103 protein-coding genes, 3 tRNA genes, 1 other RNA gene and 1 pseudogene (1 of these 108 only partly in view) are annotated in these 113,523 nt (G+C 72.0%); 33 read left to right on the forward strand and 75 right to left on the reverse strand.

Translation table 11 applies throughout. The features are described 5' to 3' along the window. The 5 genes from B5M43_RS00005 to B5M43_RS00025 all read left to right on the forward strand — a co-directional run. Positions 1–218 (forward strand): IS3 family transposase (locus B5M43_RS00005; RefSeq protein ID WP_230667458.1); only part of this gene is annotated, 218 nt, incomplete at its 5' end. 79 nt (positions 219–297) lie between these two features. Continuing rightward, positions 298–375: transfer RNA gene (locus tag B5M43_RS00010), tRNA-Ile, on the forward strand. A gap of 332 nt (positions 376–707) precedes the next feature. Beyond that, positions 708–1,808 (forward strand): glutamate--cysteine ligase, encoded by a 1,101-nt coding sequence (locus tag B5M43_RS00015; RefSeq protein ID WP_134745136.1) that lies wholly within the window; start codon positions 708–710, stop codon positions 1,806–1,808. A gap of 31 nt (positions 1,809–1,839) precedes the next feature. Then, a complete protein-coding gene (locus B5M43_RS00020; protein WP_134745134.1) occupies positions 1,840–3,336 on the forward strand; it encodes a hypothetical protein in 1,497 nt (498 codons plus the stop codon). 140 nt (positions 3,337–3,476) lie between these two features. Beyond that, positions 3,477–3,980: a DUF3145 domain-containing protein gene (locus B5M43_RS00025; RefSeq protein WP_055988723.1), complete on the forward strand. Its 504-nt coding sequence runs from the start codon at positions 3,477–3,479 to the stop codon at positions 3,978–3,980. A 143-nt stretch (positions 3,981–4,123) separates the two neighbouring features. On the opposite strand, the gene B5M43_RS00030 is transcribed toward B5M43_RS00025, so the two are convergent. From B5M43_RS00030 to aceE, 6 genes are all read right to left on the reverse strand, one after another. Next, positions 4,124–5,365 (reverse strand): beta-ketoacyl synthase, encoded by a 1,242-nt coding sequence (locus B5M43_RS00030; protein WP_055988722.1) that lies wholly within the window; start codon positions 5,363–5,365, stop codon positions 4,124–4,126. Positions 5,366–5,441: 76 nt separating this feature from the next. Further along, positions 5,442–5,687: an acyl carrier protein gene (locus B5M43_RS00035; protein WP_055988721.1), complete on the reverse strand. Its 246-nt coding sequence runs from the start codon at positions 5,685–5,687 to the stop codon at positions 5,442–5,444. A gap of 74 nt (positions 5,688–5,761) precedes the next feature. Next, positions 5,762–6,763, reverse strand: a complete 1,002-nt coding sequence (locus B5M43_RS00040; RefSeq protein WP_134745132.1) for a beta-ketoacyl-ACP synthase III — start codon at positions 6,761–6,763, stop codon at positions 5,762–5,764. A 20-nt stretch (positions 6,764–6,783) separates the two neighbouring features. Beyond that, positions 6,784–7,695 (reverse strand): ACP S-malonyltransferase, encoded by a 912-nt coding sequence (locus B5M43_RS00045; protein ID WP_055988719.1) that lies wholly within the window; start codon positions 7,693–7,695, stop codon positions 6,784–6,786. A gap of 85 nt (positions 7,696–7,780) precedes the next feature. Then, positions 7,781–9,004, reverse strand: coding sequence for a CdaR family transcriptional regulator (locus B5M43_RS00050; RefSeq protein ID WP_134745130.1), 1,224 nt, complete (start codon positions 9,002–9,004; stop codon positions 7,781–7,783). A gap of 8 nt (positions 9,005–9,012) precedes the next feature. Then, positions 9,013–11,739, reverse strand: a complete 2,727-nt coding sequence (gene aceE / locus B5M43_RS00055; protein WP_134745127.1) for a pyruvate dehydrogenase (acetyl-transferring), homodimeric type — start codon at positions 11,737–11,739, stop codon at positions 9,013–9,015. Positions 11,740–12,145: 406 nt separating this feature from the next. On the opposite strand from aceE, the gene B5M43_RS00065 reads away from it, so the two are divergent. From B5M43_RS00065 to B5M43_RS00085, 5 genes are all read left to right on the forward strand, one after another. Next, positions 12,146–12,406 carry an MOSC domain-containing protein gene (locus B5M43_RS00065; protein ID WP_230667460.1) on the forward strand — a complete coding sequence of 87 codons (261 nt, stop codon included), beginning with the start codon at positions 12,146–12,148 and terminating at the stop codon, positions 12,404–12,406. Between the two features lie 48 nt (positions 12,407–12,454). Further along, positions 12,455–12,527 (forward strand) — tRNA-Val (locus B5M43_RS00070). Between the two features lies 1 nt (position 12,528). Then, the gene (locus tag B5M43_RS00075) at positions 12,529–13,296 is read left to right on the forward strand and encodes a zinc ribbon domain-containing protein (RefSeq protein ID WP_134745125.1); all 768 of its coding nucleotides are present in this window, start codon (positions 12,529–12,531) and stop codon (positions 13,294–13,296) included. Continuing rightward, on the forward strand, positions 13,293–13,775 hold the full coding sequence (locus B5M43_RS00080; protein WP_082542937.1) for a reverse transcriptase-like protein: 483 nt from the start codon (positions 13,293–13,295) through the stop codon (positions 13,773–13,775). The genes B5M43_RS00075 and B5M43_RS00080 overlap by 4 nt, the downstream gene beginning before the upstream one ends. Before the next feature lie 19 nt (positions 13,776–13,794). Further along, positions 13,795–15,537: a bifunctional 3'-5' exonuclease/DNA polymerase gene (locus tag B5M43_RS00085; RefSeq protein WP_167626741.1), complete on the forward strand. Its 1,743-nt coding sequence runs from the start codon at positions 13,795–13,797 to the stop codon at positions 15,535–15,537. 46 nt (positions 15,538–15,583) lie between these two features. On the opposite strand, the gene aceB is transcribed toward B5M43_RS00085, so the two are convergent. Together aceB and aceA are read right to left on the reverse strand one after the other, a co-directional pair. Then, the gene (gene aceB / locus B5M43_RS00090; protein ID WP_055988714.1) at positions 15,584–17,245 is read right to left on the reverse strand and encodes a malate synthase A; all 1,662 of its coding nucleotides are present in this window, start codon (positions 17,243–17,245) and stop codon (positions 15,584–15,586) included. Between the two features lie 49 nt (positions 17,246–17,294). Then, positions 17,295–18,608, reverse strand: coding sequence for an isocitrate lyase (aceA, locus tag B5M43_RS00095; RefSeq protein WP_055988713.1), 1,314 nt, complete (start codon positions 18,606–18,608; stop codon positions 17,295–17,297). Positions 18,609–18,739: 131 nt separating this feature from the next. Between aceA and B5M43_RS00100 the strand changes: the two genes are divergently transcribed. Both B5M43_RS00100 and rnpB read left to right on the forward strand, forming a co-directional pair. Next, a complete protein-coding gene (locus B5M43_RS00100) occupies positions 18,740–20,194 on the forward strand; it encodes an XRE family transcriptional regulator (RefSeq protein WP_134745123.1) in 1,455 nt (484 codons plus the stop codon). A gap of 42 nt (positions 20,195–20,236) precedes the next feature. After that, positions 20,237–20,606: RNase P RNA component class A (rnpB, locus tag B5M43_RS00105), an RNA gene on the forward strand. Between the two features lie 53 nt (positions 20,607–20,659). On the opposite strand, the gene ppgK is transcribed toward rnpB, so the two are convergent. From ppgK to B5M43_RS00130, 5 genes are all read right to left on the reverse strand, one after another. Continuing rightward, positions 20,660–21,412 (reverse strand): polyphosphate--glucose phosphotransferase, encoded by a 753-nt coding sequence (ppgK, locus tag B5M43_RS00110; RefSeq protein WP_055988711.1) that lies wholly within the window; start codon positions 21,410–21,412, stop codon positions 20,660–20,662. A 110-nt stretch (positions 21,413–21,522) separates the two neighbouring features. Continuing rightward, positions 21,523–21,903, reverse strand: coding sequence for an RNA polymerase-binding protein RbpA (locus B5M43_RS00115; protein ID WP_055988710.1), 381 nt, complete (start codon positions 21,901–21,903; stop codon positions 21,523–21,525). 109 nt (positions 21,904–22,012) lie between these two features. After that, complete coding sequence (locus B5M43_RS00120; protein WP_055988709.1) at positions 22,013–22,786, reverse strand: glycerophosphodiester phosphodiesterase family protein; 774 nt, start codon at positions 22,784–22,786, stop codon at positions 22,013–22,015. Then, positions 22,783–23,679, reverse strand: a complete 897-nt coding sequence (locus tag B5M43_RS00125) for an SPFH domain-containing protein (protein ID WP_055988708.1) — start codon at positions 23,677–23,679, stop codon at positions 22,783–22,785. The genes B5M43_RS00120 and B5M43_RS00125 overlap by 4 nt, the downstream gene beginning before the upstream one ends. Before the next feature lie 3 nt (positions 23,680–23,682). After that, positions 23,683–24,150, reverse strand: a complete 468-nt coding sequence (locus tag B5M43_RS00130) for an NfeD family protein (protein WP_134745121.1) — start codon at positions 24,148–24,150, stop codon at positions 23,683–23,685. A gap of 176 nt (positions 24,151–24,326) precedes the next feature. Here B5M43_RS00130 and B5M43_RS00135 point away from each other — a divergent pair, with 176 nt between their 5' ends. The 3 genes from B5M43_RS00135 to B5M43_RS00145 are packed head-to-tail and all read left to right on the forward strand — an operon-like array spanning position 24,327 to position 26,934. Further along, the gene (locus tag B5M43_RS00135) at positions 24,327–25,103 is read left to right on the forward strand and encodes an SDR family oxidoreductase (RefSeq protein WP_055988706.1); all 777 of its coding nucleotides are present in this window, start codon (positions 24,327–24,329) and stop codon (positions 25,101–25,103) included. A gap of 50 nt (positions 25,104–25,153) precedes the next feature. Further along, positions 25,154–25,726 (forward strand): aminodeoxychorismate/anthranilate synthase component II, encoded by a 573-nt coding sequence (locus B5M43_RS00140; RefSeq protein WP_055988705.1) that lies wholly within the window; start codon positions 25,154–25,156, stop codon positions 25,724–25,726. Continuing rightward, complete coding sequence (locus B5M43_RS00145; protein WP_055988704.1) at positions 25,726–26,934, forward strand: anthranilate synthase component I family protein; 1,209 nt, start codon at positions 25,726–25,728, stop codon at positions 26,932–26,934. The genes B5M43_RS00140 and B5M43_RS00145 overlap by 1 nt, the downstream gene beginning before the upstream one ends. Before the next feature lie 10 nt (positions 26,935–26,944). Here B5M43_RS00145 and B5M43_RS00150 read toward each other — a convergent pair whose 3' ends face one another. Both B5M43_RS00150 and B5M43_RS00155 read right to left on the reverse strand, forming a co-directional pair. Next, entirely contained in the window at positions 26,945–27,877 is a 933-nt protein-coding gene (locus B5M43_RS00150; RefSeq protein WP_134745119.1) for an AEC family transporter, read from the reverse strand. Then, positions 27,874–31,083 (reverse strand): S41 family peptidase, encoded by a 3,210-nt coding sequence (locus B5M43_RS00155; protein ID WP_134745117.1) that lies wholly within the window; start codon positions 31,081–31,083, stop codon positions 27,874–27,876. Before B5M43_RS00155 ends, B5M43_RS00150 begins: the two co-directional genes overlap by 4 nt. A gap of 34 nt (positions 31,084–31,117) precedes the next feature. Between B5M43_RS00155 and B5M43_RS00160 the strand changes: the two genes are divergently transcribed. The 6 genes from B5M43_RS00160 to B5M43_RS00185 all read left to right on the forward strand — a co-directional run bounded on the left by B5M43_RS00160 (position 31,118) and on the right by B5M43_RS00185 (position 35,975). After that, the gene (locus B5M43_RS00160; RefSeq protein ID WP_055988701.1) at positions 31,118–31,738 is read left to right on the forward strand and encodes a TIGR00730 family Rossman fold protein; all 621 of its coding nucleotides are present in this window, start codon (positions 31,118–31,120) and stop codon (positions 31,736–31,738) included. A 113-nt stretch (positions 31,739–31,851) separates the two neighbouring features. Beyond that, entirely contained in the window at positions 31,852–32,232 is a 381-nt protein-coding gene (locus B5M43_RS00165; protein WP_134745155.1) for a helix-turn-helix transcriptional regulator, read from the forward strand. A gap of 5 nt (positions 32,233–32,237) precedes the next feature. Further along, complete coding sequence (locus B5M43_RS00170; protein WP_134745115.1) at positions 32,238–32,654, forward strand: VOC family protein; 417 nt, start codon at positions 32,238–32,240, stop codon at positions 32,652–32,654. A gap of 58 nt (positions 32,655–32,712) precedes the next feature. Continuing rightward, complete coding sequence (locus B5M43_RS00175) at positions 32,713–35,058, forward strand: excinuclease ABC subunit UvrA (RefSeq protein WP_134745113.1); 2,346 nt, start codon at positions 32,713–32,715, stop codon at positions 35,056–35,058. 76 nt (positions 35,059–35,134) lie between these two features. Continuing rightward, positions 35,135–35,545 carry a pyridoxamine 5'-phosphate oxidase family protein gene (locus B5M43_RS00180; protein ID WP_134745111.1) on the forward strand — a complete coding sequence of 137 codons (411 nt, stop codon included), beginning with the start codon at positions 35,135–35,137 and terminating at the stop codon, positions 35,543–35,545. 145 nt (positions 35,546–35,690) lie between these two features. After that, a complete protein-coding gene (locus B5M43_RS00185; protein WP_134745109.1) occupies positions 35,691–35,975 on the forward strand; it encodes a putative quinol monooxygenase in 285 nt (94 codons plus the stop codon). 51 nt (positions 35,976–36,026) lie between these two features. Here B5M43_RS00185 and B5M43_RS00190 read toward each other — a convergent pair whose 3' ends face one another. Beyond that, positions 36,027–36,719: a transglycosylase family protein gene (locus B5M43_RS00190; protein WP_230667462.1), complete on the reverse strand. Its 693-nt coding sequence runs from the start codon at positions 36,717–36,719 to the stop codon at positions 36,027–36,029. Positions 36,720–37,000: 281 nt separating this feature from the next. Between B5M43_RS00190 and B5M43_RS00195 the strand changes: the two are divergent. Further along, positions 37,001–37,865: pseudogene (locus B5M43_RS00195) on the forward strand (GyrI-like domain-containing protein). A gap of 4 nt (positions 37,866–37,869) precedes the next feature. Here the strand turns inward: B5M43_RS00195 and B5M43_RS00200 are convergent. Next, the gene (locus B5M43_RS00200; protein ID WP_167626740.1) at positions 37,870–38,019 is read right to left on the reverse strand and encodes a hypothetical protein; all 150 of its coding nucleotides are present in this window, start codon (positions 38,017–38,019) and stop codon (positions 37,870–37,872) included. Positions 38,020–38,242: 223 nt separating this feature from the next. After that, the gene (locus tag B5M43_RS00205) at positions 38,243–38,746 is read right to left on the reverse strand and encodes a GNAT family N-acetyltransferase (RefSeq protein ID WP_134745105.1); all 504 of its coding nucleotides are present in this window, start codon (positions 38,744–38,746) and stop codon (positions 38,243–38,245) included. 70 nt (positions 38,747–38,816) lie between these two features. Here B5M43_RS00205 and B5M43_RS00210 point away from each other — a divergent pair, with 70 nt between their 5' ends. Both B5M43_RS00210 and B5M43_RS00215 read left to right on the forward strand, forming a co-directional pair. Continuing rightward, entirely contained in the window at positions 38,817–39,566 is a 750-nt protein-coding gene (locus B5M43_RS00210) for an alpha/beta fold hydrolase (RefSeq protein ID WP_230667464.1), read from the forward strand. Next, entirely contained in the window at positions 39,566–40,255 is a 690-nt protein-coding gene (locus B5M43_RS00215; RefSeq protein ID WP_205829444.1) for a triacylglycerol lipase, read from the forward strand. The genes B5M43_RS00210 and B5M43_RS00215 overlap by 1 nt, the downstream gene beginning before the upstream one ends. Positions 40,256–40,267: 12 nt before the next feature. Here B5M43_RS00215 and B5M43_RS00220 read toward each other — a convergent pair whose 3' ends face one another. Continuing rightward, complete coding sequence (locus tag B5M43_RS00220) at positions 40,268–40,606, reverse strand: hypothetical protein (protein ID WP_134745101.1); 339 nt, start codon at positions 40,604–40,606, stop codon at positions 40,268–40,270. 116 nt (positions 40,607–40,722) lie between these two features. Between B5M43_RS00220 and B5M43_RS00225 the strand changes: the two genes are divergently transcribed. Beyond that, positions 40,723–42,105, forward strand: coding sequence for an HNH endonuclease signature motif containing protein (locus B5M43_RS00225; protein ID WP_134745099.1), 1,383 nt, complete (start codon positions 40,723–40,725; stop codon positions 42,103–42,105). 32 nt (positions 42,106–42,137) lie between these two features. Here B5M43_RS00225 and B5M43_RS00230 read toward each other — a convergent pair whose 3' ends face one another. Next, positions 42,138–42,887, reverse strand: a complete 750-nt coding sequence (locus B5M43_RS00230; RefSeq protein ID WP_134745151.1) for an SUMF1/EgtB/PvdO family nonheme iron enzyme — start codon at positions 42,885–42,887, stop codon at positions 42,138–42,140. 88 nt (positions 42,888–42,975) lie between these two features. Here B5M43_RS00230 and B5M43_RS00235 point away from each other — a divergent pair, with 88 nt between their 5' ends. Then, positions 42,976–44,139 (forward strand): VOC family protein, encoded by a 1,164-nt coding sequence (locus B5M43_RS00235; protein ID WP_230667465.1) that lies wholly within the window; start codon positions 42,976–42,978, stop codon positions 44,137–44,139. Between the two features lie 57 nt (positions 44,140–44,196). Here the strand turns inward: B5M43_RS00235 and B5M43_RS00240 are convergent, their stop codons facing one another. From B5M43_RS00240 to polA, 8 genes are all read right to left on the reverse strand, one after another. After that, entirely contained in the window at positions 44,197–45,504 is a 1,308-nt protein-coding gene (locus B5M43_RS00240; RefSeq protein WP_230667467.1) for an MFS transporter, read from the reverse strand. A gap of 113 nt (positions 45,505–45,617) precedes the next feature. Further along, positions 45,618–46,307 (reverse strand): FadR/GntR family transcriptional regulator, encoded by a 690-nt coding sequence (locus tag B5M43_RS00245; protein WP_055988253.1) that lies wholly within the window; start codon positions 46,305–46,307, stop codon positions 45,618–45,620. Positions 46,308–46,358: 51 nt separating this feature from the next. Continuing rightward, the gene (locus B5M43_RS00250; RefSeq protein ID WP_055988255.1) at positions 46,359–47,384 is read right to left on the reverse strand and encodes an LLM class flavin-dependent oxidoreductase; all 1,026 of its coding nucleotides are present in this window, start codon (positions 47,382–47,384) and stop codon (positions 46,359–46,361) included. Next, on the reverse strand, positions 47,381–48,181 hold the full coding sequence (locus B5M43_RS00255) for an SGNH/GDSL hydrolase family protein (protein WP_205829443.1): 801 nt from the start codon (positions 48,179–48,181) through the stop codon (positions 47,381–47,383). The genes B5M43_RS00250 and B5M43_RS00255 overlap by 4 nt, the downstream gene beginning before the upstream one ends. A gap of 42 nt (positions 48,182–48,223) precedes the next feature. Continuing rightward, entirely contained in the window at positions 48,224–49,570 is a 1,347-nt protein-coding gene (locus B5M43_RS00260; RefSeq protein ID WP_055988257.1) for an MFS transporter, read from the reverse strand. A gap of 29 nt (positions 49,571–49,599) precedes the next feature. Next, on the reverse strand, positions 49,600–50,646 hold the full coding sequence (locus B5M43_RS00265) for an LLM class flavin-dependent oxidoreductase (RefSeq protein ID WP_134745096.1): 1,047 nt from the start codon (positions 50,644–50,646) through the stop codon (positions 49,600–49,602). Positions 50,647–50,704: 58 nt separating this feature from the next. Next, positions 50,705–52,372, reverse strand: coding sequence for a DUF885 domain-containing protein (locus B5M43_RS00270; protein ID WP_134745094.1), 1,668 nt, complete (start codon positions 52,370–52,372; stop codon positions 50,705–50,707). Between the two features lie 22 nt (positions 52,373–52,394). Beyond that, complete coding sequence (polA, locus tag B5M43_RS00275; protein WP_134745092.1) at positions 52,395–55,022, reverse strand: DNA polymerase I; 2,628 nt, start codon at positions 55,020–55,022, stop codon at positions 52,395–52,397. Between the two features lie 75 nt (positions 55,023–55,097). On the opposite strand from polA, the gene B5M43_RS00280 reads away from it, so the two are divergent. Then, a complete protein-coding gene (locus B5M43_RS00280) occupies positions 55,098–55,520 on the forward strand; it encodes a PaaI family thioesterase (RefSeq protein ID WP_055988265.1) in 423 nt (140 codons plus the stop codon). A 17-nt stretch (positions 55,521–55,537) separates the two neighbouring features. On the opposite strand, the gene B5M43_RS00285 is transcribed toward B5M43_RS00280, so the two are convergent. From B5M43_RS00285 to B5M43_RS00450, 34 genes are all read right to left on the reverse strand, one after another. Next, a complete protein-coding gene (locus B5M43_RS00285; RefSeq protein ID WP_134745090.1) occupies positions 55,538–56,080 on the reverse strand; it encodes a GNAT family N-acetyltransferase in 543 nt (180 codons plus the stop codon). Beyond that, positions 56,077–56,691, reverse strand: a complete 615-nt coding sequence (locus tag B5M43_RS00290; protein WP_134745088.1) for an ANTAR domain-containing response regulator — start codon at positions 56,689–56,691, stop codon at positions 56,077–56,079. Before B5M43_RS00290 ends, B5M43_RS00285 begins: the two co-directional genes overlap by 4 nt. Before the next feature lie 75 nt (positions 56,692–56,766). After that, positions 56,767–56,852, reverse strand: a tRNA-Leu gene (locus tag B5M43_RS00295). Positions 56,853–56,914: 62 nt separating this feature from the next. Further along, entirely contained in the window at positions 56,915–58,360 is a 1,446-nt protein-coding gene (pyk, locus tag B5M43_RS00300) for a pyruvate kinase (RefSeq protein WP_134745086.1), read from the reverse strand. Positions 58,361–58,446: 86 nt separating this feature from the next. Continuing rightward, complete coding sequence (locus tag B5M43_RS00305; protein WP_134745084.1) at positions 58,447–59,913, reverse strand: glutamate synthase subunit beta; 1,467 nt, start codon at positions 59,911–59,913, stop codon at positions 58,447–58,449. Beyond that, positions 59,906–64,480, reverse strand: a complete 4,575-nt coding sequence (gltB, locus tag B5M43_RS00310) for a glutamate synthase large subunit (RefSeq protein ID WP_055988275.1) — start codon at positions 64,478–64,480, stop codon at positions 59,906–59,908. Before gltB ends, B5M43_RS00305 begins: the two co-directional genes overlap by 8 nt. A gap of 121 nt (positions 64,481–64,601) precedes the next feature. Beyond that, complete coding sequence (gene lgt / locus B5M43_RS00315) at positions 64,602–65,597, reverse strand: prolipoprotein diacylglyceryl transferase (RefSeq protein WP_082542907.1); 996 nt, start codon at positions 65,595–65,597, stop codon at positions 64,602–64,604. Between the two features lie 42 nt (positions 65,598–65,639). Then, entirely contained in the window at positions 65,640–66,434 is a 795-nt protein-coding gene (trpA, locus tag B5M43_RS00320) for a tryptophan synthase subunit alpha (RefSeq protein WP_134745082.1), read from the reverse strand. Positions 66,435–66,471: 37 nt separating this feature from the next. Continuing rightward, complete coding sequence (gene trpB, locus B5M43_RS00325) at positions 66,472–67,713, reverse strand: tryptophan synthase subunit beta (protein WP_268992968.1); 1,242 nt, start codon at positions 67,711–67,713, stop codon at positions 66,472–66,474. Then, entirely contained in the window at positions 67,710–68,486 is a 777-nt protein-coding gene (gene trpC, locus B5M43_RS00330; protein ID WP_134745145.1) for an indole-3-glycerol phosphate synthase TrpC, read from the reverse strand. The genes trpB and trpC overlap by 4 nt, the downstream gene beginning before the upstream one ends. A gap of 29 nt (positions 68,487–68,515) precedes the next feature. Then, positions 68,516–68,746: a DUF6704 family protein gene (locus B5M43_RS00335; RefSeq protein ID WP_055988280.1), complete on the reverse strand. Its 231-nt coding sequence runs from the start codon at positions 68,744–68,746 to the stop codon at positions 68,516–68,518. A gap of 102 nt (positions 68,747–68,848) precedes the next feature. After that, complete coding sequence (locus B5M43_RS00340; protein WP_134745079.1) at positions 68,849–69,439, reverse strand: Trp biosynthesis-associated membrane protein; 591 nt, start codon at positions 69,437–69,439, stop codon at positions 68,849–68,851. Beyond that, positions 69,436–69,843 (reverse strand): phosphoribosyl-AMP cyclohydrolase, encoded by a 408-nt coding sequence (hisI, locus tag B5M43_RS00345; RefSeq protein ID WP_055988284.1) that lies wholly within the window; start codon positions 69,841–69,843, stop codon positions 69,436–69,438. The genes B5M43_RS00340 and hisI overlap by 4 nt, the downstream gene beginning before the upstream one ends. Next, positions 69,840–70,601, reverse strand: coding sequence for an imidazole glycerol phosphate synthase subunit HisF (gene hisF, locus B5M43_RS00350; protein ID WP_055988287.1), 762 nt, complete (start codon positions 70,599–70,601; stop codon positions 69,840–69,842). The genes hisI and hisF overlap by 4 nt, the downstream gene beginning before the upstream one ends. 2 nt (positions 70,602–70,603) lie before the next feature. Then, on the reverse strand, positions 70,604–71,443 hold the full coding sequence (gene hisG, locus B5M43_RS00355) for an ATP phosphoribosyltransferase (protein ID WP_134745077.1): 840 nt from the start codon (positions 71,441–71,443) through the stop codon (positions 70,604–70,606). A 40-nt stretch (positions 71,444–71,483) separates the two neighbouring features. Then, the gene (locus B5M43_RS00360) at positions 71,484–71,747 is read right to left on the reverse strand and encodes a phosphoribosyl-ATP diphosphatase (protein ID WP_055988291.1); all 264 of its coding nucleotides are present in this window, start codon (positions 71,745–71,747) and stop codon (positions 71,484–71,486) included. A gap of 229 nt (positions 71,748–71,976) precedes the next feature. After that, on the reverse strand, positions 71,977–72,660 hold the full coding sequence (gene rpe / locus B5M43_RS00365) for a ribulose-phosphate 3-epimerase (RefSeq protein WP_200941037.1): 684 nt from the start codon (positions 72,658–72,660) through the stop codon (positions 71,977–71,979). Positions 72,661–72,668: 8 nt separating this feature from the next. Beyond that, positions 72,669–74,123 carry an RsmB/NOP family class I SAM-dependent RNA methyltransferase gene (locus B5M43_RS00370; RefSeq protein WP_230667469.1) on the reverse strand — a complete coding sequence of 485 codons (1,455 nt, stop codon included), beginning with the start codon at positions 74,121–74,123 and terminating at the stop codon, positions 72,669–72,671. Next, a complete protein-coding gene (gene fmt, locus B5M43_RS00375) occupies positions 74,120–75,058 on the reverse strand; it encodes a methionyl-tRNA formyltransferase (protein ID WP_055988439.1) in 939 nt (312 codons plus the stop codon). Before fmt ends, B5M43_RS00370 begins: the two co-directional genes overlap by 4 nt. 65 nt (positions 75,059–75,123) lie before the next feature. Continuing rightward, positions 75,124–77,118 (reverse strand): primosomal protein N', encoded by a 1,995-nt coding sequence (locus B5M43_RS00380; protein ID WP_134745075.1) that lies wholly within the window; start codon positions 77,116–77,118, stop codon positions 75,124–75,126. Between the two features lie 14 nt (positions 77,119–77,132). After that, positions 77,133–78,320: a methionine adenosyltransferase gene (metK, locus tag B5M43_RS00385; RefSeq protein WP_055988297.1), complete on the reverse strand. Its 1,188-nt coding sequence runs from the start codon at positions 78,318–78,320 to the stop codon at positions 77,133–77,135. Positions 78,321–78,410: 90 nt separating this feature from the next. Then, on the reverse strand, positions 78,411–78,665 hold the full coding sequence (rpoZ, locus tag B5M43_RS00390; RefSeq protein WP_055988299.1) for a DNA-directed RNA polymerase subunit omega: 255 nt from the start codon (positions 78,663–78,665) through the stop codon (positions 78,411–78,413). Positions 78,666–78,742: 77 nt separating this feature from the next. Then, on the reverse strand, positions 78,743–79,663 hold the full coding sequence (gene gmk / locus B5M43_RS00395; protein WP_055988301.1) for a guanylate kinase: 921 nt from the start codon (positions 79,661–79,663) through the stop codon (positions 78,743–78,745). Then, entirely contained in the window at positions 79,656–80,525 is an 870-nt protein-coding gene (gene pyrF / locus B5M43_RS00400; RefSeq protein ID WP_055988302.1) for an orotidine-5'-phosphate decarboxylase, read from the reverse strand. The genes gmk and pyrF overlap by 8 nt, the downstream gene beginning before the upstream one ends. Before the next feature lie 13 nt (positions 80,526–80,538). After that, positions 80,539–83,856: a carbamoyl-phosphate synthase large subunit gene (gene carB, locus B5M43_RS00405; protein WP_134745074.1), complete on the reverse strand. Its 3,318-nt coding sequence runs from the start codon at positions 83,854–83,856 to the stop codon at positions 80,539–80,541. Next, a complete protein-coding gene (carA, locus tag B5M43_RS00410; protein WP_134745072.1) occupies positions 83,849–85,027 on the reverse strand; it encodes a glutamine-hydrolyzing carbamoyl-phosphate synthase small subunit in 1,179 nt (392 codons plus the stop codon). The genes carB and carA overlap by 8 nt, the downstream gene beginning before the upstream one ends. Then, positions 85,027–85,536, reverse strand: a complete 510-nt coding sequence (locus tag B5M43_RS00415; RefSeq protein WP_134745070.1) for a hypothetical protein — start codon at positions 85,534–85,536, stop codon at positions 85,027–85,029. Before B5M43_RS00415 ends, carA begins: the two co-directional genes overlap by 1 nt. Further along, positions 85,533–86,840, reverse strand: a complete 1,308-nt coding sequence (locus B5M43_RS00420; RefSeq protein ID WP_055988313.1) for a dihydroorotase — start codon at positions 86,838–86,840, stop codon at positions 85,533–85,535. Before B5M43_RS00420 ends, B5M43_RS00415 begins: the two co-directional genes overlap by 4 nt. Beyond that, positions 86,837–87,811, reverse strand: coding sequence for an aspartate carbamoyltransferase catalytic subunit (locus B5M43_RS00425; protein WP_134745069.1), 975 nt, complete (start codon positions 87,809–87,811; stop codon positions 86,837–86,839). Before B5M43_RS00425 ends, B5M43_RS00420 begins: the two co-directional genes overlap by 4 nt. After that, positions 87,808–88,380 (reverse strand): bifunctional pyr operon transcriptional regulator/uracil phosphoribosyltransferase PyrR, encoded by a 573-nt coding sequence (gene pyrR / locus B5M43_RS00430; RefSeq protein ID WP_055988316.1) that lies wholly within the window; start codon positions 88,378–88,380, stop codon positions 87,808–87,810. The genes B5M43_RS00425 and pyrR overlap by 4 nt, the downstream gene beginning before the upstream one ends. Before the next feature lie 162 nt (positions 88,381–88,542). Next, positions 88,543–88,953 carry a transcription antitermination factor NusB gene (gene nusB / locus B5M43_RS00435; protein WP_134745067.1) on the reverse strand — a complete coding sequence of 137 codons (411 nt, stop codon included), beginning with the start codon at positions 88,951–88,953 and terminating at the stop codon, positions 88,543–88,545. Continuing rightward, the gene (gene efp, locus B5M43_RS00440; RefSeq protein ID WP_055988320.1) at positions 88,950–89,510 is read right to left on the reverse strand and encodes an elongation factor P; all 561 of its coding nucleotides are present in this window, start codon (positions 89,508–89,510) and stop codon (positions 88,950–88,952) included. Before efp ends, nusB begins: the two co-directional genes overlap by 4 nt. A gap of 85 nt (positions 89,511–89,595) precedes the next feature. Beyond that, the gene (locus tag B5M43_RS00445) at positions 89,596–90,051 is read right to left on the reverse strand and encodes an ATP-dependent endonuclease (protein ID WP_134745066.1); all 456 of its coding nucleotides are present in this window, start codon (positions 90,049–90,051) and stop codon (positions 89,596–89,598) included. A 114-nt stretch (positions 90,052–90,165) separates the two neighbouring features. Beyond that, entirely contained in the window at positions 90,166–92,001 is a 1,836-nt protein-coding gene (locus B5M43_RS00450) for a sugar phosphate isomerase/epimerase and 4-hydroxyphenylpyruvate domain-containing protein (RefSeq protein WP_134745064.1), read from the reverse strand. A gap of 77 nt (positions 92,002–92,078) precedes the next feature. Between B5M43_RS00450 and B5M43_RS00455 the strand changes: the two genes are divergently transcribed. The 3 genes from B5M43_RS00455 (at position 92,079) to B5M43_RS00465 (ending at position 95,047) form a co-directional block, all read left to right on the forward strand. Continuing rightward, on the forward strand, positions 92,079–92,705 hold the full coding sequence (locus B5M43_RS00455) for a TetR/AcrR family transcriptional regulator (RefSeq protein ID WP_205829442.1): 627 nt from the start codon (positions 92,079–92,081) through the stop codon (positions 92,703–92,705). 135 nt (positions 92,706–92,840) lie between these two features. After that, positions 92,841–93,713, forward strand: a complete 873-nt coding sequence (locus tag B5M43_RS00460) for a shikimate dehydrogenase (RefSeq protein ID WP_308067627.1) — start codon at positions 92,841–92,843, stop codon at positions 93,711–93,713. 14 nt (positions 93,714–93,727) lie between these two features. Beyond that, entirely contained in the window at positions 93,728–95,047 is a 1,320-nt protein-coding gene (locus tag B5M43_RS00465; RefSeq protein WP_134745059.1) for an MFS transporter, read from the forward strand. 64 nt (positions 95,048–95,111) lie between these two features. On the opposite strand, the gene aroB is transcribed toward B5M43_RS00465, so the two are convergent. The 10 genes from aroB to B5M43_RS00515 form a co-directional block, all read right to left on the reverse strand. Then, the gene (gene aroB / locus B5M43_RS00470) at positions 95,112–96,248 is read right to left on the reverse strand and encodes a 3-dehydroquinate synthase (RefSeq protein ID WP_134745057.1); all 1,137 of its coding nucleotides are present in this window, start codon (positions 96,246–96,248) and stop codon (positions 95,112–95,114) included. Beyond that, a complete protein-coding gene (locus B5M43_RS00475; protein ID WP_134745056.1) occupies positions 96,245–96,829 on the reverse strand; it encodes a shikimate kinase in 585 nt (194 codons plus the stop codon). The genes aroB and B5M43_RS00475 overlap by 4 nt, the downstream gene beginning before the upstream one ends. Further along, complete coding sequence (aroC, locus tag B5M43_RS00480) at positions 96,813–98,036, reverse strand: chorismate synthase (RefSeq protein WP_055988326.1); 1,224 nt, start codon at positions 98,034–98,036, stop codon at positions 96,813–96,815. Before aroC ends, B5M43_RS00475 begins: the two co-directional genes overlap by 17 nt. 4 nt (positions 98,037–98,040) lie before the next feature. Continuing rightward, on the reverse strand, positions 98,041–98,901 hold the full coding sequence (locus B5M43_RS00485) for a shikimate dehydrogenase (protein ID WP_055988328.1): 861 nt from the start codon (positions 98,899–98,901) through the stop codon (positions 98,041–98,043). Position 98,902: 1 nt separating this feature from the next. Next, complete coding sequence (gene mltG / locus B5M43_RS00490) at positions 98,903–100,282, reverse strand: endolytic transglycosylase MltG (protein ID WP_055988330.1); 1,380 nt, start codon at positions 100,280–100,282, stop codon at positions 98,903–98,905. 9 nt (positions 100,283–100,291) lie between these two features. Beyond that, a complete protein-coding gene (ruvX, locus tag B5M43_RS00495; RefSeq protein WP_134745054.1) occupies positions 100,292–100,759 on the reverse strand; it encodes a Holliday junction resolvase RuvX in 468 nt (155 codons plus the stop codon). 31 nt (positions 100,760–100,790) lie between these two features. Beyond that, positions 100,791–103,451, reverse strand: a complete 2,661-nt coding sequence (gene alaS, locus B5M43_RS00500; protein ID WP_134745052.1) for an alanine--tRNA ligase — start codon at positions 103,449–103,451, stop codon at positions 100,791–100,793. A 109-nt stretch (positions 103,452–103,560) separates the two neighbouring features. Next, positions 103,561–103,758, reverse strand: a complete 198-nt coding sequence (locus B5M43_RS00505) for a hypothetical protein (RefSeq protein ID WP_055988336.1) — start codon at positions 103,756–103,758, stop codon at positions 103,561–103,563. Between the two features lie 126 nt (positions 103,759–103,884). Then, positions 103,885–104,514, reverse strand: coding sequence for a 30S ribosomal protein S4 (rpsD, locus tag B5M43_RS00510; protein ID WP_055988338.1), 630 nt, complete (start codon positions 104,512–104,514; stop codon positions 103,885–103,887). 156 nt (positions 104,515–104,670) lie between these two features. Next, positions 104,671–106,023: a replication-associated recombination protein A gene (locus B5M43_RS00515; protein WP_134745050.1), complete on the reverse strand. Its 1,353-nt coding sequence runs from the start codon at positions 106,021–106,023 to the stop codon at positions 104,671–104,673. 158 nt (positions 106,024–106,181) lie between these two features. Between B5M43_RS00515 and B5M43_RS00520 the strand changes: the two genes are divergently transcribed. The 3 genes from B5M43_RS00520 to B5M43_RS00530 all read left to right on the forward strand — a co-directional run bounded on the left by B5M43_RS00520 (position 106,182) and on the right by B5M43_RS00530 (position 108,791). Further along, a complete protein-coding gene (locus tag B5M43_RS00520; RefSeq protein WP_055988341.1) occupies positions 106,182–106,508 on the forward strand; it encodes a hypothetical protein in 327 nt (108 codons plus the stop codon). An 80-nt stretch (positions 106,509–106,588) separates the two neighbouring features. After that, positions 106,589–108,160: a DUF349 domain-containing protein gene (locus B5M43_RS00525; RefSeq protein WP_134745049.1), complete on the forward strand. Its 1,572-nt coding sequence runs from the start codon at positions 106,589–106,591 to the stop codon at positions 108,158–108,160. Between the two features lie 85 nt (positions 108,161–108,245). Then, on the forward strand, positions 108,246–108,791 hold the full coding sequence (locus tag B5M43_RS00530) for a type IV toxin-antitoxin system AbiEi family antitoxin (RefSeq protein WP_055988343.1): 546 nt from the start codon (positions 108,246–108,248) through the stop codon (positions 108,789–108,791). Here B5M43_RS00530 and B5M43_RS00535 read toward each other — a convergent pair. The 3 genes from B5M43_RS00535 to secD all read right to left on the reverse strand — a co-directional run. After that, positions 108,778–111,021: a bifunctional (p)ppGpp synthetase/guanosine-3',5'-bis(diphosphate) 3'-pyrophosphohydrolase gene (locus B5M43_RS00535; RefSeq protein WP_134745047.1), complete on the reverse strand. Its 2,244-nt coding sequence runs from the start codon at positions 111,019–111,021 to the stop codon at positions 108,778–108,780. The genes B5M43_RS00530 and B5M43_RS00535 overlap by 14 nt on opposite strands. 61 nt (positions 111,022–111,082) lie before the next feature. Continuing rightward, the gene (gene secF / locus B5M43_RS00540) at positions 111,083–112,060 is read right to left on the reverse strand and encodes a protein translocase subunit SecF (protein WP_055988346.1); all 978 of its coding nucleotides are present in this window, start codon (positions 112,058–112,060) and stop codon (positions 111,083–111,085) included. Continuing rightward, positions 112,060–113,523: the 3' portion of a protein translocase subunit SecD gene (gene secD / locus B5M43_RS00545; protein ID WP_134745045.1), read on the reverse strand. The gene runs 273 nt beyond the window's last position; the window shows 1,464 of its 1,737 coding nt (coding positions 274–1,737); its start codon lies beyond the right edge, outside the window; the stop codon is at positions 112,060–112,062. The genes secF and secD overlap by 1 nt, the downstream gene beginning before the upstream one ends.

Consider the following 113,523-nt stretch of genomic DNA (forward strand, 5'->3'; position numbering starts at 1 on the left):
CGGTGAACGGCTATTACAAGACCGAACTCGTCCGCGGACCTGCCCGCCAAGGACCGTGGAAGACCGTCGAGGACCTCGAGCTCGCGACGCTCGGGTGGGTGCACTGGCACAATGCGCAACGTCTCCATGGCTACCTCGGCGACGTCCCGCCCGTCGAGTTCGAGAACGCGTTCTATGCTGTCCAAGCCGACCGCGAACTGCTGGTCGGAATCAAATAGCGCGAGTCTCCATCAGACCCAGGGCGCTTCACTGTGCGGGCGATCGATGAGTCACGCGGCACCGCTAGGCTCGAGGTAGGGGGCAGTGGCCAAGCTGGTTAAGGCAGTGAGCTCATAACTCAACGATTCGCGGGTTCGAGTCCCGCCTGCCCCACCACTTGAGGCCCGGCGCCCTCAGAGCTTGAGCTGGTGAGGGTTGTCCCGCCGCCATTTAGTGGACCACGGGTCCGCGTTGTATTCCGTATCTCGCGGTACTGTGGGCGTGCAAGCGCGGCCGAGCGGAGTGTTACCCGGGGCTCGGGACAGCGTGGAACAGGACCCGATGATGCGTGGGTTCGAGTCCCACCCGCCCCACCACACCGCTCAGCTGTTGACCGGCAGGTTCTCGGTCCGGTTCATCCCGATGAGCGGGCCGCTGCGTCTATAGCGGAGCGCGGCCCTGCGGGGAAGAGCCTTTTGTCGGCGCCCGCGGCGTGCGCATGGTGGAGTATGCGCACGTTCGGCGTCGAGGAGGAGCTGCTGCTCGTGGATGAGCGCAGCGGGGTGCCGCGTGCGATCGCCCCCGCGATCCTCCGGAAGGCCGGCGAAGCGCCGATCCGCGGCTTCGCGCTCGAGGCCGAGATGCAGCAGGAGATGATCGAGGTCATCTCGCGGCCCTGCACCGAGCGCGTCGACCTCCTGCACTGCATGTGCGACGGTCGTCGCACGGCCGATGAGTTCGCCCGCGAACAGGGAGGCCGGGCGATCGCCCTGGCTGCCTCGCCGCTGAGCGTGCGCCCGCACGTGACCGTGAAGGAGCGGTACAAGGCCATCGAAGATGGCTACGCGGGCATGGCCCGCGCGACGCTCGAATGCGGCTTCCATGTCCACACCGGCATAGACAGCCCAGATGAGGGCGTCGCGGTGCTCGACCGCATCCGCGTGTGGCTGCCCCTCTTTCTGGCGCTCTCCGCGAACTCCGCGTTCCGCGAGGGCGAGGACACGGGCTACGCGAGCTTCCGGTTCGTGGTGTGGCATCACTGGCCGACCGCGGGCCCCAACGACGTGTTCGGATCGGTCGAGGCGTACCGCGCGCTGGAGCGGGCGCTGGTCGACACGGGCGCGATCCTCGACACGGGCATGCTCTACTTCGACGCGCGCCTGTCGCACCGCCACGACACGGTCGAGACGCGCATCGCGGACGTGTGCCTCACGGCCGAGGACGGCGCCACGCTGGCCTGCCTCATCCGCGCGCTGGTCGACCACGCGGCGGACGAGTGGCGGCGCGGCGTGCCGCCGCCGGACGTGCCGACCCCGGTGATCCGGCTCGCGTCGTGGCAGGCCGCCCGGCACGGCGTGACCGACCGGCTCGTCGATCCCACGACCGGGCGTCCGTGCACGGCACGAGACGTGATCGCGCGGATGATCGACACCGTGCGCCCCGAGCTGCGGCGCAACGGCGACGAGGATTTCGTGGAGCGCGGCGTCGCGGACATCCTGCGACGAGGCACGGGCTCGGACCGGCTGCGGGCGGTGCACCAGGAGACGGGATCCATCGACGCGGTGATCGCGGCGGCGGCCGCGGCGACGATCGGCGAATCGCGCGGTTGAGACGATCGCGCCGCGCGCGACACTCTCGGTCATGAGGACATCGCGGTTCCTGGCGGCCGCCGCCTGCGTGCTGGCCGTCGCGCTCGTCTCCGGATGCGCGAGCGGCCCCGGATCCGGTGTCCAGCGCGCGGGCGCGTCGATCATGATGGCGGCTCCGTCGAAGCCGGCGATGGGGATGGATGCGATCATCACCGGCACCCTGACCCGTCTTGACGGGGGGTGCCTGGGCCTGACAGTCGGCGAGCGCGAGACGCCGCTGCAGTTCCCGTTCGGCTCGATCCTCGCCGACGATGGCGAGAGCGTGGACGTGCCGGGGCACGGCACCGTGCGCATCGGCGATCTGATCCTCGGCGGCGGGGGTTGGGTGCCGATCCCCGATGCCCCGGAGGAGTGCGGCGTGGGAGCCGAGGGCGCGATGTGGCAGTCCGTGCTGTCCGCTCTGGAACGCGAGGCGATCTTCCAGGTCCCGGCCGTCGCCGCCGGATGGACGCAGGCCGACGACTTCCCGCTGGAACCGCGCGAGCACGCGGTCACAGCCTGGACGGGGGAGGAGCTGCTCGTGCTCGGCGGCTACGTCGGCCCGCCGTGCCCGCCGACCGCGGACTGCGTGATGGAGGGCTGGGCGGCCGACGGGGCCGCGCTGAACCCCGACAGCGGGACGTGGCGAACGCTCGCGCCGGCACCGATGGAGCTCCGCGTGCCCGACGCGGCCTTCGCGGCGGGGCAGGTCTTCGTCAACGTCGGCACATCCGAGGGCTCCGCCGTGCTGGTCTACGACCTCGCCGAGGACGCTTGGACCGAGCTGCGCGACGTTCCCGACCTGCGCGGCATGATGCCGGTCGCCGACGGCGAACGGGTGCTGTTCGTCTCGCCCGACGATGAGCACGGTGAGCGCCCTGACCAGGCGTACGACCTCGATGCCCGAAGCTGGTCGGCCCTGGCGGACGACCCGTTCCCGTCGTCGTTCTCGCGGCACGCGGTCTCCACGCCCTTCGGCGTCGTGCTCTCGGGCGTCCCGATCTCGGACGTCGCCGAGAGCGCGCCAGGCTTCGAGCGTCTCGCGCTCCTCGAGCCCGGTGCCGAGGCCTGGCGCGAGCTGCCGACGACCGGGTCCATCCATCCCGAGGGCTGGGTCTGGACCGGCGAGCGGCTGGTGGATCCCGCGCTCGGCGGCTCCGACGGGGGAGAGGTGGACGGCTTCGGCGAGGTGCTGCCGTACGGCGGCGTCGTCGACCTCCCCGGAGGCGTCTGGTCCCTCCTTCCGGACCCGCCCGACGCCGAGGCGTTCTCGGGATGGCTGCACCGAGTCGAGGGCGGACGGTACTCGGTCGCCGACGGATACGTGTTCGACGACCGCCAGGGCACGTGGACGGCGCTGCCGCAGCCCGACGGCCGCCCGGCCACGCCCGGCGACGCAGTGTGGGCGGGCGACCGGCTTGTGCTGCTCGGCGGCACGGACTGGGGCGGCGAGCACGGCATGGACGGCACGCGCAGCGACGCCGTGTGGATCTACACCCCGGGCGGATGACACCGCCGGAGAAGAGGAGCGAATGACACGCTTGTGATTCGAGGGCGCGCCGGTCATAATGCTGGGAGAACTGAAGAGATGTCAGCCGGATCCGCCGGTCAGGTCGTAGGGGAAGACGCACCTGACGAAACGGAGAGATCATGGCGACACCAATGGCGCGCGGAGTGGTGTACATCCACTCAGCGCCACGTGCGTTGTGCCCCCACCTGGAGTGGGCGGTCGGTCGTTCGCTCGGCCGGGCCGTGAACTTCGAGTGGGCGGATCAGCCTGTGCTGTCCGGATCACGACGCGCGGAGTTCTACTGGGAGGGCCCCGCCGGCACCGGCGCGGCCCTGGCCACGGGCATCCGCGGCTGGGAGCACCTGCGCTTCGAGGTGACAGAGGACCCCACGCCCCGCAGCGACGGCGGCCGCTGGATGCACACTCCCGACCTCGGCATCCACTACGCGCAGATGGACACCTCCGGCAATGTCGTCGTGCCCGAGGACCGGATCCGCTACGCGATGGAGCTCGCCGCGGGCGACCCGATCGAGCTGCAGCGCGAGCTCGACATCGCGCTCGGCTCCGCGTGGGACGAGGAGCTCGAGCCCTTCCGCCACGCGAGCGACGACGCGCCCGTCGTGTGGCTGCACAAGGTGGGATGAACCGCCCCTGAGACCACGGAGCGGCGTCGGTACCGGCTGTCGGTGAGCATTCCCGGCGGGTGAGAAGGCGTCACTCCGGAGACGGGAAAGAGGCCCCTGGAGAACCAGGGGCCTCTTTCGTGTGCGCCACGGGGCGCGACGACTCAGTCGTCGTACGACGCGAACGCCGCGACGGCGTTGTGGCCGCCGAAGCCGAACGAGTTGCAGATCGCCAGCTGCGGGCCGTCGCCGAGCGGCTGCGGGCTGCTCGACGCCTTGAGCGGGATCTCCGGGTCCTGATCGACGAGGTTGATCGTCGGGGGAGCGACGCGATCGCGCAGCGCGAGGATCGTGAACACCGACTCGATCGCGCCCGTGCCGCCGAGCAGGTGGCCGGTCGACGCCTTGGTGGCAGACACGGGGATGTCGTGCACGCGGTCGCCGAAGACGGCCTGCAGGGCCTTGTACTCGGACGGGTCGCCGACCGGGGTCGACGTCGCGTGCGCGTTGATGTGGGTGACATCGTCGGCGGAGCGTCCCGCCTGCTCGAGCGCCTGGCGCACGGCACGGGCCGCGCCGGCGCCGCTCGGGTCGTTGGCGGTGATGTGGTGCGCGTCGGCTGTGACGGCCGATCCCACCAGGCGCGCATAGATCTCCGCGCCGCGGGCGACGGCGTGCTCCTCCGTCTCGAGGATGAGCACGGCCGCACCCTCGCCCATGACGAAGCCGTCGCGGTCCACGGAGAACGGCCGCGAGGCGGTCTCGGGGGAGTCGTTGCGGCGCGACAGCGCCTGCATCGACGCGAAGGACGCGATGGTGATGGGGTGGATCGCCGACTCGGCACCACCGGCGATCACCACGTCGGCGAGGCCGAGCTGCAGGTGCTCGTACGCGCTCGCGATCGACTCGACGCTCGAGGCGCAGGCCGACGCGACCGTGCGCGCGAAGGCACGTGCGTTGAAGTGAAGGGAGAGGTTTCCGGCCGCCGCGTTCGGCATGAGCATCGGCACGGTCATCGGCATGACGCGGCGCGGGCCCTTCTCGCGCAGCGTGTCCCACGCGTCCAGCAGCGTCCAGACGCCGCCGATGCCGGTCGCGAAGTCGACGCCGAGCCGCTCGGGCTCGACCTCGGGGGAGCCGGCGTCGGCCCACGCCTCCATGGCCGCGATCAGCGCGAACTGCGCGGACTTGTCCAGGCGCTTCGCGACGGGGCGCTCGAGCACCTCCTCCGGCCGGACGGACGCCTCGGCGGCGAACGTCACGGGCAGGTCGTAGGTCTTGACCCACTCGTGCTCGAGGGCGCGCGCGCCCGAGACGCCGTCGAGCAGGTTGCGCCAGTTCTCGGGGGCGGTGCCGCCCAGGGCGGAGGTCGCTCCGATGCCGGTGACCACGATGCTCTTGGTCATGCTGGTTCCTCGTACTCCGTTAGGTGATGCGGACGCGGGTGCCGCACCGCCGAGCGGCGATGCGGCACCCCACGACTCACTGGTTCGACGTGATGAAGTCGACGGCGTCCTTCACCGTCTTGAGGTTCTTGACCTCGTCGTCGGGGATCGTGACGCCGAACTTCTCCTCGGCGTTCACGACGATCGTCATCATCGAGATGGAGTCGATGTCGAGGTCGTCGGTGAACGACTTCTCGAGCGCGACCTCCTCGGCGGCGATGCCCGTCTCGTCGGTGATCAGCTCGGCCAGGCCGGCGAGGACCTCGTCGCTGGTGTATGCCATGGGGTTTCTCCTAGGGTTTCTCGGGTTATCGGACGACGGAACCGTGGTTCAGTCTAGGGTCGCGGCGCGCGCCGTCACGGGAGGACGACGACCTGCGCCGCGAAGACGAGGCCGGCGCCGAAGCCGATCTGGAGGGCGAGCCCGCCGCTGAGCTCGGGGTTCTCCTCGAGCAGCCGGTGGGTGGCGAGGGGGATCGATGCGGCCGACGTGTTGCCCGTCGTCTCGATGTCCCGCGCGATCTTGACGGTGTCCGGCAGCCCGAGCTGCTTCGCGAACTCGTCGATGATGCGCATGTTCGCCTGGTGGGGGATGAACGCGGCCAGGTCCTCCGGCTGCACGCCGGCGGCCTCGAGCGCCTGCTTGGCGACCTTGGCCATCTCCCAGACGGCCCAGCGGAAGACGGTCTGGCCCTCCTGGCGCAGCGTGGGCCACTCCGACACGCCGTCGCGGAACTCCGTGAGCGTGTGGTTCATGCCCACGGCACCGGCCTTCGAGCCGTCCGAGCCCCAGATCGAGGCCGACACGCCGGGGGTGTCGCTCGGGCCGAGCAGCGCGGCGCCCGCGCCGTCGCCCAGCAGGAACGAGATGCTGCGGTCGGCCGGGTCGACGATGTCGCTGAGCTTCTCGGCGCCGACGACCAGCGCGTAGCGGGCGGCGCCCGCGCGGATGAGCGCGTCGGCCTGCGCGATGCTGTAGCAGTAGCCGGCGCACGCGGCGTTGACGTCGTATGCCGCGGCGGGGTTGGCGCCCACGCGGTCCGCGACGATCGCCGACACCGAGGGCGTCTGCTTCGGGTTGCTGATGGTCGCGACGATGACGAGGTCGACCTCGGCCGGGTCGACGCCCGCGCGCTCGATCGCCTGCTGCGCGGCCGCGCTGGCGAGGTCGATCGCGTCGGTCTCGGCCGTGGCGCGGACGCGCGTGACGATGCCGGTGCGCTGGCGGATCCACTCGTCGCTCGAGTCGATCGGTCCGATCAGGTCCTCGTTGGGCACGGCGTTCTCGCCGCGCGCGGCCCCGAGAGCGTAGATGCGGGAGTGCGGGGCCCCGACGGCCTCCTTGAGCGTGACGGTCATCCTGCGTTATCCGTTCTTCTTCAGGCCGCGAGCAGCTCGAGGGCTGCCGCGAGGTCGTCCGGCGTCTTCACGGCCACCGTGGGCACGCCACGCAGGCCGCGCTTGGCGAGCCCCGTGAGCGCGCCGGCGGGCGCGAGCTCGATCAGGCCGGTGATGCCCCGGTCCGCGAACGACGCCATGCAGAGGTCCCAGCGCACGGGCGCCGCGACCTGGTGCACGATCAGCTCGAGCGCGCGCGGGCCGAAGCCCACCGTGCCGCCGTCGCTGTTGGTCCACAGGCGCAGGGCGGGGTCGGCGATGTCCTCGATCGCGTCGACCGCCGCCTGCAGGGCGTCCTTGGCCGGCGCCATGAAACGCGTGTGGAACGCGCCGGCGACCTGGAGCGGGATGACGCGGCTGCCGCGAGGGGCGTTCTCCGCGAGCGCCGCGAGGCCGGGCAGCTCGCCCGCCGCGACGATCTGGCCGGCGCCGTTGTAGTTCGCGGGGGTGAGGCCGTTGTCTGCGATCGCCTGGAGGACCTCGGCCTCGTCGCCGCCGACGACCGCGCTCATGCCGGTCTCGACCTGCGCCGCGGCGTCGGCCATCGCGCGGCCGCGCACGCCCACCAGTCGCATGCCGGACTCGGCATCGATCACGCCGGCGGCTACGAGCGCGGCGACCTCGCCGACCGAGTGTCCGGCGACGCCGTCCGGGCGGGCGCCGCTCGCGGTCAGCTGCTCCCACGCCAGCACGCTGGCCGCGACGATGAGCGGCTGCGCGATGCGGGTGTCGCGGATGGTGTCCGCGTCCGATTCCGTGCCGTGCGCGACGAGGTCCACGCCGGCGGCCTCGGAGAACGCGGCGAGGCGCTCGCGGGCGCCGTCCAGCTCGAGCCAGGGGGAGAGGAAGCCAGGGGTCTGCGAGCCCTGTCCAGGGCAGACGACGACGATCACCCGACCAGTCTGCCAACCTTCACGGGCGACCGCTGGCGGGGGCCTCACAAGATTCCCGCGAACAGTTGTATGTGTCGTGTAACGATCAGCGCGGGCGGCGGACCGCGGCGCGGCGCCGGCCGGCGTCGGCCGATCCGATCGACCCGAGGATCAGCGCGGTCTGCAGGATGAGCGCCTCGCGCGGTCCCGTGGCGTCCCATCCGATCACGTCGCTGACGCGCTTGAGGCGGTAGCGCACGGTGTTCGGGTGGACGAAGAGCTCCCGCGCCGTTGCCTCGAGCGACCGTCCGTTGTCGAGGTAGCTCCACAGCGTCGTGACGAGATCCGTGGAGTGCGCCGCGAGCGGGCGGTAGATGCGGTCGACGAGCGTCTGCTTGGCGACCGGGTCGCCCGCGAGGGCGCGCTCGGGCAGCAGGTCGTCCGCCTCGACGGGCCGGGGCGCGTGGCGCCAGCCGCGCGCGACGGCGAAGCCCGCGAGCGCCGCCCGGGCGCTCTGGCTCGCGTCGACCAGCGCGGGGACGGTCGGTCCCAGCACGAGGTAGCCCTCGCCGAACGACGGCTCCAGGTGCGCGGCGATCTCGCTGAACGGCATGCAGTCCGCGTCGGGCTCCTCGCCGGCGGGCTGCGCCCGGCCGATCACGACGACGAGCCGGGATCCCTGCACGCCCACCAGCACGTCGACGCCCAGCTTGCGCGCCGTGCGGCGCACCTGGTCGACGTCGAACAGCTGCGGGGCCGTACCCACGAGCACGCAGACCTCGCCGTGGCCGTGCCACCCGAGCGCCGCGATGCGGCTCGGCAGCTCCTCGTCGGCCTCGCCCGTCAGGATCGAGTCCACGACGAGCGCCTCGAGGCGCGCGTCCCACAGCCCGCGGGACTCGGCGGCGCGCGCGTACACGTCCGCCGCGGTGAACGCGACCTCGCGCGAGTACAGCAGGATCGCCTCGCGCAGGTCATCGCTCTTGGACGCGACCCGCTCCTCGACGACCTCCACCGTGATCCGGATCAGCTGCAGCGTCTGCTGGAGGCTGACGCTGCGCAGCAGCTCACGCGGCGCGGCCGCGAAGATGTCCGCCGCGATCCACGGGGTGGACGTCGGGTCGTCGTACCACTGGATGAACGACGTGATGCCCGCCTGCGCGACGAGGCCGACGGCCGATCGTCGCGCAGGCGGCATGTCGGAGTACCACGACAGCGACTGCTCGAGCCGCGTCGTGGTGGCCGTCGCCAGATCCCCGGAGATCCGGCGCAGCCATGCCAGCGTCGCGGTCTTGTCGAGCGGGGGCGTGGCGTCCTGAGCGTTCGCCACGACCGCGCTCAGCTCTCCCCGCCGGCGTTGCCGGACGTGCCGGCGTTGACGTCGTGGAGGCGGTACTTCTCGATGGCCTGGCCGATGACCGAGCGGTCGACCTTGCCCTCGTCGGCGAGACCCTGGAGCGCGCGGACCGCCATCGACGGGCCGTCGATCTTGAAGAAGCGACGGGCCGCGGCGCGGGTGTCCGAGAAGCCGAAGCCGTCGGCGCCGAGCGTCAGGTAGCGCTGCGGAACCCACGGGCGGATCTGATCCTGCACGGCGTGCATGAAGTCGCTGACCGCGATCACGGGCCCCTCGGCGCCGCGCAGCTTCTCCGTGATGTACGCGGTCTTCGGCTCGGCCTCCGGGTGCAGGAAGTTGTGCTCGTCGACCGCGAGGCCGTCGCGGCGCAGCTCGGTCCAGCTGGTGACGGACCACACGTCGGCGATCACGCCCCAGTCGTTCTTGAGCAGCTCCTGCGCCTCGAGCGCCCACGGCACGCCGACGCCCGACGCGAGCAGCTGCACGCGCGGACCGTCGCCCTGGCCCTCCGAGATGCGGTGGATGCCGCGGACGATGCCGTCGACGTCCACGTTCTCCGGCTCGGCCGGCATCACGATCGGCTCGTTGTAGACGGTGATGTAGTACATCACGTCCGGGTCCTCGTGCTGGCCGCCGTACATCCGCTCGATGCCCGAGCGCACGATGTGCGCGATCTCGTAGCCGTAGGCGGGGTCGTACGAGACCGTCGCGGGGTTGGTGGCCGCGAGCAGGTGCGAGTGGCCGTCGGCGTGCTGCAGGCCCTCGCCCGTCAGGGTGGTGCGGCCGGCGGTCGCGCCGATGATGAAGCCGCGCGCCATCTGGTCGCCCGCCGCCCACTGGGCGTCGCCCGTGCGCTGGAAGCCGAACATCGAATAGAAGATGTAGATCGGGATCAGGGGCTCGCCGTGCGTGGCGTACGACGTGCCGGTGCCCGTGAAGGCCGCGAGGGCGCCGGCCTCGTTGATGCCGACGTGGATGATCTGGCCCTGCGGGCTCTCCTTGTAGGCCAGGAGCAGCTCGCGGTCGACCGACGTGTAGTTCTGGCCGTGCGGGTTGTAGATCTTCGCGGTCGGGAAGTACGAGTCCATGCCGAACGTGCGCGCCTCATCCGGGATGACCGGGACGATGCGGTTGCCGAAGCCGTCGACCTTGAGCAGGTCCTTCACGAGACGCACGAACGTCATCGTGGTGGCGACCTCCTGCGTGCCGGAGCCCTTCTTCAGCAGCGCGTAGTCCTTGTCCTGCGGCAGCGGGATCTGCGTGTACTTGCTGCGGCGCTCGGGCAGGAAGCCGCCCAGCTGACGACGGCGCTCCAGCATGTACTGGATCGTCTCGTCGTTCTCACCCGGGTGGTAGTACGGCGGCTGGTAGGGGTTCTCCTCCAGCTGCTTGTCGGTCACCGGGATGTGCATGGTGTCGCGGAACAGCTTGAGGTCGTCCAGCGTCATCTTCTTCATCTGGTGGGTCGCGTTGCGGCCCTCGAAGTGCGGCCCGAGGCCGTAGCCCTTGATGGTGTGGGCGAGGATGACGGTCGGCTGGCCCTTGTGCTCCATGGCGGCCTTGAACGCCGCGTACACCTTGCGGTAGTCGTGACCGCCGCGGCGCAGGCCCCAGATCTGCTCGTCCGTGTAGTCCTTGACGAGCTCGAGCGCGCGCGGGTCGCGGCCGAAGAAGTTCTCGCGCACGTAGGCGCCCGACTCGGCCTTGTAGGTCTGGAAGTCGCCGTCCGGCGTGCTGTTCATCAGGTTGAGCAGCGCGCCCTCGGTGTCGCGGGCGAGCAGGTCGTCCCACTCGCGGCCCCAGATGACCTTGATGACGTTCCAGCCGGCGCCGCGGAAGAAGCTCTCGAGCTCCTGCACGATCTTGCCGTTGCCGCGCACGGGGCCGTCGAGGCGCTGCAGGTTGCAGTTGACCACGAACGTCAGGTTGTCGAGGCCCTCGTTCGCGGCGACCTGCAGCTGGCCGCGGCTCTCGACCTCGTCCATCTCGCCGTCGCCGAGGAACGCCCACACGCGGCTGTCGGAGACGTCCTTGATGCCGCGGTCGGTGAGGTACTTGTTGGTGAGCGCCTGGTAGATCGCGTTGATCGGGCCGAGGCCCATCGACACCGTGGGGAACTGCCAGAACTCCGGCATGAGGCGCGGGTGCGGGTACGACGACAGGCCGTTCGCGCCGGCCGACTTCTCCTGGCGGAAGCCGTCGAGCTGGCCCTCGGACAGGCGGCCCTCGAGGAACGCGCGGGCGTAGGTGCCGGGGGAGGCGTGACCCTGGATGAAGATCTGGTCGCCGCCGGAGGGGTGGTCCTGGCCGCGGAAGAAGTGGTTGAAGCCGACCTCGTACAGCGACGCCGACGACGCGTAGGTCGAGATGTGGCCGCCGACGCCGATGCCGGGGCGCTGCGCGCGGTGCACGGTGAGGGCCGCGTTCCAGCGGATCCACGAGCGGTAGCGGCGCTCGAGCTCCTCGTCGCCGGGGAACTCGGGCTCGTCCTCGGGCGCGATGGTGTTGACGTAGTCCGTGGTCGGCACCATCGGGACGCCGAGGTGCAGGTCCTTCGAGCGCTTGAGGAGGCTCAGCATGATCTCGCGACCGCGCTGGTGCCCCTTCGCGTCGACGAGCTCATCCAGTGACTGCTGCCACTCGCTGGTCTCTTCGGGATCGCTGTCGAGGGGTCCCTGCGAGTACGGATCCTGGTCGTGAACAGCCACCGGATGCCCTTTCGTCGAGCGGGGCAGGTCGTGCCTCGCGAAAACGTGCCTGCGCGTGCGCCGACGGGTCGGGTGCGCACGCGTGATCGCCCATCAGCCTAGCCCCACGCGGAGAGGCAGGATGGAAGCGTGCAATTCGTGCAGTCCCTGTACCGCCATCCTGTCAAGGGGTTCACGCCCGAGCGCCGCGAATCGCTGGTCGTCGGGCCGGACGGCCGGGTGGTGGGGGACCGCGTGCTCGCGTTCCGGTTCGCCGACGCCGCGACGCCGGAGGACCGTGACGGCCTGGACCACTGGCCCAAGAGCCGCGGCCTCGCGCTCATGGACTTCCCCTCGCTCGCGCGCCTGCACGTGACGTACGACGAGGAGCCGGGGCGCCTGCGGGTCGCGGTTCCGATCCAACATCGTGATCGGCGGGACCGATGCCTGGGCGGAGCTGTCCTGGGCCGGCCGCGTCACGATCGGCGCGGTCGCCTTCCGCGTGCAGGGGCCGATCGGACGCTGCCTCGCCATCCACGCCAACCCCGACACCGGGGAGCGGGACGCGGGGCTCCTCCGGATCCTCACCCGCGAGTTCGCGCAGGCCGAGCCGACGCTCGGCATCCTGCTGCTGCCCGAGGGCGCCGGGGGCGAGATCCGCGTCGGGGATCCCGTCCGGCTCGGCTGACTCTCCTCGTCGCGGATGGCGCACGGCCGCCCCGTAGACTCGAGGAACGGGCCTTTAGCTCAGCTGGTAGAGCACCTGGTTTACACCCAGGGTGTCGTCGGTTCGATCCCGGCAGGGCCCACATGAAAGCCAACCCCTCCGACCAGCTGCTCCTGCTCGACGTCGCCGACATCGACCGCCGCCTGGCGCAGGCCGAGCACGCGCGGAAGAACCCACCGCAGGCGGCCCGCGTGCAGGAGCTGATCGCGCAGCGCACGACGCTCGGCCGCGAGCTGGCCGCGCGCGCCGGCGCTCGCGACGACCTGCGGACCGAGCTCAAGCGCATCGAGGCCGACGTCGAGGTCGTGTCGGCGCGCCGGGCGCGCGACGCCGAGCGGCTCGCCTCGACCTCCAGCGCGAAGGACGCGCAGGGCCTCGAGCACGAGATCGCGAGCCTCGACCGCCGCCGCAGCGATCTCGAGGACGCCGAGCTGGAGCTCATGGAGAAGCTCGAGCAGGCCGAGGCCGCGCTGGCCGAGCAGCAGGCGCTCATGGACCAGACGACGTCGGAGGGCCAGCGGCTCAGCGCCGAGGCCAAGGCGCTCGTGGCGAAGGCGACGAGCGACATCGAGTCGCTCACGCGCGACCGCGCGGCCGTCGCCGGGCGCCTGCCGTCGGACCTGCTCGGGCTGTACGAGCGGATCGCGGCCCGCGGCGTCGGCGCGGCCCTGTTCACGCGCGGCATGTGCGGCGCGTGCAACATGGTGCTGCCGCCGAGCGATCTGCAGAAGCTGCGCGACACCCCCGCCGACGAGGTCGCGCACTGCCCCGAGTGCGGCACGATCGCGGTGCGGACGGCGGAGTCCGGCCTCACCCCGGGCGGCGTGCGGTTCACGGAGGGCGCCGAGTGAGCGCGGGGGCGCTCATCGTCGAGGCCGACGGCGGATCCCGCGGCAACCCCGGCGTCGCGGCGGGCGGCGCGGTCGTGATCGACCCCGCGACGGGCGAGGTCATCAGCGAACTCGGTGTCTACGTGGGCGTGGCCACCAACAACGTCGCCGAGTACAACGGCATGATCGCGGGCATCCAGGCCGCGCTCGAGCGCGACCCGAAGGCGATCCACGTGCGCATGGACTCCAAGCTGGTGGTCGAGCAGATGACCGGCCGCTGGAAGATCAAGCACCCCGACATGCAGGTGCTGGCGCGCCGCGCGCACGAGCTGATCGGCGGGCGCACCGTCACGTTCGAGTGGGTGCCGCGCAACGCGAACAAGCTCGCCGACGCGGCGGCCAACGAGTCGATGGACGCGCGCGCGAGCTTCCGCCGCGACCTCGACGCGCACTCGTCGGCGCCGGCGCCGGACGCGGTCGGCGGTGACGTCCTCTTCTGATCCGGTCGCGACCGCGTCCATGGGCGCGGACATGTCGCCGTGGGCGGATGCCGACCGGATCGCGCTGGGACGCACGCCCGGCGGGGGAGTCGTCGCGATCGCGCTGGACCGGGACCGCGAGCGCGGCCGACGGCCGCTGACCACCGCGGAGCTGCCCGCCTGGGTCGCCGAGCGCGAGTCGGAGGCGGCCGCCTCGGGGCGAGGGGTGCGCTGGGTCTGGTCAAGCACCGCCGCGTGGTACCCCGCACTGCTCGCGGCCGGCGTGCGCGTCGGGCGCTGCCACGACCTGCGCCTTTGTCACGCGATCCTCCGCGACGCGGTCCCCGGCGCGGCGGAACTGCGGGCCGCGACGGCCTGGGATGCACCCGACGACGCGACGGCGGACCGCGCGGAGGCCCTCTTCGACCTCGAGGCGGGGCCGTCGGCGCCGCCTCGGGACGACCTGCGCGAGATCGTGGCGGAGCTCGCGCGCCAGGATGACGCCGCGGCGCGCGCCGCGGATCCCGGGCGGATGCGCCTCCTGCTGGCCGCGGAGTCGGCCGGTGCTCTGGTCGCCTGCGAGATGCGCGTGGCCGGCGTTCCCTGGGACGCGGAGCACCACGCCGCCATCCTCGCCGACGTGCTGGGCCCCCGCCGGGTGGGCGGCGTCCCCGAGCGGATGGCGCGTCTCGCGGCGGAGGTGCGGGAGGCCCTGGACGACCCGACGGTCTCGATCGATTCCCCGCCGCGCCTGCTGAAGTCGCTGCACGACGCGGGGATCCTCGTGGAGTCCACGAGCAAGTGGGAGCTCGGCCAGATCGATCACCCCGCCATCCCGCCCCTGCTCGAGTACAAGCGCCTCGCGCGCCTGCTCACGGCGAACGGGTGGGCGTGGCTCGACGAGTGGGTGCACGACGGGCGCTTCCGCCCCGTCTACGTGCCCGGCGGCGTCGTCACCGGGCGCTGGGCGTCGTCCGGCGGCGGCGCGCTGCAGCTCCCGCGCCAGCTGCGCGGGGCGCTGCGGGCGGATCCGGGCTGGCGCATCGTCGGGGCGGACGTCGCGCAGCTCGAGCCGCGCGTGCTCGCCGCCATGGCGCGAGACGAGCGGATGGCCGACGCCGCACGAGGCCGCGACCTCTACGAGGGCATCGTCGCGAGCGGGGCGGTCGCGACGCGCGCCGAGGCGAAGATCGCGGTGCTGGGCGCGATGTACGGCGCGACGACCGGCGACTCCGGTCGCCTCGTGCCACGGCTGCGCAAGGTCTTCCCGCGTGCGATGGGGCTCGTGGACGCGGCCGCGCGGACGGGGGAGGAGGGCGGCGTGGTCGCCACCTGGCTCGGCCGCACGTCGCCACCGCCCGAGGCGGCGTGGCGCGCGGCCCAGGAGCGGGCGTCCGGGCCCGCCGCATCCGCCGCCGACGAGAGCCGCGCCCGTCGCATCGCGCGCGACCGCGGTCGGTTCACGCGGAACTTCGTGGTGCAGGGGACTGCCGCGGAGTGGGCGCTCGCGTGGCTCGCCGACCTGCGCCTGCGCCTCGCGCAGCTGCCCCCGGTCGCGACCGATCGGGCGGCGCCGCGGTCCGGGCCGGCGTTCGCCCGGCGCGCGCACATCGCCTTCTTCCTCCACGACGAGGTCCTCGTGCACGCGCCGGCCGAGCAGGCGGAGGAGGCGGCCGAGGCCATGCGCGCCTCGGCCGCCTCGGCCGGCCGCCTCCTGTTCGGGACCTTCCCCGTGGACTTCCGGCTGGACCTGCGGATCTCCGGCAGCGCCGCGAAGGACTGACGCCACCGGGGCCGCCCGAGCGAGACGGGCGGCCCCGGTTGCCGGTTCAGCGGTCGAGCTCGACCAGGTGCTCGGCGTACGCCTTCACGGTGAGGAAGGCCGGGAACGTCTCGCTCAGTGCGACGTCGCGGAACACCGCGGCGGCCTCGTCGAAGCGGTCGCCGTCGTGGCGCGGCGAGGCGGCGAGCACTTCGTCGACCAGGCGTGACACGTGCTCGCGCGTGATGGGCGTGCCCTCTTCGGTGCTGCGCTCCTGCCGGATCCACTGCCAGACCTGCGACCGCGAGATCTCGGCCGTCGCCGCGTCCTCCATGAGCCCGTCGATCGCGACGGCCCCGATGCCGCGCAGCCACGCCTCGATGTACCGGATCGCCACCGAGACGTTGCCGCGCACGCCCTCGTCCGTGATGGGACGACCGATCCACAGATCGAGCAGCTGGCGGGGGAACACGGTGACGTCGTCGCGCGTGCGCTCCAGCTGGTTCGGCCGGTCGCCGAGCACGGCGTCGAACTCGGCGCGGGCGACAGGGATGAGGTCGGGATGCGCGACCCAGGTGCCGTCGAAGCCGTCGCCGGCCTCCCGGCGCTTGTCGGCGGCCACCTTCTCGAGAGCGCGCGCGTTGATCTCGGCGTCGTGCCGGCTCGGGATGAACGCGCTCATGCCGCCGATGGCGTACGCGCCGCGCCGATGCGCCGTCTTGACCAGCAGCTCGGTGTAGGCGCGCATGAACCCCACGGTCATCGTGACCTCGTTGCGGTCCGGCAGCACGAACCGTGCGCCACGGCCCCGGTAGGTCTTGATCGCCGAGAAGATGTAGTCCCATCGCCCGGCGTTCAGGCCCGCCGCGTGGTGGCGCAGCTCGTACAGGATCTCCTCCATCTCGAACGCCGCGGGGAGCGTCTCGATCAGCACCGTCGCGCGGATGGTGCCGCGGGGGATGCCGACGTACTGCTCCGCGAAGCTGAACACGTCGTCCCAGAGGCGGGCCTCCTCGGCCGACTCCAGTTTCGGCAGGTAGAAGTAGGGCCCCGCGCCGCGGGCGATGAGCTCCTCGGCGTTGTGGAAGAAGTAGAGCCCGAAGTCCACGAGCGAGCCGGATGCCGGGCGGTTGCGGCCGTGACGGTCGGTGAACCGCAGGTGGTGCTCCTCGAGGTGCCAGCCGCGGGGGCGCATCACGATGGTGGGCGTGCGTGCCGCCGTGACCTCGTAGCGCTTGCCCTCCGGGGTCGTGTGGATGAGCCGCCCGCGGATGGCGTCGCGCAGCGACAGCTGTCCGCCGATCACGTTCCGCCAGGTGGGGCTGGTGGCGTCCTCCTGGTCGGCGAGCCACACGTCGGCGCCGGAGTTGAGCGCGTTGACGGTCATCCGGGGATCGGTCGGACCCGTGATCTCGACGCGCCGGTTCTCCAGTCCGGGGCCGGGCCCGGCGACGCGCCAGCCGTCGTCGTCCCGGATGCGCGCGGTGTCGTCGCGGAACCGCAGATCCCGGCCGGTGCCGATCTCGTAGCCACGACGCAGACGATCGGCGAGCCGGGCGTACCGCGCGGCGGCGAACAGCTCGTGGAGCTGCGCCAGGAACGCGAGCGCTTCCGGCGTGAGGATCTCCTCGAACCGGGGGTGGATGGCGCCCACCACCTCGATGGAAGGAGCGGTGGGTTCGGGCGTGGGGAAGTCCGTCCTCGTCGGGGCGGTGTCGATGATGGTCATGCTGCTCTCCTTGCGCTGGAGTGAATGCGGTGGCGCGCGGGGTGGGCGCTCAATGGAACTGCTCGGACTCGGTGGAGCCCACGAGGGCGAGGGTGGCGCTGTCGGGGTTGAGCGCCGTGGAGACGTGGTCGAAGTAGCCGGTGCCCACCTCGCGCTGATGCTTCGTCGCGGTGTACCCGTCCTTCTCGGCGGCGAACTCCGCCTCCTGCAGGTCGACGTACGCCGTCATGGCGTTCTCGGCGTAGCCGCGCGCGAGCTGGAACATCGAGTGGTTCAGAGCGTGGAACCCCGCGAGGGTGATGAACTGGAACCGGTAGCCCAGCGCGGCGAGCTCGTCCTGGAACGAGGCGATCTCGGCGTCCGAGAGCGCCCGCCGCCAGTTGAAGCTGGGCGAGCAGTTGTAGGCGAGCATCTTGCCCGGGTGCTCCGCGTGGATCGCTGCGGCGAACTCTCGGGCGAGCTCCACGTCGGGCGTGCCGGTCTCCACCCACAGCAGGTCGGCGTACGGCGCGTACGCCAGGCCGCGGGAGATGACCGGCTCGATGCCGTTCCGCACGCGGTAGAACCCCTCGCTCGTGCGCCCGCCGGTCAGGAACGGGCGGTCGCGCTCGTCGACGTCGCTGGTCAGCAGATCGGCCGCCAGGGCGTCGGTGCGGGCGATCTGGATGGTCGGGACGCCCGCGACGTCGGCAGCGAGGCGCGCGGCGTTGAGGGTGCGGATGTGCTGCTGCGTCGGCACGAGCACCTTGCCGCCGAGGTGGCCGCACTTCTTCTCGCTCGCGAGCTGGTCCTCCCAGTGGATGCCGGCGGCGCCGGCCTGGATCATCGCGTGCGCCAGCTCATAGGCGTTGAGCGGACCGCCGAACCCGGCCTCCGCGTCCGCGACGATCGGTGCCATCCAGTCGCGCGTCGTGCCGCCCTCGGCGTGCTCGAGCTGATCCTGGCGCAGCAGCGCATTGTTGATGCGGCGCACCACAGCCGGAACGGAGTTGGCCGGGTACAGCGACTGGTCGGGGTAGGTCTGGCCCGACAGGTTGGCGTCGGCCGCGACCTGCCAGCCGGAGAGATAGATGGCCTTCAGACCGGCGCGGACCTGCTGGACCGCCTGGTTCCCGGTCATCGCGCCGAGGGCGCGCACCGGCTCGGCGTCGGCCAGGCGCTGCCAGAGGGTCTGCGCGCCCCGCCGGGCGAGCGTCGCGTCCTCGCGGACCGTTCCGCGCAGCCGGATGACGTCCTCGGCCGTGTAGTCGCGCGCGATCCCGCTCCAGCGCGGGTCGGCGCTCCACTCCAGGCGCAGGTCGTCCGCGGTCTGCGTCTGATCGCCGGGGCGGGCGGGCATGGGGTGCTGATCGAGAGTGCTCATCGTCGTGCTCCTCGTCTCGGGGGACTTCTTGAGGTCCACGATCTGTGAAGAGAAGTGCGCGTAGACCAAGTTCGCCGGGAGAAGATCGCCAGATCTTCTGTTCTGCGGACGTTCTGTGGCATGATCCCGGCATGACCACGGCGGAACTTCTCGACGAAGACGGTCCCGATGCTCTCGCGGTGGGGCGCCGCATCCGGCAGCTCCGCGCCGAGCGCGGCATGACCCTGGATGCCCTCGCGGCGGCGGTCGGGCGTGCGCCGAGCCAGCTGTCGATGCTCGAGAACGGGCGCCGGGAGCCGCGCCTGTCGATGCTGCGGGCGATCGCGAAGGCGCTGGGCACCGGGCTGGACGCCCTGCTCGAGACCGAAGCGCTGGACGAGCGCGCGGGCTTGGAGCTGGCGGTCGAGCGCGCGCTGCGCTCTCCCCGGCTGCAGTCGCTGGGGCTGGAGCCGTTCCGGATCTCCAAGTCCGTGCCGGATCACGCGCTCCGGGCGATCCTGTCGCTCGCGGCCGAGGTCGACCGGCTCCACGACGAGCGCGCCGCGACACCGGAGCAGGCGCGGCGGGCGAACCTCGAGCTGCGCAGGCTCATGCGACGCCAGCACAACTACTTCGCCGAGCTCGAGCAGCACGCGCGCGACCTGCTCGCGGCGGTCGGCCACCCCGGTGGGCCGCTGACTCAGCGTGCCGCGAGCGACATCGCGGCCCATCTGGGATTCACGCTGCACTACGCACCGGACCTCCCGCAGACCACGCGAAGCGTCGCGGACCTGCGCCACCGGAGGATCTACCTGCCGGAGCGGGTGAGCGGCGATCCGCGCACCGCCGTCCTGCAGGCGCTCGCCAGCCGTGTGCTGGGGCATGCGGAGCCCGCCGACTACACGGAGTTCCTGCGTCAGCGGGTGGAGCAGAACTACCTCGCAGGGGCTCTGCTGATCCCGGAGGATCACGCGGTTCCGTTCCTGCGCGAGGCGAAGGCGCGGCGAGCGATCTCGATCGAGGATCTGCGAGACGCGTACGCCGTCTCGTACGAGAGCGCCGCGCACCGGTTCACCAACCTCGCGACGCGCCACCTGGACATCGCCGTGCACTTCCTCAAGGTGCACGAGTCGGGGACGATCACGAAGGCCTACGAGAACGACGACGTGAACTTCCCGACCGATCGGCTGGGGTCGATCGAGGGTCAGCTGTGCTGCCGCCGGTGGACGAGCCGGGTCGTGTTCGACATCGACGACCGGTTCAACCCCTACTACCAGTACACCGACACGGGAAACGGCACCTACTGGTGCACCGCGCGCGTCGAGCACTCGAGTCAGGGGGCCCACTCGGTCAGCGTGGGCGTGCGCTTCGACGACACGAAGTGGTTCGTGGGGCGCGACACGCCCCATCGCGGCGTGTCGAGGCACGCGGTGGAGACGTGCTGCCGACGCCCGCCGGCGGAGCTCGAGGCAGCCTGGCGCGACGGGGCCTGGCCCAACGCGGCCACGCCCCGCACTCTCCTCGCCACGCTCCCGACGGGCTCGTTCCCCGGGGTCGACACCACCGAGGTGTATGCGTTCCTTCAGGCGCACGCCCCCAGGGCCTGACGCGGCGCTCACAGGCGCGACGCCTACACTGGAACGTGCGAATGGGTCGGCCGGACGGCCGCGTCGCGGGCGGTCCGCCGCCGCGCGCCGAGGAACGTCCGGGCTCCACAGGGCAGGGCGGTGGGTAACACCCACCCGGAGTGATCCGCGAGACAGTGCCACAGAAAGCAGACCGCCAGGACCTCGTCCTGGTAAGGGTGAAACGGCGGTGTAAGAGACCACCAGGGGTCGCGGTGACGCGATCCGCTCGGTAAACCTCGCCCGGAGCAAGACCAGACAGAGGATGTTGACGCGGCCCGCCGAGTCCTCGGGTAGGTCGCTGGAGCGTCACGGCAACGTGTCGCCGAGAGAGATGGCCGTCAAGGGGGCGCGAGCCCCTGAACAGAACCCGGCGTACAGGCCGGCCCATTCGTCCCATGCAGAAGCGCCCGGATCCGTGAAGGATCCGGGCGCTTCTGTCTCAGGTCAGAGGGCCAGGGAGGCGGCGCCGATGATGCCGGCGTTGTTCAGGTGCGTCGCCGTGCGCATGGGCGCGCGCGTCTTCAGCAGCGGCATGAACTTCTCGGGGTTCTTGGACACGCCGCCGCCGACGAGGATCAGGTCGGGGGAGAACAGGAACTCGACGTGGTCGTAGAACTCCTGCAGGCGACCGGCCCAGTCCTCCCAGGACAGGTCCTCGCGCTCGCGCGCGGTCGGCGCCGCGTAGGCCTCGATCTTCTCGCCGTTCCACTGCAGGTGCCCGAGCTCGGTGTTCGGCACGAGGGCACCCTCGAACAGGAACGCGGAGCCGATGCCGGTGCCGAGCGTCGTCAGGATCGTGAGGCCCGGCTGGTCCTTGGCCCCGCCGAAGCGCAGCTCGGCCAGGCCCGCCGCGTCCGCGTCGTTCACGAAGTGGATGCTGCGGCCGAGGCCCTCCTCGAAGAACTTCTCGGCCTCGAAGTCGATCCACTTCTTCGACACGTTCGACGCCGACATGGTGCGGCCGTGCTTCACGATCGTCGGGAAGCAGATGCCGACCGGGAGCTCCTCGGCGTCGGGGCCGAGCAGCTCGATGAGCTCCGTGACGGTCGCCAGGACGTCCTTCGGCTTCGCGCCCTTGGGAGTGGGGATGCGGACCCGGTCGCTGACAAGCTCGCCCTTGCCGAGGTCCACGATGCCGGCCTTCATGCCGGTGCCGCCGATGTCGATGCCGACGGCTCGATCCACGCTGTTCGCCATGCGCTCAGCCTATTGGAGCGGCGAGCACGCCGATGACGCATGACGTCCCGCGACGGCGGGCACACGAAAGACGCCGGCCACGCGGGCCGGCGTCGTCGTGGGGGAGTCGGTCAGGCCGACTTGGCGCGCGTGGGGTCCTCGCCCGCGCCGCGGCGCGCGCGGATGAACTCCAGACGCTCCGCCAGGATCTCCTCGAGCTCCGGGATGGTGCGGCGCTCCAGGAGCATGTCCCAGTGCGTGCGGGGCGCCTTGTCGCCGCTGTGGTCGACCTCGACCGTGCTGCCGTCGACCTTCAGAAGCGCCTCGCCGCCGCAGCCGCGGCACTCCCACGTCTCGGGGGCCTCGGCGTCGGCCGCGAACGTCAGGGTGGTGTCGCGGTCGCAGGCAGCACAGTGGTACGTGTACTGGGTCCGCTCCATGAAAACGACGCCCTCTTCGCTCTGGAGGCTCTGGGCGCCGAGTCGGATTCCGCGAAGGCTGCGATCTGCCATTGTGTGGTCCTCTCGTCGGTGACAGGTATAACGTCCCCGCCTGTGCACATCATCCGAAGCGGACGCCGCCATCCGCCTTTCCCAGCGGAATCCCAGCGGGATGGCGCGGTCAGCGCGCGAGCGTCTCGAGGGCGACGTCGGCGACGTCCGTGACGATCCCGTCCACGCCCATCGCGACCAGCTCGCGCATGCGCTCGGGGTCGTTCACGGTCCAGACGTGGACCTCCACGCCGTTCTCGTGCGCCCACGCGATGAGGCGCGGCGTCAGGACGCGGACCGCGCCCCGGCGCTCGGGGATCTGCAAGGCGTCGAGGCCGCGCAGCAGCCGGGTCGCGAGCGGCTTGAGGCGCAGGGCGACCGCCGTCACGAGGAGGGCGACCGTGCCCGTGCCGGGGGAGGTGGCGGGCAGTGCGGGCGCCGCCGCGGCGAGGGCCGCACGGCGGCGCGCATCCGAGAAGCTCGTGACGAGCACCCGATCGGCGTGCTCGGCGATCATCCGTCCGAGCGGCACGGCCGCCGCCGGCGCCTTCACGTCGAGGTTGAAGCGCGTCGTCGGGAACGCCTCGAGCGTCTGCGCGAGGGTCGCGAGCCCGCCGCGGTCGGCCATCAGCAGCTCGAGCTCGCGCAGCGTCACGTCCGCGAGCGGCCGCGGGTCGCCGGTCACGCGTTCGAGCGTGTCGTCGTGGAAGAGCACGACATGGCCGTCGGCCGTGAGGTGGCAGTCGGACTCGACGTAGTCGGCCCCTGCGGCGTGCGCGGCGGCGATCGCCGCGAAGGAGTTCTCGACCACGAACTCGTCGTCGTGCAGAGGTCCGCGGTGGACCAGGCCCCGATGGGCGAGGACGCGCGGGTGGGCCGTGCCCACCAGGTACGGGTGCGTCACGCCCTGTCGGCGGGGCGCGCGAAGCCGCCCGCGATGCCCTTGAGCGCCTCGGTGAGCTCGCTGGGGATGAGCCAGAGCTTGCTCGCCTCGCCCTCGGCGATCTTCGGCAGCGCCTGCAGGTACTGGTAGGCGAGCAGCTTGTCGTCCGGCGCTCCGGCGTGGATGGCGTGGAACACGGTCTGGATCGCCTGCGACTCGCCCTCGGCGCGCAGGACCTGGGCCTGCTTGTCGCCCTCGGCCTTGAGGATCTCGGCCTGCCGTGCGCCCTCGGCGACGAGGATCTGCGACTGCTTGTGCCCCTCGGCGGTCAGGATCGCGGCGCGGCGGTCGCGCTCGGCGCGCATCTGCTTCTCCATCGCGTCCTGGAGCGTCGCGGGCGGATCGATCGCCTTGAGCTCCACGCGGCCGACCTTGATGCCCCACTGCCCGGTCGCCTCGTCGAGCGTCGCGCTGAGCTTGGCGTTGATGACGTCGCGGCTGACCAGCGCCTCCTCGAGGTTCAGCCCGCCGACGACGTTGCGCAGCGTCGTGATCGACAGCTGCTCGACCGCGCCGAGGTAGTTGGCGATCTCGTACGTCGCCGCGCGAGGATCGGTGACGCGGAAGTACACGACCACGTCGACCGCGACCGACAGGTTGTCCTCGGTGATGACCTGCTGCGGCGGGAACGACACGACCTGCTCGCGCAGGTCGACCCGGGCCCGCGGCCGGTCGATGATCGGGAAGAGGAGGTGAGGGCCGCCGAACAGCGTCCGGTGGTAGCGCCCGAGCCGTTCGATGATGAACGCCTCGCTCTGCGGGACGATGCGGATCGCCTGCACCAGGATCGTGATGACGACGACCACCACCGCGGCGGCGAGGATCCACAGCAGGACCGTTCCGATGAGCTCCATGATTCAGGCCTCCTGTGCGGGGGTGGGCGCGGGTGCCACGATGGCGGTGGCGCCCTGGATCGACTCGACGACGATCGGGGTCTGCGGCGGCAGGTCGGCGCCCTCGCGCACGCGAGCCGACCAGGAGTCGCCGTTGACCAGCTTCACGCGGCCGGAGAGCGCCGTGACGGTCTCGGTCACCACGCCGCGGCGACCGACCAGCGCGGCGACGTTGAACTTCTGCGGGTCGGAGCCCTTGCGCAGGCGGCGCAGGAGCGGGGGCCGCAGCAGGAGGAGGAAGGCGACCGCGGCTACGGCCGCGATGATCACCTGCAGCCACAGCGGAGCATCGGCGAACGCCGCGATCATGCCGGCCGTGGATCCGAGGCCCAGCATGAGGAACGTCAGCTCGCCCGACATGATCTCGATCGCCAGGAACAGGGCGATCAGCGCCACCCAGCCGACCCAGGCCCACTGCTCGATGAACTCCATGCGGCCCTCCTTTTCCGCACCATACCAGCGCCGTGCGACGCGGGCATGGACAACGGCGCGCCCACGACATTGGAGGCTCGGCACACAGGCGCGCGCGACCGCGTTGGTACTGTCGAACAGACCCGGGCGCGCATCGCCGCGCCCATCCGGATCCCGCTCGAACCCCAGGAGTCCCCGTGACCGACGCCCCGTCGCAGCCCATCGCCCCCGGCACCCTGACCGGCAAGGTCGCGCTCGTGACCGGCTCGTCCCGCGGCATCGGCGCCGACACCGTGCGCTACTTCGCCCAGGCCGGTGCGGACGTCGTCATCAACTACCGCAACAAGGCCCCTCGCGCCGAGAAGCTGGCGAACGAGGTGCGCGAGCTGGGCGTGAAGGCGCTCGTGGTCGGCGCCGACCTCACGGACACGTCCACCGTGCAGGCGATGTTCGAGGCGGTCCAGGAGGAGTTCGGCGGCCTCGACATCCTCGTGCTGAACGCCTCGGGCGGCATGGAGTCCGGTATGGAGGAGGACTACGCCCTGAAGCTCAACCGCGACGCGCAGGTGGGCGCGCTGCAGGCGGCGCTGCCGCTGCTGCGCGAGGGTTCGCGCGTGGTCTTCGTCACGAGCCACCAGGCGCACTTCATCCGCACCACGCCGACCATGCCGGAGTACGAGCCGGTCGCGCTCTCCAAGCGGGCCGGCGAGGACGCGCTGCGCGAGCTCATCCCGTCGCTCGAGGAGAAGGGCATCGGCTTCACCGTGGTCTCGGGCGACATGATCGAGGGCACCATCACGGCGACCCTGCTCGAGCGCGCCAACCCCGGCGCGATCGCCCAGCGCCGCGAGTCGGCCGGCAAGCTGTACAACGTGTCGGAGTTCGCGGCCGAGGTGGCCCGCGCGGCCGTGGACCCCGTGCCCGCCGACAACACGCGCCTCGTCGGCGACGTGAGCGCCTTCGCGGGCGAGTAACGGGCGGCGGTCGCGGCCGCGGCGAGGTCCGCGGCCCGCACAATAGATCCATGCCCTCGCATGACGTCGTGGTCGTGGACCACCACGACAGCTACACCGGGAACCTCGTGCATCTGATCGCACGGGTCACCGGTGGCCTGCCGCGCGTCGTCGAGCACGATGAGTGCACCGCGGCGGACGTGCTGAGCCACGACTTCGTGGTGCTCTCGCCGGGGCCGGGACATCCGGCGGATCCGCACGACTTCGCGGTCGGGCGGGAGATCCTGCGCGCGGGGGAGCGGCCGGTGCTCGGGGTGTGCCTCGGCATGCAGGGCATCGTCACGGCCTTCGGGGGAGTGGTGGAGCGGGTCGACCCCGGTCACGGCGTCGACGCGACCGTGCGTCACGACGGATTCGGCCTGTTCGCGGGCCTTCCCGACGGCTTCCGCGCCATCCGCTACCACTCGCTCGCGGCGCTCGCGCTGCCGGACGACGTGCGGGTGACCGCGACGGACGAGCGCACGGGCCTCGTGATGGGCGTCGCGCACCGGACGCTGCCGATCGCGGGCGTGCAGTTCCATCCGGAGTCGATCCTGACCGAGCACGGCGAGGACATCGTGCGCAACTTCCTCGGCGCCGCGTGATGGGCGCGTTCCCGGCCGCGACGACGGCCGCCCGGTGCGTCTGGCTGCAGGCGGGCGACGGCGGGCCGCAGCTGGCGTGGCTGGAGCCGTCCGACGTCTCCCTGACGTACTCCGCGGCCCGCCGCGAGGTCACCCGCCACGTCGACGGGCGCGCCGAGGTCGTCGGCGACGATGTGTTCGCGGTGCTCGCAGCGGAGCTGGCCGGGGGCGCGGCGGATGACCGCTGGTACGGCTACTTCGGCTACGCGTCGCGCCCCGACCTGCCCGCGCGCTCCGACACGCGGCTTCCGGATGCGGTGTGGATGCGGCCCTCGCACATCGAGCGTCTCGACCTGCCGGCCGCTCCCGCCGCGGACGTGCTCGGCTCGCTCCCGCCCGAGCCGACCCCCGGCTGGTACCGGGACGCGTTCGACGCCGTGCAGGAGCACCTCCACGCCGGCAACTCCTACGAGGTGAACCTCACCCACCGGGCGAGCGTGCGGAGCGTGCTCGCTCCCGCCGAGGCGTTCGAGCGCCTGCGCGCCCTGAATCCCGCGCCCTACGCGGCGTATCTGCAGCACGACGTCCCGGGCGCGCGGGCGTTCGTCCTGGGATCCTCGCCCGAGCGCTACGCGCGGATCGATGTGGACGGGGGAGCGCGCACGATCGAGGCGAAGCCCATCAAGGGGACCACGCCGCGCGCCGCGACGCCCGCCGACGACGCGGCGGCAGCCCGGCGCCTCGCCACGGATCCGAAGTTCCGATCGGAGAACCTCATGATCGTCGACCTGCTGCGGCACGACCTGTCGCAGGTGTGCGAGGTCGGCACGGTCGAGGTGCCCTCCCTGATGGCGGTCGAGTCGTACGCGTCGGTGCACCAGCTGGTCTCGACCGTGCGCGGCACGCTCCGCGGTGACGTCGGGACGGTCGAGGCGCTGCGGGCGCTGTTCCCGGCCGGGTCCATGACGGGCGCGCCCAAGCTGCGCACGATGCAGATCATCGACGAGGTCGAGCCCACCCCGCGGGGTGCGTACGCCGGCGCCATGGGCTGGATCGCCGCCGACGGGCGCGCGGACCTCGGCGTGATCATCCGGACGCTCCTGACCGACGGCGGCGGCGAGTACGTGCTCGGAACCGGCGGCGGGATCACTGTGCAGTCGGACGCCGACGACGAGTACGCCGAGTCCCGCTGGAAGGCGGAGCGCCTCCTGCGCGCCCTGCGCGTGTGACCCGCCGAGGTCAGGTGCCGAAGATCATCGCGGCGGCGAAGACGACGGGGACGCAGCAGAACGTGGTGAGGAAGACGACGTCGCGCGCGAGCACCTCGCCCACGCCGTAGCGCTGCGCGTAGTTGAACACGTTCTGCGCGCTGGGCAGGGCGGCCAGCACCACCACGACCAGCATGGCGTGGCCGTCGAGCTGGAACAGCAGCCCGAACGCCCACGCGACCACGGGCATCACCAGCAGCTTCATGGCGGTGGCGAGCAGCACGTCGGGGCGCGACGCTCGGGTGGTCAGCACGCGCTGGCCGTGCAGGGACATCCCGAAGCTGAGCAGCAGGACCGGGACCGCGGCGCCGGCGAGCAGGCCCACGGGCTCCATGACGAGCGGCGGGAGGTCGACACCCGTGACCGCCACGAGAACCCCGAGTGCCGCGCCGATGATCATGGGGTTGCGCAGCGTGCGGCGCATCACGCGCCCGAGCTCGCGGGGCCCCGCGACGCCGCCCGACGACACCGCGTCGAGGATCGCGAGCACGATCGGCGTGATGACCAGCAGCTGCACCAGGATGATCGGCGCGGAGTAGGCGCCGTTGCCGAGCAGGTAGGTGGAGATCGGGATGCCGATGTTGTTCGCGTTGACGTAGCCCGCGCCGAGCGCGCCGAGCACGATCTCGCCCGTCGAGCGCCTCCAGACCAGGCGCGCGACGAGCGCGTACACGAGGAAGATCGCGAACGCGGCGAGCATGGACACCGGCAGCAGCGCGGAGAAGAGCAGCGTGAGGTCGGCGTCCGACAGCACCGCGAACAGCAGGAACGGGTTGAGGACGAAGAACGTCAGCCGGCTCAGGACGTACCGCGCGTGCTCTCCCAGCAGGTCGATGCGCGCGACGATGTAACCGGTGACGATGGCGAGGCCGACGACCGCGAAGCCGGTCAGGACCCCGATCACCGGCTCGGGCGCACCCTGGGCGCCGGGAGCTCGGGCGGTGCGGCGGCGGGGGTCGCGGCCAGCCGGGCGAGCGCCTCGTCGATCGCGCGGTCGAGCTGCGGATCGTCCGCGCGGAGGATCTGCGCCGGGCTGTGCACGACCTCGATGTCGGGGTCGACGCCGTGGTTCTCGACGCCCCAGCCCTTGCCCTGCAACCAGTAGGCGTACCGGGGCTGGGTGATCTTCGTGCCGTCGACGAGGGCGAAGCGGCTGTCGATGCCCACCACGCCGCCCCACGTGCGCACGCCGACGACAGGTCCCACGCCGAGCGCCTGGGCGCGCGCGTTGACGATGTCGCCGTCGGAACCGGAGAACTCGTTGGCGACCAGCACGACCGGACCGCGCGGGGCGCGATCCGGATCCGGCATCATGTCGTCGAACTGCCGCGCGGCCGTCCACGCGATCACGCGGGACGCGAGCCGCTCCACGACGAGCTGGCTCGTGTGGCCGCCGCGGTTGTAGCGCACGTCCGCGATGACGCCCTCGGCGTCCGTCGCGATGCGCAGATCGCGGTGCAGCTGCGCCCATCCGTAGCTCTGCATGTCGGGGACGTGGACGTAGCCCAGGCGTCCGCCGCTGCGCTCGGCGACGTATGCACGGCGGGAGCGCACCCAGTTCTGGTACCGCAGCACCTCCTCGTCCGCCAGCGGGACCACCACCACCCGGCGGTCCTCGCCATCACGGCGGAGCGTGAGCTCGACCGGGCGCTCGGCCGCCCCGATCAGCAGCGCCGACGGGCCCGCCACCGGGTCCACCGGGGCGCCGTCGACCGCGACGATCACGTCGCCCGCACGCGCCCCGACGCCCGCCTGCCGCAGCGGGGAGCGGGCGTGCGGGTCGCTGGACTCGCCCGGCAGGATCCGGTCGATGCGCCAGCCGTCCGCTGCGGGGGAGAGGTCCGCGCCCAGGAAGCCCAGACGCCGGCCCTGGTTCCCGAGCGGCGACGGGGGAGTCACGTACGCGTGCGAGGTGTTCAGCTCGCCTACCGTCTCCCACAGGATGTCCACGACGTCGTCGTGCGTGAGGGCGCGCTCGAGGACGGGGCGCCAGCGGTCGGTCACGGCGGCCCAGTCGACGCCGTCCATGTCGGCGCGCCAGAAGTGATCGCGCATGATGCGCGCGTTCTCGTCGAACATCTGGCGCCATTCGGCGCGCGGGTCGACGCTGAAACGCAGCCGGGACAGGTCCACGCGCACCGCGTCGTCCTTGGCGGGCCGGGTGGCGGGGACGACCGTGACCGCGTCGCGGTGGCGCACCACGACGCGCTCTCCGTCGCCCGAGACCGCGTATGCGTCGACGGCGTCGACCAGGGTCTCGACCTTGCGATCGGCGAAGGACCAGCGCTCGAGGCTGTCGGGCGTGGCCTCGTCCCGTACGCCCGCGCGCCGCGAGCCGAGCACACCCTGCTCGGGGTGCACGGCGACCCACAGCACGCCGCCATCGGCGCACGTGAGGTCGCGGTACTCCGCGGACGGCACCGGGAACGGCACGATCCGCTCCTCGGCGGCCTCGGCGTCCAGGTCGGGACACGCCACGGCGCCGTCCTCCGCCTTCCTCGGCGCGGAGAGCGGCCAGCCGTCGACGCTCGGGCCGAACGGGGCCGGCTCGGTCGCGGACAGGGGGATCAGCCAGGGCCGGGTCGCGCCGATGAACGCGAGGTCGAACGCGTGCTTGTTGTAGTGCGGATCGAACGTGCGGTCGGACAGGAACACGAGGTGCCTGCCGTCGTGCGTGAAGTCGGGGGAGCGGTCGTTGTACTGACCGGTGGTCAGGCGCACCGCCGGCGCCGATCCATCGGCCTCGGCGATCCAGATCGCGTGCAGGTCGCCGCCCGCGTCGACCGGCTGCGACCACGCCAGGTACCGGCCGTCGGGGGAGAAGCGGGGCGTGAGCGCCTCGCCGCGTCCGGAGCGGCCGATCTGCCGGGCCGTGCCCGCCACGGGGTCGATCACGCGGATCGCGCCGTCGTGCGAGATGGCCGCGATCCTGTCGCCCGCGGGCGAGGCCGCGAGGTGCAGCACCCGCCCGAGCTCCCCGGACAGGATGCGCCGCGGCGGCTCCGATCCGTCGAGCGCGAGCACGTCGATGCCATCCTCACCGGTCGCGTCGCTCACGACCGCGCCGAGGCCGGTGCAGCCCAGCACGATCGGCTCACGCGCGCGGATGCCGGAGTCGGCGAGCAGCGCGCGGGCCGGGCCCTCGCGGTGTGCGACCCAGAAGGCCTTGCCGCGCCACGCGACCAGGCTGCCCGAGGCGTCGTGGTCGGGCGCGAAGGCGTCGAGGCGGCGGTTCCCGCCCAGGACCAGGGGCTCCGGCGCCGTGCCGGGCAGAGTGACCTCGATCGTGCGGGGCCGGGCGTCCAGCGCATCGAGGATCCGCAGCCGACCCCGGCTGTGCCACACGATCCGCGACCCGTCGGTGCTCGGGTCGCGGACATAGCCCTCGTCGGGGCCCTGATGTGTGAGCCGGCGCGGCTCGCCCTCGCCCGGGACGTCCCAGATCCACAGGTTCGCCTGCTCGTCGGCACGGTCGGGGAACGCGGCCGCCCGGTCGGACGCGAACACCAGCGCGTCGCCGACCCAGAGCGGGTCGGTGATCCCGGCGGTCTCGTCCGGCAGCAGCCGGCTCCAGTCGCCGCCGGCCGCGCGCAGCCACAGGCGAGGAGCGGTGCCGCCGCGGTAGCGCTTCCAATGAGCGGGCGGGCGGCTGCCGGGCGTCGCCAGGGCGACGCCCCCGTCCGCGTGCAGGGCGACGCCCGAGGCCATCCCGAGGTCCAGGCGCTCCCACGAGCCGTCCAGGGCGACGGCCTTCACGACCGTGTGGCGTGTGTTGGACTCGCCGCCGCTCGACGCGACGAGGATGCGGCCGTCCTGCGTCCAGCCGAGCAGGATCGTGCTCTGCGCGCCCCAGTATGTGAGCCGGCGCACCCCGCCGCCGGAGACCTCCGCCACCATGACCTCGGGATGCCCGTCCCGGTGCGACACGTAGGCGATCACGCTGCCGTCCGGAGAGAAGCGGGGCTGGCGCACCGGAGCGATGTCGCTCGTCACGCGCCATGCGCGCCCGCCGGTGACCGGAGCGACCCAGACGTCGTCCGCCGCCGTGAACGTCACAAGCTCGCCGTGGAGGTGGGGGTAGCGCAGATAGGCGTCCTCTGTCGAGCTCACCTCTTCAACCTAGCCACGTCCGTAGGGTGGAGGCATGCACGCAACGCCTCCGAGCGACGGGCCGGCGCACATCCGCCGCGTCACCGTCTTCACGGGTTCCTCGCCCGGTCACGACCCCGCCTACCTCCGCGCTGCGGTGGACATCGGGCAGGCGTTCGCCGCCCGGGGGATCGGCGTGGTCTACGGCGGCGGGAACGTCGGTCTCATGGGAGCGGTGTCGACCGCGGCGCGCGAGGCGGGGGCGCCGGTGCACGGCGTCATGCCGCAGGCGCTGGTCGACAAGGAGATCGCGCACCCGGACCTCACCACGTTCGAGGTCGTGCCCGACATGCACGCGCGCAAGCTCCGGATGGCGGAGCTCGGCGACGCGTTCGTGGCCCTGCCCGGCGGCATCGGCACGCTCGAGGAGTTCTTCGAGGTGTGGACGTGGCTGCAGCTCGGGATCCACCGCAAGCCGGTCGCGGTGTACGACGTGCGGGGGTTCTGGCGCCCGATGCTGACCATGGTCGACCGGATGGTCGAGGAGGGATTCGTCGCATCCGCGTTCCGTGAGTCGCTCCTCGTCGCCTCGACCCCGCGCGACCTCATCCGCGGTCTGGAGGAGTGGGAGCCGCCCGCGCCGAAGTGGGTGAGCGACACCGGCGTCGAGGGCTGAGATCGTCGGGAGGGCGTGGCACGATATCCCCTGTGACCGGCCCCTCCGTCGACTCGACCGCGCAGGACGCGCGGCTGCGCGAGCTCGCGCTGCTGCGCCGCGTGCGCGACCGGATGGACCGCGAGTACGCCAGGCCGCTCGACGTCGAGGCGCTCGCGCGCGGCGTGCACCTGTCGGCCGGGCACCTCAGCCGCCAGTTCAAGGCGGCGTACGGCGAGTCGCCGTACCAGTACCTGATGACGCGGCGCATCGAGCGGGCGATGACCCTGCTGCGCCGCGGCGACCTGTCGGTCACCGAGGTCTGCTTCGCGGTCGGCTGCGCGTCGCTCGGCACGTTCAGCAGCCGGTTCACCGAGCTGGTCGGCATGCCCCCGAGCGTCTACCGCCGGGCCGCGCGGAGCGGGCTGGAGGGACTGCCGTCGCTGGTGGTGAAGACCGTCACCAGACCGGTCAGGAATCGAGAAGCGACCCGTGCGGGTGCGCGGATAGCGTGACGGACATGGACAACCGACTCACCATCAACGCCAGCTTCCTGCCGCACACCGACCCCGAGGCGTCGCTCGCGTTCTACCGCGACGTGCTCGGCTTCGAGGTGCGCCTCGACGTGGGCCAGGGCACCATGCGCTGGATCACCGTCGGCCCCGCCGGGCAGCCCGACACGTCGATCGTGCTCACGCCGCCCGCGATCGATCCCGGCCTGACCGACACCGAGCGCCAGACCATCGCCGAGATGATGGCGAAGGGCACGTACGCCGGGATCGTGCTCGCCACGCCCGACGTGGACGCGCTGTTCGAGAAGGTCCAGGCCGCGCCCGACGTGGACATCATCCAGGAGCCCATCGACCAGGACTACGGCGTGCGCGACTTCGCGCTCCGCGACCCCGCGGGCAACGCCATCCGCGTCCAGCAGCGCTGAGCGCTCTCATCCGTCCCGCATCTCAGACCCGCCACATCCCCGAATCGAAGGAGCGCCGGTGCATCCCGCCGACACCCATGACCTGATCCGCGTGCAGGGCGCGCGCGAGAACAACCTCAAGGACGTGAGCGTGGACATCCCCAAGCGACGGCTCTCGGTGTTCACGGGCGTCTCGGGATCGGGCAAGAGCTCACTGGTGTTCGACACGATCGCGGCCGAGTCGCGGAGGCTGATCGACGAGACCTACAGCGCGTTCGTGCAGGGGTTCATGCCCTCCGTGCCGCGTCCCGACGTGGACGTGCTCGAGGGCCTCACGACCGCGATCATCGTCGACCAGGAGCGGCTGGGCGCCAACCCGCGCTCCACGGTCGGCACCGTCACGGACGCGAACGCGATGCTGCGCATCCTGTTCAGCAAGCTGGGGGAGCCCTACATCGGTGGTCCCACGGCCTTCTCGTTCAACATCCCGACGCAGAAGGCCAGCGGCGTGATGACGTCGGCCAGCGGCGAGAAGAAGATCGTCAAGGACGTCGTCTACCTGGGTGGCATGTGCCCGCGGTGCGAGGGCCGCGGCTCGGTGTCGGACATCGACCTGTCGCAGGTGATCGACGAGTCGAAGTCCCTGCTCGAGGGGGCGATCCTGGTGCCGGGATACACGCCCGACGGATGGATGGTGAAGGGCTTCGCCGGATCCGGGTTCTTCCCCGCCGACAAGCCGATCTCGACGTTCACCGAGCGGCAGCGCAAGGACTTCCTCTACAAGGAGCCCACGAAGGTGCGCGCGTTCGACATGAACATGACGTACGAGGGCCTGATCCCGAAGATCACGAAGTCGATGCTCTCGAAGGACATCGAATCGCTGCAGCCGCACATCCGGGCCTTCGTGGAGCGGATCGCGACCTTCGCGACGTGCCCGGAGTGCGACGGCACGCGGCTCACCGAGGCGGCGCGCTCGTCGAAGATCGACGGGATCAGCATCGCGGACGCGTGCGCGATGCAGGTCACGGATCTCGCCGACTGGGTGCGCGCCCTCGACAAGCCGGGAGCGGGGCCGCTGCTGAACGCCCTGCGAGCGAACCTCGAGGCGTTCGTCACGCTCGGCCTCGGCTACCTGAGCCTGAACCGGCCGTCCGGCACGCTGAGCGGGGGAGAGGCGCAGCGCATCAAGATGCTGCGCCACCTGGGGTCGTCGCTCACTGACGTCACCTACGTGTTCGACGAGCCGACCATCGGCCTGCACCCGCACGACATCCAGAGGATGAACGAGCTGCTGCTGCAGCTGCGCGACAAGGGCAACACCGTGCTGGTCGTCGAGCACAAGCCCGAGGCGATCGCGATCGCCGATCACGTCGTCGACCTCGGGCCGAAGGCCGGCAGCGGGGGCGGCACGATCTGCTTCGAGGGCACCGTCGAGGGCCTGAAGGCCAGCGGCACGCTCACCGGGCGGCACCTCGACTACCGCGCTCAGCTGAAGCCCGAGGTGCGGGCCGCCGCGGGCGCGATCGAGATCCGCGGCGCCGCCGACAACAACCTGCAGGACGTGGATGTGGACATCCCTCTCGGCGTGCTCACGGTCGTGACCGGCGTCGCCGGCTCGGGCAAGAGCTCCTTGATCCACGGCTCGGTGTCGCGCCGCCCCGACGTCGTGGCGATCGACCAGGGCGCCATCAAGGGCTCGCGCCGCAGCAACCCGGCGACCTACACGGGGCTGCTGGAGCCCATCCGCAAGGCGTTCGCGAAGGCGAACGGCGTCAAGCCGGCGCTGTTCAGCGCGAACTCGGAGGGAGCCTGCCCGACCTGCAAGGGCGCCGGCGTCATCATCACGGAGCTGGGCTTCATGGACACGGTCGAGACGCCGTGCGAGGACTGCGGCGGCAAGCGCTTCCAGGCCGGGGTGCTCGAGTACAAGCTCGGCGGCAGGGACATCACCGAGGTCCTCGACCTTCCCGTGGCCGAGGCCCGGCCGTTCTTCTCCGAGGGCGAGGCGAAGATCCCGGCGGCCGCCGCCATCCTGGGTCGTCTCGAGGACGTCGGTCTCGGGTACCTCACGCTGGGCCAGCCGCTCTCGACCCTGTCGGGCGGCGAGCGGCAGCGGATCAAGCTCGCGAACCAGATGGGGGAGAAGGGCGACGTCTACGTGCTCGACGAGCCGACGACGGGTCTCCACCTCGCCGACGTCGAGAACCTCCTCGGGCTGCTCGACCGCCTCGTCGACTCGGGCAAGACGGTCATCGTGATCGAGCACCACCAGGCCGTCATGGCCCACGCGGACTGGATCATCGACCTCGGCCCGGGCGCCGGCCACGACGGCGGGCGGATCGTGTTCGAGGGCACACCTGCCGACCTGGTGGCCGACCGTTCGACCCTGACGGGCGAGCACCTGGCGCAGTACGTGGGCGCCTGAGCCGCGCGTAACGATATATTGGTCCTCGGGGGAGAATCAGGCCGCGTCACGCCGCGCACGGTGCGAGGATGACCGAATGGCATCCTGGCGCCCGGGCTGGAGCGAGTTCCCGCCGGCACTTCTCGAGTTCTGGACCGAGCGGCACCTGTGCACGCTGACGACACTGCGTCGCGACGGACGACCGCACGTCACGCCGGTCGGCGTCGCCCTGGACCTCGAGCAGCGCTGCGCGTGGGTCATCACGTCCGGGTCGTCCCTGAAGGCGCGTCTCGCCGCCGCGGACCCGCGCGTGGCCGCCTGTCAGGTCGACGGACGTCACTGGTCGACGCTCGAGGGAACGGCGCAGGTGCTGAGCGACGCCGAGTCCGTGCGACGCGCTGAGGAGCAGTACGCGGCGCGCTACCGGACGCCGAGGCCGAATCCGGAGCGCGTCGCGCTGCGGATCGACGTGGAGCGCTTCCTGGTGTCTGCGTCGTTCGGCCTCTGAGAGGGGCTGTCTCGCGGGATCGACCACACGCCGATAATGCACATTATGTCAGTTCGCTGAGGCGCGCCCTTCGTCGCCGTCCCCCATTGCGCCGGGCATCGACCGCCTGCCGCCCGGCAGTCCGACGCGCTCTACTGTGAGGTTCATGGTCGAGGTGCGATTGACGGGTGAACTGCGGTGTGCGGATGCTGACGAGGCGCGACTTGTCGCGGAGCACCTGCCGGCCCACGTGGCGCTGACTCGCGCCGAGCCCGGCTGCCTCTCGTTCGAGGTGACCCCGACCGCCGATCCCCTGGTCTGGGCGGTCGCCGAGCGGTTCGCGGATGAGCGTGCCTTCAACGCGCATCAGGCGCGCGCCGCGACGAGCGAATGGGGTCGCCGCACGGCCGGGATCGAGCGGCGCTACTCCGTGGAGGGACTGGCCGGCTGACCCCGTGGGCGGGGGCCGTCGCCGGCACCCCGCCCACAGGGTCGCTCGCGGTCACTCCGCGGGCAGGATCAGCTCGTCGCCGACCTCGATGAGGTCGGGGTCGGAGATCGTCTCCTGGTTCACCGCGAAGATGCCGAGCCAGCCGGTCTCGACCTCGAGCTTCGTGGCGATGTCGAAGAGCGTGTCACCCGACTCGACCGTGTAGGTCTCGTCCGACGGCTCCACATCCGGAAGCTGATACGTCTCCTCGACCGGCGCCGGTGCGGGAGCCGGTGCGGCGGCGGGTGCCTGAGCGGACTCCCCCGCCGCCGGTGCGGCCGGAGCCTCAGTCGGCGCGGCCTCACGCGGCTCCGCCGAGCCGGACGCGCCGATCTTCACCGAGCACGTCGGCCAGGCGCCCCAGCCCTGCGTCGCGAGGACGTTCTCCGCCACGCGGATCTGCTCCTCGCGCGAGGCGTCCGCCGGGTTGCCGGTGCCGCCGTTGGCCTCCCACGTGGACTGCGAGAACTGCAGGCCTCCGTAGTAGCCGTTGCCGGTGTCGATCGCCCAGTTGCCGCCCGACTCGCACTGGGCCAGTGCGTCCCAGGTGGCGTCGTCGGCCGCGTTCGCCGCCGTGGGCACGAGCGCCCCGGCTGCCGCCGCGACGAGACCGGCGGCGACCAGTCCCCCTCGCGCGAACCGTCCAGGTCGGCGCGCTTCGGTGTTCTGTCGGGAATGCGTGTTCAGGATCACAAGGAGCTCCACGGCCCCGTCTCTGTGCGCGGCCATGGCCGCGCACTCGCCCGCCGACCGGAAGGTCGTCTCGTTTCGGGTGCGGAGGACTCGGGCGGGTTCGACGGCGGTCCTCCACGGTCGACGTGCCACGCTACGTCAAGATCACGAAAAGGTAACAGTGCACTCAGGGACCTGCCAGCGAGGTCATAGGCGTCCGGTGCTCGCGCTGCGCTCATCCGATTGAATCGGTCCGGGATCTTCGGGCCATGCGACCCGCTTTCCGGGAGGCTCATCGAGGAAGGGAGATCCTCGTGATCGGTGCACTCAACCAGCTGGTCGACCATGTCGAACGTCACCTGACGCAGGACATGGATCTGGAGCTGTTCGCCGCGCGCCTCGGCCACCGAGTACCACCTGCGGCGGATGTTCTCGTCGCTCGCGGGCATGCCGCTGTCGGAATACGTTCGTCGCCGCCGGATGACCATGGCGGCAGCCGACGTGATCGCGGGCCGCGATCTGCTCGGCATCGCCGTTCGATACGGCTACGGGTCCACCGAGGCGTTCGGCCGGGCGTTCCGGGCCGTGCACGGGGTCGCACCCGCCGATGTGCGCCGCGCCGGGGGTCCCCTTCGCACACAACCGCAGCTCAGGTTCCGCCTGACCGTAGAAGGGAGCTCCCCCATGGACGCCCGCATCCTCGATCGACCCGCGTTCCGCCTGATCGGCCGCGCCGCGCGCGTGCCGCTCATCCACCGCGGCGTGAATCCGCACATCCAGGAGCACATCGCGTCGTTGCCGATCGCCGAGCACGCCCGCCTGAAGGAGCTGAGCTCCACCGAGCCCGCCGGCCTTCTCCAGGTGAGCGCCGACCTCGACCCGGACGACGCCGAGGGCAGCGAGCTCACCTATCTCCACGGCGTGGCGGTCGATGAGGCCACCGCGCCGCCCCACGACCTCGAGTGCATCGAGGTCCCCGCCGGCGCGTGGGCGGTCTTCCGCACGACCGGCGCACACCCCGAGGCGCTGCAGGACACCTGGGCGGCCACGGCCACGGAGTGGTTCCCCTCCAATCCGTGGCGGCTGCGTCCGGGGCCCTCGATCGTCGCGGTGATCGAGCGCGCCGAGGACTTCTCGACGGCGACCTGCGACCTCTGGCTGCCGGTCGAGCGCGGCTGAGCCGTCACTCCCCCAGCCCGCACGTCCGCGTGATGAACTCGATCAGCGCGCGGCGTGCGGCATCCGGCACCGGGACGTACATCGGCGCCTGGCGGACGCCGTCGACGCTCGCGTGCACCGGGACGAACGTGCCGCGCTTGTCCTCGGCCAGCACGTGCGCGTCGCAGGGTCGAGCGCGACCGTGAGGGCCTCCCCCGCCGCGCGCACGACCAGCGAGACGACGCGGTCGGCGTACTGGGTACGGGACTGGCTCACCTCGACCTCGATCCCGCCGACCTCGATGGCCGGTGCCGCGCACGCCGGGAGAGCGCCGCAGGCCAGGAGCGACACGAGGACCGCGCCGACCCGTGAGCGTCTGCGATCCACGATCCCCTCCCTCAGCGCGTCAGATCGAGTCGCATCTCGATCTCGTCGCCATACGGCTCGAGGTTGTAGGGCGTCACGTTCCCGGTGGGCTCGAAGCCGTGGCGCCGGTAGAACGCGATCGCGCGCGGGTTGTCCTCGTGCACCTCGAGGACGAGCGCGTCGCCGCGCGTGCGGGCCCAGTCGACGATCCCCTCGAGCAGGGCATCCGCGACCCCGCCCTCACCGCCCCGCCATGCCGGGTCGACGTACACGCCCACGAGCATCGCCCCGCGGCGGGCCGAGACGAACCCCCGCATGATGCCGATCCAGGTGCCGTCGTCGGCGACGGCGACGAGGGAGATGTTGCCGGGCTCCTGGCCGCGGCCTGCACGCTCGCGCCACTCCGACTCGGGCAGCGCGGCGGCGTGCGCATAGGTCTCGTTGTACGCGATGGGGGTGTCGCGCAGCATCCGCAGACGCAGGTCGCGGAACGCCTGCCACTCGGAGGCGCGGACCGTTCGTATCGAGAAGCCCATCCCGTCACGCTATCGCCCCGGCAACGTCAAGCCCCGGGTGCGCGACGGAGCGGTCGCGCACAATGGGGGCATGCCGATCACGCGCGTCGTCGACCTGGATGGGCACGTCTTCCGGGTGTTCTCGACCGAACGGCCGGGCAGCGGACGCGCGTTCCTTCTGGTGCACGGGATCGGGATCTCGCACCGCCTGTTCTCGCGCCTGCACGGCGTCCTGGCACGGCACCACTCCGTGCACACGGTCGACCTGCCCGGCTTCGGAGGGCTGCCCAAGCCGGCCTCGTCGCCGGACGTCGCCCGCATGGCCGAGATGCTGGGCGAGGTGGTCGGCGACCTCGGCGAGGAGGCGGCGGTCGCGGTAGGTGACTCGATGGGGACGCAGTGGGTGGTCGAGCTCGGCGCGCAGCGCCCCGATCTCGTCTCGCACGTGGCCACGATCGGCCCGGTGGTCGACGACCGACACCGCACCGCGTTCGCGCAGGCCCTCGCGCTCGGCGTGGACAGCACCCGCGAGACCCCGTCCGCCAACGCCCGAGTGCTCACCGAGTATCTGCGCTGCGGCCCCCGGTGGTACCTCCGTCAGCTGCCGCACATGCTGGAATACCCGATGGAGGAGCGCGTCGGGGATCTCACGCAGCCGCTGCTCGTGCTGCGCGGCGGCCGCGATCCGATCGCCGGTGCGGACTGGTGCGCGAAGCTGACGCGCCGCGCACAGCGGTCCCGCTCGGTCACGGTCCCGGGCCATCCGCACCTGGTGCAGCACACCGCGCCCCGCGCGGTCGCGTCGGCGCTGGACTGGTTCCTGGGGGTCGGCGAGCCGTGATGAGCCTCCTCCGGCGGTGGGTCTGGTGGACGCTCGACTACGCGTACGCGGGAGTCTGGCAGGCGCGGGCGTTCCTGAACCGCACGCGGCCGTCGGCCTTCTGGACGGGCGGCGGCGTGCCGATCGTCGTGATCCCGGGCGTCTATGAGACGTGGAAGTTCCTGCAGCCGCTCATCGTCGCGCTGCACAAGCGCGGACATCCGGTGCATGTGGTCGATCCGCTTCAGAACAACCGCATCCCGGTGGACCGTGCGGCGCGCCTCGTCGAGCAGCACCTGGTCGCGCACGAGCTGTATGACGTCATCCTCGTGGCGCACAGCAAGGGCGGACTGATCGGCAAGCACCTCATGGCGTTCGGCGCCGGAGCGGCTCGCGTGCGCGGAATGGTCGCGGTGGCCTCTCCGTTCGGCGGCTCGCGATACGCGGCGCTCATGGTGTCGGCCACTCTGCGCAGCTTCTCCCCTCGCAACGCCACGATCCTCGCGCTCGCGAGGGAGACCGCGATCAACGCCCGCATCACATCGGTGTACGCGGCCTTCGACCCGCACATCCCCGGGGGAAGCGAGCTCGCAGGCGCGAAGAACGTGCGCCTGGAGACCGGCGGGCATTTCCGCGTGCTGGCACATCCGAGGGTGGTCGGCGAGGTCGCTGCGATGGCCGAGCACGCGCACGGGCACGCCGCGCCCTGACCTGCCGCGGGGTCAGATCCGCCCGCGCACCGGTGTGCGCTCGATCTCGTCACCCGCCGGCATCGCCATCTCCGCGCGCACTCCGAGCAGGCGGATCTCGCGCTCGGAGTCGATCCGTTGCGCGAGCGCGAGCGCGGCGTCCACCAGGACGTGCTCGCTGCGCGCGGGCTCCGCGAGCTTTCGCCCGATGGTCTTCGTCTCGAACGGCGCGTACCGGATCTTCAGGTGCACGCGCACCACCGCTCGTCCGTCCGTCGCGCAGTCATCCCAGACCTGATGGGCCAGCGAACTGAGCGCGCGCCACCGAGGCCGCGAGCGGGTCAGCGATCGGAGGCCTGCTCGCGATCGGATCGGACCGTGCCGGCGGCCCGGACGCGGAAGCCGAACGCCTCAACCGGATCCCGTCGAGTTCTCCACAATGCGGGGATACTCGAACGGATGTCCGAGCCTCGTGGGAGACTGGGTCTATGGCCAAGCAGAGTTTCGCGGAGCGATGGGACCTGGATCCCGCCCGGCGTGAGGCGCTGCAGGCGGTCATCACGGGGGTGGCGACCGCGGATCGGATGATCGCGCAGCTCGAGGCGATGAAGGCGCACTTCCTTGCGGCGGGGCAGGCGATCGCGGTGGAGATCATGGCCGAGCTCGATCCGTCGTCGTCGTATGCGCTGCCGCTGCGGGCGATCGCGGCCGACATCGCCACCGCGACCAACGCGGCCGACGGCACGATCCGCAGCCGGATGAACGGTGCCGCGATCCTCACGACCGACTTCCCCGCGACGTACACCGCCCTGTCGGAGGGGCGGATCTCCCGCGCGCACGCCGACGTGATCGTGGATGCCGGGCTGCGGCTCGACGATGAGCGCGCGCGGGCCCGGTACGAGCAGGTCGTGCTCGATCGCGCCGAGTCGCTGACGCCGGGCCGGCTGCGACCGGTCGCGCACGCCGTTGCCGAGCGGGTGGAGCCCACGTCGGTCGTCGAGCGGCACGAGACCGCCCGCGCGCGGCGGTGCACCTGGGTGGACGACCTCGGCGATGGGATGAGCGAGTTCCACGCGGTCGTCGAGTCGGTGCGGGCGCACGCGATCCAGGACCGGCTCACCCAGATGGGGCTCACGATCCGGCGCGCCGCACGCCACGAGGCGCGTCGCGCGTACGGGCCCGTCGTCGACGACCTCGCCGTCGAGGACGGCGACCCGGTCGATGAGCGCACGCTCGCGCAGATCAGGGCCGACGTGTTCGCCGACCTCGCGCTCACCGGGCACCCCACCGCGCAGGTGTCCGATGCGACCGGCGGCAACGCGCTGGCGGCGATCCGCGGCTCCGTGCAGATCACGATCCCCGCCGAGACGCTCACAGGCCTCGGCGACGACGCCGCGTTCCTGGCCGGGCACGGGCCCGTCTCCCCCGACATCGCCCGCCGCCTCGCCGCTGACACCCCCACCTGGGCGCGACTGTTCATGGACCCCGACACCGGGTGCCTCCGCACAGTCGACGCATACACGCCGACCGCCGCCCAGCGCCGCTTCCTCGCCGCGCGCGACGAGCACTGCAGGTTCCCGGGTTGCCGGCAGCCGATCCACCGGTGCGACCTCGACCACTCCCATGCTCACAGCGAGGGCGGCCAGACCGCGGTGTGCAACCTCTCAGCGCTCTGTCGTGCGCACCACATGCTCAAGCACCACGGCGCATGGGGTCTCGAGCACGGACGCGGCGGAGTCATGATCTGGACGAGCCCCACCGGACGCCGCATCACCGACCGCCCCGCGCCGGCGGTGCGCTTCATGGCCGAACTCGATGCGACAGACCCCGATCCGCCCCCGGTCGAGATCGAAGAGACCGCGCCGTTCTGAACCGCCGCCGCCGACGGCAGGGCCCACGCAGATCAGCGCAGCGGCGTCCACCCGGTCGGGAGCGGCCCGTCCTGCAGTGCGCGCTCGCGGTCGGCTGCCGCCGACCAGCCCTGGGCCTCGTCGCGCGCGTCGAAGCCGCCTCGCGCGACCCGGAAGCCGAGGTCGTCGTGGTGCATGCGGGGTCCGCCGCCGCGGCGCACCGAGGCGCGCACGTTGTACGACTCGTCGACGAACCCTCCGCCACGGAACACCCGGTAGTCGCCGTAGCGCGCCGGATCGAGCAGGTCCCAGCACCACTCCCACACGTTGCCGAGCGTGTCGAACAGGCCGAACAGGTTCGGCATCTTGCCGCCGACGTCCCGGGGCGAGGAGGCCCCATCCGCCGCCGTCCACGCGACGTCGCGCAACAGGCCGTAGTGGGGCCCCGTGGACCCTGCGCGGCAGGCGTACTCCCACTCCGCCTCGGTGGGCAGGCGATAGCCGTCCGAGTCCACGTGCCAGGTGACGTCCTCGCCGTCGAACGTGTACGCGGGGTCGAGCCCCTCCCACTCCGAGGCCGCGTTGCAGAACCGGATGGCGCGCTGCCAGCTGACATTGACCGCCGGGCGACGGGGGTGCGGGTGCTCCTCCCCCTCGCCGAGCAGCTCGGACATCTGCTCCTGCGTGACCGCGAACACCCCGATCTCGAACGGCTCGAGGCTCACCATCCGTCTCAGTTTCCGGCGCGCGTCGTGAAGCGTCACCGTGCCCGACGGGATCCGCGCCAGCTCGATGTCCTGCATCCGTCCATCCTCCCCCGTGTCGACCGAGGTGCGGCCGATGTCGCTGATCCGGGCCCACTCCCCCTCGGCGGCTCCTAGCGTGGACGCCATGAGCGAAGACGCACCGTCCCCCGTCCGCCAGATGCGCCTCGTCGTGGCCGTGGATGATTTCGATCAGGCCGTCGGCTTCTATCGCGACGTCGGCGGCATGACCGAGCAGGCCGCGTTCAACGGCGAGGGCGACGCCCGCGTCGCGATCCTGCTCGCCGGCGAGGCGACGCTCGAGATCTCGAATCGCGCGCAGGTCTCCCTGATCGACCGAGTGGAGACCGACGGCGGCGTCAGCGACCCGCTCCGCGTCGCGTTCGAGGTCGACGACGCCGACGCCATGACCCGGCGCCTCGAGCAGGGCGGCGCGGCGGTCGAGGCGTCGCCCCGCGAGACGCCCTGGCGGTCGCTCAACTCGCGCCTCCGGGCGCCGGACGGGCTCCAGCTCACCCTGTTCCAGGAGCTGGAGACGCTCGAGGAGCGCCGGCGACGCGAGGGCTTCGAGAACGGGGCCGTCGACGAGGTGCTGGGGCGAGAGCGCGAGCTGCAGACACCCGAGGCCAGACGTGATCCGGCCCGGGTGCGTGCCTTCCTGTCCGCCGACTTCGTCGAGATCGGCGCATCCGGACGCCGGACGGGGCGTGGCGCCTGCTTCACCATCAGGGCACCCCGCTGCCCGCAGCCGATGCCGGTGCGGATGTCGGCAGCCGCGACTAGCGTCGGCGCCATGTACGAGACCCCCGAAGAGGTGGAGTCGCTGCAGCGGCTGATCGACTCCTCGCGCGCCGGCGCCACCCCGCACCTGCGCGCGATCATCGCCGGCGAGCACGTGATGACCGCGCCGCAGATCGTCGACGCGCTCATCGGCATGAAGGTGCTGAGCCTCGCGACCGTGACCGCGAAGGGCGAGCCGCGCGTCAGCGCGGTGGACGGGCACTTCCTGCACGGCCGCTGGACCTTCGGCACCGACGGACGTGCCGCCAAGGCGCGTCACCTGGCCGCACGCCCGCCGGTCAGCGCGGCGCACGTCGACGGCGAGCGGATCGGCGTCTTCTGCCACGGCACCGCGGTCGCGCTGACGCCGGCGGATCCCGCCTGGGACGAGACGATCGCGCACTGGGCCGCGCACTACGGGTCGGATCCCACCACCTGGGGCGACGACATCCGGATGTACCGGATCGAGCCGACCTGGTTCGTCGGGTACAGGGGCGCGGAAGCCGGCTGAGCCGTCGCGGCAGCACGAGGCCCCGGGCGCGATGCGCCCGGGGCCTCGTGAGCGGGATCAGATCTCGCGGTGCGCGACGTGCTTGACGAAGAACGAGGCGACGAGACCGAGCAGGGCGCACACGATCACGTAGATCGAGATGGGCCACCACGCGCCTCCGGTCGCCTCCTTCAGCGCGGTCGCGATGAGAGGCGCGGTGCCGCCGAAGATCGCGGCACCCACCTGGTAGCCGAGCGTCGCGCCCGAGTAGCGGATCTCCGGGCTGAAGTTCTCGGCGATCAGGGTGCCGAGGATCGCGTTCACGCTGCCCCACAGCAGGCCGAAGCCGATGATCGTGGCGAGGAACACCGCCCACGTCTCCCCCACGTTGAGGATCCAGTAGTACGGGAACGCGTACACGATGGTCGCGATCGCGACGAGGCGGTACAGCAGGGCCCGCGGCACCGTGTCGGAGATGCGGCCGAACAGCGGCATCCACACGGTCGCGACAACGGCGGCCGTCGTGACGGCCGTGAGCACGACGTTGTTCTCGACGCCCAGGCCCGCCGCATACGCGATCACGTAGGTGCCGAAGATGTAGAACGGGCCCGTCTCGGTCGCCTTGGCGCCGATGGACACGAGCACGGCGCGCCAGTGCTTGCGGAACACCTCGGCGATCGGGAGCTTCACGACCGCGCCCGACTGCTGCACGCGCTTGAACTCGGGGGTCTCGTCGAGGCTCGAGCGGATCCAGACGCCGATCGCCAGCAGCACGACGCTGCCCACGAACGGGATGCGCCAGCCCCAGGACAGGAACTGGTCCGGGGGCATCAGCGTGAGCAGCGCCACGACCCCGGATGCGAGCGCCAGACCGATGCTGATGCCCATCTGCGGCACGGCGCCGTAGAGGCCGCGGCGGTTGCGCGGCGCGTACTCGTACGCGAGCAGCAGCGCGCCGCCCCACTCGCCGCCGATGCCGATGCCCTGCAGGATGCGCATCAGGATCAGCAGGATGGGCGCCGCGATGCCGATCGTGCCGTAGTCGGGCAGAAGTCCGATCAGGACCGTTCCGCCACCCATCAGCATCAGCGTGATGAACAGCGTCTTCTTGCGGCCGATGCGGTCGCCGATGTGCGCGAAGATCACGCCGCCCACGGGACGGAAGAAGAACGTGAGGGCGAAGGACGCCATCGAGAACATCATCGAGACGAACTCGCTGTCGGTCACGAAATAGGTCTTGCTGAAGACCAGCGCGGCGACCGTCCCGTAGACGAGGAAGTCGAACCACTCGATCACGCTGCCGGAGAGGCTGCCGAGCAGCACCTTGTAGTTGAGCCGCTCCGCGGGCGGCGTGCCCGTGGCTCGGGCCTTGTCTGTGATGGTCACGGGGACAGCTCCTCTTCGAGATCCGCACTTCGTCCACCACCGACTGTGTGGTTGGACCACACGAACCATAGCGCTCGACGCCGCTCCACGTCAAAGCGGATTCGGATGCCGCCCTAGCGCGCCGCTGCCGCGGTCAGCCCGTAGTACCCGGTGATGTGGCGCTCGAGGTGCTCTGCCGCGAGGTCTCCGCGGCCCGAGCGCAGGGCGTCGAGGATCGCCCGATGCTCGCGCTGGAGCCGGTCCACGGTGCCGCGCCAGTCGCTCAGAGCGGCCGCGCGCTCGAGCGTGTGGTCCGAGATCACGAGCCGCAGCGCGTCCATGAGCACGCTGAGCAGCGTGTTCCCGGCGGTGCGCGAGCACAGCACGTGGAACTCCGCGTCGAGCCGAAGGAACTCCGCCATGGGCAGCTCGGGATCGTCCATCCGTCCGAGCAGGGCGGCTGCCGCGCCCCAGTCCCCCTGCTCGGGCCGCGACTGGGAGGCGGCCTGCGTCTCGAGCGCGAGCCGCACCCGGAACACGTCCTCGGGCGACACCTGCCGGGTGGCCATCTGCAGCCGGAACACCGTGCTGATCGCCGGCCCGTGGGATGCCGTCACGAACGTCCCGGCCCGCGGGCCCGAACCCGTGCCGGACTCGATCGCGCCGAGCACCTCGAGCACCCGCAGGGCCTCCCGCAGCGTGCCGCGCGACAGACCGAGCTGCTCGGCCAGCGCGCGCTCCCCCGGCAGCTGGTCGCCCACGTGCAGGCGCCCGCTGGTCAGCTCGTCGGTGAACCAGCGCATCACGACGTCGTGTGATCTCATCCGCGTCAGTATCGCACCGCGCGGGGCCGCCCCCGGTAGCGGACGCGTCGCTCAGCGCCAGCCGAGCGCGGGTGCCACGTGCGTGAGGATCGACTCGATCAGATGGGTGTTGTAGTCGACGCCGAGCTGGCTCGGGATCGTGATCAGCAGCGTGTCGGCCTCGGCGATCGCCTCGTCGCGGCGGAGCTCCTCGATCAGCTCGTCCGGCTCAGCGGTGTAGGAGCGGCCGAAGATCGCGCGCGTGCCGGGCTCGATGTAGCCGACCTGGTCCTCGCGGTCGCCGCCCCCGAGGAAGTAGCGGCGGTCCATGTCGCTCGTGATCGCGACGATCGAGCGCGACACGGACACGCGCGGCTCGAAGCCCCAGTCGTGCTTGGTCCACTCGTCGCGGAACTCGCGGATCTGCTCGGCCTGCTGCACGTGGAAGGGCGCGCCGGTCTCATCCCACTTCAGGGTCGAGCTCATGAGGTTCATGCCCTTCTCGGCGGCCCAGCGCGCGGTCGCATTGGAGCCGGCGCCCCACCAGATCCGCTCGCGGAGACCGTCGGAGTGGGGCTCGAGCCGGAGCAGTCCCGGCGGGTTCGGGAACATCGGGCGCGGGTTCGGCTCGGCGAAGCCCTGACCCTCCAGCAGCTGCAGGAAGATCTCCGTCTTGCGTCGGGCCAGCTCGGCGCCGTCCGGGTCGTCCTCGGCGCCCGAGTACCCGAAGTACTTCCAGCCGTCGATGACCTGCTCGGGTGAGCCGCGCGAGACGCCGAGCTGCAGGCGCCCGCCCGAGATCAGGTCCGCCGAGCCGGCGTCCTCGACCATGTACATCGGGTTCTCGTAGCGCATGTCGATCACGCCGGTGCCGAGCTCGATGCGGGAGGTGCGGGCGCCGATCGCCGCGAGCAGCGGGAACGGCGAGCTCATCTGCCGCGCGAAGTGGTGCACACGGAAGTAGGCGCCGTCGGCGCCGATGTCCTCGACGGCCTGCGCCAGGTCGATGGCCTGCAGCAGCATGTCGCCCGCACTGCGGGTGCCCGACTCCGGATGCGGCGTCCAGTGGCCGAACGAGAGGAATCCGATCTTCTTCACGATGACGCCAACCCCTCGCCGGCCGATTCCATTCCGCTGAATGAAGGACGGATCGTCTGCCAGTCGGTGAACTTGGCGATCCGCCCGTCGCCCGACGACGTCCGCGTGAGCCGTCGCTTGAGCCACGGACCGACATGCGTCCGGTAGTAATGCGCGCCGCGGAGCCGCACGCCGGAGTCCTCCACCGGGAGATCCCACCAGGTCGGATCGGGTTCGAACCCCAGGGCGGTGAGGACGCGCGCCGCGACCCGGTGGTGTCCGCGGGCGTTCATGTGCAGGCGGTCCTCCGACCAGAACGGCCCCGTCGCGAGCACCTTGTCGGGCCAGTTGAGGGCGCGGATGACGTCGTCCCGACCCGCGACGCGCGCCATCACGGCCGCCGAGAGCTGGTCGCCTCGGCGGCGCACCAGGCCGCCGAGCGGCAGGCCGCGGGTCGGATCGGCACCCGACAGCAGGATGAGCCGCACGCCCTCCTCATCGCAGCGCCGCAGCACCTGCGAGAAGGCGTCCGCGATGTGCGCGATCGTGGTGCGCGGCCGCAGCATGTCGTTGCCCCCGCCGTTGAACGACAGGTGCGTCGGCTTGAGCGCCAGCGCCGCCTCGAGCTGCTCCTCGACGATGGGCCATGCCAGCCGCCCGCGGATGGCGAGGTTGGCGTACCGGATCGGCGCCCCGGTCGCGTCGGCCCAGCCCTGGGCGACCAGGTCGGCCCAGCCGCGGGGCGTGCCGTCCGGGAGCTCGTCGCCGACGCCCTCGGTGAAGGAGTCGCCGATCGCGACGTAGCGCACGTCAGTCACGGCGCCAGTCTATGCCGCCGCACGCATGCCGCGGCCGATGCCTCACCCGACCGGGAGGCGCTCGTCGAGGGCCTGGCCGCGGCGGTCGGCGAGCGGGATCACGCCGACCGCGGCGATCGCGAAGAAGATCGAGAACACCACGAACAGCAGCGGGGCCCCGCCGAGCTCCATCGCCCACGGCACGAACAGCGGCGCCACGATCGACGCGATGCGGCCGACCGCGGCGGCCCAGCCGGCGCCGGTCGCGCGCAGCGTCGTCGGGTACAGCTCCGGCGTCACGGCATACAGGGCGCCCCAGGCACCCAGGTTGAAGAACGACAGCGCCATGCCGCTCGCGATGATCTGCCAGGGCTCCGTCGAGGACCCGAACAGCACGGCGGCGACCGCGGAGCCGACCAGGAACGTGGCGAGCGTGGCGCGACGGCCCCACACCTCGATCAGCCAGGCGGCGACGGCATAGCCCGGCAGCTGCGCGAGCGTGATGATCAGCGTGAAGCCGAACGACCGCACCAGGTCGAACCCCTGGTTGAAGAGGATGGTCGGGATCCAGATGAACGCCCCGTAGTACGAGAAGTTCACGCAGAACCAGACCAGCCAGATGGCGGCGGTGCGCATCCGGAGCGCCGGCGACCACAGCGCGGCGACAGCGGCGAGACCGCGTGGAGCCGCCTCGCCCGCGCCGGCCGGCGGTGCCACGGGCGACTCGCTGCGCGTGACCGCGCGGCCGGCGGAGGCCTCGAAGTCCCGCACGATCGCATCGGCCTCCGAAACGCGCCCGCGGCTCTCGAGGAAGCGCGGCGATTCGGGCAGAGCCCAGCGCACCACCAGCGCGTACACAGCGGGGATCGCGCCGAGCGCGAATGCCCAGCGCCAGCCGTTCTCGAGCGGCACCACGAAGTACCCGATCAGCGCGGCCGCCGTCCATCCGACGGCCCAGAACGCCTCGAGGATCACGACGAGCCGGCCGCGGATGCGAGCGGGCGCGAACTCGGCGACATAGGTGGATGCGACCGGCAGCTCGGAGCCGAGGCCCAGACCCACGAAGAAGCGCAGCACGAGCAGCGCGGCCACTCCCCCGACCAGGGCGCTCGCTCCGGTCGCGAGCCCGTAGACGAGCAGCGTCAGCGCGAACACCTGCCGGCGGCCGAGGCGGTCGGCGAGGAGGCCGCCGACGCTGGCGCCGACCGCCATGCCGATGAAGCCGACCGACGCGATCCAGGAGGTCTCGGCCGGCGTCAGCTGCCACTCCGCCACGAGCGCCGCGAGGATGAACGAGATCAGTCCGACGTCCATGGCGTCGAGGGCCCACCCGATGCCGGATCCGGTGAGCAGCCGCAGGTGCTTGCGGGTGAACGGCAGCGAGTCGAGGCGCGCGGACGGTGACGTCATGGCGCCAGCCTAATGGTCGAAGTGACCATTCAGCGGGAAGCCGGCTCCTCCGCCAGCAGCTCCCGCACGCGCGGCGCGACCTTCGTGCCGTACAGCTCGATGCTCTTCATGAGTTTGTCGTGCTCGAGACCGCCGTTCGCGAACTTCAGGTCGAACCGCGTCAGGCCGAGCGTGCGCACGGTCTCGGCGATCTTCTGCGCGACGCGCTCGGGCGAGCCCGCGTATACGGCGCCGCCCATGCCGATCTCGTTCTGGAACTGGACGCGGTTGTAACCGCCGGCCCAGCCGCGCTCGCGCCCGATCTTCTCGCGCATGGCCGCCATCTCGGGGTACAGCTCGTCCCAGGCCTCCTCGTCCGTGTCGGCGACGTGGCCCGGCGAGTGCACCCCGACCGGAGCGGCGGGCTTCTCGTATGACGCGAGGGAGCGGTGGAACAGGTCGACGTAAGGGCGGAACCGTGCGGGAGCGCCGCCGATGATGGCGAGCATGAGGCCGAGCCCGTGACGTGCGGTGCGGACGACCGACTCGGGCGAGCCGCCGACCCCGACCCAGGCGGTGAGGCCGTTCGCCGTCTTCGGGAAGACGTCCGCCTCCTGCAGGGGCGGCCGCATCGCGCCCTGCCAGGTGACCGGCTGCTCGGTCATCAGGCGCACGAACAGATCGAGCTTCTCCTCGAACAGCGCCTCGTAGTCGCGCAGGTCGTAGCCGAAGAGCGGGAACGACTCGATGAACGAGCCGCGGCCCAGGATGACCTCCGCGCGGCCATTCGACACCGCGTCGAGCGTCGCGAACCGCTCATAGACCCGCACGGGGTCGTCGCTGGAGAGCACCGTCACGGCCGTACCCAGGCGGATGTCCTTCGTGACCGAGGCGATCGCCGCGAGCACGATCTCCGGGCTCGACACGGCGAACTCGTGCCGGTGGTGCTCGCCGATGCCGAAGAACTTCAGACCCACCTCGTCGGCGAGCTTCGCCTGCGCGACGATGTTCCGGATCGTCTCCGCGTCGCTGAGGCGCTCGCCGTCCGTCCCGCGCGTGACGTCGCCGAAGGTGTCCAGGCCGAGTTCGATGTCCATGAGGCTCCCCGCTCTCTATTCACTCGCATGTAACCGGAGGGGGTGCTGCGTATTCCCGTCAGCCGACGAGCGCCGTGCGCAGCGTGTCGAGGCCCACCCCGCCGAGGTCGAGCGCCCGCTTGTGGAACTCCTTCATCGAGAACTCCGCGCCCCGCGCCGCCCGGTACTCGTCCCGCACCTGCTCCCACAGGCGCTGGCCGACCTTGTAGGACGGCGCCTGGCCGGGCCATCCGAGGTACCGGTTGACCTCGAAGCGGATGAACTCGTCGGGCATGTTCACGTTCCGGCGCATGAACTCGAGCGCATAGTCGGCATCCCAGACCCCGTCGCCATCCGGGCGCGGCTTGCCGAGGTGGACGCCGATGTCGAGCACGACGCGCGCCGCCCTCATCCGCTGGCCGTCGAGCATGCCCAGGCGATCGGCGGGGTCGTCGAGATAGCCGAGCTGCTCCATGAGGCGCTCGGCGTACAGGGCCCAGCCCTCCGCGTGCCCCGACGTGCCCGCGAGCAGGCGCCGCCACGCGTTCAGCTGAGCCCGGTTGTAGACCGCCTGCCCGATCTGCAGGTGGTGGCCCGGCACGCCCTCGTGGTACACGGTGGTGAGCTCGCGCCATGTGTCGAACTCCGTGACACCCTCCGGCACCGACCACCACATCCGGCCCGGTCGCGAGAAGTCGTCGGTCGGCCCGGTGTAATAGATCCCGCCCTCCTGCGTGGGCGCGATCATGCACTCCAGACGGCGGATCGGCTCGGGGATGTCGAAGTGGGTGCGCCCCAGCTCGGCCACGGCGCGATCGCTCGTCTCCTGCATCCAGGTGCGCAGGGCGTCCGTGCCGACCAGCTTGCGGGACGGGTCGCGCTCGAGGTGGGCGACGGCCTCCTCGACGGTCGCACCGGGGAGGATCTCGCGCGCGATCGCCTCCTGTTCGGAGGTCATCCGCGCGAGCTCCTCGATGCCCCACTCGTACGTCTCGTCGAGGTCGATCACCGCACCGAGGAAGCGCCGCGAGTGGAGCGCGTACAGCTCGCGTCCGACGCCGTCGGCCTCGGTGGCGGCCGGTGCGAGTGCGTCGGTGAGGAACTCGGCGAGACGGTCGTACGCGCGACGGGCCTCCTCCGCACCGCGCTCCAGGTCGGCGCGCAGCGACGTCGCGAGGTCGCCGTCCGCGGGCGCGGCGCCGGAGACGAGCGAGGCGAAGAAGCCGTCCTCAGCCGTGTAGCGCGGGATCTGCGCCGCCACCTCGCGGACCTGCCTCACCGCGGGCACGACGCCCTGGCGGATGCCCTCGGAGAGCGTCTCGATGTACCCGGCGATGGCGCCCGGGACGGCGCGCAGGCGGCGGGCGATGACGTCCCAGTCGTCGGCCGAGTCCGTGGGCATCAGGTCGTACACCTGCCGGATGTCCTGCGCCGCGCTGGCGATCACGTTGAGGTCGCGCAGGTGCCAGCGGGCCTCGTGCAGCTCGGCGGACAGACGCAGCTCGGCGCCGAGATCGGCTTGCGTGACCCGGTCCACGTCGTCGGAGGGCGTCGCGGCATCGAGCGCCGCCAGCGTCCGGCGCGCGGCCTCCTGCGCACGCTCGTGGCCCGCGAGGCTGAAGTCGTCGAAGCGGTCGTTCGCCTCGCTGCGGCCGATGTACGTGGCGGCTATCGGCGACAGCTCGACGACCCGGTCCACCCATCCCTCGGCGATGCGGTCGATCTCGGTGGGCGTGCGCTCGGTCATCCCTGCTCCTCGTCCGCCGCGCTCAGTGCGCGGCCTCGTTCCAGTCCGCGCCGCGCCCGACCTGCACGTCGAGCGGCACCGAGAGCTCGGCGGCGCTGCCCATCCGGTCGCGCACGATGCGCTCGACCGCGTCCCACTCCCCCGGTGCCACCTCGACCACGAGCTCGTCGTGGATCTGCAGCAGCACGCGCGAGGCCATCCCCCGCAGGTCGTCGTGGATGCGGAACAGCGCGATCTTCATGATGTCGGCGGCGCTGCCCTGGATGGGGGCGTTGAGCGCCGCACGCTCGGCGTTCTCGCGGAGCACGCGGTTCGGGCTCGTCAGGTCCGGGAACGGACGCCGCCGCCCGAAGATCGTCTCGGTGTAGCCGTCCACGCGGGCCTGCTCGACCGACGACCGCAGGTAATCGCGCACCGCGCCGAACCGCGCGAAGTACTCCAGCATGAGCGACTTCGCCTCGGACTGCTCGATGCGCAGCTGCTTCGACAGGCCGAACGCCGACAGCCCGTACACGAGGCCGTAGGACATGGCCTTGACCTTCGTGCGCATCGCGGGCGTGACCTCCTCGGGAGCGACGCCGAACACGCGCGCGCCCACGAAGCGGTGCAGGTCCTCGCCCGAGTTGAACGCCTCGATCAGGCCCGGATCGCCCGAGAGATGCGCCATGATCCGCATCTCGATCTGCGAGTAGTCGGCCGTGAGCAGCGCCTCGTACCCCTCACCCACCTCGAACGCCGCCCGGATGCGCCGCGACTCCTCGGTGCGCACCGGGATGTTCTGGAGGTTCGGGTCGGTGCTCGACAGGCGCCCGGTCTGGCTGCCGGTCTGCACGTACGTCGTGTGCACGCGGCCGTCCTCGCCGATCGCCGCGTCGAGGCCGTCGATGATCTGCTTGAGCTTGGTGGCCTCGCGGTGCTGCAGCAGCACGTCGAGGAACGGGTGGTGCGCCTTCTCCTGAAGGTCGGCGAGGGCCGCGGCGTCCGTCGTGTAGCCGGTCTTCGTCTTGCGGGTCTTGGGCAGCTGCAGCTCCTCGAAGAGCACCTCCTGCAGCTGCTTGGGCGATCCGAGGTTGACCTCGTGGCCGATTGCCGCGTACGCCTCCTGAGCGAGCGCCTCGGCACGGGCGCCCAGCTCCGAGGAGAAGCCGGACAGCTTGTCGTGCGACACCGCGACGCCGGCCAGCTCCATGTCCGCCAGGGCGACGAGCGTCGGCAGCTCGATGTCGGTGAGCACCAAGCGCACGGCGTCCGGCAGCTCGCCGCGCAGCCCCTCGGCGACCCGCAGCGTGAACCACGACAGCTGGCCCGGCGTGGCCCCCTCGGTCTCGGGCACGAGCTGCGACAGGTCGGCCTCGGGGAGCTTCTCTCCGAGGTAGCGCTCGACGAGGTGGCCGAGGGAGCGGTCCGGGAGGCTCGGGCGCAGCAGCCAGCCGGCGAGCAGGTTGTCGAAGGCGAGCCCGCCCACGACGACGCCTGCGCGGCCGAGCGCCTTCACCTGCGGCTTGGCGTCCGTGAGCACCTTGGGCGCGTCGGATGCGAACCAGTCGCGCAGGGCTGAGGCGACGTCCTCTGACCAGCCGGCCTCCACCGCGTCGGACCCGGTGGAGAGCCCGATGCGGTCGGGCAGCCCGGCCGCCGTCGTGATCGTCACGCCGATCTCGCCCGGTGCGGCCGCGACCCAGGCGGCCAGCTCGGCGGCCGTGAGCTCGCGCGGCGCGGGCATCGGCTCGGCGTCGGCGGCGGGCTCGTCGTCCATCACGGCGCCGGCGGCCTCGAACACGCGCGGCAGCAGCGTCCGGAACTCGAGCCGGGCGAAGATGTCCCGCACGGCCTGGGCGTCGAGCGGCTTGACCGCGAGGTCGGCGGGGCCGAACTCGAGCTCGACGTCGCGCAGCAGACGGTTCAGCCGCCGGTTGCGGCGGACGTCCTCGATGTGCTCGCGCAGGTTGCCTCCGACGACGCCCTTGATGGTGTCGGCGCCGTCCAGCAGCGCGTCGAGCGAGCCGAACTGCGTGAGCCACTTCACCGCGGTCTTCTCGCCGACCTTCGGCACACCGGGCAGGTTGTCGCTGGTCTCGCCCACGAGAGCGGCGATGTCGGGGTAGAACTCCGGCGCGAGGCCGTACTTCTCGACGACCGCCGCGGGGTCGTAGCGCTTGAGCTGCGACACGCCCTGCACGGACGGGTACAGCAGGGTGATGTCGTCGTTCACGAGCTGGATGGTGTCGCGGTCGCCCGAGCAGACCAGGACCTTGAACCCCTCGGCCGCGCCCCGCGTCGCGAGCGTCGCCAGGATGTCGTCGGCCTCGTAGTCGGCCTTCTGGAGCACGGTCACGCCCATCGCGGCGAGGCACTCCTGCAGCAGCGGGATCTGCCCCTTGAACTCGGCCGGCGTCTCGGAGCGGTTCGCCTTGTACTCGGTGTACTCCCGCGTGCGGAACGACTCGCGCGACGTGTCGAAGGCGACCGCGAGGTGGGTGGGCTTCTCCGCCTTCAGAAGGTTGACGAACATCGACAGGAAGCCGTAGATGCCGTTCGTGTGCTGGCCGTCCTTGGTCGAGAAGTTGTCGACCGGCAGCGCGTAGAACGCGCGGTAGGCGAGCGAATGGCCGTCGACGACCAGGAGGGTAGGCTTTGCGGAGTCCGTCACCCTGTCAGCCTAACGAGCACCGCCGACGCCACCGCCGCGGTGCGGAGCTGCGCAGGACACCGAATCAGGAGCCCGATGTCCGACCTCTCCCCCGGACTCGAGTGGGTCCGCCACCGCGGCATCGGCGCGCTCGCCGAGCGGATGGGCGTCCGCTTCACCGAGTTCACCGCCGAGCACTCCGTCGCCACGATGCCCGTCGAGGGCAACACCCAGCCGGTCGGACTCATGCACGGCGGGGCATACGTGGTGCTGGGCGAGTCGATGGGGTCCATGGCCGCGAACTACCACGCGGGCCCGGGGCGCCTCGCCGTCGGCCTCGACATCAACGCCACCCACACCGGCTCGGCCCGCTCCGGACTCGTCACCGCGACCTGCACGGCCCTGCACCTCGGCCGCTCGGTCGCCGTGCACGAGATCGTGATCGTGGACGAGGCCGGCCGCCGCTGCTCCACGGTGCGGATCACGAACCTGATCAAGGACCTGTCGACGCAGGGCTGAGCGCGGCAGGCCGCGGCTCAGTCGTGCAGGATCCGCTGGAACAGCACGTGGTCGCGCCACTGTCCCGCGCTCCGCAGGTAGCGGGGCGCGAAGCCGAACCGCTCGAATCCCGCGCGCTCGAGCACGGCCTGGGATCCGGTGTTCTCCGGCAGCGTCCCCGCCTGCAGGCGGTGCAGGCCCAGCTCGTCGCGCGCGTGATCCGACGCGATGCGCACGGCCCTGGTCATCAGCCCGCGCCCGGTGAGCTCGGCGTCGAGCCAGTAGCCCACGTTGGCGCTCTGGAACGCGCCGCGCACGATGTCCGTCACGTTGAGCCGGCCGACGATCCGCGACTGCGCGTCCTCGAGCACCCAGCGCAGCGCCGCGCCGCGCGAGTGCTCGGCGACGGCGTAGCGCGTCTGCGCCTGCTGCGACGCGACGGTGTAGAAGTCCGGATCGCGCAGCGGCTCCCACGGCTCGAGGTGCGCGCGGTTGCGGATGTACGCCGCAGCCAGAGCGGCTCCGTCCCCCAGACGCAGGGGACGGAGCCGGATGTCCTCGGTGAGCGGGTGCTCGGTCACGCCTTCTTGGGCGCGAGCTGCTCGATGATCGCCTTGGCGACGTCCTGCATCGTCAGGCGGCGGTCCATCGACGCCTTCTGGATCCAGCGGAACGCCTCAGGCTCCGACAGGCCCATCTTCTCGTTCAGCAGGCCCTTCGCGCGGTCGACGAGCTTGCGGGTCTCGAAGCGCTCGACCATGTCGGCGACCTCGGCCTCGAGCGTGATGATCTGCTCGTAGCGGGCCAGGGCGATCTCGATCGCCGGCAGCAGGTCGTTCGGGGTGAACGGCTTGACGACGTAGGCCAGGGCACCGGCCTCGCTCGCGCGCTCGACCAGCTCCTTCTGGCTGAAGGCCGTCAGCAGCACGACGGGCGCGATGTGGTTCTTGCTGAGGCGCTCGGCCGCGCTGATGCCGTCGAGCTGAGGCATCTTGACGTCCATGATCACCAGGTCGGGACGCAGCTCGGTCGCGAGCTGGACGGCGGTCTCGCCGTCGCCGGCCTCGCCGACCACGTCGAACCCGTTGTCACGGAGGATCTCGACGATGTCGAGGCGGATGAGGGACTCGTCCTCGGCCACGACGACGCGGCGGGGTGCCGCGGGTGCCTGCCCGGTCTGCTCTTCGGTCACGTGTCCATCCTAATTCTTCGTGTCTGGGCTGGCTGGGAGCCACGCGGCTCCCCCGCTGGTGCGGTGGTGGCCGCATGGTGCCGGTGGTGGGACTCGAACCCACACGCCCTCACGGACAGCGCATTTTGAGTGCGCCGCGTCTGCCATTCCGCCACACCGGCCCGGAACGACGATACCGCCTCGCGCGGGTGACCCCGTGCGAGGCGGTATCGGGCGGACCTGCTTACCGCTCCTGGTAGATCGGAGCGGCGCCCTGGACGGCGTCGCCGACCTTGTGGACGCGCAGGTCGTTGGTCGAGCCCGCGATCCCGGGAGGCGAACCGGAGATCACCACGACCTTGTCGCCGATCTGCGCGAGGCCGTTCTCGAGGAGGTACTCGTCGACCTGGTGGAACATCAGGTCCGTGTGCTCCACCATCTCGACCAGCGTCGAGCGCACGCCCCAGGTCAGCGCCATGCGCCGCTGGATGCCGACCTCCGGCGTGAAGCCGATCATCGGGCGGTGCGAGCGCAGGCGCGACATGCGGCGCGCCGAGTCGCCCGACTGCGTGAAGACGCACAGGAACTTCGCGTCGACGAAGTCCGCGACCTCGACGGCCGCGAGCGTGATGGCGCCACCCTGCGTGCGGGGCTTGGTCGTGAGCGGCGGGATGCGCTCGAGGCCGTGCTCCTCGGTCGACTCGATGATGCGCGCCATGGTCGCGACCGTGACGACGGGGTACTCGCCGACGCTGGTCTCGCCCGACAGCATCACGGCGTCCGCGCCGTCCAGCACCGCGTTGGCCACGTCGCTGGTCTCGGCGCGCGTGGGAACGGGGTTGCTGATCATCGACTCGAGCATCTGCGTGGCGACGATGACCGGCTTGGCCATGCGGCGCGCGAGCTCGACGGCCTTCTTCTGCACGATCGGCACGGCCTCGAGCGGGAGCTCGACGCCGAGGTCGCCGCGGGCGACCATGATGCCGTCGAACGCGTCGACGATGTCCTCGAGGGCGTCCACGGCCTGCGGCTTCTCGATCTTCGCGATGATCGGGACGCGGCGCCCCTCCTCCGCCATGATCACGTGGGCGCGCTGCACGTCCTTCGCGTTCCGCACGAACGAGAGGGCGATGAGGTCGGCGCCCTTGCGGAGCGCCCAGCGCAGGTCCTGCTCGTCCTTCTCGCTCAGCGCGGGGACGTTCACGGCGGCGCTCGGGATGTTGATGCCCTTGTTGTTGGACACGTTGCCCGCGACGATCGTCTTGGTCGTGACGGTCCGCTCGTCGGCCTCGATGACCTGCAGGCGCACCTTGCCGTCGTCGATCAGCAGGTAGTCGCCCGGCTTCACGTCCTGAGGCAGGCCCTTGTAGGTCGTGCCGCAGATCTCCTTGGTGCCCTCGATCTCGTCGATCGTGATCTTGAAGATGTCGCCCTCGGCGAGGTAGTGGGGGCCGTCCTTGAACTTGCCGAGCCGGATCTTGGGGCCCTGCAGGTCCACCAGGACGGCGACCGGCTTGCCCACGTCCTCGGCGGCGCCGCGCACGTTCTCGTAGTTGGCGTCGTGGACCGAGTAGTCGCCGTGGCTCAGATTGAGCCGGGCGACGTCGACGCCGGCCTCGATGAGCTCACGGACCTTCTCGCGTGTCGACGTCGCGGGCCCGAGGGTGGCGACGATCTTGGCACGTCTCAACTGATTACCTTCCGCACAGGGTGATAAGACGGCGGCACGGAACTTCCGATCCTCGTGTCGGCGTCTTCGGGGTTTTCGGGCTCAGCCTACGCGGGCTGCAGACCGATCGCGACATCCGTCGGACGCACCGGAGAGGGCAGAGAGGTCTCCCCCATCAGGTACGAATCGACCTCTGCCGCGACAGAGCGGCCCTCGGCGATCGCCCACACGATGAGCGACTGGCCGCGGCCGGCGTCGCCGGCCACGAACACACCGGGAGCGGTGGCCTGGAAGGCGCCGTCGCGCTCGACGTTGCCTCGGGCCGTGAACTGCGCCTGCAGCTGCTGCTCGAGCGCCTCGCGCTCGGGGCCGGTGAAGCCCATCGCGATCAGCACCAGGTCGGCCGGGATCTCGCGCTCCGTGCCCGGCTTGGGCACACGGCGGCCGTCGACGAACTCGGTCTCGGCCACCACGAGGGCGCGCACCTCGCCCGCGTCGTTTCCGACGAACTCGACGGTCGACGCGAGGTACTGGCGCTCGCCGCCCTCCTCGTGCGCCGAGGAGACCTCGAACACGGTGGGCATCATCGGCCAGGGCTGGTGCTCCGGGCGGTCGTCGCCGGGGCGCTTGCCGATGGCGAGGTTGGTCACGCTGAGCGCGCCCTGACGGTGCGCCGTGCCGATGCAGTCGGCGCCGGTGTCGCCGCCGCCGATCACGACGACGTGCTTGCCCTCGGCCGTGATCTGGTTCGGGACCTGGTCGCCCGCCACCGCCTTGTTCGCCTCGACGAGGTACTCCATGGCGAAGTGCACGCCCGCGAGCTCCCGGCCCGGGATCGGCAGGTCGCGCGGCACCGTGGAGCCGGTGGCGACCACGACGGCGTCGTAGCGCGCGCGCAGGTCGCTCCACGAGATGTCCTTGCCGATCTCGACGCCCGCACGGAACCGCGTGCCCTCGTCCTGCATCTGGCGCAGGCGCGACTCGAGGTGCTTCTTCTCCATCTTGAAGTCCGGGATGCCGTAGCGCAGCAGGCCGCCGATGCGGTCGTCGCGCTCGTACACCGCGACCGTGTGGCCGGCCCGCGTGAGCTGCTGGGCGGCGGCGAGACCGGCGGGGCCCGAGCCGACCACGGCGACGGTCTTGCCGGTCAGGCGCGCCGGCGGCTTGGGCTCGACCCATCCGTTCGCGAACGCCTCGTCGATCGTCGAGACCTCGATCTGCTTGATCGTGACGGCGGGCTGGTTGATGCCCAGCACGCACGCGCTCTCGCACGGCGCGGGGCACAGGCGGCCCGTGAACTCCGGGAAGTTGTTGGTCGCGTGCAGGCGCTCGATCGCGGAGCGGCCCTCGCCGCGCCACATCAGGTCGTTCCACTCGGGGATCAGGTTGCCGAGGGGGCAGCCCTGATGACAGAACGGGATGCCGCAGTCCATGCAGCGGCTCGCCTGGCGGCGGAGCATGGCCGAGTCGCCCGGCTCGTACACCTCCTTCCAGTCGAGGATGCGCACGGGCACGGGACGGCGAGCGGGGAGCTCCCGCTCGGTCACCTTCAGAAAGCCCTTGGGGTCAGCCACCGGTCACCTCCAGGATGCGGTTCCAGACGACGTCGCCGTCGGGGTCCAGACCCTCGGCGACCGCCTCCTGGCGGGTCTGCAGGACGGCGGCGTAGTCGCGCGGCAGGACCCGCACGAAGTTCGCCACCTCGTTCTCGAAGTCGTCGAGCAGGCGCTGCGCCAGCTCCGACTCGGTCTGCGCGACGTGCTGCTCCAGCAGGTCGCGCAGGATCTCGGCGTCGCCCGAGCCCAGCTCGGTGAGCGTGAGCTCGCCCGAGGCGAGCGCCTCGCGGTTCACGAGATCCGTGTTGAGGCGGTACACGTACGCCGTGCCGCCCGACATGCCGGCGCCCAGGTTGCGTCCAGTGCGGCCCAGGATGACCGCGAGGCCGCCGGTCATGTACTCGAGCGCGTGGTCGCCCACGCCCTCGACGACCGCGGTCGCACCCGAGTTGCGGACGAAGAAGCGCTCGCCCACGACGCCGCGCAGGAACATCGTGCCCTGGGTCGCGCCGTAGCCGATCACGTTGCCCGCGATGACGTTCTGCGACGCGTCGAACGTGGCGCCGCGCGGCGGGCGGATCACGATCTGCCCGCCCGAGAGGCCCTTGCCGACGTAGTCGTTCGAGTCGCCCTCGAGGCGCAGCGTGATGCCGTTGGGCAGGAACGCCCCGAACGACTGCCCGGCCGAGCCCGTCAGCGTGATGTCGATCGACCCGGCCGGCAGGCCGTGCTCGCCTCGCGCCTTCGTGACGTGGTGGCCGAGCATGGTCCCGACCGCGCGAGCGGTGTTGCGCACGGGCAGCTGGATGGAGATCTGACCGCCGTTCGCGATCACGTCCTGCGCCCGCTCGATCAGCGGCACGTCGAAGTGCTCCTCGAGCTCGTGCAGCTGGTCGCGCTGGTGGCGGCGCGGCTCGTCCTCCGCGAAGCGGGGGCCCTCGAGGATCGGCGTCAGGTCGAGACCCGAGGCCTTCCAGTGCTCCACCGCGGGGTTCACGTCGAGCACCTCGGCGTGGCCGATCGCCTCGTCGAGCGAGCGGAAGCCGAGCTCGGCGAGGTACTCGCGCACCTCCTGGGCGATGAACTCCATGAAGTTGACGACGTGCTCCGCCTTGCCGGTGAAGCGCGAGCGCAGCACGGGGTTCTGCGTGGCCACGCCCACCGGGCAGGTGTCGAGGTGGCACACGCGCATCATGATGCAGCCCTCGACCACGAGCGGAGCCGTGGCGAAGCCGAACTCCTCCGCGCCCAGCAGGGCGCCGATGATGACGTCGCGGCCGGTCTTGAGCTGGCCGTCGACCTGCACGACGACGCGGTCGCGCATGCCGTTCAGCATGAGCGTCTGCTGCGTCTCGGCGAGACCGAGCTCCCACGGCGTGCCCGCGTGCTTGAGCGAGTTCAGCGGGCTCGCGCCCGTGCCGCCGTCGTGGCCGGAGACCAGGATGACGTCGCTCAGCGCCTTCGCCACGCCCGCGGCGACCGCGCCGATGCCCGACTGGCTCACCAGCTTGGTGTGGATGCGGGCCTTCGGGTTCGCGCGCTTCAGGTCGAAGATCAGCTGCTTGAGATCCTCGATCGAGTAGATGTCGTGGTGCGGCGGCGGCGAGATCAGGCCCACGCCGGCGGTCGCGTGACGCGTCCGCGCGACCCACGGGTACACCTTGCCCGGGGGCAGCTGACCGCCCTCGCCGGGCTTGGCGCCCTGCGCGAGCTTGATCTGGATGTCGTCGGCCTCGGTGAGGTACAGGCTGGTGACGCCGAAGCGGCCCGACGCGACCTGCTTGATCGAGCTGCGACGCTCGGGGTCGAGCAGGCGGTCGACGTCCTCGCCGCCCTCACCGGTGTTCGACTTGCCGCCCAGGCGGTTCATCGCGATCGCGAGCGTCTCGTGGGCCTCGCGCGAGATCGAGCCGTAGCTCATCGCGCCCGTCGAGAAGCGCTTCACGATCTCCGACACCGGCTCGACCTCGTCGATCGGCACGGCCGGGCGCACGCCCGTGCGCAGCTGGAACAGACCGCGCAGCGTCTTGAGCTCGGCCGCCTGGTCGTCCACGAGCTTGGTGTACTCGCGGAAGATGTCGTAGCGGCGCGTGCGCGTCGAGTGCTGCAGGCGGAACACCGTGTCCGGGTTGAACAGGTGCGGGGCGCCGTCGCGGCGCCACTGGTACTCGCCGCCGGTCCACAGGCGCTCGTGCGCGCGCGGCGCGCGGTCCTCGGGGTAGGCGAACGCGTGGCGCGCGGCGTTCTCGGCCGCGATCTGGTCGAGCCCGATGCCGCCGAGCTTGCTCTCGGTGCCGGTGAAGTACGCGTCGATCAGCTCCTGGGACAGACCGACGGCCTCGAACACCTGGGCACCCGCGTACGACGACACGGTCGAGATGCCCATCTTCGACATGATCTTCAGCACGCCCTTGCCGAGCGCGTAGATCAGGTTCTTGACGGCCTTCTCGGGCGTGACGCCCTGGATCGATCCGGTGCGGACGAGGTTCTCGACCGTCTCCATTGCGAGGTACGGGTTCACGGCGGACGCCCCGTAGCCGATGAGCGTCGCGACGTGGTGCACCTCGCGCACGTCGCCGGCCTCGACCACCAGGCCGACCTTCATGCGCGTCTCGTTGCGGATGAGGTGGTGGTGGATCGCCGACAGCATGAGCAGCGACGGGATGGGCGCGAGGTCCTGGTTGGAGTCGCGGTCGCTGAGCACGATGAACTCGGCGCCGTCCTCGATCGCCTTGTCGGCCTCGCGGCAGAGCTGCGCGAGGCGCTTCTCGAGCCCCTTTCGGCCGGCGGCGACGCGGTAGAGGCCGCGCAGGGTCACGGACGAGCGCCCGGGCAGGGCGGTGTCGATGTGCTGGATCTTCGCGAGCTCGTCGTTGTCGATCACCGGGAAGTCCAGCCCGACCGTGCGGGCGTGCTCCGGACCCCACGAGAGCAGGTTCGCCTCGGGGCCGAGACCGAGCTTGAGGCTGGTCACGACCTCCTCGCGGATGGAGTCGAGCGGCGGGTTGGTGACCTGCGCGAACTGCTGCGTGAAGTAGTCGAACAGCAGGCGCGGGCGCTCGCTGAGCACCGCGATCGGGGTGTCCGAGCCCATGGCGCCGAGGGGCTCCGCGCCCGTGCGGCCCATGGGGGCCAGCAGGATGCGCACCTCCTCCTCGGTGTAGCCGAAGGTTCGCAGGCGCCGGTTGATCGACGCGATCGGGTGGACGATGTGCTCGCGCTCGGGCAGGTCGGCGAGGCGCACCGTGCCCTTGTCGAGCCACTCCTGCCACGGGTGCATGGCGGCGAGCTCGCGCTTGATCTCGTCGTCCTCGATGATGCGGCCCTGGGCCGTGTCGACCACGAACATGCGGCCGGGCAGCAGGCGCCCGCGGCGCTCGATGCGCTCGGGCTCGAAGTCGAGCACGCCCGTCTCGGAGCCGATGACCACGAGGCCGTCCTTCGTGACGGTCCAGCGGCCCGGACGCAGGCCGTTGCGGTCGAGCATGCCGCCGACGATCGTGCCGTCGGTGAAGATCAGCGACGCGGGGCCGTCCCACGGCTCCATCTGGAGCGAGTGGTACTCGTAGAAGGCGCGCACGTCGGGATCGATGTCCGCCTGCTTCTCGTAGGCCTCGGGGACCATCATCAGCATCGCGTGCGGCAGGCTGCGGCCGGTGAGCGTCAGCAGCTCGAGCACCTCGTCGAACGAGGCGGAGTCGCTCTGGCCGTCGGCGCAGATCGGCAGCAGCGGGCGGATGTCGCCGAGCAGCTCGGACTCGAGCTGCGACTGGCGCGCGCGCATCCAGTTGCGGTTGCCGCCGACCGTGTTGATCTCGCCGTTGTGGGCGAGCATGCGCAGCGGCTGCGCGAGCGGCCACGACGGGAACGTGTTGGTCGAGTAGCGGCTGTGCACGACGGCGAGCTCCGTCACGAAGCGCTCGTCCTGCAGGTCGGGGTAGAACGGCTCGAGCTGGAGAGTCGTGACCATGCCCTTGTAGCCGAGCGTGCGGCTCGAGAGGGTCACGAAGTACGCCTCGAGCTCGTGCTGGGCGCGCTTGCGCAGGCGGTACACGCGGCGGTCGAGCGCGATGCCCGAGAGCGGCTCCTCGCCGTCCTGGGCCGGGCACGTGATGAACACCTGCTCGAACGCCGGACGCGCGTCGAAGGCCAGCTTGCCGAGGTGCTCGTCCTCGGTCGGCACCTCGCGCCACCCGAGCACCTCGAGGCCCTCGCTCGCGGCGACGCTCTCGATCGACGCCTTCATGGCGGCGCGGGCCTCGTCGTCGCGGGGCAGGAAGATCATGCCGGCCGCGTACTCCCCCACCGGCGGCAGGTCGAAGTCGACCACCGCGCGCAGGAACGCGTCGGGCATCTGCGTGAGGATGCCGGCACCGTCGCCCGTGCCCGCGTCGGAGCCGATGGCGCCGCGGTGCTCGAGGTTGCGCAGGGCGGTGAGGGCGAGGTCCACGATGTCGTGGCCCGCCTCGCCGCGCAGGGTCGCGACCATCGCGAGACCGCACGCGTCCTTCTCGAACGCAGGGTTGTACATCCCCTGCTTCGCGGGGAAGGCGCCGCCGGCGCCGTAACGGGGGCTCGATGCCATGCCTACCGTCCTAGGTGGTTGTTGCTCTGCTGGGACGACGTCGGCCCGATGGGGATACAGCAGCTGTGCTCGCCGCACGCCGCCTGCGAAGGACCGACCGCGCCCCTCGAGAGCAGCGGTTCTACTTCGCGGCTGCGGTGCTTGTGGCGGCGGCCTGATGGGGTGAGAATTCCGACGCGGGCGGTTCGCTGACGTCGACGAATTCGGTGGGGTCCCCCGATTGTACCGCCTCGGAACCGGCGCGCTCGCGCCCGGGCTGGTACGGCGACGGCTCGAGGCCGAAGTGGCGGCGCTGCACCAGCAGGATGACGATGCCGACCACGATGCCGAGGATCGCCGCCCACACGTTCGTGCGCAGGCCGAAGTAGATCTCGCTCGGGTCGATCCGGATGGACTCCCACACGACGCGTCCGGCGCCGTACCAGATCAGGTAGAGCGCGAACAGGCGGCCCCACTGCAGACGCAGGCGGTTGCCGATCCAGAGCAGGAAGACCACGCCCAGGACGTTCCAGATCACCTCGTAGAGGAACGTCGGGTGGAACAGCGTGTCCTCGGCCAGCCCGGGCGGGAACGCCGCGTTGTCGGGGTCGATCTCGAGGCCCCAGGGCAGGTCGGTGGGCCAGCCGTACAGCTCCTGGTTGAACCAGTTGCCGAATCGGCCGATCGCCTGCGCCAGGAGGAGCCCGGGCGCGAGCGCGTCCGCGAACGTCCAGAACCGGATGCCGGTCCACCGGCAGCCGAGCCAGGCGCCGACCGCGCCGCCCAGGAGCGCGCCGAAGATCGCGATGCCGCCCTCCCAGATCGCCCAGACCGAGCCGGGCTGCGTCGGGTTCCACGGGTTGGAGCCCTCGCCGAAGTAGAACCCGGGGTGCGTCGCCACGTGGAAGATGCGCGCGCCCACGATCGCGAGGGGCACCGCCAGCAGCGCGATGTCGATCACGATCCACGGCTCGGCGCCGCGCTTGGTGAGGCGGCGGTTCGTCATCAGCGTGGCGATCACGATGCCCGCGATGATGCACAGCGCGTAGAAGTGGATGCGCACCGGGCCCAGGTCGATGTAGCTGACCGGCGGGCTGGGGATGCTCGTGACGACGCTCACAAGGGCGGAAGACAGCATGGTCCCGAGTCTAGTTCTCCGCGAGGCGGATGCCGGACGGGGTCAGCGCTTCGTGCCGGCGGCGAGCTCGCGCGTCGTGGCGGCGAGCTGCTCGACGCCGCCGTCGCGCAGGGCGCGAACGAGCGCCGTGCCGACGATCGCGCCGTCGGCGTACTCGAGCACGCCCGCGATCTGGTCGGCGGTCGAGATGCCGATGCCCACGCACGCGCGCGCGGCGCCGTGCTCACGCAGGCGCTCGACGAGCGTGCGAGCGGCCGCGTCCAGCTCGGCGCGCTCGCCCGTGATGCCCATGGTCGAGACCGTGTACACGAAGCCCGTGGTGTTGCGCACCACGAGGTCGAGGCGCTCGTCGCTCGAGGTCGGCGCCGCCAGGAACACTCGGTCCAGGCCGGTGCGCTCGCTCGCCGCGATCCACTCGGGCGCCGCCTCGGGGGTGATGTCCGGCGTGATGAGCCCCGCGCCGCCGGCGGCCAGCAGGTCGTCGGCGTAGCGGTCCACGCCGTACTGCACCACGGGGTTCCAGTACGTCATCACCAGCACGGGCACGTCGGTGCGCGCCGTGATCTCGCGCAGCGCGGTGAACAGGTCGCGCGTGCGGAAGCCCGCGGCCAGCGCGGCCTGCGTGGCCTCCTGGATGATCGGGCCGTCCATCACCGGGTCGCTGTAGGGCGGGCCGAGCTCGATGATGTCGACGCCGTTCTCGGCGAGCGCCACGGCCGCGTCGATGCTGGTCTGCAGGTCGGGGTAGCCGACGGGCAGGTACCCGACGAAGGCGCCGCGGCCCTCTGCGTGGGCCTTCGCGATGGCGTCCTCGACCGCGGATTTCGACTCGGTCACTTCGTGCCCTCGCTCAATCTGGTCGCTTCGCGACGCATCATGCCTGTGCTCCCTGCGTGCCGTGCTGGTCGGCGGTCTGGGCGTCGTCGTACAGGTCGAAGTACCGCGCCGCCGTGTCCATGTCCTTGTCGCCGCGGCCCGAGAGGCACACCGCGAGGATCGCGTCGGGGCCGAGCTCGCGCCCGATCCGCAGCGCCCCGGCCAGGGCGTGCGCCGACTCGATCGCGGGGATGATGCCCTCCGTGCGGCTCAGCAGCCGCAGCGCCTGCATCGCCTCGTCGTCCGTCGCGGGGATGTACTCGGCGCGGCCGATGGACGCGAGCCACGAGTGCTCCGGGCCGACGCCCGGGTAGTCCAGGCCGGCCGAGATCGAGTGGGACTCGACCGTCTGACCGTCCTCGTCCTGCAGCACGAAGGTGCGCGCTCCGTGCAGCACGCCCGGGCGGCCGCGCTCGATCGAGGCCGCGTGACGCGGGGTGTCGACCCCGTCGCCGGCGGCCTCCACGCCGTACAGGCGGACACCCTCGTCATCCAGGAACGCGTCGAACATGCCGATCGCGTTCGAGCCGCCGCCCACGCACGCGAGCACGGCGTCGGGAAGGCGGCCCGCGCGCTCCAGCAGCTGCGCGCGCGCCTCCTCCGAGATGATCTTCTGGAAGTCGCGCACCATGGCGGGGAACGGGTGCGGGCCCGCCGCCGTGCCGAAGATGTAGTTGGTCATCTCGACGCTCGCGACCCAGTCGCGGTACGCCTCGTTGATCGCGTCCTTCAGCGTGCGCGAGCCCGTCTTGACCGCGACGACCTCGGCCCCGAGCAGGCGCATGCGAGCGACGTTGAGCGCCTGGCGCTCGGTGTCGACCTCCCCCATGTAGATCGTGCACTCGAGGCCGAACAGGGCCGCGGCGGTCGCGGTCGCGACGCCGTGCTGGCCCGCGCCGGTCTCCGCGATCACGCGCGTCTTGCCGAGGCGCCGCGTGAGCAGCGCCTGGCCGAGCACGTTGTTGATCTTGTGCGAGCCCGTGTGGTTGAGGTCCTCGCGCTTCAGGAAGATGCGCGCGCCACCGGCGTGCTGCGCGAACCGCGGCACCTCGGTCAGCGCCGACGGACGCCCGGCGTAGTCGGCCAGGAGGCCCGACAGCTCGGCCGTGAATGACGGGTCGGCCATCGCCTCCGCGTGCGCGAGGGCGAGCTCATCGATCGCCGCGATCAGCGACTCCGGCATGAATCGACCGCCGAACTCCCCGAAGAAGGGGCCGGGCTGGTCACGCAGGCTCGTCAAGATCCGGCCTCCAGGAACGCGTTGAGGGTCGCGACGGGATCGCCCGTCACGAGGGCTTCGCCGATCAGGACGACGTCGGCGCCGGCCGCGCGGTAGTGCGCGACGTCGGCGGGCTGCAGCACGGCCGACTCGGCGATCTTGATCGCATCCGCCGGGATGCTGTCGGCCAGGCGGCCGAACAGGTCGCGGTCGAGCTCGAAGGTCGACAGGTCGCGCGCGTTCACGCCGATCAGCTTGGCACCCAGGTCGGCGGCTCGCGCGACCTCGTCGGCGGAGTGGGTCTCCACCAGCGGCGTCATCCCGAGTTCGACGATCAGGTCGTAGAGCTCCGCCAGCAGCGGCTGCTCGAGCGCGGCGACGATCAGCAGCACGAGGTCCGCGCCCGCGGCGCGCGCCTCCATCACCTGGTACGGCGTGGCGATGAAGTCCTTGCGCAGCACGGGCAGCGACACGGCCGACCGCACCGCGGTCAGGTCCTCCAGGCTGCCCTTGAACCGGCGCTGCTCCGTGAGCACGCTGATGGCGGAGGCGCCGCCCTGCTCGTACAGCCGCGCCTGACGGGCGGGATCCGGAATCGCGGCGAGGTCGCCGCGCGAGGGGCTCGCGCGCTTGACCTCGGCGATGATGCGCACGCGCTCGGCGGGCGCGAGAGCCGCGAGGGCGTCACGGGCGGGCGGCTGCGAGAGGGCGATGCGCTCGACCTCCGCGAGGGGACGAATGAGCCGGCGGTTCTCCGCGTCCTCCACCGACCCGGCCGTGAGGTCGGCCAGCAGCATCAGTGCGCTTTCGGGGTGTAGCAGCATCAGTGCGCTTTCGGGGTGTACTTGTGTCCGTTGGCGCCGTAGCCGGCCTTCGTCAGGATCCAGCCCACGACCGCACCGAGGACGAGAAGCCCGACCGAGACCCACACGAGCCAGATGGCGTCGAGGAACAGCGCGACCGTGCCGAGGGCGATCGCCACCAGCATGATGATCACGGCCGTCCACGCGGCGGGCGAGTGTCCGTGGCCGGGGTCGCCGATCTGGTTGCTCATCTCGTGTGTTCTCCTTCGATGCGTGGGACGGGGAAAGTCTATCGGGCCCACCCGGGCGGCTCGGACCCCGGATGAGGCGGGATGCCGTTCAGCGGGCGGCGGTCAGCGTGTGGGGTCGTCGCCCCGGGACAGGTCGTCCCAGGAGTCGATCGCGTCCAGCGGGCCCGCGTCGGAGGCGCGGGTCGCGGCGGCCGCGGCGCCGTCGTAACGGCGTCCTCCCCTGGTCCAGCGGTGCGCCGTGACGAGCACGGCGACGCCGGCGAACCCGATCACGACCGCGCAGACGAGCGTCACGGCCGGCCAGGCCGTGGACGCGGTCGAGAGCACGACCTCGGCGATCGCCTCCTCGCCGGCGAGCCCGGTGCGCTCGGTGACCGCGGGGGCGACCGCCGACGCAGGCGGACGGCCGATCAGGGGCGCCGTGAGCGCGGCGACCGCTGCCGCCACCGCGACGGCCAGTGCCCCGAGGACATACCGCAGCGCGCGGCCGACGAGCGTCAGGACGAGCCCGAGCGCGAGCGCCGTCAGCATCAGGGGCTGCAGGACCGGCACCGCGGTGGCGCCGGGCACGTCGACGTCGCCGTCTGCCAGGGCGGCCAGCGCCCACGTCTGGGTCGAGCCGATCAGCCCGAGCGCGCCGGCCGCGAGGATCGCGACGACGGTGAAGGTCCGTGCGCGGGTGCGCACGCTCATCCGGCCGCCTCGTCGGCGATGCCCGACACCGCGCGCAGATCCCGGTCGAAGCCCTCGCCGTCGTCGAAGCACGCGCGCGTGCCCGTGTGGCAGGCGGGCCCGGTCTGGTCGACCTTGAGCAGCACGGTGTCGCCGTCGCAGTCGATGCGCGCCTCGACGATGCGCTGGATGTTGCCCGACGTGTCGCCCTTGCGCCAGTACTCCTGACGCGACCGCGACCAGTAGGTGACCCGGCCGGTCGTGAGCGTGCGGCGCAGCGCCTCGGCGTCGAGCCAGGCGAGCATCAGCACCTCGTGCGTATCCCACTGCTGGACGATCGCGGGCACCAGGCCGTCGGCGTTGAACGCGACCCGGGCGATCCGCTGCTCGAGCTCGGGGTCCGCGGGCGTGGTCGCCTCGCTCATCGGGTCTCGATCCCCTCCGCGCGCAGCGCGCGCTTGACGTCGTCGATCGTGAGCTGGCCGGAGTGGAAGACGCTGGCCGCCAGCACCGCGTCGGCGCCGGCCTGCACCGCGGGCGGGAAGTGCTCGGGCGCGCCCGCGCCGCCTGAGGCGATCACCGGCACGGTGGAGAGCTCGCGCATCAGGCGGATGAGCTCCAGGTCGAAGCCCTGACGCGTGCCGTCGGCGTCGATCGAGTTCACGAGGAGCTCCCCCGCGCCGCGCTCGATCGCCTCGCGCGCCCACGCGAGCGCATCCAGGTCGGTCTCGGTGCGTCCCCCGTGCGTGGTCACGACGAAGCCCGACGGTGTGCGGGGCGAGCGCTTCACGTCGAGGGACAGCACGAGCGCCTGGGCGCCGAAGCGGTCCGCGATCTCGTCGAGGAGCGCCGGCCGCGCGATGGCCGCCGAGTTCACCCCCACCTTGTCGGCACCGACGCCCTGCAGGCGCGCGACGTCGTCGACCGAGCGGACGCCGCCACCCACCGTGAGCGGGATGAAGACCTGCTCGGCCGTGCGCTGCACGACGTCGTACATGGTGGCGCGCGCGTCGACCGTCGCGGTCACGTCGAGGAACGTGAGCTCGTCGGCCCCCTGCTCGAAGTATGCGCGGGCCAGCTCGACGGGGTCGCCCATCTCGCGCAGGTTCTCGAAGTTGACGCCCTTGACGACGCGGCCGTCGGCCACGTCGAGGCACGGGATGACCCGGGTCGCGACGCCCACGGCTACAGCCTCGCGTTGTGGATGGCCGTCACGAGGATCGCGCGCGCGCCCAGCTCGTACAGGTCGTCCATCACGCGGTTGACGCCCTTGCGGGGCACCATCACGCGCACGGCCACCCACTCGGGGTCGCGCAGCGGCGAGATGGTGGGCGACTCGATGCCCGAGGCGATCTCCACCGCGCGGTCGACGAGCTTCGCCGGGAGGTCGTAGTCGACCATGACGTACTGGCGCGCGACCATGACGCCGCGCAGGCGGCGCAGCAGCGTCTCGGTGCCCTCGACGTCCTTGGGGCCCGTGATGAGCACGGCCTTGGACTCGAGCAGCACGGGGCCGAAGATCTCGAGGCCCGCCTGGCGCAGCGTGGTGCCGGTCGACACCACGTCGGCGACCGCGTCGGCGACGCCGAGCTTCACGGCGGACTCGACCGCGCCGTCCAGGGGCACGATGTCGACGGCGACGCCGCGCTCGTCGAGGAACGCGTCCACGAGGCCCGGGTAGGCGGTCGCGACGCGCACGCCCTCGAGCTGCTCGAGCGTCTCGAAGCGGCCGGGAGGGGCCGCGAAGCGGAACGTGGAGTCGCCGAAACCCAGCGACTCGATCTCGCGCGCGGGCATCCGGACGTCCAGGAGCAGGTCGCGCCCGGTGATGCCGACGTCGAGGGCGCCGAGCGCCACGTAGGTGGCGATGTCCCGCGGACGCAGGAAGAAGAACTCGACGTCGTTCGCGGCGTCGATCAGGTGCAGCTGCTTCGAGTCACGGCGGCCGGCGTAGCCGGCCTCGGCGAGCATCTCGGCGGCGGTCTCGGACAGGGATCCCTTGTTCGGGACGGCGATGCGGAGCATGGGTGCTTTCGGGTGAGGGGTCGACGAGGCGGGGAGCGGCCTACAGATGTCGGTAGACGTCGGCCGGCGTCAGGCCCTTCGCGAGCATCATGACCTGCACGTGGTACAGCAGCTGCGAGATCTCCTCGGCGGCCTCGTCGTCCGACTGGTACTCGGCGGCCATCCAGACCTCGGCGGCCTCCTCGACGATCTTCTTGCCGATGGCGTGCACGCCGGCGTCCAGCTGCGCCACGGTCCCCGATCCCTCGGGCCGCGTCTGCGCCTTCTCGCTCAGCTCGGCGAACAGCGCGTCGAAAGTCTTCACCCCTCAAGGCTACCGGGGATCCGAAGCCCGCTCCGCTCGCACCGGGTCAGTGTCGGCACCACGCCCCCGGCATGCGGCCGTAAGGCGGGTGCAGCCACGTTTCGACTCCGGCTCGTTCCTCGCCTCCGCTCAACGACCGGGCGTTGGACCTCGACCGTCGTGCGAGCGCAGCGAGCGTGCCGCGGATGCGGCCCGCGCGCGAAGCGCGCCCTCACGCGGGCGTGAGAAATCAATGAAGATGCGGGCGGGCGAGGTGGCGGAGCGTATCGATCGCCACGTCGATGTCGTCGGCGCCGTACACGGCGGAGCCGGCGACGAACGTGTCCGCGCCGGCCTCGGCGGCCTGCTCGATGGTCGACGCCGAGATGCCGCCGTCCACCTGGAGCCACACGTCGGCGCCGCGCCGGCGGGTCTCGTCGGCGAGGCGGCGGAGCTTGGGCATCGTGTCGGCGCGGAACGACTGGCCGCCGAAGCCCGGCTCGACCGTCATCACGAGGATCTGGTCGAACTCGTGCAGGTGCTCGAACAGCTGCTCGACGTCGGTCGCGGGCTTCACCGCGACGCCGGCGCGGGAGCCGATCTGCCGCAGCCGCCGGGCCAGCGCGATGGGCTCGGCCGCCGCCTCGAGGTGGAACGTCACCGACGCCGCACCGAGCTCCGCGTATCCCGGCGCCCAGCGGTCGGGGTCGTCGATCATGAGGTGCACGTCGAGCGGCACCGGGCTGGTGTCCTGGATGCGCGCCACCATCTGCGGACCGAAGGTCAGGTTCGGCACGAAGTGGTTGTCCATGACGTCCACGTGCACGAAGTCCGCCGCCGAGATGCGGGCGAGCTCGTCCTGCATGTTGACGAAGTCCGCCGACAGGATGCTCGGGTTGATGCGCGGCGCGGGGAGGTCCGAGGGATGCGGCATGTGGTCCATTATCGGCGGCGGCGCAGGAGCGCCAGGAACATCGCGTCGGTGCCGTGGCGGTGCGGCCACAGCTGCGCATGCCCGGCACCGCTCTCGGGGACCGGCAGGTCGAGCGCGCCGCGCGACACCCGGCGCAGCACCGCCCGCGCGTCGAGCTCCTCGACCGCGTCGCCGAGCTCGTCCCGCACCTGGGCCACGATCGCGGCCGTCTCGGCGAGGTGCGGCGAGCACGTGACATAAGCGACGACGCCGCCCGGCTTCAGGGCGCCGATCGCCTCGCGCAGCAGGCCGGTCTGGATCTCGGCGAGCTCCGCGACGTCCGACGGCTGCTTGCGCCAGCGCGCCTCGGGGCGGCGGCGCAGCGCGCCGAGCCCCGTGCACGGCGCGTCGACGAGGATCCGGTCGTAGACGCCGCGATTCTCGGCGGCCAGCTCGCGTCCGTCGCGCTCGTGCACGACGACCTCGAGCGGCACCGCCTCCAGCGCGCGCCGCACCAGGCCCGCGCGGGCCGGCACGAGCTCGTTGGCCTCGAGCCGCGCGCCGTGTGCGAGCGCCTCGGCCGCGAGCAGGGCCGTCTTGCCGCCGGGGCCGGCGCAGAGATCCAGCCACCGCTCCCCCGGCTCGACCGGCGCGTGCCGGCTGAGCGCGAGCGCGACGAGCTGCGAGCCCTCGTCCTGCACGCGCACGGTGCCGCCCGACTCCCGCACCAGCGGCTCGGGGTCGCCCGAGCGCAGCCGGAAGCCCACGGGCGAGTACGCGGTGCGGAGTCCGTCAGGCTCGGCGAGCCCCGGCAGCGCCGCCATGGTCACGCGGGGCGACACGTTGTCGGCATCGAGCAGGTCGTCGAGCTCGTCCGCGCGTCCCTCGGCCGCGAGGGCGCGGCGCAGCGCGCGGACGATCCAGACCGGGTGCGCGGCCTCGAGGCCGATGCGCTCGTCGTCGGAGCGCGCGGTGTCCGCGACCCGCGCCATCCACTCGCCCGGTCTGTCGCGGGCGACGCGCCGGAGCACCGCGTTCGCGAAGCCCCCCGCGCCCGCGCCCGAGGCCTCGCGGGCGAGCGCCACCGACTCGTTCACGGCCGCGTGCGACGCGACGCGCGTGGCCATGAGCTGATGCACGCCGAGGCGCAGCGCGTCCAGCACGGGCGGGTCGATCGACGCCGCGTCGCGGTCCGCCGCCGCGGTGATCACGGCGTCGTAGGTGCCGAGGCGCCGCAGCGTTCCGTACGTCAGCTCCGTCGCGAGCGCGGCGTCGCCGCCCGACAGGCCGGCGCGCTCCAGCTCGCGCGGCAGCAGCAGGTTGGCGTATGCGTCGGATTCGTTCACGGCGCGCAGCACGGCGTAGGCGGCGCGCCGCGCGGGCTGGACGAGCGTGCGCGGTCCGCCGGGTGCGCGGCGGGGCCGCGCGGAACCGGGCGCGGACCGGCGGGGGCGCGCGCCTCCGTCGCGGTGCTCGACCATCATCGGGTCGCCTCGGGCGTCTCGAAGACGACGTCGGCGCGCGTGCCGCGCGCCCAGGCGGCGGCGTCCATCGCGGCCTTGCCCGCGGGCTGCACGCGCTCCACCAGGATCGGCTCGGTGCCCGTGCCGACCAGCACGCCGCGCTTCACCGCCCGCGCCCGGCCGGGCGGCAGCGGCTCCTCCGCGTCCGCGTCCGCCGGCCGCGCCGCGAGGATCTTGAAGCGCGCTCCGTCGAGCAGCGTGTGCGCGCCCGGCTCGGGGGTCACGCCCCGGAACCGGTCGAGGACGCGGTCCGCGGGCTCGCGCCAGTCGAGCAGGCCGTCGTCGATCGACAGCTTGGCGGCGTGCGTCGCCTCGCCCTTCTGTGGCACCGCGACCGCCGTTCCCGCCGCGATGCCGTCGACGACGTCGGCGAGGAGTCCCGCTCCGAGATCCGCGAGCGCCTCGAGCACATCGCCCGCCGTGGCGTCCGCGGGCACGTCGTAGCGCAGCTCGTCGAACACGTCCCCGGCGTCCAGCTCCGGGACGAGCCGGAACACTGCGGCCCCCGTCACGCGGTCGCCGGCCATGAGCGCCCGCTGCACCGGCGCCGCCCCGCGCCAGCGCGGCAGCAGCGAGAAGTGCAGGTTGATCCAGCCGTGCGGCGGCAGCGAGAGCAGCGGCTCGCGCACCAGCCCGCCGTAGGCGACCACGACCGCGAGCTCCGGGTCCAGCGCCGCGATCCGCTCCGTCGCCTCGGCGTCGAGCCGGGCCGCCTTGATCACGGGCAGGCCGAGCTCCTCCGCGGCGGCCGCGACGGGTGACGGGGTGAGCACGCGCTTGCGTCCGAGGGGCGCATCGGGACGGGTCACGACCGCGGCGATGTCGTGGCCGGCGGCGTGGAGGGCGTGTAGCGACGGCACCGCCACCGACGGGGTCCCGGCGAACACGATCCTCAGCCGCGGAGCTCGTCGATCAGTGGTCATCCGCATCCCTCGCCTCGCGCGCCACGGAGCGGGCGCATTCACAGTTCGGGCTCGACGATGTCGAGCCTCGCCGTAAGCATATTCCGCGGCGCCCGGGACCTCGCCGAGCCCTTGCGCGCCGAGCGCGCGCTCACGGCCTCCGAGACGACCGACGCGCGCAGGCTGGTCGCGACCGCGGCGCCTCGCGCGTAGTCGAAGCGCACCAGCGCACGCGCGCCGGGCCAGCCCTGCCGGTCGATCGGCACCGGCCCGAGCACGGCGTCGGCGGCGAGCTCGGGCACGTCGGCCCGCAGGGTGGCGAGCGCCCGGTCGACCGCCGAGACGTCGCCCTCGAGGCGGGCCACGCGCGCGGTGGGCGGCATCCGCAGCGGCGCGCGCTCGTGCAGCTCGGCGCGCGCGTAGGACGCCTGGGTCCAGGTCGCGAGGGCGCGGGCGACCGCGCCGGTGACGCCCACCAGGTGCACGGGGGCGTCCGGCGCCGCCAGGGCGGCGGCATTGGACCACCAGCGCAGGCAGGACTCGCCGATGCGCAGCTCGGGCGCCTGCAGCATGCGGTCGCCGTCGAGCAGCAGCACGGCGCGGTACCCGCCCTCGGCGATCGGCTCCGCCCCGCGCGTGGCGACCACCAGCGAGGGGCGGGCGTCGACCTCGCGCACCGGGTGCGCGCCGTCGGCCACGATCACGCGCACGCCCGGGAAGGCGCGACCCAGCTCGTCGGCCGTGCGCTCGCTGCCCGAGGATGCCAGGCGCACGCGCGGCGACGAGCAGGCCGGGCACGTCCAGGCGGTCGCCGACCGGCCGCACCACCCGCACACGGGAGTGGCGCCGCGCCCGGGCGCGTGGAGCGGCCCGCCGCAGTGCCGGCATCGCGCCGGCGCGCGGCAGTCGGCGCACACGAGCGTGGGCGAGTACCCGGGCCTGGCCACCTGCACGAGGACCGGCCCCTCGGCGAGCCCCTCGCGGGCCGCGCGGAACGCCGCAGACGGGATGCGCGCACCGGGCCGCTCGCTCTGCGTCACCGCGCTGAGGACCACGCGCGGCGCGTAGCGGCGCGCGGGCGGGACGTCCTCGACCCATCCCACCGCGACCAGCCGCTCGACGTCCGTCGACCTGGTGTGCCCCGCGAGAAGAAGCGCCGGCTTCTCCCCCGTCTCCGGGTCCGCGAGCTCCCGGCGGACGAGCGCGGCGTCGCGCGCGTGCACGTACGGCGCCAGCGGCTCCTCGAGCAGCGGATCGCCGTCGTCCCAGAGGGCGAGGAGGCCCGGCCGGGCGACCGGCGCGTACACGGCCGACCGGTTGCCGACCACGACGCACGGCGCGTCCTCCAGCGTGCGCAGGAATCCGCGGTACCGCTCGGGCCCGGTCTGTCCGGCGTCGTGACGCACCACGGCGTCGTCCGGGAGCAGCGCCGAGAGCGCGGCGTGCAGCAGGTCGAGATCCCGGTGATCGGGAACCGCCAGCACGGCCGAGCGTCCCGCCGCGAGCGTGGCGGCCGCCGCGGCTGCGAGGACCGAGGTCCATGCCGGCCGCGCGCCCTCGAGCCGCGGCGGCGCGTCCAGCGCGATCCGCCCGCCCGCGGCGATCCTTTCGGCGAGGCCGGGGTAGGCGTCGAGCACCGCGCGAGCCGTCTCGAGGGAGTCCGCCGCGACGACCGGGGCCGGCGCGCGCTCCCCCGCGAGCCACTGCTTCTCGACGCGCACCTGGCGCTTCGGGATCGCCAGCCGCAGGATGTCGACGGCGGAGCCCGCCGCGCGATCCGCGACCCGGCGCGCGAGCGTGTAGAGCCGCTCCGGCAGCACCGCCGCCGTCGATACGACCGCGTCGATCTCCGAGAGCGCGCGGTCCCCGTCGGACTCGTCGCCCACCTCGACGACGTAGCCGTCGACCACGCGCCCCGCGGTGCGCAGCGGCGCCTTGATCCGCACGCCCGGCACGGCCTGCTCCCGCAGCTCGTCCGGGATCGCGTAGTCGAAGAGGCGATCGAGCTGCGGCAGGGGCGAGTCGATCAGCACGCGCGCGACGCGCCGCGGCATCCGGCTGTCTCCGGTCAGAGCCCGGCGGCGCGGCGCAGCTCGTCGACCCGCGTGGTCTGCTCCCACGTGAAGTCCGGCAGCTCGCGTCCGAAGTGCCCGTACGCCGCGGTCTGCGCGTAGATCGGGCGCTTCAGATCCAGCGCCTCGAGGATCGCGGCGGGGCGCAGGTCGAACACCGACCGGATCGCGTCGACGATCGCGTCGTCGGAGACGCGGCCCGTGCCGAAGGTCTCGACGTACAGGCCCACGGGGTTCGCCTTGCCGATCGCGTACGCGACCTGCACCTCGAGCCGATCGGCCAGGCCCGCGGCGACCGCGTTCTTGGCGACCCAGCGCATCGCGTAGGCCGCCGAGCGGTCGACCTTGGAGGGGTCCTTGCCGCTGAACGCGCCGCCGCCGTGACGCGCGGCGCCGCCGTAGGTGTCGATGATGATCTTGCGGCCCGTGAGGCCCGCGTCGCCCTTGGGGCCGCCGGTCACGAAGGGGCCCGCCGGGTTGATGTAGAGCTTGACGCCCTCGTGGTCGAGGCCGGTCTGCTCGAGCACCGGGCGGATGACGAGCTCCTCGATCTCGCCACGCAGCTCGTCCTGGGTCATCTTCGGGTGGTGCTGCGCCGAGATCACGACCCCGTCGACGGTCTTGGGCGTGAAGCCCTCGTAGCCGAGCGTGACCTGGGTCTTGCCGTCGGGCCGCAGGAACGGCATCTCGCCGTTGCGCCGCACCTCGGTCAGCCGCTCCGCCAGGCGGTGCGCGGTCCAGGCGGCCATCGGCATGAGCTGCGGCGTCTCGTTCGTCGCGAAGCCGAACATGATGCCCTGGTCCCCCGCGCCGAGCGCGTCGTACGCGTCGGACGAGCCCTCGCGGATCTCGAGGGCCTTGTCGACTCCCGCGGCGATGTCGCTCGACTGCTCGCCGACCGAGACGCTCACACCGCACGAGTCGCCGTCGAAGCCCATGTCGCTCGACGTGTAGCCGATGCGGTTGATGACGCCGCGGACGATCGCCGGGATCTCGACGTACGCCTCCGTGCGGATCTCGCCCGCGACGTGCACGAGGCCGGTCGTGACGAGGGTCTCGACCGCCACGCGGCTCTCGGCGTCCTGCGCCAGCAGACCGTCGAGGATGCTGTCGGAGATCTGATCGCAGATCTTGTCCGGGTGCCCCTCCGTCACGGACTCTGACGTGAAAAGCCGAAGGCTCATGTGCTCTCCTCAAATGAAAGGCGGTCGCCGCCTATTCTGGCGGCGACCGCCGACACCGTGCGGTCCTCGGCGCGGAGCGCGAGTGTGCTGTTACTCCGCGTGACGCAGGCGCAGCTTGTCCTGGTGGATCTCGTGCAGCGCGATCGTGAGCGGCTTGTCCTCGACCGACGAGTCGACCAGCGGGCCGACGTTGTCGAACAGGTTCCCCTCGTGCAGGTCGGTGTAGTAGTCGTTGATCTGGCGGGCGCGCTTGGCGCCGTAGATCACGAGCTGGTACTTCGAGTCGACCTTGTCGAGCAGCTCGTCGATGGGCGGGTCGATGATGCCCTTGTTCTCCGTGGTCATGCGGAACCTCCTGTGCGGGCGACGGCAGTCGCGGGAAGACGGTCGGGGCCGGGCGCGGCCGCGTGGGCACGCGGCGATCAGCGCTCGGACGCCTGCGTCAAGTCTACGACCTGGCGCGCGGCGGTGGCGACGTCCTCGTTCACGATGTGGAAGTCGAACTCCCCCTGCGCCGCGAGCTCCACCTTGGCGGTGCGCAGCCGGCGGGCGCGCTCCTCCTCGTCCTCGGTGCCGCGACCGACGAGTCGGTTGACCAGCTCGTCCCAGCTCGGGGGCAGCAGGAACACCAGCGACGCGCTCGGCTCGGCGGCGCGCACCTGGCGGGCGCCCTGCAGGTCGATCTCGAGCAGGACGGTGCGCCCCTCCGCCAGCGCGCGGTCGATCGGGCCGCGCGGCGTGCCGTAGCGGTGCTTGTTGTGCACCACCGCGTGCTCGAGAAGCTCGCCCTCCGCGATCATCCGGTCAAACTCGGCGTCGTCCACGAAGTAGTAGTGCACGCCGTCGACCTCACCCGGGCGCGGCGCGCGGGTCGTCGCCGACACCGAGACCAGGATCTCGGGGTGCTCCTCGCGGATGCGGGCCGAGACCGTGCCCTTGCCGACCGCGGTCGGACCGGCGAGCACGAGCAGCCGGCTGCGACCGGGCCGCGGCCGCGGCTCGGGCATGCGGCGGTCGAGCCACTCCTGCAGCGCGGCGCGCTGCCGCGTGCCGAGGCCGCCCAGGCGCTTGACGGGCGAGATGCCCAGCTGGGTCAGGATGCGGTCGCGCTTGCCCTCGCCGATGGCCGGCAGGGCCGTCAGGAAGTCCGGCACGCGCAGGGTGCCGGCGGGCGACGCCGGATCGGCGACCGCGCGGCGCAGCACCTCCTGCGGCGTGACGACACGGGTCGCGAGGTCGCGCTTGAGCGACGCGCGGGCGCGTCGGGCGGCGACGGCCTTGCGCGAGGCGGCGGCGCGGTCCACCTCCGGCGGCCGCTGCGAGCTCGGTGCGGCGTCAGACATCGGGGGTCTCCCCTCGGGCGGGTGACGGGGCGGCGGGCGGGTAGGAGGCGGCGGCCGCGGCGATCGCGTCGGCGATCCCGTCGGGTCCGGCCGACAGGATGCTGCGGCTCTCGCTCGCGATCACGGCGGGCGCCATGGGCCCGTAGATGGAGGCGAGCCGATCAGCGCGCGCGCCCTGGTGGCCGAAGCCGGGCGCGAGGATCGGGGCGAGCGGCGCGAACGGCGCGAGGCCCGCCTCGGCCCAGTCGACCGTGGCGCCGATCACGAACCCGATGCTCCCCCACGCGCCGTCGGCGATCGCGGCCGCGTTGCGGTCCGACACCTCGGCGACGATCTCGGACGACACCGTGGCGCCGCCGGCCGTGACGGCGCGCTGCAGCGCGGTCGCCTCGGGGTTGCTGGTCGCGGCCAGCACGAAAGCGCCCTTGCCGTGGGCGTGCGCGAGGTCGAAGGTGCCCGCCAGGGCGCCGACCCCGAGGTAAGGGCTCACGGTGAGCGCGTCCGCCTCGAGCGGCGCGCCGGGCGTCAGCCACGCCGCGGCATAGGCGTCCATGGTCGAGCCGATGTCGCCGCGCTTGGCGTCCGCGATCACCACGAGCCCGGCCGCACGCGCGGCCGCCAGGACGTCTTCGAGGGCCGCGAGCCCCGCCGATCCGTGGCGCTCGAAGAACGACACCTGCGGCTTCACGAAGCCCGCGCGCGTCGCGGCGGCCTCCACGACGCGCAGGCCGAACTCGCGCACGCCCGCGGCGTCCGCGGCCAGCCCCCACGCCGCCAGCAGAGGCTCGTGGGGGTCGATGCCGACGCAGAGGTGCCCGTGCCGCCCGATCGCGGCGCGGGCGCGCTCCCCGAACGTCGTCACAGCCGTCCCCGGATCATCGGGCCGCCACCGCCTCCGGCGCGGCGGCCGTCCGGCCCTCGCGCTCGGCGGCGTACTCCTGGAGGCTCTTGACGCGGAAGCCGTCGGCCATGGTCTCCATGGCGCTCACGGCGGCGCCGAGCGTCGCGATCGTGGTGAACAGCGCCTTGTCGCCGCCGACCGCGGCCGCGCGGATCTCGTAGCCGTCGGCGCGCGCCGACATGCCGCTCGGCGTGTTCACGATCATGTCCACGCGGCCCGCGTTGATCAGGTCGACGATGTTCTCCTCGCCGGTCTCCTGCGTCGCGCTGTACTTGCCCACGACCTCGGCGCGGATGCCGTTGCGCAGCAGGATCTCGGCCGTGCCCTCCGTCGCGAGGATCGTGAAGCCGAGCTGCTGCAGGCGGTGCGCCGGGAGCAGCACGTCCCGCTTGTCGGAGTCGGCGACCGAGATGAACACGGTGCCCCCGAGCGGGATGCCGCCGTACGCGGCCGCCTGGCTCTTCGCGAACGCGGTCGGGAAGTCGCGGTCGATGCCCATGACCTCGCCGGTCGAGCGCATCTCCGGGCCCAGCACGGAGTCCACGATCTGGCCGTCGCGGGTGCGGAAGCGCTTGAACGGCAGCACCGCCTCCTTGACCGACACCGGCGAGTCCATCGGGACGCGCGAGCCGTCGACCGCGGGCAGCAGCCCCTCGGTCCGCAGCGCGTCGATCGTCTCGCCCGCCATGATGCGCGCGGCGGCCTTGGCGAGCGGGATGCCCAGGGCCTTGGACACGAACGGGACGGTTCGGCTGGCGCGCGGGTTCGCCTCGATCACGTAGAGCACGCCGGCGCTGATCGCGAACTGCACGTTCAGCAGGCCGCGCACACCCACGCCCTGCGCGATCGCGAGCGTCGCCTGGCGGACCCGGTCGATCTCGGTGCGGCCGAGCGACATGGGCGGCAGCGCGCAGCTGGAGTCGCCCGAGTGGATGCCGGCCTCCTCGAGGTGCTCCATGACGCCGCCGATGTAGAGCTCGTGGCCGTCGTAGAGCGCGTCGACGTCGATCTCCACGGCGTCGTCGAGGAACCGGTCCACGAGCAGCGGGGCGTCGGGGCCGATGATCGCGTGCTCCGCGATGCGCACGAAGTAGTCGCGCAGGCTCGCGGTGTCGTACACGATCTCCATGCCGCGTCCGCCGAGCACGAAGCTCGGGCGCACCAGCACCGGGTAGCCGATCTCCTCGGCGATGCGCACGGCCTCGGCCTCGTCGGTCGCGGTGCCGTTGCGCGGGGCGACGAGCTCGCCGCGCTCCAGGATCTCGCCGAACAGCTTGCGGTCCTCGGCGAGGTCGATCGCGGCGGGGCTGGTGCCGAGGATGCGGTATCCCGCCGCCTCGATGCCCTTGGCCAGGCCCAGCGGCGTCTGGCCGCCCAGCTGGCACACGACGCCGTGGATCTCGCCCGACAGCGACTCGGCGTGAAGCACCTCGAGCACGTCCTCGAGCGTCAGCGGCTCGAAGTACAGGCGGTCGGAGGTGTCGTAGTCGGTCGAGACGGTCTCGGGGTTGCAGTTGACCATGACGGTCTCGTAGCCGGCGGCCGAGAGCGCGAACGACGCGTGCACGCACGAGTAGTCGAACTCGACGCCCTGGCCGATGCGGTTCGGGCCCGATCCGATGATCACGACCTTCTTGCGGTCGGAGGGCGTGACCTCGGTCTCGAAGTCGTAGCTCGAGTAGTGGTACGGCGTGAGCGCGGGGAACTCGCCCGCGCACGTGTCGACCGTCTTGTAGACGGGGCGCAGGCCGAATCCGTGGCGGATTCCGCGGACCTCGACCTCGCTCAGGCCGCGCAGCTGCGCGATCTGGGCGTCCGAGAAGCCGTGCTCCTTCGCGAGGCGCAGCACGCGCTCGTCGAGCCGGTCGGCGTCGGCGACCGCCTCGGCGACCTCGTTGATCAGCACGATCTGGTCGAGGAACCACGGGTCGATCGCGGTGGCCTCGAACGCCTGCTCGACCGTGGCGCCCTTGCGCAGCGCCTGCTGCACGAGCACGATGCGGCCGTCCGTGGGCGTGCGCGCCTCGAGCAGCAGCTCGTCGACCGAGCGGGGCTCGTCGCCCCAGTGGAAGCTCGAGCCGCGCTTCTCGATCGAGCGCAGCGCCTTCTGCAGCGCGGTCGCGTAGTTGCGGCCGATCGCCATGGCCTCGCCGACCGACTTCATGGTCGTGGTGAGGGTCGGGTCGGCGGCCGGGAACTTCTCGAACGCGAAGCGCGGCACCTTCACGACCACGTAGTCGAGCGTGGGCTCGAACGACGCGGGGGTCACGCCCGTGATGTCGTTGGGAACCTCGTCGAGGCGGTAGCCGAGCGCGAGCTTGGCGGCGAGCTTGGCGATCGGGAAGCCCGTGGCCTTCGAGGCGAGCGCCGACGAGCGAGACACGCGGGGGTTCATCTCGATGACGATGATGCGGCCGTCGGCCGGGTTGACGGCGAACTGGATGTTGCAGCCGCCGGTGTCGACGCCCACCGCGCGGATGATGTCGATGCCGATGTCGCGCAGCTTCTGGTACTCGCGGTCCGTGAGCGTGAGCGCCGGGGCGACCGTGATCGAGTCGCCCGTGTGGACGCCCACCGGGTCGACGTTCTCGATCGAGCAGACCACGACCGTGTTGTCGGCCGTGTCGCGCATCAGCTCGAGCTCGTACTCCTTCCAGCCGAGGATCGACTCCTCCAGGAGCACCTCGGTCGTGGTCGACTCGCGCAGGCCCTGGCCGGCGATGCGGCGCAGGTCCTCCTCGTCGAACGCGAAGCCCGAGCCGAGGCCGCCCATCGTGAACGAGGGGCGGACGACCAGCGGGTAGCCGAGCTCGGCGGCGCCGGCGAGCACCTCGTCCATGGTGTGGGCGATCACGCTGCGCGCGACGTCGGCGCCGGCGTCGAGCACCAGCTGCTTGAAGATCTGGCGGTCCTCGCCCTTCTGGATCGCCTCGACCTTCGCGCCGATCAGCTCGACGTCGTACTTCTCGAGGATGCCGCGCTCGTGCAGGGCCATGGCGGCGTTGAGCGCCGTCTGGCCGCCCAGCGTCGGCAGGATCGCGTCGGGCTTCTCCTTGGCGATGATCGTCTCGATCACCTCGGGGGTGATCGGCTCGATGTACGTCGCGTCGGCGAAGTCGGGGTCGGTCATGATCGTGGCCGGGTTCGAGTTCACGAGGATGACGCGGACGCCCTCCTCGCGCAGCACGCGGCACGCCTGGGTGCCCGAGTAGTCGAACTCGCAGGCCTGACCGATGACGATCGGGCCCGATCCGATGACGAGGACGGAGGAGATGTCGTCGCGCTTAGGCATTCGCGTCCTTCTTGCTGAGGTGCTCCACGACCATGTCGCGGAATCGGTCGAAGAGGTAGTTGGCGTCGTTCGGGCCGCCCGCGGCCTCGGGGTGGTACTGCACCGAGAAGGCCGGGATGTCGAGGGCGCGCAGGCCCTCCACGACGTTGTCGTTGAGGCCGACGTGGCTGACCTCGACGCGGCCGTAGCCGGCGGGGCTGTCGAACTCGCCCTCGAGGGGCGCGTCGACCGCGAAGCCGTGGTTGTGGGCCGTGATCTCGACGCGACCCGTGAGCTTGTCGCGCACCGGCTGGTTGATGCCGCGGTGCCCGAAGGGCAGCTTGTAGGTGCCCAGCCCGAGCGCGCGGCCGAGGAGCTGGTTGCCGAAGCAGATGCCGAAGAAGGGCAGGCCCTCGTCGAGGACGCCGCGCAGCAGCTGCACGTGGCCCTCGGACGCGGCGGGGTCGCCCGGGCCGTTGGAGTAGAACACCGCGACCGGGTCGATCGCGAGCAGCTCCTCCTTGGTGACGCTCTGCGGCAGGACGTGCACCTCGAAGCCGCGGCGCGCGAGGTTGTTCACGGTGGCCTGCTTGATGCCGAGGTCGATCACCGCGAGGTTGCCGATCTTCTCGCCCTCGGCGGGGGTCACGGCGGCGACCTCGACCGACACCTGGCCGGAGAGGTTCTGTCCGGTCATCTGCGGGGCCTCGTTCACGAGGCGCAGCTGCTCGTCGGCGTCCAGGCCCGCGGCCTCGCCCGAGAAGATGCCGCCGCGCATGCTGCCGGCCGAGCGGATGTGGCGCGTGATCGCGCGCGTGTCGATGCCGCTGATGCCGACGATGCCGTCGCGCTCGAGGGCGTCGTCGAGCGACTCCTCCGCGCGCCAGTTCGAGACGACGCGCGAGGGGTCGCGCACGATGTAGCCGGCGACCCAGACGCGGCGCGACTCGGGGTCCTCCGTGTTGACGCCCGTGTTGCCGATGTGGGGCGCGGTCTGGAGCACGATCTGGCCGGCGTAGGACGGATCCGTCAGGGTCTCCTGGTAGCCGGTCATGCCGGTGGTGAAGACCACCTCGCCGAGCGTGGTGCCGCGCGCGCCGTACGCGTGGCCGGCGTAGCGCGTGCCGTCTTCGAGGACGAGGACCGCAGGGTCCCGGTCCAGCAGCGAAGTGCGGTCGAGCAGGGATGTCATCACAGGGCTCCCGTCGGGGTGGAGGCGGAGTCGGTGCGCAGGCGGTCGACCTTGGCCACGAGGGCGTCGGGGTCTCCGTCCTGCAGACGCAGATAGGTGTCGCAGACCGTGCCGTCGTCGGCGGTCCAGGCCAGCAGCACGAGGCCGTCGGGCTCGACGACGCGGTCGATGGTCCAGGTGGCGCGCCCGATGCCCGCGATGCGCGGGGCGTCGATGAAGACCGTGGGCTCGCCGGGCATGTCGAGCGCGACGCCCGCGGAGGTCACGGAGACCTGCACGCGCGAGCGGTACGCCAGGTGCCGCACGCCCAGGCGGTCGAGGGGCGCGTCGTGACGCGTGGTGGCCACGTAGAGCCCGCCGAAGACGGCGCGGGGCTCGCCTCGCACCGGCCCGACGGGTGCGGCGACGCCCGCGTCGCGGCGGGCGCGGCGGCGCCAGCCCCACAGCATCAGCGCGATCAACGCGAGCGCGATCCCCGCGAACACGAGGACGGTGACCTCGCCGCTCACGCGGTGCCCCCGAGCTCGACCAGCTCGCCGTCGGCGAGCGTGACGTAGCCGCGGTGGATCGTCCACCGGACGCTGCCGGGCAGCTCGCGTCCGAGGTACGGCGAGTTGCGGCTGCGGCCGCGCAGGTCCTCGAGGCCGAACTCGCCGCCGCGCGACGGGTCGTACAGCACGACCTCGGCGGGCGCGCCCGCGACCAGGTCGGTGCCGTGACCGTCGAGGCGTCCGATGCGCGCGGGCGTCTTGGACATCACGCGCGCGACGCCCGCCCAGTCGAGCAGGCCGGTCTCGACCATCGACTGGTGCACGACCCGCAGCGCGCTCTCGAGCCCGACCATGCCGTTCGCGGCGGCCTGCCACTCGCACGCCTTGCTCTCGGACGGGTGCGGCGCGTGGTCGGTCGCCACGATGTCGATCGTGCCGTCCGCGAGGCCCTCGCGCACGGCCTCGACGTCCTCGGCGGTCCGCAGCGGCGGGTTGACCTTGTAGCGCGCGTCGTAGTCGCGCACGAGCTCGTCGGTCAGCAGCAGGTGGTGCGGCGTGACCTCGGCCGTGACGTCGATCCCGCGCTTCTTGGCCCAGCGGATGATGTCGACCGAACCGGCCGTCGACAGGTGGCACACGTGCAGGCGGGAGCCGACGTGCTCGGCGAGGAGCACGTCGCGGGCGATGATCGACTCCTCGGCCACGGCCGGCCAGCCGGCCAGTCCCAGCTCGGCCGACACGACGCCCTCGTTCATCTGGGCGCCCTCGGTCAGGCGGGGGTCCTGCGCGTGCTGCGCGACGACGCCGTCGAAGGCCTTCACGTACTCGAGCGCGCGGCGCATGATCAGCGGGTCCCACACGCAGAAGCCGTCGTCGCTGAACACGCGCACCTTCGCGCGCGAGTCCGCCATGGCGCCGAGCTCCGCGAGCCGCTCGCCCTTCTGCCCGACCGTGACCGCGCCGATGGGCTGCACCGTGGCGTAGCCGGCCGCCTCGCCGAGCGCGAGCTCCTGCTCGACGACGCCCGCGACGTCCGCGACCGGCGAGGTGTTCGGCATCGCGAACACCGCCGTGTAGCCGCCCGCGGCGGCCGCGCGCGTGCCGGTCAGGATCGTCTCGCTCGCCTCGTAGCCCGGCTCGCGCAGGTGGGTGTGCAGGTCGACCAGGCCTGGCAGCGCGATCAGCCCGTCGGCGTCGATCACGCGCGCGCCGGCGCGGGACAGGCCGCTGCCGACCTCGGCGATCCGGCCGTCCTGGATCAGCAGGTCCGCACGGTCCCCGCCCTCGATCGCCGCTCCGGTGATGAGGAGCACCTCGCTCATCGCTCCTCCTCCGTCGTTCGCTCCGCGTTCGTCCGCTCCCCCGCCAGCAGCAGGTAGAGCACCGCCATCCGCACGGACACGCCCGCCTTGACCTGCTCGAGCACGGTCGAGCGGGGCGAATCGGCCGCCTCGGCGGAGATCTCCAGGCCCCGGTTCATGGGTCCGGGGTGCATCACAATGCTACCGGCCGGCAGGGCCGCCAGCCGCACCGGGTCCAGCCCCCAGCGGCGCGAATACTCCCGCTCAGAGGGGAAATACGCGGCATTCATGCGCTCGAGCTGGATCCGGAGCATCATCAGGGCGTCCGGGCCGGCGGCGATCGCCTCGTCGAGGTCGTACCGGACGGTGACGGGCCACAGCGAGATGTCCTGCGGCAGCAGGGTGGGAGGCGCGACGAGCGTCACCTCCGCGCCGAGCGTGTGCAGGAGCCAGACGTTCGAGCGCGCGACGCGGGAGTGCAGGATGTCCCCCACGATCGCGACCCGGAAGCCCTCGAGGTCGCGGCCGCGGCTGTCGGCCCCGTACCGGCGCTTGCGCATGGTGAACGCGTCGAGCAGCGCCTGCGTGGGGTGCTCGTGCGTGCCGTCGCCGGCGTTCACGACACCAGCGTCGATCCATCCGCTCGTCGCGAGCGTGCGCGGGGCGCCCGACGCGCCGTGCCGGATGACCACGGCGTCGGCGCCCATGGCCTGCAGCGTCTGGGCGGTGTCCTGCAGGCTCTCGCCCTTGGACACGCTCGAGCCCTTGGCCGCGAAGTTGATCACGTCGGCCGAGAGTCGCTTCGCGGCGGCCTCGAACGAGATGCGCGTGCGGGTCGAGTCCTCGAAGAACAGGTTGACGACGGTCTTGCCGCGCAGCGTGGGCAGCTTCTTGACCTCGCGGGACTGCGTGTCGGCCATGTCCTCGGCGACGTCGAGGATGCGGATCGCGTCCTCCCGCGCGAGCGTGCGGGTGTCGAGCAGGTGCCTCATGCACCGGCCTCCTCGGTGCGGCCGGCGGGCGTCTCGATCGACACGCCGTCCTCGGCGCCGTCGACCTCGGAGAGGCGCACGTTGACGCGCTCGCTGCGGGCGGACGGCAGGTTCTTGCCGACGAAGTCGGGGCGGATCGGCAGCTCGCGGTGCCCGCGGTCCACGAGGATCGCGAGGCGCACGGCGGCGGGGCGTCCGATGTCCTGCAGCGCGTCGAGCGCCGCGCGGATGCTGCGGCCCGAGAACAGCACGTCGTCCACCAGGACCACGACCTTGCCGTCGATCGGGGCAGGGATGTCGGTGGGGTGCGGCGTGCGCGTCGGGTGCTTCGCCAGGTCGTCGCGGTACATCGTGACGTCCAGGGCGCCCACCGGGACCGCGACGCCCGCGAAGCGCTCGATCAGCGCGGCGAGCCGGCGGGCCAGGGTGACGCCGCGGGTCGGGATGCCCAGCAGGATCAGATCGTCGGGGCCCTTGTTGGACTCGAGGATCTCGTGTGCGATCCGAGTCAGGGCCCGCGCGATGTCGGCGTCATGCAGCACAGTGCGTTCGGTCGCGCGCGTGCTCATCGGCCTCTCCCTTCTCCGCCTCACGGGACGGTGTTAAAGGTGCAGGTGAGTTCATCTTACAGCTCGCTTCGCTCGCACGCGGCTCCACAGGCCGGGCTTCATCGCCACACAACGCGAAAGGGGCCGGACCCCGAAGGATCCGGCCCCTTTCGACGCGGGGCGTCAGGACGAGCGGGCGACGCGCGCGAGCACGCCGTGCACGAACGCGCCCGAGTCGTCCGTCGAGAACTCCTTGGCCAGCTCGACGGCCTCGTCGATCGCGACCGCCGTCGGGACGGCGTCGTTGAAGAGGATCTCCCACGTGGCGATCCGGAGCAGGGCGCGGTCCACCGTGGGCATGCGCTCGAGCTTCCAGTCGCGGCTGTGGGTGGTGATCTGCTCGTCGATCTCCTCGGCGTGGTCGATCACGCCGTCCACGATCTCGCGGGCGTAGAGCCACGACGCCTGGCGCGCCGGCTCCGACGCGGCGCGCTTGGCCTCGGCCGCGAGGGCGACCGCCAGGTCGTCGCCGCGCACGTCCGCGGAGAAGAGGATGTCGAGCGCGCGCTTGCGTGCCTTGGTCCGCGCGCTCACTTCTCGCGGCCGAGGTACTCGCCGGTGCGGGTGTCGACCTTGACGCGCGTGCCGGTCTCGAGGAACAGCGGCACCTGGATCTCGGCACCGGTCTCGACCGTGGCGGGCTTGGTGCCGGCCGACGAGCGGTCGCCCTGCAGGCCCGGCTCGGTGTAGGTGATCTCGAGCACGACCGACGCGGGCAGGTCGACGTAGAGCGGCGTGCCGTCGTGGGTCGCGATCGTGACCTCCTGGTTCTCCAGGAGGAACTTCGCGGCATCGCCGACCGTGGCGGCCGGCACGTTGATCTGGTCGTAGTCCTTCGCGTCCATGAACACGAAGTTCTCGCCGTCGTTGTACAGATACGTGAAGTCGCGACGGTCGACGTTCTGGATGTCGACCTTGGCGCCCGCGTTGAACGTCTTGTCGACGACCTTGCCGGTCACGACGTTCTTGAGCTTGGTGCGCACGAACGCGCCGCCCTTGCCGGGCTTGACGTGCTGGAACTCCACGACGCTCCAGAGCTGTCCGTCGATCGAGAGCACGACGCCGTTCTTGATGTCTGCGGTGGATGCCATGGGATTCCGTTCGTTCGATTGAGGCGCGCGCCCGGATGGATCGGGGACGCGGAAGTACGTGGCCGGAAGCGACCGAAGGTCGAGTCTATCGTGCCCCGCCGGGCCCGCCGGGAGCGGATGCCCAGGTCAGCGCGGCGTCCAGCGGCGGCGGCACGCGGTCCAGCGGGACGGCCTCGGCGAGCAGCCGCCCGTACCGGTGCTTGCGGCCGGCGCGCACGCCGAGGAACCGGTGCAGCACCCGCTCGTCCGGCCACGCGCGCTGGGCGGGCATCTGCCGCAGCCGCTCGAACGAGCGCCGCTCCCACTCGGCGTCCACGACCGCCATCACGCCGTCAACGCCGAGGGCTCGGATGAACTCGTCCTCGAGATCCGCCTCGCACCGGAAGAACCCGGCGGCCGGCAGGGCGGATGCGTCACGCCCGATCCGGATCAGCGCATCGCGCACGAAGCGCTCCTCGGCCACGTCGTACACGCCTCCGGCCCGCAGACCCGCGGCGTGTGCCGCGATCAGGTGCCGGCCGACCGCCTGGATGCCCGCCATCGCGACGACGTCCGCCCCGTCGAGCGCGAGTCCGCGGCGAGCGTGAGCAGCGCGGCCCGGTCGCTTTCACCCTCGACCAGGAGGAGCGTGCGCGCGGCGGGGCCCGTGGCCATGTCAGGCGTGGTTCCGGCCGGAGTCCTGCGCGGCGAGACGCACGGGCGCGTTGAGCGCGCCGAAGCCATCGTAGCCGCTGCGCCGCTCCACGAATTCCCAGAACGCGCGCCCGGGCGCGGAGGCGTAGAAGTGCAGGTACTCGCCGGTGGCGTCGCGGTCGTACAGCACGTTCAGCGACCGCAGCTCGGCGATCGTGTCGTCCGGCAGGTCGAAGCGCGCCTGCAGGTCCTCGTAGTAGTTGGCCGGGATCGACAGGATGTCGAGCCCTCGCCCGCGGCCCTCGCGCGCCAGGCTCACGGCATCGCGGCAGCGGAACGCGACGTGCTGCGTCAGGCCGCTCCCGGCGCCGCGCTCCGCGACGATGGGCGGCGCCACGTTGAGAGGCATCCGGATCGCGCGGTCGGGGGTGCGGAGCACCCGCGACTGGACCAGACCGCGGGGGCTCGCCACGTCCGTGCCCCCGGCGGGCTCGAGCGAGAAGGCCGCACGGTAGAACAGCACGGTCTCGTCGATCACCTGCCACGGCTGCGTGAGGCTCACGTGATCGATGCTGGTCACCTCGCCCTCGGTCGTCGGGTCGCCGTCGACGAACTCCGCCGTCCATGCCGGCTCGTCTTCGGAGGCGCCGTACCAGTACACCTCGGTGCCGTCGGGCGCCGTGACGGCGACGAGCGTCTCCTCCGAGGCGTGCGCGCGACGGTAGGCGAACGGCGTGCGCAGCTCGCGCGCACGCGCCGTCTGAGCCGCGGCGTCGGCGACCGCGAAGCCGACGGCCGCGACATGGGGGGCGAGGTCGCGCGCGTGCTGCTCGTTCAGGATGACCCGCGCCTCGCCCGCGCTCCACAGCACGACGGGCTTGGTGCGGTGCCGGCCCCGGCGCGTGAACCCCGCCGCCAGCAGCATCGCCTCGACATGCGAGGTGTCCTCGGCCTTGATCTCGACGAAGTCGAACGACGTGGGCGGTGCGGCCGGCGTCAGCGGGCGCACGTCGTCCCGCGCGGATGCCGCCCCGTCGGCCGCGGCTTCCTGGGCGAGGGCGTCCTCGAGCCAGCGCAGCGATCGCCGCGCGTGGACGGCCGTCTGCCGTGCGTCGGTCTGACGGAACGTGTCGTTGAACACCTCCAGCGACAGCGGGCCCGTGTAGCCGGCGCGCAGCACATGGCCGACGAAGCGGCGCAGATCGAAGTCGCCCTCACCGGGGAACAGCCTGTGGTGCCGGCTCCACGACAGCACGTCCATCTCGAGCGCGGGCGCGTCCGCCAGCTGCAGGAAGAAGATCTTCTCGCCCGGGATCTGCTCGATACCGGACGGGTCGTGGCCCTTGGACAGCACGTGGAACGAATCCAGGCACACGCCGACCGCGGGGTGATCGGCGAGCTGGACGATGCGCCAGGCGCGGCGGTAGTCGTCGACGAAGCGGCCCCAGGCCAGAGCCTCGTACGCGATCCGCACGCCGTATCCCTCGGCGAGCTGTCCGAGCCGGCGCAGCTGGCTCGCGCTCACCTCGTCGTCGTCGAGGGTCGCGGTCGCGACGTTGCTGCAGCACAGCACGAGGTCCATGCCGAGCCGGTGCATGAGCGCGAACTTCGCCTCCGCCCGGCGCAGCACGTCCGCGAACTGCTCCTCGCTCACCCCTTCGACGTCCCGCATCGGCTGATACAGGTCGAGGGTCAGCCCGAGGCGCATCGCGAGCGCGCGCACCTCCTCCGGGCTCTCGGGAGCGGCGACGAGATCGGGCTCGAAGATCTCGACCCCGTCGAATCCCGCCTCGGCGGACGCGTGCAGCTTCTCGGTCAGCGTGCCGCTGAGGCACACCGTGGCGATCGACGTCTTCATCCGCCGCAATGTACCACGTGGTTCATTGCGGGGACAGGTCCGCGGGTGCGGAAGCGGCGCTCGGATAGTCTGTGCCCGTGCCCCCGAAGCTCCGAGACGCCGACCGCACCCGCGCCGAACTCCTGGCCGTCGCGACCGAGGTCTTCGCGAGCGAGGGGTACTCGGGCGCCCGGGTCGACGACATCGCCGAGCGCACCCGCACGACGAAGCGGATGATCTACTACTACTTCACCAGTAAAGAGGGCCTGTACCTCGCCGTGCTGGAGAACGCGTACCGCGGCATCCGAGAGGCGGAGTCCCGCCTCGACGTAGGTCACGCGGACCCGGTCGAGGCTGTGCGTCGCCTCGCGGAGCTCACGTTCGACCACCACGTGTCGCATGAGGATTTCATCCGGCTCGTCGCGATCGAGAACATCCACCGCGGGGAGTCGATCCGGCGGATCGACCAGCTGCGCTCGCTCGCCCAGCCGGCGAAGTCGCTGCTGGACGACATCCTCGAGCGCGGCCGCGCCGCGGGGGTGTTCCGCGACGACGTCGACGCGATCGACGTGCATCTCGTGATCAGCTCGTACTGTGTGTTCCAGATCGCGAACAAGCACACGTTCGGCTACCTCTTCGATCTCGACTTCGACGACCCGGCCCGCCGCTCGCACATGCGCTCCGTGCTCGGCGACGTCGTCGTCGCCTGGCTCACCGCGCGCTGACGCACGGGCGCGCGGCGCGCATCCCCCGCCGGACTCCGCGTTGACACGGGTGCCGTTCGCGTGCTTCACTCCGTACGTACCGGATAGTACATACCGAAGCGCTCGTCGACGAGCGCCAAGCGAAGGAGCATCGGAGTGGACGCACACGCCTACCTCGTGGGCCTCGTGGGCACCGGCGTCACGCCGTCCCTGACCCCGCCGATGCACATGGCCGAGGCGGCGGCGCTCGGCATCCCCTACGTCTACCGTCCGATCGACATGTCCGTCCTGCGGCTCGAGGCGGGCGACATCGGCGAGATCCTCGACTGGGCCGAGCGCCTCGGGTTCGACGCGCTCAACATCACCCATCCGTGCAAGCAGCTCGTCATCCCGCACCTCGATCACGTCGATCCGGTCGCGGCGGCGCTCGGCGCCGTGAACACCGTGCTGCTCGGGCCCGAGGGGCGCCGGGGCTGGAACACCGACACGACGGGCTTCGAGCGCGCGTTCGTGAACGGGATGCCGGACGCGCCCCGTCGAAACGTCGTGCAGCTGGGCGCGGGCGGGGCGGGCTCCGCGGTCGCGGACGCGCTCACACGCGTGGGGACGGAGCATCTCACGATCGTGGATCTGGATCCCGCGCGTGCCGCCTCCCTCGCCGAGGACGTGCGCGAGCGACGCGGCACGGACGTGGTCCCCGGCGACCCCGCGGACCTGCCCTCGCTGCTCGCGGCGGCCGACGGGGTCGTCCACTGCACCCCGGTAGGCATGGCCGAGCACCCCGGACTGCCCTTCGACGCCGCCCACCTGCGGCCCAGCCTGTGGGTCGCCGACATCGTCTACCGGCCCCTGGAGACCGAGCTCCTCGCCGCCGCGCGGGCGGCGGGCTGCCGCACGCTGGACGGCGGCCGCATGGCCGTCGGGCAGGCCGTCGACGCGTTCGAGCTCATCACCGGCGTCCACCCCGACGCCGATCGCATGAACCGCCACTTCCACCGTCTCGTGAACGAGCACGAGATCCTCGTCTGAATGGAGCACCCCCGATGACCGACACCGCAACGACGCGGAAGACCCCCGTGAAGGCCGCTGTCGCGAGCTTCATGGGCAGCGCCGTCGAGTACTACGACTTCTTCATCTTCGGGTCGGCCGCCGCGCTGATCTTCCCGCAGGTGTTCTTCCCCTCGGCGGACAATGCGGCGCTCGTGATGTCCTTCGCGACATTCGCGTTCGCCTACGTCGCCCGTCCGGTGGGCGCCGTGATCCTGGGCCACTTCGGGGACCGCATCGGGCGCCAGAAGGTGCTTCTGTTCACGCTGCTGCTGATGGGTCTGTCGACGTTCATCATCGGCTGCCTCCCCGGGTTCGATCAGGTCGGCTGGTTCGCCCCCGTCCTGCTGGTGCTGTGCCGCCTCATGCAGGGCCTCTCTGCCGCGGGCGAGCAGGCGGGTGCCTCCTCGCTGACGCTCGAGCACGCGCCCGACGACCGACGCGCGTTCTTCACCTCCTGGACGCTGACCGGCACGCAGGGCGGTCAGATCCTGGCCGCGCTCATCTTCATCCCGGTCGTCGCACTCCCGGACGAGATCAAGTACTCCTGGGGATGGCGGGTGCCGTTCTGGCTCAGCGCGATCGTGGTGCTGGTCGCGTACATCATCCGCCGCTCGCTGCACGAGACGCCCGCCTTCGAGGAGGCCAAGGCGCACGGCGAGGTCGCCCGCGTCCCGCTCGTGCCGCTGCTGCGCGACCACTGGCGCGACGTGCTGCGCGTGATCTTCTGCGCGATCATCGCGGGCGTCTCGACCGTGTTCGGCAACCTCGCGCTCGCGTACGGCAAGGAGGTCGGTCTCGCGGAGAGCCTGACGCTGTGGCTGGTCGTGGTCGCGAACATCGTCGCGCTCGGCACGCAGCCGATGTTCGGCCGGCTCGCCGACCGGATCGGCCGGAAGCCCGTGTTCGTATACGGCGCGCTCGCCTCGGCGGCGCTGATGCCCTTCTACATGCTGTCCATGAGCAGCGGCGCGACGCCCCTGATCTTCGCGCTTGCGGTGCTCACGTTCTCGTTCGGGTACGCGGCGGCGAACGCGGTGTGGCCGTCGTTCTACGGCGAGATGTTCTCGACGCGCGTCCGCTTCTCCGGCATGGCGATCGGCACGCAGATCGGCTTCCTGATGGCCGGCTTCGCGCCCACGATCGTGACGGCCCTCGGCGGGGTCCGCGAGGGCGGCTGGGTCGTGATCAGCGTGTTCACCGCGGTCATCGCCGTCGTCGCCGCGATCAGCGCGCTGACGGCGCGCGAGACCCGCGACGTCCCCACCGAACGGCTCGGCCACCGCGACGCGCACCGGGAGCTCGTGCGCGCGTGACCCCGTGACGACGGAACGCCCGGCCATCGGCCGGGCGTTCCGTGTTTCCCGGAGCGGGCCCCGCTCAGCGGCCGGTCGCGATGATCCGCCCGCCGTCGTCCGCGGCGATCTCCTGGTAGGCCGCGAACAGCAGCGACTCGTCGGGCGCCTGGAGCACGGTGGGCTTGGCGATGTCGTCCAGCACGATGAACCGCAGCATGTCCCCGCGGGACTTCTTGTCGCGACGCATCGTCGCGAGCAGCGTCTGCCACGCGCCGGCGCGGTACGTCGTCGGCAGTCCGAGCAGCTCGAGCACGCGGCGGTGGCGGTCGACCGCCTCGTCGGAAAGGCGGCCGGCGAGGCGCGACAGCTCGGCGGCGTACATGATGCCGACGGACACGGCCGCGCCGTGCCGCCAGCGATAGCGCTCGGCGTGCTCGATCGCGTGGCCGAGCGTGTGGCCGTAATTGAGGATCTCGCGCTCGCCCGCCTCACGGAAGTCCGCGCTGACGACGTCCGCCTTCATCCGGATCGCGAGCTCGATGCAGCGGCGGAACTCCGGACCCGTGGTGTCGAGGGCCCGGACCGGGTCGGCCTCGACGATGTCGAGGATCTCGGGGTACCGGATGAATCCGGCCTTCACCACCTCCGCGAAGCCGGCCAGCGCCTCGTTCGCGGGAAGTGTCGCGAGGAGGTCGAGGTCGCACAGCACGTGGCGGGGCGCCCAGAAGGCGCCCACGAGGTTCTTGCCCTCGGCCGTGTTGACCCCGGTCTTGCCGCCGACGGCCGCGTCGACCATGCCGAGCACGGTGGTCGGCACCTGGACGATGTCGACGCCGCGCAGCCAGCTGGCGGCGACGAACCCGGCGAGGTCGGTGACGGCGCCGCCGCCGAAGCCCACCACCGCGTCGGTGCGCGTGAAGTCGGCCTGGCCCATGATCTGCCAGCAGAACGCGGCCACCTCGATCCGCTTGCCGGACTCCGCGTCGGGGATCTCGGCGAGCAGGACCTCGCGCTGGCCCAGCAGGCCCTCGCGCAGCTCGGCGGCCTGGGCCGCGAGCGTGGGCGGGTGCACGATCAGCACCTTGCGCGCCGCGGGCGGCAGCGCCTCGCCCAGACGCGCCAGGACGCCGTGCCCGACCGTCACGTCGTAGCCGGGCGTCCCCGAGACGTGGATGACGGTCTCGTCCCCCGCGGCGGTCTGCCGGCCGGTGTCGCTCATGCGTGCTCCTCCTCGTGCGGCGCGTGCGCCGGCTCCTCGTGCTGTCGGACCCAGTCCGCGATCGCCGTCACGACGTCCTGCAGCGGCCCGCGCGACGTGTCGAACGCGACGTCGGCCACCTCGCGATAGATGGGCTCGCGCGCGTCCCGGATGCGGATCCAGGTCGCGACCGCGTCCTCCTCGCCGTCCAGGAGCGGTCGCTTCTGGCTCTGGATGCGGCCGGCCACGACCTTCTCGTCGACCGTGAGCAGCACGACCCGGTGCGCTCGCAGCGCCTCCCGCGTGCCGGGATGCAGCACGGCCCCGCCGCCCAGCGCGACGACCCCGCCGCGCCGGACGGCGTCGACCACGGTCTCGTGCTCGATCTCGCGGAAGCGCGGCTCGCCGTGCTCGGCGAAGATCTCGGGGATCGGACCGTGCGCCTTCGCGATCAGGCTGTCGGTGTCGCGGAAGCGCCGGCCGAGGGCCTTCGCGAGCCGTCGTCCGATGCTCGATTTGCCGGCCCCCATGGGGCCGACGAGCACGACGGCCGGAGCGGGTCCGCCCGCCGCGTCGGCAGCCGGATCAGAGGGCGAGGTCATGTGCGAGGTCGACGGGCTCCGACGACGTCCGCAGGCTCTCGGCGATCGACTCTACGTACGACGTCAGGTTGCGGCGGGTCTCGGCGACCGAGTCGCCGCCGAACTTCTCGAGCACGACGTCGGCGAGCGTGATCGCGACCATCGCCTCCGCCACGACGCCCGCGGCGGGCACGGCGCACACGTCCGAGCGCTGGTGGTGGGCCGACGCCGTGTCGCCGGTCGCGACGTCCACGGTTCGCAGCGCGTGGGGAACCGTCGCGATGGGCTTCATGCCGGCGCGCACGCGCAGCACGGTGCCGGTCGACATGCCGCCCTCGGTGCCGCCCGCGCGGTCGGTGCCGCGCGCGATGCCGGCCTCGGTCGCGAACAGCTCGTCGTGCGCCTGCGAGCCGCGGCGGCGCGTGGTCTCGAAGCCGTCGCCGACCTCGACGCCCTTGATCGCCTGGATGCTCATGAGCGCCTGGGCCAGCTTGCCGTCGAGGCGGCGGTCCCAGTGCACGTGCGAGCCGAGCCCCGGGGGCAGGCCGTACGCGAGCACCTCGACGATGCCGCCGAGGGTGTCGCCGTCCTTGCGCGCGGCGTCGACCTCCTCGACCATGCGGGCCGACGTCTCGGCGTCGAAGCAGCGCAGCGGATCCGCGTCGAGCGCCGCGACGTCATCGGGCGTGGGCAGAGCGGCGCCGTCCGGCACGCGCACGGGCCCGATCGACAGCGTGTGGCTGACGAGGCGGATGCCCAGCTCCGACAGGAACGCGCGCGCCACAGCGCCGAGGGCGACGCGCGCGGCGGTCTCGCGGGCGCTCGCGCGCTCGAGGATGGGGCGGGCCTCGTCGAAGCCATACTTCTGCATGCCGACGAGGTCGGCGTGGCCCGGGCGCGGGCGCGTCAGCGCGGCGCCGCGGCCGCGCGACTTCTCGGTCAGCTCGACCGGCTCGGCGCTCATGACCTCGGTCCACTTCGGCCACTCGGTGTTGCCGATGCGCAGCGCGATGGGGCTGCCGAGCGTGAGCCCGTGCCGCACGCCGCCGGAGATGGTGAGCTCGTCCTGCTCGAACTTCATGCGCGATCCGCGGCCATAGCCCAGCTTGCGGCGCTGGAGGTCGGCCTGGATGTCGGCGGCCAGCAGGGGCACTCCCGCGGGGAGGCCCTCCATGACGGCGATCAGTTCGGGGCCGTGCGATTCGCCGGCCGTGAGCACGCGGAGCATGCCCCTAGTCTCCCATGAGCGCGGAGCGCATTTCGGCACGCACCTCGTCCTCGGACGGCAGGGGCGCCTCGACAGAGCCGGTCGCGAAGATCCGCACCTGCAGCACGGCCTGGTGCAGCAGCATCCCGTGCCCGGGGATCGCCGCGCCGTCGGTCCACCGCGCCGCGAGGTGCGACGGCCACGGGTGGTAGGCCACGTCGAACAGCGGCCCGCCCGGCATGGCGATCGCTTCGGCGTGCGCCTCGGGCAGCTCGGCGCCGCCCGGCAGCGCGCTGATCGTGAGGTCGACGGCCGGATGCGGCCCGCCGAACGGCTCGACCGTGACCGCGAGCCCCATGCGCTCCCCCAGCGCGACGAGCGACGCGGCCCGTTCGGGCCGGCGCGAGACGATGGAGCCCGTCCGGGCGCCGAGCTCGGCCGCGGCGACCAGGGCCGATGCCGACGTCGCTCCGGCCCCGACGATGCGCACCGAGCCGAGCGCGGCGATCGACGCGTCCCCGAGGGCCGCGACGATGCCGCCCACGTCGGTGTTGAACCCGATGGGCGCATCCGAGGGCGCGCCGTGCGGCCGGGCGACGTCCGCGCCCGGAAGCAGCAGCGTGTTGACCGCGCCCGTCAGCTCGGCGCGGCGGTCGCGCCATCCGCTCGCCGCCCACGCGTGCTCCTTGAGCGGCATGGTCACGGCCAGCCCGCGCCACGAGTCGTCGAGCGAGGCGAGCGTGTGGTCGAAGGCGTCGGCGGGCACCCGGACGCGCTCGAACGTCCAGTCCAGGCCGAGCCGCGCGTAGGCGGCGCCGTGCAGCTGCGGCGAGCGGCTGTGCGCGATCGGGTCGCCCCAGACCGCGAGGCGGGTGGATCCGGTCACGTCAGCAGCCCGAGTCCGGGTTCGCCTCGCACCATGCGTGCCACTGCTCGATGGCCCGCTCGTGCTCGCCCAGCGTCTCGCTGAACACCGTCTCGCCCGTGTCGAGGTTGACCGTCACGAAGTACTGCCACGGACCGTCGACCGGGTTCATGGCGGCGTCGATCGCGAGGTCGCCGGGGTTGGCGATCGGCCCGACGGGCAGCCCGGGGTGCACATAGGTGTTCCACGGGTTGTCGTCCCGCAGCGCCTCCTCCGAGCTGCTCACGGTGCCGTCGTGCATCTCGCCGTAGCCGTACTGCGCGGTGGAGTCCATCTGCAGCAGGCCGTCGGTGTCCGAGATCGACTCGTCGAGGCGGTTGTAGATCACGCGGGAGACCTTGTAGAAGTCGTCCTCGAAGCGCGCCTCGCGCTGGATGATCGACGCGACCGTCAGGATGCGCTGCTCCTCCCCCGCGGGCACGCCCGCCGACGCGAGCGACTCGCGCGTGCGCTCGACCATGGTGCGCACGACGTCCTCGGCCGTGACTCCCGGGTCGAACGTGTAGTACGCGGGGAACAGCCAGCCCTCGAGGCTGTCGGCGGCGACGTCGTAGGCGGCGGGGTCCTCGACGGCGGCCTGCAGCTCATCGAGCGGCATCGCGAGGCCGGCGGCGGCCGCCTCCAGCGTCGCGTCGACCGTGAGCCCCTCCGGCACCGCGAAGGCGTTCTCGAGCTTGTTTGCGGGGTCCTCGATCGCGGCCAGCGCCGCCTCGGAGGTCATCTTCTGCTGCAGCCGGTAGGCGCCCGGGTAGAACGGCTGGGCGGGATCGTTCTCGACCAGGTAGTCGTAGAACGACGTCGGCTTGAGCGTGACCCCCGCGTCGTACAGCTTCTGCGAGATGATCTCGCCGCCGTCGCCCTCCTCGATCGTGACCACGGCCTCGCCCGTCGCCTCGCCGGGCTCGTAGTCGGACGGGCCGTCCCAGCCCAGGAACGCCGCGATCCGTCCGCCGTAAGTGTTCGCCACCCAGAACCCGCCCGCGGTGAGCCCGCCGGCGATGATCGCGAAGACGATCAGCGCGACGAGGCAGCCCCGCCCCCGCTTCTTCGGCTTGGTGTCGACCATGTTCTCGGGGACGAACAGGTCCTCGAGAGACGCCGGCAGCTGCGCGTCCGGGGCCGGCTCGCTCTCCTCGCGCGCCGCCGTCTCGGCGAGCGTCGCGGGACGCGTCCGCTCCGACGGCGCGGGCGCCGGGTCGGCGGGCGCCGCATCCGCGGCCGACGGACCGACCGCCGCGGGCGTCCCCTCTCCCGGCGCCGCCGGCTCCTGGGGGGCGCTCCCGCCGAGCCGCGCCTGGCGGCGGGTCAGCGGGGTGCTCTGGTCGCTCGAGGGATCGGTCATGGGCGGTGTCTACTCCTCCGGGTGGCCGGCCGGGCTGCCGGCGGCCGCCCCGGTGCGCTTCTCGCTGTCGATGGCGTGCTGGAGCAGCACCACCGCGGCGACCTGATCGACAATGCTACGAGACCCCTTCTGGGATCGTCCGGACTGACGCAGCGCCGTGTGTGCGCTCACGGTGCTGAGCCGCTCGTCCACGAGCCGGACGGGTGCCTGCTGCGCGGCCGCCAGCTGCGCGGCGAACTCGCGGGCGTCGGCGGTCGAGGGCGTGTCCTCGCCGCGCATGTTGAGCGGCAGGCCGACGACGATCTCGAGCGGCTCGTACTCGACCGCCAGCTCCACCAGGCGCGCGATCGACCGCTCATCGCGCGGCACGGTCTCGACCGGCACGGCCAGCATGCCGTCGGGATCGCTGCGCGCCACGCCGATCCGGGCCCGGCCGACGTCAACGCCGAGACGCACCCCGCGCCGGAACCCGCTCATGAGCGGGCTCCGGCGATCCGGGCGGATCCGGTCATGCGGCCTGAAGGGCCGCGCGGACCGCGTCGAGCGCCGCGGGCTCCGCCGAGGCATCTACGCCGGCGCCCTGCGCCATGTCGTCGCGCCCGCCGCCGCGTCCGCCCAGCTTCTCGAGCGCGACCTTGACCAGCGCGCCGGCCTTGGCGCCGGCGGCGCGGGCGGCCTCGTTGGTCGCGACGATCGCGAGCACCTTGTCGCCGGCCGTGCCGGTCAGGACGACCACGCCGGCATCGGAGCCGAGGCGCTCGCGCACCGACGTGGCGAGGCTGCGCAGGTCGTCGGCCGATCCGACGGCGCCGACCGACTGCGCGACCAGGTTCACGGCGCCCGCGCGCTGCGCGGTCTGGGCGAGCGCGGGTACGCGGTCGGCGAGCGCACGGGCCTCGTACGCCGCGATCTTCTTCTCCGCCGCCTTCAGGCTTGCGGTGAGCTCCGCGATCCGGGCCGGCAGCTGGTCCTTGGGCGCCTTGAGCGACGCGGACAGCTCCGCGACGAGGGCGCGCTCGGCGGTCAGCTCGCGGAACGCATCGAGACCCACGAGGGCCTCCACGCGGCGGTTGGAGGCGCCGACCGACGACTCGCCGATCAGGCTGATGAGCCCGATCTCGGCGCTCGCGGACACGTGCGTGCCACCGCAGAGCTCGCGCGACCACGGGCCGCCGATGTCGACCATGCGGACCTTCTCGCCGTACTTCTCGCCGAACAGCGCCATGGCGCCCGCGGCCTTCGCCTCGTCGAGCGACACCACGCGCGTCGTGACCTCGAGGTTGTCGCGGACCGCGTTGTTGGCGATCTCCTCGATCTCCGAGCGGGTCTCGGGGCTCAGGGCCTGGCCCCACGTGAAGTCGAAGCGCAGGTAGCCGGCGCGGTTGAGCGAGCCCGCCTGCGTCGCGCCCTTGCCCAGCGTGTCGCGGAGCGCGGCGTGCACCAGGTGCGTGGCCGAGTGTGCCTGCTGCGCCGAGCGGCGGTTGGCGGCGTCCACGATCGTGGTGGCGGGCTGGTCGACGCCCACCTCGCCCCGCGTGACCTCGACCGTGTGGCTGACGAGGCCCGGCACAGGGCGCTGCACGTCGAGCACCTCGAGCTCGTAGCCGGGGCCGACGATCGTGCCCTTGTCCGCGACCTGGCCGCCCGACTCCGCGTAGAGCGCGGTCTCGGCGAGGATGACCTCGGCGATCTGGCCCTCGGTCGCGCGTCCGGCCGACACGCCGTCGACCAGCACGCCGAGCACGCGCGTCTCGGTCTCGAGGTCGGTGTAGCCCGTGAAGACGGTCTCGCCGAACGCGCGGAACTCGCGGTACACGCTGACGTCCGCGAGCGCGCGCTTGCGCGAGCGGGCGTCCGCCTTGGCGCGCTGCTTCTGCTCCTGCATGAGGGAGTCGAAGCCCGCGCGGTCGACGCCGAGCCCGGCCTCCTCGGCGATCTCGAGGGTCAGGTCGATCGGGAACCCGTACGTGTCGTGCAGCAGGAACGCCTGGTCGCCCGCGAGCGTGGCGCCGCCCTCGGCCTTGGTCTTGGCGACCGCGGTGTCGAGGATGGTAGACCCCGACGACAGCGTCCGCAGGAAGGTCTCCTCCTCGGCGAACGCGTACGACGAGATGCGCTGCCAGTCGGCCTCGACGACCGGGTAGGCGTCCTTCATGGCGTCGCGCGACGCCTCGAACAGCGCGGGGAACGTCGCCTCCTCGACGCCGAGCAGGCGCATGGCGCGCACGCTGCGACGCATCAGGCGGCGCAGGATGTAGCCGCGGCCCTCGTTCGACGGCGTCACGCCGTCCGACAGCAGCATGAGCGACGAGCGGACGTGGTCGGCGATGATGCGGAAGCGCACGTCGTCCTCGTGCACGGCGCCGTAGCGGCGGCCCGACAGCTCCGAGGCGCGGTCCAGCACCGGGCGGACCTGGTCCGTCTCGTACATGTTCTCGACGCCCTGCTTCAGGAACGCGACGCGCTCGAGCCCCATGCCCGTGTCGATGTTCTTCGCGGGCAGCTCGCCCACGATGTCGAACTCGGTCTTCGAACGGACGTTCTCGATCGCGTTCTGCATGAACACGAGGTTCCAGATCTCGAGGAAGCGGCTGTCGTCGACCGCCGGGCCGCCCTCGGCGCCGTAGGCGGGACCGCGGTCGAAGTAGATCTCCGAGCAGGGGCCGGCGGGGCCGGGCTGACCGGTCGTCCAGAAGTTGTCCGCGCGGCCCATCCGCTGGATGCGGTCGGCCGGCAGGCCCGCGACCTTCTGCCACAGCGCGGCGGCCTCGTCGTCGTCCTCGTACACCGTGACCCAGAGGTCGCGCTCGGCGAAGCCCAGGCCGCCGTCGGCCTCCGAGGAGGTCAGCAGCTCCCAGGCGTACGCGATCGCGCCCTCCTTGAAGTAGTCGCCGAACGACCAGTTGCCGAGCATCTGGAAGAACGTGCCGTGGCGGGCGGTCTTGCCGACCTCCTCGATATCGTTCGTGCGGATGCACTTCTGCACGTCGGCGGCGCGCGGGTACGGCGCGGGCACCACTCCCGTGAGGTACGGGATGAACGGCACCATGCCGGCGATCGTGAACATGATCGACGGGTCGTCGCTCACGAGCGAGGCCGACGGCACGATGGTGTGGTCGTTCTTCTCGAAGTAGTCGAGGTAGCGCTGCGCGATCTCCGCGGTCTTCATCTGGGGTGCTTCGTCCTTGACTGAGGGGTGCCGCGGGGCCCGGGATCGGGCGTGCGGCCGTGCATGCGGGAGCGGCCGCCTCGGGACGGCAGCCGGCGAGGAGCGGGGGTCAGGCGGCCGGCAGGTCGCCCGCCGACGACCGGCGCGCCTCCTCGGTGCGGTACGCCTCGCCGATGCGCTCGACGAACTCGTCGATGCGCGCGTCGATGTCGGCCAGCACCTCGGCCCCGCGCGGGTCCTTGTTCAGGAAGTGGGCCGCGACGAAGCCGCCGACGATGCCGAGCAGGAACCACAGCACGTTCTTCATGTCACCCATCCTCCGGTCGGTCGCCGCGGGACGCGGCGTCGTTCCATCGTAGACGGATCGCGGGCCCGAGACGGCGAGAGGGCGCCGGGGCCGAGGCCCCGACGCCCTCTCGGACGACACGCTGGATCAGCGGGCGGCGTAGTACTCGACGACGAGCTGCACGTCACACGTGACGGGCACCTCGGCGCGCTTCGGGCGACGCACGAGCTTCGCCTGGAGCTTGTCGAGCTCGACCTCGAGGTAGCCCGGGACGTTCGGGAGGACCTCGGCGTGACCGCCGGCGGCCGCGACCTGGAAGGGCTCGAGGCCCTCGCTCTTGGCCTTGACCTCGATGGTCTGGCCCGGCTTCACGCGGAACGACGGGCGGTCCACGATCTTGCCGTCGACGAGGATGTGGCGGTGCACCACGAACTGACGGGCCTGCGCGGTGGTGCGGGCGAAGCCCGAGCGCAGCACGAGCGCGTCGAGGCGCATCTCGAGGAGCTCGACCAGGTTCTCACCGGTCAGGCCCTCGGTGCGGCGCGCCTCGTTGAACGCGATGCGGAGCTGCTTCTCGCGGATGCCGTACTGCTCGCGCAGACGCTGCTTCTCGCGCAGACGGACGGCGTAGTCGCTGTCGGCCTTGCGCTTGGTGCGGCCGTGCTGGCCGGGGCCGTACGGGCGCTTCTCGAGGTAGCGGGCGGCCTTGGGCGTCAGCGCGATGCCCAGGGCGCGGGAGAGGCGGACCTTGCGGCGGTCCTGCGACTTGGTGGTCATGATTTCCTTTCACGAGGCCGCGACTGTCGCGACGCTCGGACGTACAGTCCCGCTTCATCCGGTCACAGGCGTACGTCTACCCGCCTGGGGGATGTGCGAAGAGGGATGTGCCCCGATTTCAGAGCCGATCAAGCTTACCAGACCGGGCCCGTCGCCTCAGGCGTCGAGGATGCGGCGCAGCCGCTCCAGGCGCGCGGCGATGTCGCGCTCCGCCCCGTGCTGCTTCGGCTCGTAGTACCGCCGCCCCTGCAGCTCGTCGGGCAGGTACTGCTGGGGCACCACGCCGAGGTCGTGGTCATGAGGGTAGACGTAGCCGCGGCCGTGCCCGAGCCGCTTGGCACCGGGATAGTGCGCGTCGCGCAGATGCTTGGGCACGGGCCCCATCCGGCCCGCCTTGACGTCGGCGACCGCCGCGTTGATGGCGTTGTAGGCGGCGTTCGACTTCGCCGCGGTGGCGAGGTAGGCGGTGGCCTCCGCGAGCGGGATGCGCCCCTCGGGCATCCCGATGAAGGCGACGGCGTCGGCCGCCGCGACCGCGATCTGCAGCGCATGCGGGTCGGCGAGCCCGATGTCCTCGGCGGCGGAGATCACGAGTCGGCGCGCGATGAAGCGCGGATCCTCCCCCGCCTCCACCATGCGCGCCAGGTAGTGCATGGCCGCGTCGACGTCGGACCCCCTGATCGACTTGATGAAGGCGCTGATGACGTCGTAGTGCTCGTCGCCCTGGCGGTCGTAGCGCAGGAGCGCGCGGTCGACCGCCTGCGCCACGTGCTCGGCCGTGACGGCCGGTGCGCCGTCGCTCTCCTCCGGCGCTTCCGACACCGCCACGCCCGCGCTGGCCTCGAGCGCCGTGAGCGCGCGCCGCGCGTCGCCGGACGCCAGCCGGATGAGGGCGGCGCGCGCCTCGGGCGTGAGCAGGATCTCGCCCGCGAGCCCCCGGAGATCCTCGACCGCGCGGTCGATGAGCAGACCGAGGTCGTCGTCCGTGAGGGGCTGCAAGGTGAGGAGCAGGGAGCGCGACAGGAGCGGCGAGATGACCGAGAACGAGGGGTTCTCGGTCGTCGCGGCGATCAGGATGACCCAGCCGTTCTCGACGCCCGGCAGGAGCGCGTCCTGCTGCGCCTTCGTGAAACGGTGGATCTCGTCGAGGAACAGGATGGTGGACTGGCCGTACAGGTCGCGCTGGTTAAGGGCCTCCTGCATCACCTCGCGCACGTCCTTGACGCCGGCCGTGATCGCGGAGAGCTCGACGAAGCGGCGCCCCGACGAGCGGGCTATGGCCTGGGCGAGCGTGGTCTTGCCCGTACCGGGCGGGCCCCAGAGGATCACCGACACCGTGCCGGGAGCCTGCGCATCCGGGTCCGCGAGCGCGACGATCGGCGAGCCGGGACGGAGCAGGTGCGCCTGGCCCGCGACCTCGTCGAGCGACACGGGCCGCATGCGGACGGCGAGCGGCGTCTGGGCGCGACCCGCCCCGCCGAGCGTGGATGCGCCGCCTGACGAGATCATCCGACCAGCGTATCCGCGGCCGACGACACGGGACGCGGACGGATTCCGCGGAACGCCGCAGCGATTTCGGCCCGGGCGCGCCGGATGCGTAGGCTCGTTCCCGCTCAGCTTGGGGCGCCGTCCGCGGACGGCGCCGGACGTCGAGAGGATTCGTTGCCATGGCGGCAGGCGGCAGGGGCTCCGCGAAGGAGCGTGCGGAGCGCGAGGCGCGCGAGCGGGCGCGGCGCTACGAGGCGCGCGTGCAGCTCCACGAGCAGCAGCGCCGCCGGCGGCGTCGCGACAACGTGGTCGCCACGATCGCGGCCGCGCTGATCGTCGGCGCCGCCGTGGGCGGGCAGGCGCTGTTCTACGGCGTGGGCCCGGGAGCCGTCGCGCCGTCGCCGACGGCCCCGGTCACGACGCCGGGTCCCACCGCCATTCCCGCGCCGACCGGCACGCCCGCTCCGGCCGAGACCCCCGCGCCGACCGAGACGCCCGCGGGCTGACCCCGGCCCGCCGTCCGGGCGCGTACTAGGCTGGGGCGCGTCCTGTCCCCTCCCGCGGCCACCGCGCAAGGAGCCTCCCCGTGACGAGCCCCGATCACACCCCCGCTGACGACACGACCCCGGCCGGCGACGCCGCCCCGGAGGTCGCCGAGACCGCGCCCGACGGCGCTCAGGAGCCGGCAGCCGCCGACGACGCCCAGGAGCCCGCTGCCGCCGACGCCCCGGCCGACGCCGATGCCGTGCCGGCGGATGACGCCGCTCAGCCCGAAGCCGAGGCAGCAGAGACCGAGGCCGCGCCCGCCGAGCCCGAGGCGGAGGCAGCCGAGACCGCCGACGCCGACGCGCCCGCGGAGGCGCCCGCCCCGGCGCCCGCGACGCCGGGTCCCGTGCCTCGCCCGCCGGCGGCGACCGCGGCGCCCGCCGCCGACACGACCGAGTGGGGTCGCGTGGACGAGGCCGGCGTGGTGTCGGTGCGCGAGGGCGACGACTGGCGCGTGGTCGGCGAGTACCCCGACGGCACGCCCGACGAGGCCCTGGCCTACTACCGCCGCAAGTTCGACGACCTCGCGCTGCGCGTGCGCACGCTCGAGCAGCGCCGCCTCGCCGGCGGCGCCTCCGCGGCCGACCTGCGCGGCCAGGCCAAGAAGCTCAAGGAGGAGGTCGTGGGCGCCGCGGCGGTCGGCGACCTCGCCGGGCTGGCCGAGCGGCTCGACGCGCTGACCGGCACGCTGGCCGAGGCCAGCGCCGAGGAGGCGGCCGCGCACCGCGCGGCTGTCGAGGAGGCGATCGCGCACCGCACGTCGATCGTGGAGCGCGTGGAGGCCCTCGCGGCGCGCGACCCCAAGTCGATCCAGTGGAAGCAGGCCACGGCCGAGCTCACGGCGGCGTTCGAGGAGTGGCAGCAGCACCAGCAGACCGGTCCCCGGCTGCCCAAGTCGACGGGTCAGGCGCTGTGGAAGCGCTTCCGGGACGCGCGCTCGACCGTCGAGCGCCACCGCCGCGCGTTCTTCGCGGAGCTCGACGAGACCCACAAGGCCGCCCGCGACCGCAAGACGCGCATCATCGAGCGTGCCGAGGCGCTGGCCTCCAAGGGCGAGGACGGCATCCCCGCCTACCGGGCGCTGCTGGACGAGTGGAAGGCCGCCGGCCGCGCCGGACGCAAGGTCGACGACGCGCTGTGGGCGCGGTTCAAGGCCGCGGGCGACGCCCTGTACTCGGCCCGCGCCGAGCGCGACGCCGCCGAGCAGGCGGAGTCCGCCCCGCGCATCGAGGCGCGCAAGGCCCTCCTCGAGGAGGCGAAGGCGGTCGCCGACACCGCGGACCTGACCAAGGCGCGCCAGCTGCTCACGAGCATCCAGCGCCGCTGGGACGAGGTCGGCCGGATCTTCCCGCGCGACACCGAGCGCGCGCTCGACGACCAGCTGCGCCGCATCGAGAACGACCTCCGCGCCCGCGAGGAGGTCGACTGGAAGCGCAACAACCCCGAGACCAAGGCGCGCGCCAACGAGGCGACCCGCCAGCTCGAGGAGGCCATCGCCAAGCTCGAGACCGAGCTCGCCGACGCGCAGGCGAAGGGCGACAAGAAGGCCGAGTCGGCCGCGCGCGAGGCGCTCGACGCCCGCCGCGCCTGGCTCAAGGCCATCGGCGGCTGAGCCCGCGAGGGTCACAGGGGCGCGCCGCCCGCGGTTATCCACACCGCGGCGGCGCGCCCCTCGCGTTTCGCGGCACACTGCCGCCATGACGTACGCCCGCTTCGACCACGACGGCCTCTCCCCCGCCGAGCTGTCCGCCGCGCGGCTGGACGGCGAGCTGGTCGCCGTCGGCGACGCCTACGTGCCCGCCGATGCGCTCGAGACGCCGGCCCTGCGCGCCGCCACGCTCCGCGGCATCCTCGGCGGGAGCCTCGTCGCGATCGGGCTGACGGCCGCGTGGGTCCACGGCGCATCCGGCGTGCCGCCTCGCGTGCACCACGTGCAGCGCACGGCCGCGCGCGGCGTCGCGCGACCCGTGGACCGGCGGATCCGGTTCCGCGACACCCCCATCGCGGTCGAGGACACGGTGCTGCTCGGCGGGGTGCGGGTCTCCGACCCCGCCCGCACGCTGGTCGACCTCGTGCGCGAGTTCGACGATCCGGACTCGGCCGCCGCGGCGCGGCGACTCGCGACGCCGCCGCTGATCGAGCAGGCGCTCGCCTGGATCGACGCGCACCGCCGCTTCGGCGGCCGGCGCCCGGCCGCGGAGATCCTGCGGTCGCTGCGGGGCGGACCCGCTAGGACGACGTGACGCGGTAGACGTCGTACACGGCGTCGATGCGCCGCACCGCGTTGAGCACGCGGTCCAGGTGCACGGCGTCGCCCATCTCGAACACGAAGCGGCTCAGCGCCAGGCGCTCCTTCGTGGTCGACACGGTCGCCGACAGGATGTTCACGTGGTGCTCCGTGAGCACGCGCGTGACGTCCGACAGCAGGCCGGCGCGATCCAGCGCCTCGACCTGGATCTGCACCAGGAACACGCTCTTGGTCGTCGGCGCCCAGGTCACGTCGATCATGCGGGCGGGGTCGGAGCGGAGGGACGCCACGTTCGTGCAGTCCGCGCGGTGCACCGAGACGCCGCTGCCGCGCGTGATGAAGCCGACGATCTGGTCGCCCGGGACGGGCGTGCAGCACTTCGCGAGCTTGACCAGGATGTCGTCGGCGCCGCGCACCAGCACGCCCGAGTCGCCGCCGCGCGGGCGGCGCTGGCTGACGGTCGGCGGAAGCTCGACCTGCTCGGTCGACGACTCCTCGCTGGTCTGCACGAGGGACGCGACCTTCTCGAGCACCGACTGCGTCGAGACGTGGCCCTCGCCCACCGCGGCGTAGAGCGCGGAGACGTCCTCGTAGTGCATGAGGTCGGCCACGTCCTGGAGCGAGTCCTTCAGGCGCTGCAGCGGCAGGTGGTGGCGGCGCATCGCGCGCGCGATCGCATCCTTGCCCTGCTCGATCGCCTCGTCGCGGCGCTCCTTCGTGAACCAGCCGCGGATCTTGTTGCGCGCACGCGTGCTCTTGACGAAAGTGAGCCAGTCCTGGCTGGGGCTCGCATCGGGGTTCTTCGACGTGAACACCTCGACCACGTCGCCCGAGTTCAGCGTCGACTCGAGCGGCACGAGGCGGCCGTTGACCTTGGCGCCCATCGTGCGGTGGCCGATCTCGGTGTGCACGGCGTACGCGAAGTCGACCGGGGTCGCGCCCGCGGGCAGTCCGATGACCTTGCCCTTGGGGGTGAAGACGTAGACGTCCTTGGCGCCGATCTCGAACCGCAGCGAGTCGAGGAACTCGCCCGGGTCCTTGGTCTCCGACTCCCAGTCCGAGATCCGCGCGAGCCACGCCATGTCCGTGTCGAGCGCCTTGGGGTCGGCCTTGCCCCCCGCCATGCGCTCCTTGTACTTCCAGTGCGCGGCGACGCCGAACTCCGCCTGCTGATGCATCTCCTGCGTGCGGATCTGGATCTCGACCGTGCGGCCCCCCGGGCCGATCACGGTCGTATGCAGCGACCGGTAGAGGTTGAACTTCGGCGTCGCGATGTAGTCCTTGAAACGGCCCGGCAGCGGGCGCCAGCGCGCGTGGATCGAGCCGAGCACCGCGTAGCAGTCGCGCACGGTGCCGACGATCACGCGGATGCCGATCAGGTCGTAGATGTCGTCGAACTCGCGACCGCGGACGACCATCTTCTGATAGACGGAGTACAGCTGCTTCGGGCGGCCGACGACCGTGCCGCGGATGCGCAGCTCGTGCAGGTCGCGGTTCACGTCGTCGATGACGTTCTGCACGTACTGCTCGCGCTGCGGCGTGCGCTGCTTCACGAGGCTGTCGATCTCGTTGTAGATCTTCGGGTGCAGCACCGCGAACGAGAGGTCCTCGAGCTCCGACTTGATGGTCTGGATGCCGAGGCGGTGCGCGAGCGGCGCGTAGATCTCGAGCGTCTCGGTGGCCTTCTTCTTGGCCTTCTCGGGAGGCACGAAGCCCCACGTGCGCGCGTTGTGCAGCCGGTCGGCGAGCTTGATCACGAGCACGCGGATGTCCTTGGACATCGCGACGATCATCTTGCGGACCGTCTCGGCCTGCGCGCTCTCGCCGTACTTGACCTTGTCGAGCTTCGTGACGCCGTCGACCAGCAGCGCGACCTCGTCGCCGAACTCGGCCCGCAGCTCCTCGAGCGGGTAGCCCGTGTCCTCGACCGTGTCGTGCAGCAGCGCCGCGGCGATCGCGCGCGGGCCCAGCCCGAGCTCGGCGAGGATCTGCGCGACCGCGAGCGGATGCGTGATGTACGGCTCGCCGCTCTGGCGCTTCTGGCCGCGATGCTTCTCGTCGGCGACCGCGTACGCCCGCTCGACGATCGCCATGTCGCCGCGCGGGTGGTTGAGCCGCACGGTGTTGATGAGGCGCGTGAGGTCCGCGTGACGGGCCGCGCGCGAGAAAATGCGCGGCACGAGGCGCCGCAGGCTCGGGGCCTGGGACGTCACCGAATCGGCCATGCTGCGCCTCCTCCCACCCGGTGATGCGGATTCGAACATCCTACGCCCGGGCGCGGACGGCTCAGTCCCCCGCACGCGCGGCGAGGACCCGCTCGTCCGCCCGTCGGATCGCCGGCTCGCCCTCGCGGAACAGCGAGTAGAGCGGCGCCGCGACGAACAGCGTGGAGTACGTCGCGACGATGATGCCGACGAAGATCGACAGCGAGATGTCCGACAGCGTCTCGGCGCCCAGCCAGAACGATCCGATGAACAGGATCGCCGCGACCGGCAGCGCGGCCACGACCGACGTGTTGATCGAGCGCACCAGCGTCTGGTTGACCGCGAGGTTCACGGACTCGCCGAACGTGCGTCCCGTCGCCTCGCCGTCGTCCGCCGTGTTCTCGCGGATCTTGTCGAACACGACCGTGGTGTCGTAGAGCGAGTACGCGAGGATCGTCAGGAAGCCGATGACCGCGGCGGGCGAGATCTCGAAGCCGCACAGCGAGTAGATGCCGATCGTGATGATCAGCACGTCGACCAGGCCCACGATCGCGGCGGCGGACATCTTCCACGTGCGGAAGTAGATCGCCAGGATCAGGAAGGTCAGCGCCAGGAAGATCGCGAGACCCCAGAGCGACTGCCGCGTGACGTCCGCGCCCCAGCTGGGGCCGATGAAGGAGGCGTTGACCTCCTCGGGCGCGACGTCGTAGGCCTCGGCGAGGGCCGTCGTGACCTGCTGCGTCTCGTCGTCCGTGAGCTGCGACGTCTGAACGCGGATGTCGCGGCCGCCGACCGTCGTGACCTTGGTGGTCGTGCCGGGCACGACCTCGTCGATGGTCTCGGTGGCGATCGCCTGGTCGCGCGACTGGGGCGCCGACACGAGGAACTGCGATCCGCCCGTGAACTCCACGGAGAACTCGACGCCGCGCACGAACGGCGCCAGGGCCGACAGCACCACGAGCACGATCGCGAGGACGAACCACGTGCGGCGGCGCCCGACGAACGGGAAGGACACCTTGCCGGTGTAGAGGTCGTTGCCGAACTGGGTGATGGCGCGCATCAGGCGTTGTCCTCCTCGGCGCCGGCGGCGCGCTTGTCCGATGCGGCGGTCGCGGCCGCGAGCTCGGCGGCCTTGCGCTCGGCGATGGTCTGGCGGCGCTCGGCCTCGCCGCGCGAGCGCTTGGCGCGCGCGCCGGTCGCGACCGGCTCGCGGAAGCGGGCGCGGCCGCGGTACACCGCGCCGAGCGCGCTGGGGTCGAGGCCCGACAGCGGGTGGCCCTCGCCGAAGAAGCGTGTGCGCACGAGCAGCTGCATCACGGGGTGCGTGAACATCACGAAGATCAGGATGTCGAGCACGGTCGTCAGGCCCAGCGTGAACGCGAAGCCCTTCACGGTCGCGTCGGCCAGGATGTACAGCACGACGGCCGCCAGCACGTTGATCGACTTCGAGATGTAGATCGTCCGCTTCGCGCGCGCCCAGCCGTCCTCGACCGCGACCGTCACCGCCTTGCCGTCGCGCAGCTCGTCGCGGATGCGCTCGAAGTAGACGATGAACGAGTCCGCCGTGAAGCCGATCGTGACGATCAGACCCGCCACGCCCGCGAGCGACAGGCGGTAGCCGAGGCGCCACGACAGCAGGCACAGCAGGATGTACGTGAGCACCGCCATCACGATGAGCGACGCGATGATCACGAAGCCGAGGGCGCGGTAGCTGACCAGCACAACGAACAGGCCCACGAGCGCCAGGCCGATCAGGCCCGCGATCAGGCCGCTCTGCAGCTGCTGCGAGCCGAGCGTCGCCGAGATGGTGTCGGAGCTGACGACCTCGAAGCTCAGCGGCAGCGCGCCGAACTTGAGCTGGTCGGCGAGCACCTTGGACGTGTCCTGATCGATCCCGCCGCCCGAGATGCTGGGCTGGCCGTTGGTGATCACCGCGTTCATCTGCGGGGCCGAGATGATCGAGCCGTCGAGCACGAACGCGAACTGGCTGCGCGGGTCGCTCGGGTTCTGCTGCCCGATCCCGTAGAGGCGCTGGCTGATCTCGCCGAACGTCTGCGCGCCCTCGTCGTCGAACGTGAGCTGCACGTTCCACTGGCCGTTCTGCGGGTCGACGCCGTTGGTGGCGTCCACGATCGAGTCGCCGGTCATCTCGACCGGTCCCAGGATGTACTTCGCTGTCCCGGCCGTGTCGCACGTGATGAGCGGCTGGTCCGCGGGCGCCGACGACGGGTCGTTGGCGGGGTCGGCGCAGCTGTACGCCAGGAACTCCGCCCACAGGCGGTCGCTCACCCACGCGGCGTCCGACCCGTTCGACGGCTCACCGGTCGGCGTCGCGTTCAGCGACGGGTCCGGGGTCGGATACGGCGTCTCCTCGCCGTCCTCGCCCACGAAGGTGTTGGTCGGGCCCGAGGCGTAGATCACGGCGCGCAGCTCGAGCTGGGCGCTGGCCTGGATGCGCTCGCGCGTCGCCGCGTCCGCCACGCCGGGGATCTGGACGACGATGTTCGACGCGCCCTGGGTCGA

Origin of the sequence: Microbacterium sp. MEC084, from assembly GCF_004514465.2 — a bacterium.
Lineage (GTDB): Bacteria > Actinomycetota > Actinomycetes > Actinomycetales > Microbacteriaceae > Microbacterium.

Excerpts from the sequence above, each read along its gene's own strand:
- B5M43_RS00210 (WP_230667464.1), top strand. The coding sequence starts at position 38,817 with ATGCCGATCACGCGCGTCGTCGACCTGGATGGGCACGTCTTCCGGGTG.
- ruvX (WP_134745054.1), bottom strand. The coding sequence starts at position 100,759 with ATGAGCGGGTTCCGGCGCGGGGTGCGTCTCGGCGTTGACGTCGGCCGG.
- gmk (WP_055988301.1), bottom strand. The coding sequence starts at position 79,663 with ATGTCTGACGCCGCACCGAGCTCGCAGCGGCCGCCGGAGGTGGACCGC.
- B5M43_RS00185 (WP_134745109.1), top strand. The coding sequence starts at position 35,691 with ATGGTCGAGGTGCGATTGACGGGTGAACTGCGGTGTGCGGATGCTGAC.
- B5M43_RS00450 (WP_134745064.1), bottom strand. The coding sequence starts at position 92,001 with ATGAAGACGTCGATCGCCACGGTGTGCCTCAGCGGCACGCTGACCGAG.
- B5M43_RS00020 (WP_134745134.1), top strand. The coding sequence starts at position 1,840 with ATGAGGACATCGCGGTTCCTGGCGGCCGCCGCCTGCGTGCTGGCCGTC.
- B5M43_RS00125 (WP_055988708.1), bottom strand. The coding sequence starts at position 23,679 with ATGGAGCTCATCGGAACGGTCCTGCTGTGGATCCTCGCCGCCGCGGTG.
- B5M43_RS00245 (WP_055988253.1), bottom strand. The coding sequence starts at position 46,307 with ATGAGATCACACGACGTCGTGATGCGCTGGTTCACCGACGAGCTGACC.
- aceB (WP_055988714.1), bottom strand. The coding sequence starts at position 17,245 with ATGACCATCATCGACACCGCCCCGACGAGGACGGACTTCCCCACGCCC.
- B5M43_RS00465 (WP_134745059.1), top strand. The coding sequence starts at position 93,728 with ATGACCGACACCGCAACGACGCGGAAGACCCCCGTGAAGGCCGCTGTC.
- B5M43_RS00115 (WP_055988710.1), bottom strand. The coding sequence starts at position 21,903 with ATGGCAGATCGCAGCCTTCGCGGAATCCGACTCGGCGCCCAGAGCCTC.
- B5M43_RS00270 (WP_134745094.1), bottom strand. The coding sequence starts at position 52,372 with ATGACCGAGCGCACGCCCACCGAGATCGACCGCATCGCCGAGGGATGG.
- B5M43_RS00420 (WP_055988313.1), bottom strand. The coding sequence starts at position 86,840 with ATGAGCGAGGTGCTCCTCATCACCGGAGCGGCGATCGAGGGCGGGGAC.
- hisG (WP_134745077.1), bottom strand. The coding sequence starts at position 71,443 with ATGCTCCGCATCGCCGTCCCGAACAAGGGATCCCTGTCCGAGACCGCC.
- lgt (WP_082542907.1), bottom strand. The coding sequence starts at position 65,597 with ATGCTGTCTTCCGCCCTTGTGAGCGTCGTCACGAGCATCCCCAGCCCG.
- aroC (WP_055988326.1), bottom strand. The coding sequence starts at position 98,036 with ATGCTCCGCGTGCTCACGGCCGGCGAATCGCACGGCCCCGAACTGATC.
- B5M43_RS00035 (WP_055988721.1), bottom strand. The coding sequence starts at position 5,687 with ATGGCATACACCAGCGACGAGGTCCTCGCCGGCCTGGCCGAGCTGATC.
- B5M43_RS00165 (WP_134745155.1), top strand. The coding sequence starts at position 31,852 with ATGGACCGCGAGTACGCCAGGCCGCTCGACGTCGAGGCGCTCGCGCGC.
- B5M43_RS00180 (WP_134745111.1), top strand. The coding sequence starts at position 35,135 with ATGGCATCCTGGCGCCCGGGCTGGAGCGAGTTCCCGCCGGCACTTCTC.
- B5M43_RS00025 (WP_055988723.1), top strand. The coding sequence starts at position 3,477 with ATGGCGACACCAATGGCGCGCGGAGTGGTGTACATCCACTCAGCGCCA.
- ppgK (WP_055988711.1), bottom strand. The coding sequence starts at position 21,412 with ATGGCGAACAGCGTGGATCGAGCCGTCGGCATCGACATCGGCGGCACC.
- B5M43_RS00505 (WP_055988336.1), bottom strand. The coding sequence starts at position 103,758 with ATGAAGAACGTGCTGTGGTTCCTGCTCGGCATCGTCGGCGGCTTCGTC.
- secF (WP_055988346.1), bottom strand. The coding sequence starts at position 112,060 with ATGCGCGCCATCACCCAGTTCGGCAACGACCTCTACACCGGCAAGGTG.
- mltG (WP_055988330.1), bottom strand. The coding sequence starts at position 100,282 with ATGACCGATCCCTCGAGCGACCAGAGCACCCCGCTGACCCGCCGCCAG.
- B5M43_RS00205 (WP_134745105.1), bottom strand. The coding sequence starts at position 38,746 with ATGGGCTTCTCGATACGAACGGTCCGCGCCTCCGAGTGGCAGGCGTTC.
- B5M43_RS00030 (WP_055988722.1), bottom strand. The coding sequence starts at position 5,365 with ATGACCAAGAGCATCGTGGTCACCGGCATCGGAGCGACCTCCGCCCTG.
- B5M43_RS00335 (WP_055988280.1), bottom strand. The coding sequence starts at position 68,746 with ATGAGCAACCAGATCGGCGACCCCGGCCACGGACACTCGCCCGCCGCG.
- B5M43_RS00520 (WP_055988341.1), top strand. The coding sequence starts at position 106,182 with ATGGCGGCAGGCGGCAGGGGCTCCGCGAAGGAGCGTGCGGAGCGCGAG.
- B5M43_RS00145 (WP_055988704.1), top strand. The coding sequence starts at position 25,726 with ATGGGCGCGTTCCCGGCCGCGACGACGGCCGCCCGGTGCGTCTGGCTG.
- rpoZ (WP_055988299.1), bottom strand. The coding sequence starts at position 78,665 with ATGACCACGGAGAACAAGGGCATCATCGACCCGCCCATCGACGAGCTG.
- B5M43_RS00215 (WP_205829444.1), top strand. The coding sequence starts at position 39,566 with ATGAGCCTCCTCCGGCGGTGGGTCTGGTGGACGCTCGACTACGCGTAC.
- B5M43_RS00425 (WP_134745069.1), bottom strand. The coding sequence starts at position 87,811 with ATGAGGCACCTGCTCGACACCCGCACGCTCGCGCGGGAGGACGCGATC.
- gltB (WP_055988275.1), bottom strand. The coding sequence starts at position 64,480 with ATGGCATCGAGCCCCCGTTACGGCGCCGGCGGCGCCTTCCCCGCGAAG.
- B5M43_RS00260 (WP_055988257.1), bottom strand. The coding sequence starts at position 49,570 with ATGACGTCACCGTCCGCGCGCCTCGACTCGCTGCCGTTCACCCGCAAG.
- B5M43_RS00370 (WP_230667469.1), bottom strand. The coding sequence starts at position 74,123 with ATGATGGTCGAGCACCGCGACGGAGGCGCGCGCCCCCGCCGGTCCGCG.
- B5M43_RS00530 (WP_055988343.1), top strand. The coding sequence starts at position 108,246 with ATGACGTACGCCCGCTTCGACCACGACGGCCTCTCCCCCGCCGAGCTG.
- B5M43_RS00515 (WP_134745050.1), bottom strand. The coding sequence starts at position 106,023 with ATGATCTCGTCAGGCGGCGCATCCACGCTCGGCGGGGCGGGTCGCGCC.
- metK (WP_055988297.1), bottom strand. The coding sequence starts at position 78,320 with ATGAGCCTTCGGCTTTTCACGTCAGAGTCCGTGACGGAGGGGCACCCG.
- B5M43_RS00160 (WP_055988701.1), top strand. The coding sequence starts at position 31,118 with ATGCACGCAACGCCTCCGAGCGACGGGCCGGCGCACATCCGCCGCGTC.
- efp (WP_055988320.1), bottom strand. The coding sequence starts at position 89,510 with ATGGCATCCACCGCAGACATCAAGAACGGCGTCGTGCTCTCGATCGAC.
- pyrR (WP_055988316.1), bottom strand. The coding sequence starts at position 88,380 with ATGAGCACGCGCGCGACCGAACGCACTGTGCTGCATGACGCCGACATC.
- B5M43_RS00130 (WP_134745121.1), bottom strand. The coding sequence starts at position 24,150 with ATGGAGTTCATCGAGCAGTGGGCCTGGGTCGGCTGGGTGGCGCTGATC.
- B5M43_RS00015 (WP_134745136.1), top strand. The coding sequence starts at position 708 with ATGCGCACGTTCGGCGTCGAGGAGGAGCTGCTGCTCGTGGATGAGCGC.
- B5M43_RS00085 (WP_167626741.1), top strand. The coding sequence starts at position 13,795 with ATGGGCGCGGACATGTCGCCGTGGGCGGATGCCGACCGGATCGCGCTG.
- B5M43_RS00445 (WP_134745066.1), bottom strand. The coding sequence starts at position 90,051 with ATGGCGGGCATCCAGGCGGTCGGCCGGCACCTGATCGCGGCACACGCC.
- alaS (WP_134745052.1), bottom strand. The coding sequence starts at position 103,451 with ATGAAGACCGCGGAGATCGCGCAGCGCTACCTCGACTACTTCGAGAAG.
- B5M43_RS00475 (WP_134745056.1), bottom strand. The coding sequence starts at position 96,829 with ATGACCTCGCCCTCTGATCCGGCTGCCGACGCGGCGGGCGGACCCGCT.
- B5M43_RS00230 (WP_134745151.1), bottom strand. The coding sequence starts at position 42,887 with ATGCAGGACATCGAGCTGGCGCGGATCCCGTCGGGCACGGTGACGCTT.
- B5M43_RS00340 (WP_134745079.1), bottom strand. The coding sequence starts at position 69,439 with ATGAGCGTGCGCACCCGCGCACGGACCTTCACCGTCGTCGCGATCCTC.
- rpsD (WP_055988338.1), bottom strand. The coding sequence starts at position 104,514 with ATGACCACCAAGTCGCAGGACCGCCGCAAGGTCCGCCTCTCCCGCGCC.
- hisI (WP_055988284.1), bottom strand. The coding sequence starts at position 69,843 with ATGAGCGAGGCGACCACGCCCGCGGACCCCGAGCTCGAGCAGCGGATC.
- B5M43_RS00140 (WP_055988705.1), top strand. The coding sequence starts at position 25,154 with ATGCCCTCGCATGACGTCGTGGTCGTGGACCACCACGACAGCTACACC.
- B5M43_RS00170 (WP_134745115.1), top strand. The coding sequence starts at position 32,238 with ATGGACAACCGACTCACCATCAACGCCAGCTTCCTGCCGCACACCGAC.
- B5M43_RS00265 (WP_134745096.1), bottom strand. The coding sequence starts at position 50,646 with ATGGACATCGAACTCGGCCTGGACACCTTCGGCGACGTCACGCGCGGG.
- B5M43_RS00380 (WP_134745075.1), bottom strand. The coding sequence starts at position 77,118 with ATGCCGCGGCGCGTCGCGCGCGTGCTGATCGACTCGCCCCTGCCGCAG.
- B5M43_RS00535 (WP_134745047.1), bottom strand. The coding sequence starts at position 111,021 with ATGGCCGATTCGGTGACGTCCCAGGCCCCGAGCCTGCGGCGCCTCGTG.
- carA (WP_134745072.1), bottom strand. The coding sequence starts at position 85,027 with ATGACATCCCTGCTCGACCGCACTTCGCTGCTGGACCGGGACCCTGCG.
- B5M43_RS00235 (WP_230667465.1), top strand. The coding sequence starts at position 42,976 with ATGAGCGAAGACGCACCGTCCCCCGTCCGCCAGATGCGCCTCGTCGTG.
- B5M43_RS00280 (WP_055988265.1), top strand. The coding sequence starts at position 55,098 with ATGTCCGACCTCTCCCCCGGACTCGAGTGGGTCCGCCACCGCGGCATC.
- rpe (WP_200941037.1), bottom strand. The coding sequence starts at position 72,660 with ATGCCGCATCCCTCGGACCTCCCCGCGCCGCGCATCAACCCGAGCATC.
- carB (WP_134745074.1), bottom strand. The coding sequence starts at position 83,856 with ATGCCTAAGCGCGACGACATCTCCTCCGTCCTCGTCATCGGATCGGGC.
- B5M43_RS00100 (WP_134745123.1), top strand. The coding sequence starts at position 18,740 with ATGACCACGGCGGAACTTCTCGACGAAGACGGTCCCGATGCTCTCGCG.
- B5M43_RS00225 (WP_134745099.1), top strand. The coding sequence starts at position 40,723 with ATGGCCAAGCAGAGTTTCGCGGAGCGATGGGACCTGGATCCCGCCCGG.
- B5M43_RS00075 (WP_134745125.1), top strand. The coding sequence starts at position 12,529 with ATGAAAGCCAACCCCTCCGACCAGCTGCTCCTGCTCGACGTCGCCGAC.
- aceA (WP_055988713.1), bottom strand. The coding sequence starts at position 18,608 with ATGAGCACTCTCGATCAGCACCCCATGCCCGCCCGCCCCGGCGATCAG.
- aroB (WP_134745057.1), bottom strand. The coding sequence starts at position 96,248 with ATGAGCGACACCGGCCGGCAGACCGCCGCGGGGGACGAGACCGTCATC.
- B5M43_RS00040 (WP_134745132.1), bottom strand. The coding sequence starts at position 6,763 with ATGACCGTCACGCTCAAGGAGGCCGTCGGGGCCCCGCACTCCCGCATC.